Source organism: Streptomyces sp. NPDC051940 (genome assembly GCF_040680895.1).
Taxonomy (GTDB): Bacteria; Actinomycetota; Actinomycetes; order Streptomycetales; family Streptomycetaceae; genus Streptomyces.
Genome location: NZ_JBFAXR010000012.1, coordinates 1 through 107,455, shown reverse-complemented (window position 1 = coordinate 107,455; position 107,455 = coordinate 1). Strand labels below are relative to the sequence as shown.

General features: G+C 71.9%; 111 protein-coding genes, 4 tRNA genes and 2 pseudogenes. 37 read left to right on the top strand and 80 right to left on the bottom strand.

Annotation, left to right across the window (positions count from 1 at the left end; all coding sequences use genetic code 11):
* Positions 1–123 precede the first annotated feature (123 nt).
* The 9 genes from AB0M28_RS08285 to AB0M28_RS08245 all read right to left on the bottom strand — a co-directional run bounded on the left by AB0M28_RS08285 (position 124) and on the right by AB0M28_RS08245 (position 5,166).
* Positions 124–939, bottom strand: coding sequence for a hypothetical protein (locus tag AB0M28_RS08285; protein ID WP_365399685.1), 816 nt, complete (start codon positions 937–939; stop codon positions 124–126).
* 132 nt (positions 940–1,071) lie between these two features.
* On the bottom strand, positions 1,072–1,869 hold the full coding sequence (locus AB0M28_RS08280) for a hypothetical protein (protein ID WP_365399682.1): 798 nt from the start codon (positions 1,867–1,869) through the stop codon (positions 1,072–1,074).
* A gap of 119 nt (positions 1,870–1,988) precedes the next feature.
* Complete coding sequence (rplA, locus tag AB0M28_RS08275; protein ID WP_365399679.1) at positions 1,989–2,705, bottom strand: 50S ribosomal protein L1; 717 nt, start codon at positions 2,703–2,705, stop codon at positions 1,989–1,991.
* 78 nt (positions 2,706–2,783) lie between these two features.
* Positions 2,784–3,218 (bottom strand): 50S ribosomal protein L11, encoded by a 435-nt coding sequence (gene rplK, locus AB0M28_RS08270; RefSeq protein ID WP_153453000.1) that lies wholly within the window; start codon positions 3,216–3,218, stop codon positions 2,784–2,786.
* Positions 3,219–3,411: 193 nt separating this feature from the next.
* Positions 3,412–3,579: a hypothetical protein gene (locus AB0M28_RS08265; RefSeq protein ID WP_365399675.1), complete on the bottom strand. Its 168-nt coding sequence runs from the start codon at positions 3,577–3,579 to the stop codon at positions 3,412–3,414.
* Positions 3,576–3,725 carry a hypothetical protein gene (locus tag AB0M28_RS08260; RefSeq protein ID WP_365399673.1) on the bottom strand — a complete coding sequence of 50 codons (150 nt, stop codon included), beginning with the start codon at positions 3,723–3,725 and terminating at the stop codon, positions 3,576–3,578. The genes AB0M28_RS08265 and AB0M28_RS08260 overlap by 4 nt, the downstream gene beginning before the upstream one ends.
* A gap of 82 nt (positions 3,726–3,807) precedes the next feature.
* Complete coding sequence (gene nusG, locus AB0M28_RS08255; RefSeq protein ID WP_365399670.1) at positions 3,808–4,650, bottom strand: transcription termination/antitermination protein NusG; 843 nt, start codon at positions 4,648–4,650, stop codon at positions 3,808–3,810.
* 41 nt (positions 4,651–4,691) lie between these two features.
* Positions 4,692–4,970 carry a preprotein translocase subunit SecE gene (secE, locus tag AB0M28_RS08250; protein ID WP_365399700.1) on the bottom strand — a complete coding sequence of 93 codons (279 nt, stop codon included), beginning with the start codon at positions 4,968–4,970 and terminating at the stop codon, positions 4,692–4,694.
* 123 nt (positions 4,971–5,093) lie between these two features.
* A tRNA-Trp gene (locus AB0M28_RS08245) sits at positions 5,094–5,166 on the bottom strand.
* A 241-nt stretch (positions 5,167–5,407) separates the two neighbouring features.
* Here AB0M28_RS08245 and AB0M28_RS08240 point away from each other — a divergent pair.
* Positions 5,408–6,655: a pyridoxal phosphate-dependent aminotransferase gene (locus AB0M28_RS08240; protein WP_365399667.1), complete on the top strand. Its 1,248-nt coding sequence runs from the start codon at positions 5,408–5,410 to the stop codon at positions 6,653–6,655.
* A gap of 120 nt (positions 6,656–6,775) precedes the next feature.
* Complete coding sequence (locus AB0M28_RS08235; RefSeq protein WP_365399665.1) at positions 6,776–7,852, top strand: adenosine deaminase; 1,077 nt, start codon at positions 6,776–6,778, stop codon at positions 7,850–7,852.
* 27 nt (positions 7,853–7,879) lie between these two features.
* Here the strand turns inward: AB0M28_RS08235 and AB0M28_RS08230 are convergent, their stop codons facing one another.
* Entirely contained in the window at positions 7,880–8,470 is a 591-nt protein-coding gene (locus AB0M28_RS08230; protein ID WP_365399662.1) for a TetR/AcrR family transcriptional regulator, read from the bottom strand.
* Between the two features lie 111 nt (positions 8,471–8,581).
* On the opposite strand from AB0M28_RS08230, the gene AB0M28_RS08225 reads away from it, so the two are divergent.
* Positions 8,582–9,226 (top strand): NAD(P)H-binding protein, encoded by a 645-nt coding sequence (locus AB0M28_RS08225; RefSeq protein ID WP_365399659.1) that lies wholly within the window; start codon positions 8,582–8,584, stop codon positions 9,224–9,226.
* 21 nt (positions 9,227–9,247) lie between these two features.
* On the opposite strand, the gene AB0M28_RS08220 is transcribed toward AB0M28_RS08225, so the two are convergent.
* Genes AB0M28_RS08220 through AB0M28_RS08205 form a run of 4 tightly spaced genes read right to left on the bottom strand, consistent with a single transcriptional unit; the run spans position 9,248 to position 12,489 of the window.
* Entirely contained in the window at positions 9,248–10,303 is a 1,056-nt protein-coding gene (locus tag AB0M28_RS08220) for a UDP-N-acetylmuramate dehydrogenase (RefSeq protein ID WP_365399656.1), read from the bottom strand.
* Between the two features lie 31 nt (positions 10,304–10,334).
* Complete coding sequence (locus tag AB0M28_RS08215) at positions 10,335–10,976, bottom strand: LysE family transporter (RefSeq protein WP_365399653.1); 642 nt, start codon at positions 10,974–10,976, stop codon at positions 10,335–10,337.
* Between the two features lie 59 nt (positions 10,977–11,035).
* Positions 11,036–11,662, bottom strand: a complete 627-nt coding sequence (locus AB0M28_RS08210) for a GyrI-like domain-containing protein (protein ID WP_365399650.1) — start codon at positions 11,660–11,662, stop codon at positions 11,036–11,038.
* On the bottom strand, positions 11,659–12,489 hold the full coding sequence (locus tag AB0M28_RS08205; protein ID WP_365399647.1) for a MerR family transcriptional regulator: 831 nt from the start codon (positions 12,487–12,489) through the stop codon (positions 11,659–11,661). Before AB0M28_RS08205 ends, AB0M28_RS08210 begins: the two co-directional genes overlap by 4 nt.
* Before the next feature lie 129 nt (positions 12,490–12,618).
* On the opposite strand from AB0M28_RS08205, the gene AB0M28_RS08200 reads away from it, so the two are divergent.
* A complete protein-coding gene (locus AB0M28_RS08200) occupies positions 12,619–12,996 on the top strand; it encodes a VOC family protein (RefSeq protein ID WP_365399644.1) in 378 nt (125 codons plus the stop codon).
* Positions 12,997–13,027: 31 nt separating this feature from the next.
* On the opposite strand, the gene AB0M28_RS08195 is transcribed toward AB0M28_RS08200, so the two are convergent.
* The gene (locus AB0M28_RS08195; protein WP_365399641.1) at positions 13,028–13,408 is read right to left on the bottom strand and encodes a hypothetical protein; all 381 of its coding nucleotides are present in this window, start codon (positions 13,406–13,408) and stop codon (positions 13,028–13,030) included.
* A gap of 71 nt (positions 13,409–13,479) precedes the next feature.
* Positions 13,480–13,968: a YajQ family cyclic di-GMP-binding protein gene (locus AB0M28_RS08190; protein WP_365399638.1), complete on the bottom strand. Its 489-nt coding sequence runs from the start codon at positions 13,966–13,968 to the stop codon at positions 13,480–13,482.
* Positions 13,969–14,156: 188 nt separating this feature from the next.
* Here AB0M28_RS08190 and AB0M28_RS08185 point away from each other — a divergent pair.
* A tRNA-Tyr gene (locus AB0M28_RS08185) sits at positions 14,157–14,238 on the top strand.
* A 223-nt stretch (positions 14,239–14,461) separates the two neighbouring features.
* Here the strand turns inward: AB0M28_RS08185 and AB0M28_RS08180 are convergent.
* Positions 14,462–15,772 carry a M14 family zinc carboxypeptidase gene (locus tag AB0M28_RS08180; RefSeq protein WP_365399635.1) on the bottom strand — a complete coding sequence of 437 codons (1,311 nt, stop codon included), beginning with the start codon at positions 15,770–15,772 and terminating at the stop codon, positions 14,462–14,464.
* Positions 15,773–16,083: 311 nt separating this feature from the next.
* Here AB0M28_RS08180 and AB0M28_RS08175 point away from each other — a divergent pair, with 311 nt between their 5' ends.
* The 5 genes from AB0M28_RS08175 to AB0M28_RS08155 all read left to right on the top strand — a co-directional run bounded on the left by AB0M28_RS08175 (position 16,084) and on the right by AB0M28_RS08155 (position 21,926).
* Positions 16,084–17,277: a ThiF family adenylyltransferase gene (locus AB0M28_RS08175; protein ID WP_365399632.1), complete on the top strand. Its 1,194-nt coding sequence runs from the start codon at positions 16,084–16,086 to the stop codon at positions 17,275–17,277.
* Positions 17,274–18,545, top strand: coding sequence for a hypothetical protein (locus AB0M28_RS08170; RefSeq protein WP_365399629.1), 1,272 nt, complete (start codon positions 17,274–17,276; stop codon positions 18,543–18,545). Before AB0M28_RS08175 ends, AB0M28_RS08170 begins: the two co-directional genes overlap by 4 nt.
* Positions 18,546–19,188: 643 nt before the next feature.
* Positions 19,189–20,115, top strand: a complete 927-nt coding sequence (locus tag AB0M28_RS08165; protein ID WP_365399626.1) for an SMI1/KNR4 family protein — start codon at positions 19,189–19,191, stop codon at positions 20,113–20,115.
* A 356-nt stretch (positions 20,116–20,471) separates the two neighbouring features.
* The gene (locus AB0M28_RS08160; RefSeq protein ID WP_365399623.1) at positions 20,472–20,759 is read left to right on the top strand and encodes an antibiotic biosynthesis monooxygenase; all 288 of its coding nucleotides are present in this window, start codon (positions 20,472–20,474) and stop codon (positions 20,757–20,759) included.
* 228 nt (positions 20,760–20,987) lie between these two features.
* Positions 20,988–21,926 carry a hypothetical protein gene (locus tag AB0M28_RS08155; protein WP_365399620.1) on the top strand — a complete coding sequence of 313 codons (939 nt, stop codon included), beginning with the start codon at positions 20,988–20,990 and terminating at the stop codon, positions 21,924–21,926.
* Positions 21,927–21,955: 29 nt separating this feature from the next.
* Here AB0M28_RS08155 and AB0M28_RS08150 read toward each other — a convergent pair whose 3' ends face one another.
* Positions 21,956–22,543 carry an NAD(P)H-dependent oxidoreductase gene (locus AB0M28_RS08150; RefSeq protein WP_365399617.1) on the bottom strand — a complete coding sequence of 196 codons (588 nt, stop codon included), beginning with the start codon at positions 22,541–22,543 and terminating at the stop codon, positions 21,956–21,958.
* A gap of 103 nt (positions 22,544–22,646) precedes the next feature.
* Between AB0M28_RS08150 and AB0M28_RS08145 the strand changes: the two genes are divergently transcribed.
* Positions 22,647–23,507, top strand: coding sequence for a helix-turn-helix transcriptional regulator (locus AB0M28_RS08145; RefSeq protein WP_365399614.1), 861 nt, complete (start codon positions 22,647–22,649; stop codon positions 23,505–23,507).
* A gap of 96 nt (positions 23,508–23,603) precedes the next feature.
* Here AB0M28_RS08145 and AB0M28_RS08140 read toward each other — a convergent pair whose 3' ends face one another.
* Both AB0M28_RS08140 and AB0M28_RS08135 read right to left on the bottom strand, forming a co-directional pair.
* The gene (locus tag AB0M28_RS08140) at positions 23,604–25,091 is read right to left on the bottom strand and encodes a DHA2 family efflux MFS transporter permease subunit (RefSeq protein WP_365399611.1); all 1,488 of its coding nucleotides are present in this window, start codon (positions 25,089–25,091) and stop codon (positions 23,604–23,606) included.
* Between the two features lie 120 nt (positions 25,092–25,211).
* Positions 25,212–25,781: a TetR/AcrR family transcriptional regulator gene (locus tag AB0M28_RS08135; RefSeq protein WP_365399697.1), complete on the bottom strand. Its 570-nt coding sequence runs from the start codon at positions 25,779–25,781 to the stop codon at positions 25,212–25,214.
* Positions 25,782–25,945: 164 nt separating this feature from the next.
* On the opposite strand from AB0M28_RS08135, the gene AB0M28_RS08130 reads away from it, so the two are divergent.
* A complete protein-coding gene (locus AB0M28_RS08130; protein WP_365399608.1) occupies positions 25,946–26,287 on the top strand; it encodes a DoxX family protein in 342 nt (113 codons plus the stop codon).
* 67 nt (positions 26,288–26,354) lie between these two features.
* On the opposite strand, the gene AB0M28_RS08125 is transcribed toward AB0M28_RS08130, so the two are convergent.
* The 5 genes from AB0M28_RS08125 to AB0M28_RS08105 all read right to left on the bottom strand — a co-directional run bounded on the left by AB0M28_RS08125 (position 26,355) and on the right by AB0M28_RS08105 (position 27,870).
* Positions 26,355–26,780, bottom strand: coding sequence for a MaoC family dehydratase (locus tag AB0M28_RS08125; RefSeq protein ID WP_365399605.1), 426 nt, complete (start codon positions 26,778–26,780; stop codon positions 26,355–26,357).
* Between the two features lie 5 nt (positions 26,781–26,785).
* Positions 26,786–27,241: a MaoC family dehydratase N-terminal domain-containing protein gene (locus AB0M28_RS08120; protein ID WP_365399602.1), complete on the bottom strand. Its 456-nt coding sequence runs from the start codon at positions 27,239–27,241 to the stop codon at positions 26,786–26,788.
* 184 nt (positions 27,242–27,425) lie between these two features.
* Positions 27,426–27,590, bottom strand: a complete 165-nt coding sequence (gene rpmG, locus AB0M28_RS08115) for a 50S ribosomal protein L33 (RefSeq protein WP_365399599.1) — start codon at positions 27,588–27,590, stop codon at positions 27,426–27,428.
* Between the two features lie 88 nt (positions 27,591–27,678).
* Positions 27,679–27,751 (bottom strand) — tRNA-Met (locus AB0M28_RS08110).
* 46 nt (positions 27,752–27,797) lie between these two features.
* A tRNA-Thr gene (locus AB0M28_RS08105) sits at positions 27,798–27,870 on the bottom strand.
* A gap of 199 nt (positions 27,871–28,069) precedes the next feature.
* Between AB0M28_RS08105 and AB0M28_RS08100 the strand changes: the two genes are divergently transcribed.
* Complete coding sequence (locus AB0M28_RS08100) at positions 28,070–29,362, top strand: hydrolase (RefSeq protein ID WP_365399596.1); 1,293 nt, start codon at positions 28,070–28,072, stop codon at positions 29,360–29,362.
* A gap of 42 nt (positions 29,363–29,404) precedes the next feature.
* Here the strand turns inward: AB0M28_RS08100 and AB0M28_RS08095 are convergent, their stop codons facing one another.
* On the bottom strand, positions 29,405–30,376 hold the full coding sequence (locus AB0M28_RS08095; RefSeq protein WP_365399593.1) for a hypothetical protein: 972 nt from the start codon (positions 30,374–30,376) through the stop codon (positions 29,405–29,407).
* Between the two features lie 292 nt (positions 30,377–30,668).
* On the opposite strand from AB0M28_RS08095, the gene AB0M28_RS08090 reads away from it, so the two are divergent.
* Positions 30,669–31,325: an NAD(P)H-binding protein gene (locus AB0M28_RS08090; RefSeq protein ID WP_365399590.1), complete on the top strand. Its 657-nt coding sequence runs from the start codon at positions 30,669–30,671 to the stop codon at positions 31,323–31,325.
* On the opposite strand, the gene AB0M28_RS08085 is transcribed toward AB0M28_RS08090, so the two are convergent.
* The 4 genes from AB0M28_RS08085 to AB0M28_RS08070 all read right to left on the bottom strand — a co-directional run bounded on the left by AB0M28_RS08085 (position 31,297) and on the right by AB0M28_RS08070 (position 33,235).
* Positions 31,297–31,872 (bottom strand): inositol oxygenase family protein, encoded by a 576-nt coding sequence (locus tag AB0M28_RS08085; protein WP_365399587.1) that lies wholly within the window; start codon positions 31,870–31,872, stop codon positions 31,297–31,299. The two genes, AB0M28_RS08090 and AB0M28_RS08085, sit on opposite strands and share 29 nt — an antisense overlap.
* 101 nt (positions 31,873–31,973) lie before the next feature.
* The gene (locus tag AB0M28_RS08080; RefSeq protein ID WP_365399694.1) at positions 31,974–32,399 is read right to left on the bottom strand and encodes an SRPBCC domain-containing protein; all 426 of its coding nucleotides are present in this window, start codon (positions 32,397–32,399) and stop codon (positions 31,974–31,976) included.
* Between the two features lie 74 nt (positions 32,400–32,473).
* Entirely contained in the window at positions 32,474–32,824 is a 351-nt protein-coding gene (locus tag AB0M28_RS08075; protein ID WP_365399584.1) for a metalloregulator ArsR/SmtB family transcription factor, read from the bottom strand.
* Positions 32,825–32,872: 48 nt separating this feature from the next.
* Positions 32,873–33,235 carry a VOC family protein gene (locus AB0M28_RS08070; RefSeq protein ID WP_365399581.1) on the bottom strand — a complete coding sequence of 121 codons (363 nt, stop codon included), beginning with the start codon at positions 33,233–33,235 and terminating at the stop codon, positions 32,873–32,875.
* An 86-nt stretch (positions 33,236–33,321) separates the two neighbouring features.
* On the opposite strand from AB0M28_RS08070, the gene AB0M28_RS08065 reads away from it, so the two are divergent.
* Positions 33,322–34,848, top strand: coding sequence for an MFS transporter (locus AB0M28_RS08065; RefSeq protein WP_365399579.1), 1,527 nt, complete (start codon positions 33,322–33,324; stop codon positions 34,846–34,848).
* Positions 34,849–34,870: 22 nt separating this feature from the next.
* Here AB0M28_RS08065 and AB0M28_RS08060 read toward each other — a convergent pair.
* Positions 34,871–36,001: pseudogene (locus AB0M28_RS08060) on the bottom strand (MFS transporter); the annotation flags it as partial.
* Positions 36,002–36,091: 90 nt separating this feature from the next.
* Here AB0M28_RS08060 and AB0M28_RS08055 point away from each other — a divergent pair.
* Both AB0M28_RS08055 and AB0M28_RS08050 read left to right on the top strand, forming a co-directional pair.
* Entirely contained in the window at positions 36,092–36,658 is a 567-nt protein-coding gene (locus AB0M28_RS08055) for a CGNR zinc finger domain-containing protein (RefSeq protein ID WP_365399576.1), read from the top strand.
* 21 nt (positions 36,659–36,679) lie between these two features.
* Positions 36,680–36,994: pseudogene (locus AB0M28_RS08050) on the top strand (nucleoside 2-deoxyribosyltransferase domain-containing protein); the annotation flags it as partial.
* A 3-nt stretch (positions 36,995–36,997) separates the two neighbouring features.
* On the opposite strand, the gene AB0M28_RS08045 reads toward AB0M28_RS08050, so the two are convergent.
* The 12 genes from AB0M28_RS08045 to AB0M28_RS07990 all read right to left on the bottom strand — a co-directional run bounded on the left by AB0M28_RS08045 (position 36,998) and on the right by AB0M28_RS07990 (position 48,240).
* A complete protein-coding gene (locus tag AB0M28_RS08045) occupies positions 36,998–37,390 on the bottom strand; it encodes a YccF domain-containing protein (protein WP_365399574.1) in 393 nt (130 codons plus the stop codon).
* Positions 37,391–37,481: 91 nt separating this feature from the next.
* The gene (gene htpX / locus AB0M28_RS08040; protein ID WP_365399571.1) at positions 37,482–38,348 is read right to left on the bottom strand and encodes a zinc metalloprotease HtpX; all 867 of its coding nucleotides are present in this window, start codon (positions 38,346–38,348) and stop codon (positions 37,482–37,484) included.
* A 246-nt stretch (positions 38,349–38,594) separates the two neighbouring features.
* Positions 38,595–40,076 (bottom strand): NADH-quinone oxidoreductase subunit N, encoded by a 1,482-nt coding sequence (locus AB0M28_RS08035; RefSeq protein WP_365399568.1) that lies wholly within the window; start codon positions 40,074–40,076, stop codon positions 38,595–38,597.
* Positions 40,077–40,119: 43 nt separating this feature from the next.
* Positions 40,120–41,715, bottom strand: coding sequence for an NADH-quinone oxidoreductase subunit M (locus tag AB0M28_RS08030; protein ID WP_365399565.1), 1,596 nt, complete (start codon positions 41,713–41,715; stop codon positions 40,120–40,122).
* A 3-nt stretch (positions 41,716–41,718) separates the two neighbouring features.
* Positions 41,719–43,797, bottom strand: a complete 2,079-nt coding sequence (locus AB0M28_RS08025; protein WP_365399562.1) for an NADH-quinone oxidoreductase subunit L — start codon at positions 43,795–43,797, stop codon at positions 41,719–41,721.
* Positions 43,794–44,165 (bottom strand): NADH-quinone oxidoreductase subunit NuoK, encoded by a 372-nt coding sequence (gene nuoK, locus AB0M28_RS08020; RefSeq protein ID WP_365399559.1) that lies wholly within the window; start codon positions 44,163–44,165, stop codon positions 43,794–43,796. The genes AB0M28_RS08025 and nuoK (AB0M28_RS08020) overlap by 4 nt, the downstream gene beginning before the upstream one ends.
* The gene (locus AB0M28_RS08015) at positions 44,165–44,722 is read right to left on the bottom strand and encodes an NADH-quinone oxidoreductase subunit J (RefSeq protein ID WP_365399556.1); all 558 of its coding nucleotides are present in this window, start codon (positions 44,720–44,722) and stop codon (positions 44,165–44,167) included. Before AB0M28_RS08015 ends, nuoK (AB0M28_RS08020) begins: the two co-directional genes overlap by 1 nt.
* 11 nt (positions 44,723–44,733) lie before the next feature.
* Positions 44,734–45,279, bottom strand: a complete 546-nt coding sequence (locus tag AB0M28_RS08010) for an NADH-quinone oxidoreductase subunit I (protein ID WP_365399553.1) — start codon at positions 45,277–45,279, stop codon at positions 44,734–44,736.
* 3 nt (positions 45,280–45,282) lie between these two features.
* Positions 45,283–46,245, bottom strand: a complete 963-nt coding sequence (locus AB0M28_RS08005; RefSeq protein WP_365399550.1) for a complex I subunit 1 family protein — start codon at positions 46,243–46,245, stop codon at positions 45,283–45,285.
* Positions 46,242–47,261, bottom strand: coding sequence for an NADH-quinone oxidoreductase subunit C (locus AB0M28_RS08000; RefSeq protein WP_365399547.1), 1,020 nt, complete (start codon positions 47,259–47,261; stop codon positions 46,242–46,244). The genes AB0M28_RS08005 and AB0M28_RS08000 overlap by 4 nt, the downstream gene beginning before the upstream one ends.
* Complete coding sequence (locus tag AB0M28_RS07995) at positions 47,258–47,881, bottom strand: NADH-quinone oxidoreductase subunit B family protein (RefSeq protein WP_365399544.1); 624 nt, start codon at positions 47,879–47,881, stop codon at positions 47,258–47,260. The genes AB0M28_RS08000 and AB0M28_RS07995 overlap by 4 nt, the downstream gene beginning before the upstream one ends.
* A complete protein-coding gene (locus AB0M28_RS07990) occupies positions 47,872–48,240 on the bottom strand; it encodes an NADH-quinone oxidoreductase subunit A (RefSeq protein WP_365399541.1) in 369 nt (122 codons plus the stop codon). Before AB0M28_RS07990 ends, AB0M28_RS07995 begins: the two co-directional genes overlap by 10 nt.
* Before the next feature lie 199 nt (positions 48,241–48,439).
* On the opposite strand from AB0M28_RS07990, the gene AB0M28_RS07985 reads away from it, so the two are divergent.
* The 7 genes from AB0M28_RS07985 (at position 48,440) to AB0M28_RS07955 (ending at position 56,875) form a co-directional block, all read left to right on the top strand.
* The gene (locus AB0M28_RS07985) at positions 48,440–49,594 is read left to right on the top strand and encodes a sensor domain-containing protein (RefSeq protein ID WP_365399538.1); all 1,155 of its coding nucleotides are present in this window, start codon (positions 48,440–48,442) and stop codon (positions 49,592–49,594) included.
* Between the two features lie 96 nt (positions 49,595–49,690).
* Positions 49,691–50,365 carry a hypothetical protein gene (locus AB0M28_RS07980; protein ID WP_365399535.1) on the top strand — a complete coding sequence of 225 codons (675 nt, stop codon included), beginning with the start codon at positions 49,691–49,693 and terminating at the stop codon, positions 50,363–50,365.
* Positions 50,366–50,436: 71 nt separating this feature from the next.
* Positions 50,437–51,795, top strand: a complete 1,359-nt coding sequence (locus AB0M28_RS07975; RefSeq protein ID WP_365399533.1) for a sensor domain-containing protein — start codon at positions 50,437–50,439, stop codon at positions 51,793–51,795.
* A gap of 82 nt (positions 51,796–51,877) precedes the next feature.
* Positions 51,878–52,822, top strand: coding sequence for a hypothetical protein (locus AB0M28_RS07970; RefSeq protein ID WP_365399530.1), 945 nt, complete (start codon positions 51,878–51,880; stop codon positions 52,820–52,822).
* A 141-nt stretch (positions 52,823–52,963) separates the two neighbouring features.
* Positions 52,964–53,623: a response regulator transcription factor gene (locus tag AB0M28_RS07965; protein WP_365399527.1), complete on the top strand. Its 660-nt coding sequence runs from the start codon at positions 52,964–52,966 to the stop codon at positions 53,621–53,623.
* Between the two features lie 275 nt (positions 53,624–53,898).
* The gene (locus AB0M28_RS07960) at positions 53,899–55,806 is read left to right on the top strand and encodes a 2-oxoacid:acceptor oxidoreductase subunit alpha (protein WP_365399524.1); all 1,908 of its coding nucleotides are present in this window, start codon (positions 53,899–53,901) and stop codon (positions 55,804–55,806) included.
* Positions 55,799–56,875, top strand: a complete 1,077-nt coding sequence (locus tag AB0M28_RS07955) for a 2-oxoacid:ferredoxin oxidoreductase subunit beta (protein ID WP_365399521.1) — start codon at positions 55,799–55,801, stop codon at positions 56,873–56,875. Before AB0M28_RS07960 ends, AB0M28_RS07955 begins: the two co-directional genes overlap by 8 nt.
* A 66-nt stretch (positions 56,876–56,941) precedes the next feature.
* On the opposite strand, the gene AB0M28_RS07950 is transcribed toward AB0M28_RS07955, so the two are convergent.
* From AB0M28_RS07950 to AB0M28_RS07920, 7 genes are all read right to left on the bottom strand, one after another.
* Positions 56,942–57,508, bottom strand: a complete 567-nt coding sequence (locus tag AB0M28_RS07950; protein WP_365399518.1) for an NAD(P)H-dependent oxidoreductase — start codon at positions 57,506–57,508, stop codon at positions 56,942–56,944.
* 116 nt (positions 57,509–57,624) lie between these two features.
* Positions 57,625–58,668: an alcohol dehydrogenase catalytic domain-containing protein gene (locus tag AB0M28_RS07945; protein WP_365399515.1), complete on the bottom strand. Its 1,044-nt coding sequence runs from the start codon at positions 58,666–58,668 to the stop codon at positions 57,625–57,627.
* Complete coding sequence (gene phnE, locus AB0M28_RS07940; protein WP_365399512.1) at positions 58,665–59,483, bottom strand: phosphonate ABC transporter, permease protein PhnE; 819 nt, start codon at positions 59,481–59,483, stop codon at positions 58,665–58,667. The genes AB0M28_RS07945 and phnE overlap by 4 nt, the downstream gene beginning before the upstream one ends.
* Positions 59,480–60,319 (bottom strand): ATP-binding cassette domain-containing protein, encoded by an 840-nt coding sequence (locus AB0M28_RS07935; RefSeq protein WP_365399509.1) that lies wholly within the window; start codon positions 60,317–60,319, stop codon positions 59,480–59,482. The genes phnE and AB0M28_RS07935 overlap by 4 nt, the downstream gene beginning before the upstream one ends.
* Positions 60,319–61,242: a phosphate/phosphite/phosphonate ABC transporter substrate-binding protein gene (locus AB0M28_RS07930; RefSeq protein ID WP_365399506.1), complete on the bottom strand. Its 924-nt coding sequence runs from the start codon at positions 61,240–61,242 to the stop codon at positions 60,319–60,321. The genes AB0M28_RS07935 and AB0M28_RS07930 overlap by 1 nt, the downstream gene beginning before the upstream one ends.
* Positions 61,243–61,283: 41 nt before the next feature.
* Complete coding sequence (locus AB0M28_RS07925) at positions 61,284–61,979, bottom strand: phosphonatase-like hydrolase (RefSeq protein WP_365399503.1); 696 nt, start codon at positions 61,977–61,979, stop codon at positions 61,284–61,286.
* A 5-nt stretch (positions 61,980–61,984) separates the two neighbouring features.
* On the bottom strand, positions 61,985–63,106 hold the full coding sequence (locus AB0M28_RS07920; protein WP_365399500.1) for a TIGR03364 family FAD-dependent oxidoreductase: 1,122 nt from the start codon (positions 63,104–63,106) through the stop codon (positions 61,985–61,987).
* Positions 63,107–63,268: 162 nt separating this feature from the next.
* On the opposite strand from AB0M28_RS07920, the gene AB0M28_RS07915 reads away from it, so the two are divergent.
* Together AB0M28_RS07915 and AB0M28_RS07910 are read left to right on the top strand one after the other, a co-directional pair.
* The gene (locus AB0M28_RS07915) at positions 63,269–63,754 is read left to right on the top strand and encodes a TrkA C-terminal domain-containing protein (protein WP_365399497.1); all 486 of its coding nucleotides are present in this window, start codon (positions 63,269–63,271) and stop codon (positions 63,752–63,754) included.
* A 4-nt stretch (positions 63,755–63,758) separates the two neighbouring features.
* Positions 63,759–64,979, top strand: a complete 1,221-nt coding sequence (locus tag AB0M28_RS07910; RefSeq protein WP_365399494.1) for a cation:proton antiporter — start codon at positions 63,759–63,761, stop codon at positions 64,977–64,979.
* On the opposite strand, the gene AB0M28_RS07905 is transcribed toward AB0M28_RS07910, so the two are convergent.
* Both AB0M28_RS07905 and AB0M28_RS07900 read right to left on the bottom strand, forming a co-directional pair.
* Positions 64,954–65,715 (bottom strand): GntR family transcriptional regulator, encoded by a 762-nt coding sequence (locus tag AB0M28_RS07905; protein ID WP_365399492.1) that lies wholly within the window; start codon positions 65,713–65,715, stop codon positions 64,954–64,956. The genes AB0M28_RS07910 and AB0M28_RS07905 overlap by 26 nt on opposite strands.
* 32 nt (positions 65,716–65,747) lie before the next feature.
* Entirely contained in the window at positions 65,748–66,122 is a 375-nt protein-coding gene (locus tag AB0M28_RS07900) for a helix-turn-helix domain-containing protein (protein WP_365399489.1), read from the bottom strand.
* 63 nt (positions 66,123–66,185) lie between these two features.
* On the opposite strand from AB0M28_RS07900, the gene AB0M28_RS07895 reads away from it, so the two are divergent.
* From AB0M28_RS07895 to AB0M28_RS07870, 6 genes are all read left to right on the top strand, one after another.
* Positions 66,186–67,043, top strand: a complete 858-nt coding sequence (locus tag AB0M28_RS07895) for an SDR family oxidoreductase (RefSeq protein ID WP_365399487.1) — start codon at positions 66,186–66,188, stop codon at positions 67,041–67,043.
* 143 nt (positions 67,044–67,186) lie between these two features.
* Entirely contained in the window at positions 67,187–68,161 is a 975-nt protein-coding gene (gene rarD / locus AB0M28_RS07890) for an EamA family transporter RarD (protein WP_365399485.1), read from the top strand.
* Between the two features lie 77 nt (positions 68,162–68,238).
* Positions 68,239–68,481, top strand: a complete 243-nt coding sequence (locus AB0M28_RS07885) for a hypothetical protein (RefSeq protein ID WP_365399482.1) — start codon at positions 68,239–68,241, stop codon at positions 68,479–68,481.
* Positions 68,463–68,906 carry a hypothetical protein gene (locus tag AB0M28_RS07880; RefSeq protein WP_365399479.1) on the top strand — a complete coding sequence of 148 codons (444 nt, stop codon included), beginning with the start codon at positions 68,463–68,465 and terminating at the stop codon, positions 68,904–68,906. Before AB0M28_RS07885 ends, AB0M28_RS07880 begins: the two co-directional genes overlap by 19 nt.
* Before the next feature lie 158 nt (positions 68,907–69,064).
* Positions 69,065–69,967: a MurR/RpiR family transcriptional regulator gene (locus AB0M28_RS07875; RefSeq protein WP_365399476.1), complete on the top strand. Its 903-nt coding sequence runs from the start codon at positions 69,065–69,067 to the stop codon at positions 69,965–69,967.
* A gap of 88 nt (positions 69,968–70,055) precedes the next feature.
* On the top strand, positions 70,056–71,468 hold the full coding sequence (locus tag AB0M28_RS07870; RefSeq protein ID WP_365399473.1) for a hypothetical protein: 1,413 nt from the start codon (positions 70,056–70,058) through the stop codon (positions 71,466–71,468).
* Positions 71,469–71,504: 36 nt separating this feature from the next.
* Here AB0M28_RS07870 and AB0M28_RS07865 read toward each other — a convergent pair whose 3' ends face one another.
* From AB0M28_RS07865 to AB0M28_RS07850, 4 genes are all read right to left on the bottom strand, one after another.
* Positions 71,505–72,272, bottom strand: a complete 768-nt coding sequence (locus AB0M28_RS07865) for an ABC transporter permease (RefSeq protein WP_365399470.1) — start codon at positions 72,270–72,272, stop codon at positions 71,505–71,507.
* On the bottom strand, positions 72,269–73,237 hold the full coding sequence (locus AB0M28_RS07860) for an ATP-binding cassette domain-containing protein (RefSeq protein ID WP_365399467.1): 969 nt from the start codon (positions 73,235–73,237) through the stop codon (positions 72,269–72,271). The genes AB0M28_RS07865 and AB0M28_RS07860 overlap by 4 nt, the downstream gene beginning before the upstream one ends.
* A 26-nt stretch (positions 73,238–73,263) precedes the next feature.
* Positions 73,264–74,103, bottom strand: a complete 840-nt coding sequence (locus tag AB0M28_RS07855) for a DUF4097 family beta strand repeat-containing protein (RefSeq protein WP_365399464.1) — start codon at positions 74,101–74,103, stop codon at positions 73,264–73,266.
* Between the two features lie 106 nt (positions 74,104–74,209).
* Complete coding sequence (locus AB0M28_RS07850; protein ID WP_365399461.1) at positions 74,210–74,755, bottom strand: toxin-antitoxin system HicB family antitoxin; 546 nt, start codon at positions 74,753–74,755, stop codon at positions 74,210–74,212.
* Positions 74,756–75,002: 247 nt separating this feature from the next.
* On the opposite strand from AB0M28_RS07850, the gene AB0M28_RS07845 reads away from it, so the two are divergent.
* Complete coding sequence (locus AB0M28_RS07845; protein WP_365399458.1) at positions 75,003–75,467, top strand: GNAT family N-acetyltransferase; 465 nt, start codon at positions 75,003–75,005, stop codon at positions 75,465–75,467.
* 96 nt (positions 75,468–75,563) lie between these two features.
* Here the strand turns inward: AB0M28_RS07845 and AB0M28_RS07840 are convergent, their stop codons facing one another.
* On the bottom strand, positions 75,564–76,715 hold the full coding sequence (locus AB0M28_RS07840) for a hypothetical protein (protein ID WP_365399455.1): 1,152 nt from the start codon (positions 76,713–76,715) through the stop codon (positions 75,564–75,566).
* A 217-nt stretch (positions 76,716–76,932) separates the two neighbouring features.
* Positions 76,933–77,943: a polyprenyl synthetase family protein gene (locus tag AB0M28_RS07835; RefSeq protein WP_365399452.1), complete on the bottom strand. Its 1,011-nt coding sequence runs from the start codon at positions 77,941–77,943 to the stop codon at positions 76,933–76,935.
* A 232-nt stretch (positions 77,944–78,175) separates the two neighbouring features.
* Between AB0M28_RS07835 and fahA the strand changes: the two genes are divergently transcribed.
* Complete coding sequence (fahA, locus tag AB0M28_RS07830) at positions 78,176–79,369, top strand: fumarylacetoacetase (RefSeq protein ID WP_365399449.1); 1,194 nt, start codon at positions 78,176–78,178, stop codon at positions 79,367–79,369.
* Between the two features lie 11 nt (positions 79,370–79,380).
* Entirely contained in the window at positions 79,381–79,656 is a 276-nt protein-coding gene (locus tag AB0M28_RS07825; protein ID WP_365399446.1) for a hypothetical protein, read from the top strand.
* A 51-nt stretch (positions 79,657–79,707) separates the two neighbouring features.
* Here the strand turns inward: AB0M28_RS07825 and nuoN are convergent, their stop codons facing one another.
* The 14 genes from nuoN to AB0M28_RS07755 are packed head-to-tail and all read right to left on the bottom strand — an operon-like array spanning position 79,708 to position 95,659.
* Positions 79,708–81,357 carry an NADH-quinone oxidoreductase subunit NuoN gene (nuoN, locus tag AB0M28_RS07820; RefSeq protein ID WP_365399443.1) on the bottom strand — a complete coding sequence of 550 codons (1,650 nt, stop codon included), beginning with the start codon at positions 81,355–81,357 and terminating at the stop codon, positions 79,708–79,710.
* Complete coding sequence (locus AB0M28_RS07815) at positions 81,354–83,000, bottom strand: NADH-quinone oxidoreductase subunit M (protein WP_365399440.1); 1,647 nt, start codon at positions 82,998–83,000, stop codon at positions 81,354–81,356. Before AB0M28_RS07815 ends, nuoN begins: the two co-directional genes overlap by 4 nt.
* Before the next feature lies 1 nt (position 83,001).
* Entirely contained in the window at positions 83,002–84,897 is a 1,896-nt protein-coding gene (nuoL, locus tag AB0M28_RS07810; protein WP_365399437.1) for an NADH-quinone oxidoreductase subunit L, read from the bottom strand.
* 13 nt (positions 84,898–84,910) lie between these two features.
* Positions 84,911–85,210 (bottom strand): NADH-quinone oxidoreductase subunit NuoK, encoded by a 300-nt coding sequence (gene nuoK, locus AB0M28_RS07805; RefSeq protein WP_365399434.1) that lies wholly within the window; start codon positions 85,208–85,210, stop codon positions 84,911–84,913.
* Positions 85,207–86,076, bottom strand: a complete 870-nt coding sequence (locus AB0M28_RS07800) for an NADH-quinone oxidoreductase subunit J (protein ID WP_365399432.1) — start codon at positions 86,074–86,076, stop codon at positions 85,207–85,209. The genes nuoK (AB0M28_RS07805) and AB0M28_RS07800 overlap by 4 nt, the downstream gene beginning before the upstream one ends.
* Positions 86,073–86,663 carry an NADH-quinone oxidoreductase subunit NuoI gene (gene nuoI / locus AB0M28_RS07795; protein WP_365399429.1) on the bottom strand — a complete coding sequence of 197 codons (591 nt, stop codon included), beginning with the start codon at positions 86,661–86,663 and terminating at the stop codon, positions 86,073–86,075. The genes AB0M28_RS07800 and nuoI overlap by 4 nt, the downstream gene beginning before the upstream one ends.
* On the bottom strand, positions 86,656–87,978 hold the full coding sequence (gene nuoH, locus AB0M28_RS07790) for an NADH-quinone oxidoreductase subunit NuoH (protein WP_365399691.1): 1,323 nt from the start codon (positions 87,976–87,978) through the stop codon (positions 86,656–86,658). The genes nuoI and nuoH overlap by 8 nt, the downstream gene beginning before the upstream one ends.
* A gap of 38 nt (positions 87,979–88,016) precedes the next feature.
* Complete coding sequence (locus tag AB0M28_RS07785) at positions 88,017–90,527, bottom strand: NADH-quinone oxidoreductase subunit G (RefSeq protein WP_365399426.1); 2,511 nt, start codon at positions 90,525–90,527, stop codon at positions 88,017–88,019.
* A 34-nt stretch (positions 90,528–90,561) separates the two neighbouring features.
* On the bottom strand, positions 90,562–91,905 hold the full coding sequence (gene nuoF / locus AB0M28_RS07780) for an NADH-quinone oxidoreductase subunit NuoF (RefSeq protein ID WP_365399423.1): 1,344 nt from the start codon (positions 91,903–91,905) through the stop codon (positions 90,562–90,564).
* Positions 91,905–92,630 carry an NADH-quinone oxidoreductase subunit NuoE gene (nuoE, locus tag AB0M28_RS07775; RefSeq protein ID WP_365399688.1) on the bottom strand — a complete coding sequence of 242 codons (726 nt, stop codon included), beginning with the start codon at positions 92,628–92,630 and terminating at the stop codon, positions 91,905–91,907. Before nuoE ends, nuoF begins: the two co-directional genes overlap by 1 nt.
* 32 nt (positions 92,631–92,662) lie before the next feature.
* Positions 92,663–93,988, bottom strand: coding sequence for an NADH-quinone oxidoreductase subunit D (locus tag AB0M28_RS07770; RefSeq protein WP_365399420.1), 1,326 nt, complete (start codon positions 93,986–93,988; stop codon positions 92,663–92,665).
* The gene (locus AB0M28_RS07765; RefSeq protein WP_365399417.1) at positions 93,988–94,731 is read right to left on the bottom strand and encodes an NADH-quinone oxidoreductase subunit C; all 744 of its coding nucleotides are present in this window, start codon (positions 94,729–94,731) and stop codon (positions 93,988–93,990) included. Before AB0M28_RS07765 ends, AB0M28_RS07770 begins: the two co-directional genes overlap by 1 nt.
* On the bottom strand, positions 94,728–95,282 hold the full coding sequence (locus tag AB0M28_RS07760; protein WP_365399414.1) for an NADH-quinone oxidoreductase subunit B family protein: 555 nt from the start codon (positions 95,280–95,282) through the stop codon (positions 94,728–94,730). The genes AB0M28_RS07765 and AB0M28_RS07760 overlap by 4 nt, the downstream gene beginning before the upstream one ends.
* A 17-nt stretch (positions 95,283–95,299) precedes the next feature.
* Entirely contained in the window at positions 95,300–95,659 is a 360-nt protein-coding gene (locus tag AB0M28_RS07755; RefSeq protein ID WP_365399411.1) for an NADH-quinone oxidoreductase subunit A, read from the bottom strand.
* 841 nt (positions 95,660–96,500) lie between these two features.
* On the opposite strand from AB0M28_RS07755, the gene AB0M28_RS07750 reads away from it, so the two are divergent.
* A complete protein-coding gene (locus tag AB0M28_RS07750; protein WP_365399409.1) occupies positions 96,501–97,271 on the top strand; it encodes a C40 family peptidase in 771 nt (256 codons plus the stop codon).
* Positions 97,272–97,347: 76 nt separating this feature from the next.
* Here AB0M28_RS07750 and AB0M28_RS07745 read toward each other — a convergent pair whose 3' ends face one another.
* From AB0M28_RS07745 to AB0M28_RS07715, 7 genes are all read right to left on the bottom strand, one after another.
* A complete protein-coding gene (locus AB0M28_RS07745) occupies positions 97,348–97,845 on the bottom strand; it encodes an RDD family protein (protein WP_365399406.1) in 498 nt (165 codons plus the stop codon).
* Positions 97,842–99,119: a geranylgeranyl reductase family protein gene (locus AB0M28_RS07740; protein ID WP_365399403.1), complete on the bottom strand. Its 1,278-nt coding sequence runs from the start codon at positions 99,117–99,119 to the stop codon at positions 97,842–97,844. The genes AB0M28_RS07745 and AB0M28_RS07740 overlap by 4 nt, the downstream gene beginning before the upstream one ends.
* 97 nt (positions 99,120–99,216) lie before the next feature.
* Entirely contained in the window at positions 99,217–99,909 is a 693-nt protein-coding gene (locus AB0M28_RS07735; protein ID WP_365399401.1) for a demethylmenaquinone methyltransferase, read from the bottom strand.
* Positions 99,910–100,341: 432 nt separating this feature from the next.
* Complete coding sequence (locus AB0M28_RS07730; protein WP_365399398.1) at positions 100,342–100,881, bottom strand: hypothetical protein; 540 nt, start codon at positions 100,879–100,881, stop codon at positions 100,342–100,344.
* A gap of 4 nt (positions 100,882–100,885) precedes the next feature.
* On the bottom strand, positions 100,886–102,076 hold the full coding sequence (mqnC, locus tag AB0M28_RS07725) for a cyclic dehypoxanthinyl futalosine synthase (RefSeq protein ID WP_365399395.1): 1,191 nt from the start codon (positions 102,074–102,076) through the stop codon (positions 100,886–100,888).
* An 82-nt stretch (positions 102,077–102,158) separates the two neighbouring features.
* Positions 102,159–103,943 carry a serine/threonine-protein kinase gene (locus AB0M28_RS07720; RefSeq protein WP_365399392.1) on the bottom strand — a complete coding sequence of 595 codons (1,785 nt, stop codon included), beginning with the start codon at positions 103,941–103,943 and terminating at the stop codon, positions 102,159–102,161.
* Positions 103,944–104,081: 138 nt separating this feature from the next.
* On the bottom strand, positions 104,082–104,933 hold the full coding sequence (locus AB0M28_RS07715) for a menaquinone biosynthesis protein (RefSeq protein ID WP_365399389.1): 852 nt from the start codon (positions 104,931–104,933) through the stop codon (positions 104,082–104,084).
* 234 nt (positions 104,934–105,167) lie between these two features.
* Here AB0M28_RS07715 and AB0M28_RS07710 point away from each other — a divergent pair, with 234 nt between their 5' ends.
* Positions 105,168–105,371, top strand: coding sequence for a cold-shock protein (locus AB0M28_RS07710; RefSeq protein WP_003984261.1), 204 nt, complete (start codon positions 105,168–105,170; stop codon positions 105,369–105,371).
* A 115-nt stretch (positions 105,372–105,486) separates the two neighbouring features.
* On the opposite strand, the gene AB0M28_RS07705 is transcribed toward AB0M28_RS07710, so the two are convergent.
* On the bottom strand, positions 105,487–107,223 hold the full coding sequence (locus tag AB0M28_RS07705) for a long-chain fatty acid--CoA ligase (protein WP_365399386.1): 1,737 nt from the start codon (positions 107,221–107,223) through the stop codon (positions 105,487–105,489).
* Between the last annotated feature and the right edge of the window lie 232 nt (positions 107,224–107,455).

Sequence of the window (107,455 nt, the reverse complement as noted above, 5' to 3'; positions counted from 1 at the left end):
GGCGTCAGGGCTATCAGTCCCGTGCCCCTGACCTGAGTGTGCGGACCCAGGGAGAGCGGATTCACGCTCAGGGCGGCCGCGACCGCCGGGGTGCCGTGGCCGGGCACTGATCGCCGGGGGCGATCAGCTCTGCTGGGCCTTCACGGCGTCGGTCATGTCCGCGGTGTCGGACGCGGGCGGTGCCTCGATCGTCCGGGCCTTGCCGAAGCTCTTGAAGTCCATCGTGACCGTCATCTGGCCCATGTCCTGCTTGATCCGGACCGGGAGGTCGTCGGCCACCCAGACGTCGACGGTGATCTCGTCGATCTTGGCCTGGTTGAGCGACTCCAGCATGGAGTCGCGGTCCTTCTCCGACAGGTCGTCGGCCTTCTTCTCGATGTCGTCCTTGGTGTAGACGCCGCGGTAGTGCGTGGCCGTCTTGCCGTTGATCTTCTCCTCGCCGACCTTCGAGACGTCGTCGGCGTACTTCAGGGCCTTCACGCCCGCGATGGGGTCCTGGTTGCTGGAGCTGAGCTGGTTGGCGCCGGCCTGGCCGAGGATCGCCTCGGCGTCGATCCGCATCCAGTGCTTGTCCTTCAGCGGACCGGACGCCTGGGGGTCGACGCTGTAGTAGTACGCGCCGTCGACGAAGCGGGTCTCGACGGTGCCGTCCGAGACGAGCTCGCCCATGCCCACGGAGTCCGCGTCCATCTCGACGCGCATGGCCAGGCCGTCGCCCCAGGTGTAGATGCCCTCCATCCTCACCGGCTGCGGCAGGGCGGGCATCTCGGTGGTCGCCACGATCTCGGCGGAGCCGCTCTTGTCGGCCTTGTCCGCGATCAGCGCGATCGCCTCGGCGGCCGTCTTGGCGGTGTCCTCGGCGGAGCAGGCCGCCGCGCCCGCGGTCAGGAGTACGGCGGTCGCGACGGCGGCGCCGCCGCGGATGGCGTTGCGGTACATGGTTCTTCCCCCCAGGGGTCTGCGGTGGTGCCTTCAGTCAATCGGACGGGGCCGGGGGCCCGACAGCGGTTTTCACGGCAGGAAAGCCCCCCGGCGACTGCCGGAACCGGGCAGTCCGCGGGTGGCCCGTAGTCACTGCAGGCTCCGCACGAACTCCTCCAGCGTCGCCACCTCGGAGGCCGGGGGCCTGTCGACCGTGAAGCCGTCGCCGTAGCTCTTGATGTCGACGGTCTCCCGGTAGGCGCCCTTGGCGGTCCTGCCCGACTCGACGGTGCGTACGGCCAGGCCGTCGTCGCCGATCCAGACCTCGATACGGACCTTCTTCAGGCCCTGGTTCCTGAGGTTCTCGGCGTACTCGTCCCGGGAGTTGCCGGAGACGCCCTGCAGCTTGGTCTCTGCCAGCTCCGCCACGTCCACGGTGCCGGTGTAGTGGTCGGTGTCCTGGCCGTTCACCTTCTCCGTGCCGGCCTTCTTCAGATCGTCGGCGGTGGCCAGTGCGGCGATGGCCGTCTCCGGGCCGTTGTCCGGCGTGGTGTCCTGCTCGGAGCCGCTGTCGCCGCTCAGGTCCAGCCACTTCCTGCCGTTCAGCGGGGAGTCGAGCTCCACGTAGAAGAAGTCCTTGCCGGACAGCAGCCGGGCCTTGCCGTCGGAGCCGGCCAGCTGCTCGAAGTCCTTGCTGTCAGCGGTCTGCATGACGACGTCCGCGCCCCTGGAGCCCGGCTTCCAGCTGAACTTCCCCTCCCTCGTGGACGTGCCGTCCTCCGGGTCCCGGGTCTCCATCACCAACTCGGCGGAGCCCTTCCCGGACACGGCGGACACGGCGTCCCGAAGGGCCTTGGCCGGATCCTGCTCATCGCCGCCACAGGCGGACAGCGGAAGCACCAGGAGCGCGGTGGAGGCGGCGAGGACGAGCGGCCGGGACATGCGCATGAGCCTGATCTCCTCGAATAAAGCCCGCATAAGACGTCCGCGGGGGAGGACGCGAAAAGGCCGGGCCCGGTTCCCCCGAGGGAACCGGGCCCGGCCTTTTCAGGTCAGCGGACGACCGCTCAGACGACCGGCTCCTCGGAGAGCAGGTTGCGGGTGCGGTTCGGGTCGACCGGGATGCCGGGGCCCATCGTGGTGGTGATGGTGGTCTTCTTGATGTAGCGGCCCTTGGCGGCCGACGGCTTCAGACGGAGGATCTCCTCCAGCGCCGCGGCGTAGTTCTCGACCAGCTTGGCCTCGTCGAAGGACGACTTGCCGATGATGAAGTGCAGGTTCGAGTGCTTGTCGGTGCGGAACTCGATCTTGCCGCCCTTGATCTCGGTCACGGCCTTGGCCACGTCCGGGGTCACGGTGCCGGTCTTCGGGTTCGGCATCAGGCCACGGGGACCGAGCACGCGGCCCAGGCGGCCGACCTTGCCCATGAGGTCCGGGGTGGCGACAACGGCGTCGAAGTCCAGACGCCCCTTGGCAACCTCGTCGATGAGCTCGTCGGAGCCGACGATGTCGGCGCCCGCGGCCTCCGCGGCCGCAGCACGGTCACCGGTCGCGAAGACCAGGACCCGGGCGGTCTTGCCGGTGCCGTGCGGAAGGTTCACGGTGCCACGGACCATCTGGTCGGCCTTGCGCGGGTCGATGCCCAGCCGCATGGCGACCTCGACGGTGCCGTCGAACTTGGTCGAGGAGGTTTCCTTGGCGAGGCGGACGGCCTCGAGGGGGGCGTACTGCCGCGTGCGGTCGACCTTGGCGTCAGCCGTGCGGAGAGTCTTGCTGCGCTTCACTGCGTTCTCCTGGTTTGTCGTGGAGGTCGTGGTCTACGGACCAGCGCTTGGCCCTGCCACGTAAGGGGGTGGAGGTGGTCAGCCCTCGACGGTGATGCCCATGGAACGGGCGGTACCGGCGATGATCTTCGACGCGGCGTCGATGTCGTTCGCGTTGAGGTCGGGCATCTTGGTCTCGGCGATCTGGCGGACCTGGTCGGCCGTGATCTTGGCGACCTTGGTCTTGTGCGGCTCGCCGGAGCCCTTCTCCACACCCGCGGCCTTGAGGATCAGCTTCGCGGCCGGCGGAGTCTTGGTCACGAAGGTGAAGGAACGGTCCTCGTAGACCGTGATCTCCACCGGGACGACCATGCCACGCTGCGACTCGGTCGCGGCGTTGTAGGCCTTGCAGAACTCCATGATGTTGACGCCGTGCTGGCCCAGCGCGGGGCCGACCGGGGGAGCCGGGTTAGCGGCACCGGCCTGGATCTGGAGCTTGATAAGCCCCGTGACCTTCTTCTTCTTGGGAGGCATGCTCTCTCCGGGTCAGATACGAGAGTGTTCTCTGTGAGACTGCCGTCTGCGCCTTCACGAGGCATACGGATACATCTGTTCCCACAGGTGCATCCAGGCAGATGGCATACCGCACCACGATAACCGCTACCCCGGTGCGGAATGAAATCGCCCAGGTCAGGGCCCGCACAAACGGCCGATTTCGGGCGAAACCCTAGTCTTGCCGCCCGTCGGCGGCCCACCGCCGCAGCCGGTGCACGCTGCGCTCCTTGGCCTGCGCCGTACGCGCGCTCTCCCCGGAGGCCGTCATGAAGGCGATGACCGGCGTCCACCGCCGCCGTCCGCCGGGAGCGGTCCACCGCAGCGCGGGGAACCCGGTCACTCGGTGATCAGCCCCACGACGACAGCCGCCAGGCCCAGCTCCGCGGCTCCCTCGGCCTGGACGGCGAGGGCGCAGGCCGGCAGCCCTGGTGCGATGCCGAGCGCGGTGTGCGCGACGCGTACGCCCGTGGGCGGGACCAACTCCACGGCAGCAGCCCTCCCGGGGTACGAGAAAACCCCCGGCCGACGGAAAACCGCCGGCCAGGGGCCCTCTGTGAAGTCTGAGGCGTCAGTTCTTCTGGATCTGGTCGAAGCTGAGCTCGACCGGCGTCTCGCGGCCGAAGATCTCGACGAGGCCCTTGACCTTCTTGGAGTCCGGGTTGATCTCGTTGATCGTGGCCTGGAGCGTGGCGAAGGGGCCGTCGGTGACGGTGACCGAGTCGCCGACCTCGAAGTCCAGGACCTGGACCTCCAGCTTGCGCGCCGGCGCCGGCTTGCCCTCGGCCTCGGCGGCCTCGCGGGCGGCCTTCTCCTCCGCCTCCGGGGCGAGCATCTTGACGATCTCGTCCAGGGTCAGCGGGTACGGGTCGTAGGCGTTGCCGACGAAGCCGGTGACGCCCGGGGTGTTGCGGACGACGCCCCAGGACTCGTTCGTCAGGTCCATACGGACGAGCACATAGCCCGGCAGCTTGTTCTGCTTGACGTTCTTGCGCTCGCCGTTCTTGATCTGGACGATCTCTTCCTCGGGCACCTCGGCCTGGTAGATGAAGTCCTCGACGTTGAGCGAGACGGCACGCTGCTCGAGATTCGCCTTCACGCGCTTCTCGTAGCCGGCGTAGGTGTGGATGACGTACCACTCGCCGGGGAGGCTGCGGAGCTCCGTGCGGAGGGCCTCGACCGGGTCGACGGGCGCGGCGGCCTCCTCGGCCGTCTCGTCCTCGTCGCCTTCGGCGTCGTCGGACTCCTCGGCGTCGTCGGACTCCTCGGCCTCGTCGGCGTCCCCGGCGTCGGCAGCGGCGAACTCGTCCTCCGCCTCGACCTGCTCGGCGGCGTCGCCCTCGACGTCGGCGACCGCCGCAGTCTCCTCGCCCTCCAGGGCGTCGACTGCGTCGTTCAGGTTCGGGTCAGACACGATGGCTGCTTCTTCCTGGTACTAAGGGTTGCGCGAAAGGGTCAGCCGAAGACGTACTTCATGACTTCGGTGAAACCCAAGTCAATCACGGTAACGAGGCCGATGACGATGACAACGAAGACGATGACCACCGTGGTGTACGTCGTCAGCTGGTGCCGTGTCGGCCAGACGACCTTCCGCAGTTCGGCGATGATCTGGCGGTAGAACAGTCCGAGCCTCGCGAGGGGGCCCTTCTTGCCGCGCTTGCCGCCCTTCTTGGCGGTCTTGGTGTCGCCGTCAGGGCGCTCAGGCGTTGCGGTGGAGCCGATGGCTTCCGTCACTGCGTCCTCACCTGATCCCGGGTCGTGGCCGTGCCGCGCCCGGTTGAGCCGCACGGCGATGTGCATCGCTGCATTACTTGGTGCTTTAAGGCGCGCCGCGATCCGGCAGGCGGATGCGTGCAGCAGGGCCGGAGGGACTTGAACCCCCAACCGCTGGTTTTGGAGACCAGTGCTCTACCAATTGAGCTACGACCCTTTGTGACGACCTCAACCTACCGTATCCCGCTCCGTGCGCCGAGAGGAGCACGTACCGGAATGCCGCTGCTGAGGGCACGAGGGATGAGTGTACGTGCTCGGAGCCCGCACGTCGAACGGGGGCCGCCGAAGGTGCTTTTCCGCCCGCTGAGCCGTACGGGTATTCCCACCCGTCCCACGGCCGTGCCCACCCTGTGAAACCGGTGTGCCCGCGCGGCCGGGCGTCTGGAACGATGGGCCCCATGACCGATGGACCCGCACAGAGCGCAGCCGCAACCTCCCCCACCGAGCGCCGGGTGTCGGCCCGCGTCGGTGCGATCTCCGAGTCCGCGACGCTCGCCGTCGACGCCAAGGCGAAGGCCCTGAAGGCGGCCGGCCGCCCGGTGATCGGCTTCGGCGCCGGCGAGCCCGACTTCCCGACGCCCGGCTACATCGTGGACGCCGCCGTCGAGGCCTGCCGCACCCCGAAGTACCACCGCTACACCCCCGCGGGCGGGCTCCCCGAGCTCAAGACCGCGATCGCCGCGAAGACGCTGCGCGACAGCGGGTACGAGGTGGAGCCGGCGAACGTGCTGGTGACCAACGGCGGCAAGCAGGCCATCTACGAGGCGTTCGCGGCGATCCTCGACCCGGGCGACGAGGTCATCGTCCCCACCCCGTACTGGACCACCTACCCCGAGTCGATCCGCCTGGCCGGCGGCGTCCCCGTCGACGTGGTGGCCGACGAGACCACCGGCTACCGGGTGTCCGTGGCGCAGCTGGAGGCGGCCCGCACCGACCGTACGAAGGTGCTGCTGTTCGTCTCCCCCTCCAACCCGACCGGCGCCGTCTACTCCCGCGCGCAGATCGAGGAGATCGGGCGCTGGGCCGCGGAGCACGGCCTGTGGGTGCTCACCGACGAGATCTACGAGCACCTCGTCTACGGCGACGCGTCCTTCCACTCCCTCCCGGTCGTCGTCCCCGAGCTGCGCGACAAGTGCATCGTGGTCAACGGCGTCGCCAAGACGTACGCGATGACCGGCTGGCGGGTCGGGTGGATCGTCGGCCCGAAGGACGTCGTGAAGGCCGCGACCAACCTGCAGTCGCACGCCACCTCCAACGTCTCCAACGTGGCCCAGGTCGCGGCGCTCGCGGCCGTCTCCGGCGATCTGTCGGCCGTGGCCGAGATGCGCGAGGCGTTCGACCGCCGGCGCCGGACCATCGTGCGGATGCTGAACGAGATCGACGGCTTCGTCTGCCCCGAGCCCGAGGGCGCCTTCTACGCCTACCCGTCGGTCAAGGGCGTGCTCGGCAAGGAGATCCGCGGTAAGCGCCCGCAGACCTCCGTGGAGCTGGCGGCGCTCATCCTCGACGAGGTCGAGGTCGCCGTGGTCCCGGGCGAGGCCTTCGGTACGCCGGGCTATCTGCGGCTGTCGTACGCCCTGGGCGACGAGGACCTCGTCGAGGGCGTGTCCCGGATCCAGAAGCTGCTGGCGGAGGCGCAGGACTGAGCGCCTGACACCCTCTCCCGACACTCCACGACGGGGGCTTGCCCGGACTTGTTTTCGGGCAAGCCCCCGTTCTGGTTGATCGGCTTCCGCGCGCCGCACCCGGTGAGGCAGGATCGGCAGATGCACCCCTCTTCAGGGGGGAACCCCCCGAACCCCCCGCGCGCTCGTGATGTCCGGCTGCTGCCGAAGGCCCATCTGCACCTGCACTTCACCGGTTCCATGCGGTCCGGCACCCTGCTCGAACTGGCCGACAAGTACGGCGTGCACCTGCCGGAGGCGCTGAGCAGCGGTGAGCCGCCCAAGCTGCGGGCGACCGACGAGCGGGGCTGGTTCCGGTTCCAGCGGCTGTACGACATCGCGCGGTCCTGTCTGCGCTCCCCCGAGGACATCCGGCGCCTCGTGCACGAGGCCGCCGAGGAGGAGGTCGCGGACGGCTCCGGGTGGCTGGAGATCCAGGTCGACCCCACCTCGTACGCCCCGCGGCTGGGCGGGCTGATCCCGGCCATCGAGATCATCCTGGACGCCGTGGAGGCGGCCTCGCGCGACACCGGCGTGGGGATCCGGGTGCTCATCGCGGCGAACCGGATGAAGCACCCCCTGGACGCCCGCACGCTGGCGCGGCTCGCGGTCCGGTACGCCGGTCAGGGCGTCGTCGGCTTCGGGCTGTCCAACGACGAACGCCGCGGGCTCGCCCGCGACTTCGACCGCGCCTTCCACATCGCCCGGGAGGGCGGGCTGCTCGCCGCCCCGCACGGGGGGGAGCTCACCGGGCCGGCGAGCGTACGGGACTGCCTCGACGACCTGCGCGCCGGTCGCATCGGGCACGGCATCCGCTCCGCCGAGTCCCCCGCGCTCCTGCGCCGGCTCGCGGAGGAGGGCGTGACCTGCGAGGTGTGCCCGTCGTCGAACGTGGCCCTCGGGGTGTACGAGAAGCCCGAGGACGTACCGCTGCGCGCCCTGTGGGACGCGGGCGTGCCGATGGCGCTGGGCGCGGACGACCCGCTGCTGTTCGGTACGCGGCTGGCCGCCCAGTACGAACTCGCGCGCGAGCACCACGGCTTCACGGACGAGGAGCTGGCGGAGCTGGCCCGGCAGTCCGTACGGGGGTCGGTGGCGCCGGAGGACGTACGGGGGCGGCTGCTGGCGGGGATCGACGGGTGGCTGGCGCCCGCCCCCGCACCGGTCCCTACGGTTTGAGCGCCTCCCACGTCGTATGGTCCGCGCCTACGGCTTGAGCGCCTCCCACGTCGTACGGGCCACGGCGGGCGCGAAGTCCGCCACCGGGCGCACCGCGTCCGTGCCCGAGAAGTGCAGGAAGAACGCCCGCTGGAAGCACGCCCCGAGCAGCAGCGCGCCCGCGGCGGCCGGGTCGGCGGCCGGGCGCAGGCGGCCGCGGTCGCGTTCGCGCTCCAGATAGCGCACCAGCCCGTCCAGCACCATGTGCGGCCCCGTGCCCAGGTCGCGCAGCCCCTGGCGGTGGCGCTCCAGCAGGGCCGGTTCGGCGAAGAGGGAGGACGCCATCGGGAAGGCGTCGGCGTAGAAGACCGAGGCCTGGCGGGCGATCTCCGTCAGGCACTGCTCGACCGTGCGCTCCCCCGGGTCGGCGGTGAGCTCGGCGAGCAGCGGGCCGACGTTCGGCAGCCGGTCCTTCAGAACCCGGACGAACAGCTCCTCCTTGTTGGTGAAGTGCTTGTACAGCGCCGCCTCGGAGCAGCCCGCCTCCCGGGCGATGGCCTTGGTGGTCGCGCTGGCCAGGCCCGTCGTACGCATCAGCTTATCCGCGGCGTCGATCAGGCGCTCGCGGGCGGGTTTCACGGGGGGACTCTGCGGCACCCGTCCACCCTACCCCGGTGGGTGAGTGTTCACCCACCCTCGGGGGTAGCATGGGTGGGTGAACACTCACCCACCCAGGAAGGGAGCGCGGACATGAGGCTCACCGTCTTCGGTGCCACCGGCGGCACCGGCAAGGAGATCGTCCGCCAGGCGCTCGACGCCGGACACCAGGTCACCGCCGTGGTCCGGGACCCGGCACGGCTCACCGTCAGCGGCGACGGGCTGGAGGTCGTCACCGTCGCCGCCGTCACCGACCCCGCCTCGCTGCGCCCCCTCGTCGCCGGACGCGACGCCGTGCTGTCGGGCATCGGGCCCACCTCGCCCCGCAGGACGGGCATCGCCGAAGCGTCCGCCCGGGCCGTCGTGCGCGCCATGGAGGAGACCGGCACCCGGCGCGTCGTCACCATCAGCGCCGCGCCCGTCGGCGCGCCCGCGGCCGACGAGTCCGCCCTCAACAAGCGGGTCCTCTATCCGCTGATCGGCAGGCTCCTCAAGCCGGTCTACACCGACCTCGCCGCCATGGAGGCGGAGCTGCGCGCCAGCGCCCTGGACTGGACGGCGGTACGGCCCGGCAACCTCGGCGACAAGCCGTTCACCGGCCACTACCGCCGCGCCGTCGGCGCCAACGTGCCCCGCGCGGGGACGCTGGGGCGGGCGGACCTGGCGCTGGCGATGCTGGAGTGCGTGGCGGATGAGGGTACGTACAAGCAGGTGGTGGGGCTGGGGGCGGGTGGGTAGGGGTGCTCGCCCCTGGGCGGCTCAGAGCCGCACGCCCACCGTCACCGGCTCGTTCACCAGGGTCACGCCGAACGCCTCGCGGACCCCGTCGCGGACCTCGCGGGCCAGGGCCAGGAGGTCCTCCGTGGACGCCCGGCCGCGGTTGGTGAGCGCCAGGGTGTGCTTGGTGGAGATACGGGCCCGGCCGTCGCCGTAGCCCTTGGTGAAGCCCGCGCGGTCGATCAGCCAGGCCGCCGACGTCTTCGTCAGCCCCTCCCCCGCCGGGAACGCCGGCGGGTGGACGTCCGGGCCCAGCCGGTCCGCGGCGCGCTTCACGAAGTCCGCGAACGCCGCCCCGTCCAGGATCGGGTTGGTGAAGAACGACCCCGCCGACCACGTGTCGTGGTCCTCCGGGTCCAGCACCATGCCCTTCCCCGCGCGCAGCTTCAGCACCGTCTCACGGGCCGCCTCCGCCGCCACCCGCTGCCCCGGCTCCACGCCCAGCACCCGGGCCGTCTCGGCGTACCGGATCGGCGCCGACAGCCCGCCCGCGTCCTCGAGCCGGAAGCGCACCCGAAGGACGACGAACCGCTCCGGGTCGCCCTTGAAGCGGCTGTGGCGGTACGAGAAGCCGCACTCCTCGTTGCGCAGGGTCACCGTCTCGCCGGCGCGGCGGTCGTACGCCACGACCTCCGTGATCGTCTCGGCGACCTCCTGCCCGTACGCCCCCACGTTCTGGATCGGCGTCGCCCCCGCCGAGCCCGGGATCCCGGCCAGGCACTCCACACCCGCCAGGCCCGCGTCGACGGTACGGGCGACGGCGTCGGACCAGTTCTCGCCGGCCGCCAGCTCCAGGCCGGTGCCGTCCAGGCGGACGCCGCGGGTCGCGACGCGCAGGGCCGTACCGCGGAAACCCGCGTCCGCGATCACCAGGTTCGACCCGCCGCCGACGATCAGCAGCGGCGTACCGGCCGCGTCGGCCTCCCGCACCGCCGCGACGACCTCGTCGTCCGTGGTCGCGGTGACGAGCCGGTCGGCGGGACCGCCGAGCCGGAAGGTGGTCAGCGGGGCGAGCGGGGCGTTCTGGGTTACCTGCACGGGGTCAAGCGTACGGGGGCGGGGCGGCCGGTCAGTGCCCGGACGGGGCGAAGGCGAGCATCACGCCGAGGGCGACCAGCAGGGAGCCGATCGCACGGTTCAGCGTCCGCTGGGCGCGCAGCATGCGGGCGCGCAGCCGCTCGTTGGAGAAGAACAGCGCCGCAGCGCTGAACCACGCCCAGTGCGCGAACGACATGAACGCGCCGTAGCCGAGCTGCTGCAGCAGCGGCGTGTCCGCGTCGACGACCTGGGTGTACGTGCTGACGACGAAGAGGGTCGTCTTGGGATTGAGCGCGTTGGTGAGGAAGCCGGTGCGGAGCGCGCCGGCGCGGGACAGACCGCCGCCCCCGTCGTGCAGGTCGCCGCCTCCGTCGTGCAGGTCGATGTCGACGCGGGTGCGGGTGAGGAAGGTCCGTATCCCTATATAGACGAGGTAGCCCGCGCCGACCAGCTTGATCGCCGTGAACAGCTCGGGCGTCTTCGCGATCACCAGCCCCACGCCGAGCATCGTGTACGCCACGTGCACGCACACGCCGAGCGCGATGCCGACGGCACAGAGGAGGCCGGCGGTACGGCCGTGGAGGTAGCTGTTGCGGACGACCATGGCGAAGTCCGCGCCCGGGCTGACGACGGCGAGGACGGTGATGACGGCTACAGCTATGACTTCGGCCATGGGGGGCATGGTGTCGCGGGCGGGGGTGGGTGATCAAGCGCGCTTTGCGGGCGGGGCGGTCAGGCCCGCGTCCGGCGTACGGGATAGCGCAGGATCGTGCGGAGCTTCTCCGGGGCGGTGCGGGCCGGGTGGGAGAGGTAGATCTCGTGGTGGTCGCCGGCGACCTCGCAGCCCTCGGCCTCGATGAACGCCATCAGCCGCCGGTGGGTGGCCGGTTCGTCGGCGTACGGGCCGATGTGCAGGATCTGGGCGGCGAGCCCTTCGTCGAAGGTCTCCAGCCGGACCCGCTCGGCACCCGCCCGCCCCTTCCGTACGGCGGCGGCGATCGCGTCCGCGACCTGCCCCGGATCGGCCTGGGGCGGCTGGAGGATCATCATCCGCCACTGCCACCGGGACCGGTCCCCGCCCGCGGCGAAGTCCTCCCGCCGGTCGCTCCACCACAGCCCCTGCAGCGGCATCACCGGGTACGGCGGCAACCCGGCACCCTTCAGCGCGGCGCGGACGCCGTACGCCACGGCGTACAACCCCTCGACGGCCTCCCGGTAGCCGGGGCCGTCCGGGTCGCCGGAGCCGTCGGCCGTCAGGAACGGGAGCGGGGGCGCGGTGACGAGGGCGGGGGTGGGGCGGGCGGTGTAGAGGGGGCGGTGGACGGCCTTCAGGTCCGTCGCGTTGTCGTTGCGGCTCATCGCTCCTCCTCCACGGGCAGCAGCACACGCGTCTCCTCCACGGGCAGCAGCACACGCGTCACGAGCTCCTCCGGCTCCGCCTCGCCCGGCCCCACCACGTACGCCTCGCGGGCGGGGCCGCGGGGGTCGAGCCCGCGCTCGTGGACCCAGGCGAACAGGGCGTTGTAGGCGAGGGGCAGCTGGGCGTACGGGCCGTGGTGCACGGCCTCCGCGACGCGGCAGGCGGGGAGGGCCTCGGGGTCGGTCCCGGGTGGCGGGCCGGCGGCGTCCGTCAGCTCGGCGCCGACGGCGATCCGCATCCCGTCGCCGAGGTCCAGCGGGTAGAGCCCCCACAGCGGCGGGACCCAGCGCCCCGTGCCGCCCAGCGCTCCCATCAGCTGCCCGATACCGACGCCTACCGTCTCCGCGATCCCGTCCGCCGTGGTCCGGGCCCGTACGACGGCGAGCCGCCGCGCCGGCTCGTCCGTCAGCCGCACCTCGTAACCGGGCAGCCGGCCGTCGGCCAGCCGGTCCAGCATCCCGAGGCGCACCTCGTCCCGCGCGATCCGCTCGGCCAGCCGGTCCCGCTCGCCCTGCAGGATCCCCCGCCGGCCGGCCGCGTCGGCGGCCAGCGCCTCCCGGATCACGGCCAGGGGTACGTCCAGATCCCGCAGCAGGGACACGGTCAGGGCGTCGCGGGCCTGCTCCGGGGCGTAGTAGCGGTAGCCGGTGGCACCGTCGACGCGGGCGGGTCTGAGGACGCCGGTCTCGTCGTAATGCCGCAGCTGCTTCACGCTCAGCCGGCAGAGGCGGGCGAAGCGGCCGATGGTGAGGAGTCCGTCGTTCATGGGGCCATGCTGTGCCCTCCCATGGGGGGAGGGTCCATCGAGGCGCGGGCACGCTCGTTCGTTCGGGAGGTTTCCGCGCGTTCGGGAAAACGGCTCGCGGGGCGGCGGCGCAGACGGCAGGCTCTGGGGATGCCTTCGGAGATCCAGAACGTCGCGATCGACTGCGCCAACGCCTACGAACTGGCCCGCTTCTGGGCCGAGGTGACGGCCGCGCCCGTACACCCGGAAAGCCGGCCCGGCCACGAGGAGACGCAGGTCCTCCTCCCCACCGGCCTCACCCTGCACTTCAACGAGGTCCCGGAACCGAAAACGGTGAAGAACCGCCTCCATCTGTGCCTGCGCCCGGACATCCCCCGCGACGAGGAGGTGAAGCGCATCCTCACCCTCGGCGCCACCTTCGTCGCCGACCACCGCAACCCCGACGGCACGGGCTGGGCGGTCCTGGCGGACCCGGAGGGCAACGAGTTCTGCGTCCTGCGGAGCGGGGCGGAGCGGGGGGAGGGCTGAGGGTGCCGGGGGGTGTCGGCTTGGCCGCCGCTTATCCGTCGCTTTCGGCGACCGTGGCGTCGGGGGGCCATCCGCCCACGTCGATGAGGTGCGCCACGGCACGGCAGGCACGGTCGAAGGGGACGGTGTCCCGGTCGGCGTACACATCGACCTGGCCGTTGGCGAGCACGTAGCCCCCCGAGTCCCCCGGCGCGCCCGGGTCGACGAGATGCTCACCCGGATCGCCCGCCGCGCCCAGCAGCAGGACCATGGCCCGCTCGCCGTTGGCGACGACGCCGAGCATCCGCCCGGCGCCGTCCACGAACCACGTCTCGAGGCTCCCGTGGTCCATCCGGTTACGCAGCAGAAGCCGGGCCTCCGCGCCGGAGTAGGCCCGGCCCCCGCCCCCGTACAGAACCCACGCGCTGTCCACCCGGCGACCCTACGGCGACCTCGTCGAGGTGCGCGTACCGCACCTCGACGAGGGGCGTGTCGTGGCCGGGCTCAGCGGTAGTTCACGAACTGGACGGCGAAGTCCAGGTCCCGCCCCTTGATGAGCTGAATGACCTCCTGCAGGTCGTCCCGGCTCTTCGAGCTCACCCGCAGCTCGTCGCCCTGCACCTGGGCCTTCACGCCCTTCGGGCCCTCGTCCCGGATGATCTTCCCGAGCTTCTTGGCGTCGTCCTGGGAGATGCCCTCCTTGATGGAGGAGGACAGCTTGTACTCCTTGCCGGACGCCTGCGGCTCCCCGCTGTCCAGCGCCTTCAGCGAGATCCCCCGCTTGACCAGCTTGGTCTCGAAGACGTCGAGCACGGCCTTGGCCCGCTCCTCGGAGTTGGCCCGGATCTCGATCTTCTCGCCCGACCAGGCGATGGAAGCGCCCACGCCCTTGAAGTCGTAACGCTGGGAGATCTCCTTGGCGGCCTGGTTGAGGGCGTTGTCGACCTCCTGCCGCTCGACCTTCGAGACGATGTCGAAACTGGAGTCGGCCATGATTCCGCGGCTCCTCGCACATAGATGGGTCAGTCCACTGGCCCCACACGGGACCAGGGGCCAGCCTAGCCACCCGAACCGTGATCCATCCGCGAACAACCGAGTGGCGGACCACCCCCCGGGATCAGGTATGGTTTACGTCGTCGCCAAGGAAAGCGCGCAGCGCGGATCCAAGACCGACAAACCCTGGCGGTGTGCCCGAGCGGCCAAAGGGAGCAGACTGTAAATCTGCCGGCTCAGCCTTCCGTGGTTCGAATCCACGCGCCGCCACACGAGCAGAGCCCCTGACTGATTCTGGTCGGGGGCTCTGGTGTTCTCACCCCCACGTCGCGCCGCCTCCCCAGGTTCGAACCGCTGCCTGGCGCCCCTCGCCGAGCAGCGTCCCTGGGCTCAAACGGCCGGCCGCCGATACACGGAAGCGGACCTCACAGCCGACTCCCGTCCCCACACCGGTCCGTGCAGCACCCCAGCACGCTCACCGCAGGCCCCGGCTTCAACGGTGGAGCACGGAGCGGGCAGCCGCGACAACCGTGCGGGCCTGGTGGGCGGCCTGCTGATCGAGGGGGACCGGGCGGGCCGGGAAGTGGGTGGCGAAGTCCTCGGCCAGTCGTATCGTCAGCTTCTCGGCCAGCTCCTTGAGCTCCGCGCCCTCGCGTCGCACGAAGGCGTCGGGCGCCTTCGCGGCAGACGTACGGGACAGCAGCCGCAGCAGTGGGGAGGCCGCGCGCAAGGGGGCCTGGCGTGCGGCCAGTTCCAGTGCGGTGATGTGGGCGATCGTGTCCGTGGCAGGCCAGTCCTGCGCGGACCATTCGGCCGCGAGTTCCGGGCACAGGCGCAGGAAGCGCCGGCAGGTACGGAGCAGGGGGCCTGTTTCGGCGTCCTCGTGGATGCCGACGTGGTCGATCGCCCGTGCGTACAGGCCGGCCACCTCACCGCCCGCGTCGCGCAGATAGGCGCAGGCACGGGAGCGAGCCCCGGCCGGGTCCGGGTGGAGGTCGGCGCTGCTGACGGCGTCGGCGGCCCACATGGGGACCTCGATGACGGCCGTGGCCGTGCCGTGCCGCTCCGGGTAGCGCCAGGTGGAGTTCTCGGTGCTGTGCAGCAGCGCGGCGAACTGGCTGCCCGGCTCGCCGGGCCGGGGCAGTACGTGCACGCCCGGAGCCACGCTGGGCCAGTAGTACGCGTCAAAGGGGCCGGCGTCGACGGGGATGGCGGCGCACCGGGCGGAGTCGGTGAACGGTTTCGCCAGGCCGGGAAGCTCCCGCGTCGTCACGACATAGCTGCCGCCGAGGTCGACACCGTGCAGACTGCACTGGAGAACCGGAGTCAGTTCGTCCAGGAGGCCGATGAGGGCCCGGGTCTCGGGCAGCATCGGCCGGGAGGCGTCGTCGGGGATCCACTCGGGCTGCTCGGCGAAGACCGGACGGAAGAAATGGCGGTAGTAGCCGGCCATACCGTCCGGCCGCGGCATCCAGCCCTCGTTGAGCCGGGCGCCGTCCGGGTCGAGGCTCAGCAGGAAGTGCCAGGAACAGCCGGGCAGAGGGCCGAGGCCGGCAACGTCCTCGCCGGACAGAACGGCTTCGGCCAGCAGGAGACAGGCCACCGCCCCGGTCTGCTCATTGGCATGGGGCCCCGCGACGACCAGCACGTTCTGTTCGCCGCCCGCCACGGACAGCACCCGCAGCGGCGCCCCGGACCTCGAATGTCCTGCCGTCCACAACCGTGCCCGCCCCGGATACCGGCGCACCAGCCCCTCGGCCCGCGCCGCCGCTTGATCGACCGCCAGATAGCTTTCCTCCGCCACCGCCCTGCCCCCTTCTGCCACGGTTGCGCCGCGGTCATCGCCGGCGCAGGCCATCGATGACCGCGGGCGCACGAAGCTCACCTGACAATCACTCAGGCGTTCGAGTCTCCGCAGTTGACGGTGGTTTCCTTCTTGTCCAGCGGACGGATCTGGATCTTCTTCAGCGCCATGTGCACTCCTCATCAACCCGACTGGTTCTGCCGGGTCTTGACGGACGGTTGAGACCTCACGATGCTGCTCGTGCAGTGCATCACCGGTCGGGCTGCCATGTCGACAGTGCTTTTCGGACAAGGCTCGGGAGGGTCGGCGTCGTGATCACTATCCAGGGCATGGAGCGACCGCGCATCAAGCCCGAACACCGCGGCTACCGTACGCGCGACGGGCACGTCCGCCTCGGAAGCACGACCCACGGGATCGGGGTCGAAATCGAGGCGACGGACGACTGGCTCTGGACGCTGGTGCGGGCCATGGACGGCAGTCACAGCACTCGGGAAATCGTGGGAGCGGTCACCACCGAACACAGCGACGTCCCGCCCGACGAGGTCCTGGACGTGATGTCCGACCTGCTCGACGCGGGGTTCGTCGATGACGCCGGGGCGCGCTGCCCTACGGATCTCTCCAGCCAGGAGCAGGAACGGTATGGGCGGGGCGTTGCCCTGCTGCGATGGATGGACAAGACGCCGCGCCCCAGCGCCTGGGAGGCCCAGCTCTGGTTGCGCCGCGCCCGGGTGCTCATCGTCGGAACCGGCGGGACAGGTAGTGCCGCCGCCAGACACCTCGTCGCGTCCGGAGTGGGGCACGTCCACTGCGTCGATCCCGACGTGGTGGAGCTGTCGAATCTCAACCGGCAGTCGCTGTACCGGGAGGCGGACATCGGCCAAGCGAAGGTGGACGCGGCTGTCCGCGAGCTGAAACAGGTCAACTCCGACGTGCGGGTCACGGGCGAGCAGCGTGCCGTCCGCGGCGCGGATGGCTTGAAAGAGCTTCTCGAGACCTGTCCGGCGCCGGACGACGGCAGCGGCTCCTCCGACCGTTTCGACCTGCTCGTGCTGGCGGCCGACGATCCGCCGACGATCCGGAACTGGGCGAACCAGGTCTGTCTGGAACTCGGGTTGCCCTGGGTCGACGGCGGATATCAGGGGCCGATCGTCGCTGTCAGCGTCTTCTCCCCCGGACGCGGCGCCTGCTGGGAATGCCTCCGGACCTGGGAGTCGGAGGAGCGTGATCTGCGCCTGGACTCATCCGCGGCGGGCCGCCCCCAGTACAGTGCACCGCCGCCGGCGTTCGGCGCGGCCAACTCCGTGACGGCGGGCCTGTCCGGTGGCTTACTCGCCTACGCCGCGATCGCCCTGCTCACCGGGATCCCACAGCTGGAACCCGGCCTCAGGATAGGACTGAACCTCATGCGGCCCGGTGAGCCCAGCGCAGACCGACGGCCGAGGCGAGCCGACTGCCCCGCCTGCACCGATCTGAGTACGGAGGCAGCCAGGCGGGCAAAGCGGTGACGACATCCCCCGCGGCTGCCGGGCAGACGCCGCGCTTCGGTCCCTCGACCCGGGTGGAGTTCCATGAACTGGCCATACGGGAGGACGGCGCCGACTGGATCGTCGGACGGCGTGCGAACCGCACCTTCGTCGCACTGCCCGCGGAGGGCATCCGGGTCATCGAACTGCTGCGGGGCGGTGGCACCGTCGGGAGCGCCGCGGCACGCCTCAGGTCTGAGGCCGGAGCAGACTTCGACGTCCCGGACTATCTGCGGTCACTCACGGAGCTGGGCTTCGTAGCCACGGTCGACGGCCGTCCGGTGGACTCGCCGCCCCCCGCGGCGGCGACTCTGCCCTGGCTGCGACAGCGGCACACCGCATGGTCGCTGAGCCCGGTCTGGCCCGGGCTGCTGGCGCTACTGGCAGTCGCGGCGTCGGTCGTCCTGGTGGGTCGGCCGGAACTGCTCCCCAGCTACCGAGCACTGCTGTGGAGCCCGTTCGGGAGTCTGGTCCTCCTGGCTGCCTTCGGCGTGGGCTGGACCCTGGTCTTCCTGCACGAACTGGGCCACCTCGTCACGGCCCGGGCATCCGGCGTCCCGGGCAGGATCACGTTGGGTACCCGCCTGCAGTTTCTGGTGGCACAGACCGACATCAGCGGCATAGAGACGGCTCCGCGGCGCCACAGACTCACCGCGTACCTGGCCGGAATCGGCGTCAACCTCGCCGTCGCCTCGGCCGCCACCATCGGACTGGCGATGACGAATCCCACCGGGGCGGCCGGAAAAGCCCTCTCCCTCGTGGCCCTGATGGCAGTACTGCCGATCCCCTTCCAGTTCCTGGTGTTCATGAGGACCGACGTCTATTTCGTCCTACAGGATCTGATGGGGTGCCGGAACCTACACGGCGACGCCCGCGCCTACCTCCGGTACCTGGCGTCCCGCTGGACGCTGCGGCCCGGCGTGCGGGACGCGGCGGCCCACCCCCTGAAGGACCTGCCCGCGCGGGAGCGGCGTGCGGTGCGCGGGTACAGCGTGGTCCAGGGCCTCGGCACGCTGCTGTGCTTGGCGTTCTTCGCTGCGGTTACACTGCCCGCCGACGCCCATCTGATCGTCCGCTCACTGATCGGGTTGCGGGCACACGAGTCACCGGTGCGGGTGATCGATTCGATCGTGGTGATCGTCGTTCTCGGAGGTGTCCACGTCCTCTGGGCTGTGACATGGTGGCGGGGCAGGAACCGCACGGCTGGCAAAGGGCGTAAAGAGTCTCGCCCTCACGCTCCCTACCGGTAGTTCGTCAGGCCGGGAGGCAGGGGTCAATCCCGTGTCTGGTGCCGACGGCGTCGAGTGGTTCTTGGTGCGGACCGCACAGAGTGCCGGTCACGTCCGCTGGAGTGGTGTAACGATGGCACCGGCGTCCTCGTCCAAGGTCATGTCGTACTCGTCTACATCTAGTTCGGCACCAACTGCCGCGAGGAAGGTCAGCGCCCTTCGGTCGAGGTGCCAGCCCAAGAGGTTCGGTATGTCCGGGACCGGGCTCCGCTTCTGGGCGGCGCCCCCGTCGAGGACGCATGCGATCTGGTCCTCGACACTACGGTTCGCTTCTCGGCAGGTCATCTGCCACGCATGGTTTACGGGGCGGACGACTGGTCCGGCCTGCTTGTTTCCGCGCACGGACACTTCGTCGGGGGCGACGCCCATTCCTGCACGCGCTTCGGAGAATCGTGCTGCCCGGGCGGCGGCGCGGTCCTCTGTGGGGCACTTGTGGGGCGGGTATCGGTCTCGGGCGCGACAGACCAGGCCAGGTGGGCATTTGCTCTGAGGTCTGCACATTTGCCGAGCCCGCGGCGCGGCAGGTGACAGTCGCCAATCCGCAGACCGTGTGCCCGCGCTGTCCTCATGGTCACGCCGCCTGCACTCGTGCTTGACTTCCAACATGGACGAGCGGGAACTGCTGGCGGCTGTGCATGCGCTCGCCCGCTCCGATATGGAGCTGGCGTGCGGCGAGGAGGGGCACGGGTCCGGGCACGTGTGCCTTGCCGAGGCGGAAGATGTCGGCTTTCCCGCTCTGCTGGACGAAATGAGCAGGCACTTCGGTGTGCCGAGGAATCTCGCCACGGACGGGTACGTCGATCCGACTCTCACCGAGCGCACGGGGCTGCCGGTGGTCGATCCGGTCCGCGAGCAGATCGTCGAGCTACGCGCGTGGTCCTACGGCAACGCGTGGGTCGCGTGCGGCATCGTGCGCGTGGGCGACGGCACGCGGTCCGTTGCGCTCGTCGCGGAGCGCCATGCGGTCGCGCCGGACGAGTTGACACCCGATGCGTCTTGGGTGGATCGCCTCGTTGGCATCACCGGATGGCAGGAAGAGCGCGTCCACGTCGTCGATTGGCCGGCAATCGAGGCTGAACTCGGCACGGCGTTGCCCGCGGACTACAAACAGCTCGTCGAGCGCTTCGGAGACGGCGCCTTCGACGGCTTCCTGGACCTTCTCCTCCCCGATGCACCACCCGGCGCTATAGACCTGGTCGAGGCCAACAAGGACTTTCCCAGCTGGGCCGAACCCCACGGCGCCTACACATGGGCTCCACGCGGCGTCCACGACGCTCCAGTGCGTCTGCTGTGGTGGGCGGGCTGCGAACAAGAGATCCGCTTCTGCTGGCTCCCCGAAGACCCCGATCCCGACCAGTGGCCGGTCCTCTTTGCTGAAGCCGGCGACTCCGACGCCGACTGGGAACGCTTCGACGGCTCAGCCGCAGAGTTCATCTACCGAATGCTCACCGACCTCCGGCACCCCCACTCGACCGCCCGCTATTTCGACACCCACTGGTTCCAGACCTACCAGCGCCCGGTCCGCCACTGAAGCGGGTCGCCAGCACCCACGACGGAACCGTCAACACCGTTGGATCGACCAGGTTGACCACCTGTTCGTCGAAGAGCCACTCCAGCGCCACAAGGCCCTGCCACGCCGGTGGTTCTTCTCGTTGTCGGTTAATAGGACGGCGACGATGCGAAGTTGCCCAGGATCCACTCAACCCGCGGCGCCGAGGTCACGTCTGCGGTCAATCGCTCCGGCCGCCTCGCTGGAGTCGGCCCAGGGTAAAGGCTTGGATCCCTTTCGGCTGTCCTTCTGGACACCCGGGCGCCGGGCGGCTGAGAGTGATCCACATGTCCAGCGAGCGCCTTGTGGCGGGTCTTGAACCCCCCTACTACACAGCCGTGTTCACCTCTATCCGGCCCGACAACCCCGAGGGTTATGCCGAGGCCCTCGACCGTATGAAGGAGATCGTCCAGGAGATCCCCGGCTTCCTCGGCTACGAGTCCGCGCGCACTCCCGGCGGCATCGGCATCACCGTCGCCTACTTCCGCGACGAGGCGTCCCTCGCCGTCTGGCGGCAGAACACCGAGCACCAGGCCGTACAGCGTCATGGACGCGAGCACTGGTACGACGCCTACAGCCTCCACGTCGGCAAGGTGGAGCGTAGCTACAGCTTCGATCGCCGATAGCGCTCCCGTCGGCATCGATCGACTCACGCGCCGCCCGGAGTTCCGGTGCTGGTCAGCGCGCCTCTCCCACCTCGCGAGCGCTGCGCCCGTCGCGGCCCGCCCCCCCATCCGGGTGACGCCGCCGTCGCCGCCGGGGCGGCGTCCGGAACGCCGGGATGCCCGTGCCTGACGTTGGACCTTCAGGGCCACGCGCGGGCGGGGTCCGTCCGGGCGGACTGGAGGAGATGGATGCGTACGCGAGCAGGCCGGGTGACGTGGCGTCGGTGGGTGCCGGTGGTCGTGGCGGGGGTGGTCGGGATGGGTGCGGCCGCGCCCGCCGTGGCCGGGGATGCGGCCGTGGTGGACTGCTCGGGCGATGCGGGGGCGCTGCAGCCCGCCATCGATGCCGCCGGGGCTGGGGCGACGCTGCTGGTCAAGGGGACCTGCACCGGGAACTTCGTCATCGGGAGGGATCTGAGCCTGGTCGGTGTCCAGGCCGCCGTCCTCGACGGCAACCAGGCCGGGTCCACCGTGACCGTGACCGGAGCCGTTCGCGTACGGCTGGACCGGCTCACCGTCGCCAACGGTCGCGCCGGCGACGGCGGTGGCATCCTCAACAGGGGCGGCGTGCTCGACGTGACCCGCTCCACGGTGGAGAACAACACCGGCGGCGCCGGCGGCGGCATCTACAACGGCGTCCGCGGCACGATGCGGCTGAGCGGGACCACGGTGCGGGACAACACCGCCCACTCCGGTGGCGGCTTCATCAACTTCGGTGCGGCGCGGCTCGCCGGCACCACCGTCCGTCACAACACCTCCACCATCGACGGCGGCGGCATCTACAACAACTTCGACAGCTCGGTGCGGCTGTCCGACTCCACCGTGAGCGGCAACTCCGCGGCGCGGTCCGGCGGCGGTATCTACAACATCTACGGCAGCACTGTGCGGCTGACCGACTCCACCGTGAACGGCAACACGGCGTACACCGACGGCGGCGGCATCTGGAACGACCTCGGCGGCTCGGTGCGGCTGACCCGCACCCCCGTCGAGGCCAACACCGCCGCCCACGACGGCGGCGGCGTCTTCAACAGCCTCGACAGCAGCGTGCGCCTGACCCGTTCCCCCGTACGCGGCAACCTCCCGGACAACTGCGGCGGGCCCGTCCCCGTACCCGCCTGCACCGGCTGAGCAGCCCCACCCGGCCGCGCCCCTCGTCGTCAGCCCCGACGCGCCGCCGCCAGTGCCTGCGCCCACCAGGTGAGTTCGTCCAGCATCACCTTCGCGTCCGCCGCCGCGTGGCCGGGGGCCTGCCAGGCGCCGTCGGCCGTGAAGTGCTCGTAGTAGCGGGGGAACGAGACGTACTCGCGGACCGTGTGGGCCTGGAGTTCGCCGAGGACCTGGCGGAGCTGTTCGATGGCCAGGACGCCGCCCGTGCCGCCGCTGTAGCCGACGAACGCCACGGGCTTGCGCTGCCACTGGGTGAAGTGCCAGTCGACGGCCTGCTTCAGGGAGGCGGGGAAGCTGCGGTTGTACTCGGGGGTGACCAGCACCACCGCGTCCGCCGCCGCCAGGCGGTCGGTGAGCGCCGCCATGCCGGCCGGGCGTTGCGGATCGGGCTCCATCGACGGGGGTACGGGCGGCAGTTCCAGCGGCAGGGGTACGTCGGCCAGGTCGATCACGTCCACCGTGAAGCGGCCGTGTTCCCCGGCCTGCCGGGTGAACCAGTCCGTCACCACGGGCCCGAAGCGCCCCTCCCGGACGCTGCCGGTGATCACTGCCAGGTTGAGGTGTGTCTGCGTCGTCATGCCCCCCAGCCTGGGGTCCGCGCGGCCGGACAGGGAGACCGGGCCGAGGCTGGTAGTGGCAGGGCCACGATCCGGTGCGGCCGGCCCTGTTACGTTCGGAGGCGTGAGCGACGACAACGAACTCGGCCTCTTCCTGCGCAGCCGCCGCGAAGCCGTCACCCCCGCCGAGGTGGGTCTGCCGGCCGGGTCGCGGCGCCGCACGCCGGGGCTGCGGCGGTCGGAACTCGCCACGCTCGCCGGCGTCAGCGCGGAGTACGTGACCCGCCTCGAACAGGGCCGGGACCGGCGGCCGTCGCCGCAGGTGCTGGACGCCCTCGCGACGGCCATGCGGCTGGGGGCAGTCGAGCGGGTCCATCTGCACCGGTTGGTGAAGTCCCGGAGCGGCGGGATGTGCACGGCGTACGCGCCGGAGCGCGTCGTGCGGCCCATGGTGCGGGAGCTGTTGGCGCGGCTGGAGCCGGCGCCGGCCGCCGTACTCAACGGCCTGGGTGAGCTGCTGGCGTGGACGCGGGGGTACGAGCGGCTGGCACGGCCCCTCGGCCTGCTGGACGGCGATCCGCCGTGCGTGGCGCGGTTCGTGCTGGCGGACGAGCGGGCGCGGGCGGTCTTCCCCGACTGGGACCGCGTCGCCGACGAGGAGGTCGCCGCGCTGAAGCAGTGGGCGATGCGGGCGACGTCCTACGGCGCAGAGCTGGCGGACGAGCTGACGGTGACGGCCGGTGCGGAGTTCACCGGCCGGATGGAGCGGGTGCCCGGGCCGGCCGCGGCGAGCGGGGTGGTCCGGCTCGTCCATCCGGAGGCCGGTGAACTGCGGCTGGCGTACGAGACGTTGGAGCTGCCCGGGGACGAGGGGCAGCGGATGGTCGTCCAGCTTCCGGCGGATCCGGGGACGGAGGCCGCGCTGCGGCGGATCGGCGCGGGACACTCCGCCGGGCTGCGGGTGGTGACCGGCCAGGCGTCATAACACGGGCACCAACACCCACGCCCACGCCGCCCCCAGCCGTCCCTCCAGCACGAAGGCCCCCGCTCACGCGGGGGCCCGTGCCGTTCCGGAGGGTGCTCAGAGCTTGACCGCCACCCTCTCCTCCGCGTCGGCCGAATCGCCCGAGCCGGCCGAAGCCCCCGCCACAACCCGCCCGTCCGCCTTCCGCAGCCCCGGGATCAGCAGCGCCGCCCCCGCGCCGACCGCGACCGCCGCCGCTCCGGCCCACAGTGCGGGACGCAGGCCGTCGGTGAACGCCTGGGCGGACTCGTAGCCGCCGCGGGACGCGAAGACCGCCGCCAGGACCGCCACACCGAGGGCGCCGCCGACCTCGCGGAGCGCGTTGTTGGCGCCGGAGGCGATGCCCTGCTCCGCGGGGCGTACGGACGACATGACCACGTTGGCCGCGGGGGCGAAGTACATCGCCATGCCGATGCCGCTGATCACGAAGGCCGGCAGGTAGGAGGCGTACGAGAAGTCCGCCGAGAGCCGCACCGCGATCCAGCCGAGGCCGAGGGCCTGCAGCGCGAGGCCGGTGGCGACGACGGGGCGGCCGCCGATGCGGTCGGAGAGGATACCGGCGATGGGCGCGACGATCAGCGACATGCCGGTCCAGGGCAGCATCCGTACGCCGGCCTCGGTCGGGGAGTACTGGCCGACGCCCTGCAGGAACTGGCTGAGCAGGAAGATCGAGCCGAACATCCCGACGAACATCAGCAGGCTGGCGGCGTTGATGGCGCTGAAGCTGCGGCTGCGGAAGAGGCGCATCGGCAGCATGGGGTGCTCGGCGCGCAGCTCCCACAGGACGAACCCGATCAGCAGGGACGCACCGGCGAACAGGCCGAGCAGGACGCCGGGGGAGGTCCAGCCGTCGGCGTTGCCGCGGATCAGGCCGTACACGATGCCGAACAGGCCGCCGCTGGCCAGGAGGGTGCCGGGGATGTCGAGGCGGTTGTTGGCGCCGTGGCTCTCGTCGAGCTTGCGCAGCACGAGGGGGATCAGGGCGATGCCCAGCGGCACGTTCAGCCAGAAGATCCACTGCCAGGAGATGTACTCGGTGAGCGCGCCGCCGACGAGCGGTCCGGCGGCGACGGCGATGCCCTGGACGGCGCCCCAGACGCCGAGTGCCGCGCCGCGTTTGGCGGCGGGGACGGCGGCGGTGAGCAGGGTGAGGCTGAGCGGCATGAGGAGGGCGGCGCCGACGCCCTGTACGGCGCGGGCGGCGACGAGGCCGTCGATGCCGGAGGCCAGGGCGGCCGCGGCGGAGGCGGCGGTGAAGATGCCGATGCCGGCCGCGAACATCCGGCGGCGGCCGAAGCGGTCACCGAGGGCGGCGCCGAACATCAGCAGGACGGCGAAGGTGAGGGTGTAGGCGCTGACCGTCCACTCCAGGTCCTCCAGTCCGCCGCCGAGGTTCTCGCGGATGGCGGGGAGGGCGGTGGTGACGACCAGGTTGTCGAGCGCGCCCATGAAGCTGGCGACGCTGGTGACGATCAGTGCCCAGGCGGCGGTGCCGCGGCGGGGTGCGGTGTCGGTCGGGGACTGTGTCCCGGTCGGGGTGTTCATGACTCCTCCGTCAGGTAGTTATTACTCAATAACTTCGCTGGGCAGAAGAATGCCCAGGTGGTGCGGGTGGAGCGGTGAAACGAAGTGTGGGGGGAAGCCAAGTACAGGAAGGGCGCCGCCTCAGCGGCTCGGGTCGGGGATGGCCTCGCGGCTCTCCGGCCAGAAGCCGGCCCAGACCCGGTGGTCGCCGGGGAAGCCGAGGGCCACGAGGACGTTGATCAGCATCCCGAAGGAGAAGTGCTCGGCAGTGCGGATGTGGTCGCCGCCGAAGACCAGCAGCATCGAGTCGTACATCTGCGCCCAGGCGGCACGGATCGGCTTGCCGAACTCGTGGTCCCCTGCGGACTCGGCTTTCGCCACCGCGACGTAGATCTGCATCTGCATCAGCAGCATGTCCCGGTCGGCGACGAGCTTCTGGTACGCAACGGCGATCGCGAGGCCCGCCTCCTCCTGCTGGTCGGGGCCGTAGGGCTCGACCGCCTCGTCGAGCACCTGCTGGGTGTCGTGGAGGCAGCGCAGCGCCGCCTCCATGAAGATCGCCTGCTTGTTGGGGAAGAGGCGGAAGAGGTACGGCTGCGAGACGCCCACCCGCTTCGCGATGGCCTCGGTCGACGTGCCGTCGTAGCCGGCGCGGCCGAACTCGGTGATCGCGGCGCGGATGACGCTCTCGCGTCGCTCCTCTGCGCTCATCCTCGTCATGGGTACTAAGTTAGTGTCCAATCACTAACTAAGTCAAGCGGGATCGCCCAAGATTCTTTTCCGCCTCCTGTCACACTCCCCCGCCGCCGCGGGTCGACGTACCGAACGCGCACCCCGCACCGCCGCGAACCGCGCATCCGACAAGGAGACCCGAGATGTCCACCGCCCACGTCATCGTCACCGTGTTCGCCGCCCTCTTCGTAGCATTCTCGGCCGTCTCGGTCTTCGCGCGCGCCGCCTGGGTCGTGCAGCCCATGAAGGACTACGGCGTCCCCATGGCCTGGCTGCCCTACCTGGGCGCGGCGAAGGCCGCCGGGTCGCTGGGTCTGCTGGCCGGGCTGTTCGTGCCGGCCGTGGGCACCGCGGCGGGGATCGCCCTCGTGCTGTACTTCACCGGCGCGGTGATCACCGTGATCCGCGCCCGGTGGTACTCGCACATCCCCTTCCCCCTGCTGTACCTGGCCCCGGTGGCCGGGAGCCTGGTGCTGGCGATGTGACGAACACCCCAAGACGAACGGGGCGGCCCGCACGGCCGCCCCGTCCACGTACACCCGCCAAGGGCGGCTACGCCAGCCGCACCGTGGCCCGCGCCATACCCAGGACCTTCTGGCCGTCCGAGACCGCCGTCAGGTCCACGCGCACCGTCCGCGCCTCGTCGTCCTTGGCCGCGATCTTGCCGGAGACCTCGATCACAGCGCCCCTGTCGTCGTTCGCCACGACGACCGGCTTGGTGAAGCGCACGCCGTAGTCGACGACCGCGCCCGGGTCGCCCGCCCAGTCCGTCACCACGCGGGCGGCGGAGGCCATGGTGAACATGCCGTGCGCGATGACGTCGGGGAGCCCGACCTCCTTGGCGAACTTCTCGTTCCAGTGGATCGGGTTGAAGTCCCCCGAGGCCCCCGCGTACTGCACCAGCGTGGCGCGTGTCACGGCGAAGCTCTGCGCGGGCAGCTCGTCGCCGACGGCGACCGAGTCGTACGAGACCGTCATGCCGGTCACTCCCCGTCCCCGGCGGCCCGCGCCACCAGCTTGATCGTGTCGGTGACCACCAGCTCGCCCGTCTCGTCGTGCACCTCGCCGCGGATGTCCAGGATGTCGTTCCCGGCGAGCGACTTGATCGACGCGATGGACGAGGTGACGGTGAGCCGGTCCCCGGCGCGTACGGGGCGGCGGTAGGCGAACTTCTGGTCGCCGTGCACCACGCGGCTGAAGTCCAGGCCCAGCTGCGGGTCCGTGACGACCTGGGCGGCGGCCTTGTACGTGAGGGCGAACACGAACGTCGGCGGCGCGATCACGTCCGGGTGGCCCAGCGCCTTGGCCGCCTCGACGTCGGTGTACACGGGGTTCGCGTCGCCGATCGCCTCGGCGAACTCGCGGATCTTCTCCCGGCCGACCTCGTACGGATCGGTGGGGGGATAGGTCCGCCCCACGAAGGTCTGGTCGAGCGCCATCGGCCCTCCTGCTGCTGCTGGGTACGCCGTGGTCCGACGCGGCACATCACCGCACGCGTCCGGCGTCGCTGTACGTGTCCAGTCTGACGGACACCCGGGCGCCGTGCCGTGGTGGATACGACAAGAGGCCGGTCCCCGGATTGTGGGGGCCGGCCTCTCGACGTCAGACCTGGGAAGGTCCGCCTTATCGAGTCTCGCGGTGCGCGGTGTGGGAGTTGCAGCGCGGGCAGAACTTCTTCATCTCCATGCGGTCCGGGTTGTTACGCCGGTTCTTCTTGGTGATGTAGTTCCGCTCCTTGCACTCCACGCAGGCCAGCGTGATCTTCGGGCGGACGTCGGTGGCAGCCACGTGAGTGCTCCTTGACGGCGGATCGGGATGAACGCAGAAAGAGTAGCCGATCGGAGGACTGAGCCTACAATCGGCTACCGTGAGTGAGTAGCGGTGACCGGACTTGAACCGGTGACACAGCGATTATGAGCCGCTTGCTCTACCGACTGAGCTACACCGCTTTGATGCTTCGGCGCCTCCAGGATAGCGAAGCGCGTTGTGCACCAGAGCCCCAAAACGGAATCGAACCGTTGACCTTCTCCTTACCATGGAGACGCTCTGCCGACTGAGCTATTGGGGCGAGCGATGAAGACATTACACGGTGAGCGGCCGAAGGTGAAATCCGTATCTGTCCCCCGTCCCCGACCTGGGTGACGCGCGCGGGGGCGCAGGGGCGCGTGAGGCGCGCGCGACGGCGCGGCTTCGGGCAGCGGGCCTCCTCCGCCCCTAGGCTCGTCGGGCACACTGCGTGACGATCACCACATCCTCCCGGGAGGACGATGGCCGAGGACCGGGCCGGCCGGCCCCAGCAACCGTCCACCGACGCTCCGGGCGTCCTGATCCTCTCCGGCGGACGGCTCGCCGACGGCCGGATCGTGGACGTCCGGCTCGGGGGCGGGCGGATCCAGGCGGTGGGTACGGCGGGCAGTCTCGTACCGGCGCAGGCGGAGCAGTCGCGCGGCAGCCTGGTCGACCTCACCGGCTATCTGCTGCTGCCGGCCCCCGCCGAGCCCCACGCCCATGGCGAGTCGGCGTTCACGGCCGACCCGGAGGAGCCCGTGGCGTGCACCGCGCAGAACGTCCAGCGCCGCACCACCGAGGCCGCCCTGCTGCAGCTGGGGCACGGCGCGACCGCGCTGCGCACCCATGTGCGGATCGGCGACGTACAGGGGCTGGCCGCCCTGCAGGGGGCGCTGCGGGCCCGGCAGTCGCTGCGCGGGCTGGTGGACGTGACCGTCGTCGCCCTGCCCCGGCTGCTGACCGGTACCGCCGGCGCGGACGGGCTGGCGATGCTGCGCGACGCGGTGAAGATGGGCGCCGGCGTGGTGGGCGGCTGCCCGGACCTGGACCCCGACCCCTCGGGGCATACGGAGGCGGTGCTGCACCTCGCCGCCGAGCACGGGCTGCCGGTCGACCTGCACACGGACGCCGGCGACCCGGCACGCCTGGCCCGGCTCGCCTCGGCCGCGGCGGGGCTGGCGACGGGGGCGGTGATCGGCCCCGGCACGGGACTGGCCGGGCTGCCGCAGCCGGTGGCCGCGCGGGCGGCCGAGCAACTGGCCGCGGCCGGGGTGGGCGTGGTGTGCCTGCCGCAGGGGGACTGCGCGGCGGTGGCGGCGACCCGCACGCGCAGCGGGCGCGGCTTCACCCCGCAGATGGCCCCCGTACGGCTGCTGCGGGCGGCCGGGGTGCGGGTGGCGGCGGGCAGCGGTGCGCTGCGGGACGCGGCGAACCCCGTCGGGCGGGGGGATCCGCTGGAGGCCGCGTATCTGCTGGCGTCGCTGGGGCAGGCCGCGCCGGAGCAGGCGTACGACGTGGTGAGCGGGCAGGCGCGGGCGGCGCTGGGGCTGGCGGAGGTGCGGATCGAGGCCGGTTTCCCGGCGGAGTTGCTGGCGGTGCGCGGGGAGCGGATCGCGGCGGCGCTCTCACTGGCGTACAGCCGCATCGTGGTGCACCGGGGGCGCGTGGTGGCGCGTACCAGCGCGGTGCGGGAGTACTGCGACTCCGCGGGCGCCGCGGAGCTCGAACTGCCGCGCCAGGGGCCGCGCGGGGAGGTGCCGGGGGGCGAATGAGGCGCCCCCCGGCGGTGGTTGTCCCTGCCGGGTACCAGGACGTCAGTAGTCCAGGCCCGCGCCCTTGCTCCCCATCATGGCCTGGGCGATCTGCTCGATGTCCAGCTCGGCGGCGCCCGACGGCGCCTCCACCGCGTCGGCCTCGCCGAACTCGGCCTTCAGCCCGAGGTCGTCGTCCTTCTCGGCGGTGAGCACGCCGAGGTTCACGGACGCCGAGTCGAGGGCGCCGTCCTTCAGGAAGAAGTCGACCGCCACCCGCTTGTTCGGGATGTCCTTGAGGTCCTTGGCCGTCGGCTTCGGGAACTCGCCCGGCATCCCCAGGTCCTTGGCGTACGGGGAGACGGCGTCGAACAGCACGTCCACGAGGCTGCGGGCGTTGGCCGTGGCGGTCACCTGGTCGAGGCCGTCGACCTCGCCCTTGTTCTTGAGCGTGACCTCGCCGGCGAACGCCTTCTTCAGGTCCTTGAACAGCTTCTTGCCGGTCTCCGGCGACAGGCTGGGCGTGCCCAGGCCCGGCACGGCGCCGGCGGCGGCGCCCTGCTTCTCCATCTCCTTGGAGAACTTCTCCAGCTTCGCCAGGTCGAGCTTGATCCAGTCGCCTTCGAAGAAGTCGCCCAGCGCGCCCGCCTCCGGCGGGATCTCCGCCGCCGAGGGCATCTTCTCGCCGGTCAGGTCGGCGAACTGCTGCAGATCGGCGCGGGCGTAGAGGGCGTCCTTGCCGATGATGCGGAGCTCGAGCAGTTCACCGTCGGGGCCGGAGAGGGCGATGCGCTGGCCGGTGACGTCCTTCTCCCCGGTCTTGCCGATGGCCTTCTTGGAGGTGACGTCGTAGCTGATCTCCATACCGGAGACGAACCGCGCGGTCTTGGCGTCCAGCGGGTCCTTGTCGTCCTTGCTGAGCGCGATCAGCTCGGCCGGGGTGGCGTCGAGTCCGAGGGTCAGGTGCAGCGACGTCTGCTCGCCCACCTTGTCGAAGGCGCGGGTCAGCTTCTGGCCGGCGGACAGGTTCTCCATGGTGCCGCAGGCGGTGGCGCCGACGGCTATCGCGGAGACGCACAGGGCGGCGGTCAGGGTGGTGCGAGCGGTACGGATGACGGGCTCCTTCAGCGTGTTCGACGACCGTTCGTTTTCAGCGGTCGTGAGGGAGACATCCGGGGAGGCCGGATGGTTGCACGGGCCGATGGGGTGGGTGGGGTTTGTTCGGTTCTGTGGGGTTGATGGGGTTGGTGGGGTCGGTGGGGATGTACGGGCTGGTGGGGCTGGCCGTGCAGAGCCGGACGTCCCGGTGTGACGTACCGTCGGGACCATGCGCATCGTCATCGCTGGAGGACACGGACAGATCGCGCTGCGGCTGGAGCGACTGCTCGCCGCGCGCGGTGACCAGGTCGCGGGGATCATCCGCAAACCCGGGCAGGCCGGCGCGCTGCTGGCGGCGGGGGCGGAGCCGGTGGTCTGCGATCTGGAGACGGCCTCGGTCGAGGACGTCGTCCCGCATCTGCGGTCCGCCGACGCCGCGGTGTTCGCCGCCGGGGCCGGGCCGGGCAGCGGGGAGGCCCGCAAGGACACCGTGGACCGGGCGGCCGCCGTGCTGTTCGCGGACGCCGCCGAGGCGGCGGGGGTACGGCGCTTCGTCGTCGTATCGGCGATGGGCACGGACCGCGATCCGCCGCCGGGCACGGATCCGGTGTTCGCGGCGTACCTGCGGGCGAAGACCGCCGCGGACGACGCGGTGCGGGCCCACGAGTCGCTCGACTGGACCATCCTGCGCCCCGGCCGGCTGACGGACGGCCCGGGCACGGGCCTGGTGAACCTGGCGGAGCACACCGGACGCGGCGCGGTGACGCGCGACGACGTCGCCGCGGTGCTTCTGGCGCTCCTGGACGCGCCGGGCACCGCTGGGCGGACGCTGGAGCTGGTCGAGGGCGGGGTCCCGGTCACCGAAGCGGTGGCGCGGGCGGCCTGATCCGTTCCGCCGCCCGTTCCGCGACCTGTTCCAGCACCGGACGCCAGTCCGCGAGGCTGCCCGCGTCCAGGCCGACGACCTTGCCCGCGTCGTCGGCCAGCCGCAGGGCGACGGCGGCGGCGGCCAGTTCGTCCTCCTCGAACGCGTCGGCCTCGTCGGCCGTCATGGCCCCTCCCTGCAGCCGCAGCGTCAGCCCGCTCTGCGCGGACAGGGCACGCTCGGGGCGTACGGCGGCCAGATAGCGCTTCGCCGGGACGTGGAGCTCCACCAGCCGCGCCACCCGCTCCCCCAGCAGCGGCCGTACGGCGTCGGCGGCGGTACGGGCGTGGCCCGCGTCGTCCGCCGGGCGCAGCAGATGGCCGAGGTCGTGCACCAGGCCCGCGATCTGCAGCTCCGGGTCCCCCGGGTGGTCACGGCGCAGCAGCGCGGCGGTCTGGAGTCCGTGGTCGTGCAGGTCGACGGGGTCGCCGCTGCGGTCGGGGGCGTCCCAGGCGCCGCGGCAGCGCTCGAGCAGCGCCATCAGGTCGTCGACGGTCTCCGGGGGCATGCGGGCGCCTCTCCTTGTGCGGGGTTGCCGCCGTCAGGAGAGCAGGGGCGGATGAACGGGGGGCTACGTGCTGGTCACGGGAGTCCCGTACGGCGTACTGGTCACGGGAGTTCCGCGAGCACCCGTTCCAGGCCGGGGAACACCATGGACGCCCAGCCGCCGCCCATGACGCCGTGCGCGCGGCGCTGCAGCGGGTCGTCCGGGTCGAAGCCCGCGTGGACCAGGAACAGCCGGGTGCCGCGGCCCTCCGGCTCCAGGGTCCAGGTGATCGTCCAGTCGGCGGAGTTGCCGGGGGCCGCGTCCTGCCAGCGGACGCTGAGCATGCGCTCCTGCTCGTACGCCAGGACCTCCGCCCGGACCGTGCCGGAGAAGCCCGTGCCGGGGCGTGGGAGGGAGGTCAGGGTGTAGCGGTGGCCGACCTCGAGGCGGAAGTCGCCGGGCATCAGCCAGCGGGCGATGAGGTCGGGCTCGGTCAGCGCCCGCCACACCTTGCGCGGCGGGTGCGGCAGGAACCGGTCGAGGTGGATCGTGGTGGGATCCGGGTCGGCGAAGGCACCGGACTTCTCGAAGTCGTCGCGGGAGGCGCTGTCGGCGGAGTCGTTCACGAGGGCTCATCGTCCGGCATCTCGTCCAGCAGATCGCCGAGCCCGGCCAGCTTCTCCCGCCAGAACCGCTCGTACGGGCCGAGCCAGTCGGCCACCTCGGTCAGCGGTCCCGCCTCGAGCCGGTACATCCGCTGCCGGCCTGCCCGCCGCTCGCTGACCAGCCCGGCGTCCCGGAGCACCTTCAGGTGCTCCGAGAAGCTGGGCCGCCGCATGTCGAAGTGGTCCGCCAGCAGCTGTACGGGCTGCGGCCCGCCCTCGCGCAGCAGCCGCAGCACCTCGCGGCGCACGGGACTGGCCAGCGCGGCGAAGACACGGTCCGCCGTGGCGGGGGCGGGGGCAGCCGGCATCAGGGGTCAGGGCTCCTTGGTCGGGACTCTTCGGTCGGAACCCCTCGGTCAGGACTCCTCGGTCAGCACGAACGCGTTGCCGTCGGGGTCCTTCAGCGTCGCCTGCCGGCCCCAGGGCTGCTCGACGGGGCCCTCGACCTCCACCCCGGCCGCGCGCAGCTCGGCGCAGTCGGCGTCCAGGCTACTGGTCACCAGCATCGTGCCGCGGACGGTGCCGGGGGTGAAGCCCATGGACTCGGAGGCGAGGACGAAGTAGGTCCGCTCGCCCTTCGGCGCGACGCCGAGCCAGCGCACCGGGCCCATCTGGTGGTCGGCGACGACCTCGAAGCCGAGGGTCCCGGCGTAGAACTGCTTGGCCCGGTCCTGGTCGGAGACGGGGACGGTGACGAATCGCGTGTGGGTGATGTTCATGCCCCCGACTATACGTAGGAAATTTCCTACGTGTCACGTCGATCTTCGACGCACGCCGCCACCGGAGGGGGAGTACGGTCGTGCACATGGCGTCCTCTCCCGGCCTGAGGCTGAACGAGCCGGCCGGACGGTGGCTGCTCGCGGCCGTCGTCATCGGCTCCGGAATCACGTTCCTCGACTCCACCGTCGTCAACGTCGCACTGCCCGCGATCGGCGAGGATCTGGACGCCTCGCTGGCCGGCCTGCAGTGGACGGTGAACAGCTACACCCTGACGCTCGCCGCCCTGATCCTGCTCGGCGGCGCGCTCGGCGACCGCTACGGACGGCGGAAGGTCTTCGTCATCGGCGTGGTCTGGTTCGCGCTCGCCTCGCTGCTGTGCGGGCTCGCCCCCGACATCGGCACCCTGATCGCCGCCCGCGCCCTGCAGGGGATCGGCGGCGCGCTGCTGACGCCCGGTTCGCTGGCGCTGATCCAGGCGTCGTACGTCCAGGAGGACCGCGCGCGGGCCATCGGCGTCTGGTCGGGGCTCGGCGGGATCGCGGGGGCGCTGGGGCCGCTGCTGGGCGGCTGGCTGGTGGAGTCGGCGAGCTGGCGCTGGGTGTTCTTCATCAACGTCCCCCTCGCCGCCGCCGTCGTCCTGATCGCCGCCCGCCATGTACCCGAGAGCCGGGACGAGTCGGCGACCGGGCGCTTCGACTGGGCGGGCGCGGCGCTCGGTGCGGTGGGGCTGGCGGGGGTGACGTACGCGCTGATCGCGGCGGCGGAGAGCGGGACGTCGCCGGCGGTCACCGTGGTGAGCGTCGCGGTGGGTGTCGCGGGCTTCGCGGGGTTCGTCTGGCTGGAGCGGCACAGCGCGCATCCGATGCTGCCGCTGTCGCTGTTCTCCGTACGGCAGTTCACCGCCGCGAACCTGGTGACCTTCGCGGTGTACGCGGCGCTGGGCGGGGTGTTCTTCTTCCTGGTGCTGGAGCTGCAGGTCGAGGCCGGGTTCAGCCCGCTGGCCGCCGGGGCGGCGCTGCTGCCCGTCACCGTGGTGATGCTGCTGCTGTCGGAGCGTTCGGGGAAGCTGGCGCAGCGCATCGGGCCGCGGATCCCGATGACCGTCGGCCCGGCGGTGTCGGCGGCCGGTCTGCTGCTGATGCTGCGGATCGGCGAGGGGGCGTCGTACGCCGCCGATGTGCTGCCCGCGGTGGTGGTGTTCGGGCTCGGGCTCGCGATCACCGTGGCCCCGCTGACCGCCACCGTGCTGGGGGCGGTGGAGACCCGGTACGCGGGGGTGGCGTCCGGGGTGAACAACGCCGTGGCGCGGGCCGCCGGACTGCTCGCGGTGGCGGCGCTGCCGCTCGCGGTGGGGCTGTCGGGCGACGACTACCGGGATCCGTCGGCCTTCGGGGACGGCTGGCGGGCGGCGGTGGTGATCTGCGCGGGGCTGCTGGCACTGGGAGCCGTGCTGGCGTGGCTGACGATCAGGTCGGACGTGCTGGAGGAGCCTGCGGCGGCCGCTCAGCCTGTCGAGCCTCCCTGCCGGCACCACTGCGCGGTGGGGTCGCCGCCGCTGCAGGACTTCTGCGAGCAGACGGAGATTTCGGTGCGGATCGAGAAGCGTCCTTGAGCTTCGGCGTCGTCCGGGAAGCGTCCCTGAGCAGTCGCTGACCGGCCGCCAGGCACAGGCACAGGGCGGCCGTGCCCGCCCAGAGCGGGGTGACGCCCGCGTGCTGGAGCAGTTGGGTGCCGGTGACCGGGGCGGCGACGGTCGCGATGCCCCAGCTGATGCCGTACACCGCCAGATAGCGGCCCGTTCCGCCGGGCGGGGCGAGGTCCGCCACGAGGGCGAACGCGCGGCCCATGACGAGCAGTTCGCCGAGGCCCCAGAGGGCGGCCGCCGCCAGCAGGGCGGGCAGCGAGGAGAAGGCCGCGAAGCCGGCGAGGGCGGCGGCCAGGATCACGTAACCGGCGGCGAGTGCCCTGTGCACGGGGAGCCGCGCGATCCGCCTTACGCGCAGAAGGGGCTGCGTCGCGATCAGGGCGACGGCGGAGGCGGTGAACAGCAGGCCGGAGTCCGCCGGTTCGTGACCGCGCGCCCGCAGGGCGAGGGGCAGAAGGGTCAGGACCTGCATGTAGACGAGGGCGAAGCCGGTGCCGAAGGCGAGGAGGAGCAGCAGCCGGCGGTCGCGCCAGGGACGGACGTCCTTTGTGTCCCCTTCGCCGGCGCGTGCGCGCGTCCGGTCCGCGGGCAGGACGGCGTACAGCACGGCCGCGCACAGGGCGCAGGTCGCGGCGTCGGCGACGAACAGCCAGCGCAGGTCCCACCGTCCGAGCCCGGCCGCCAGCAGCCCGGCGCCGATGCCGCCTGCCGCGAGGGCGGCGTTCAGCAGGCTGTACGCGCGCACCCGCAGCTCGGGTCCGACGGCCTCGGCGATCAGCGCCTGGCTGGGCGGTTCGTACAGCTCGAAGACCAGGCCGAGGGCGACCGCGGCCACGACCGCCCCGGTCAGGGTGCCGGCCGTGGCGAGCCCGAGCTGGGCCGCCGCGCAGCCGCCGAGGCCCAGCACGATGGTGCGGCGCGGGCCGAGACGGTCGGCGAGGCGTCCGCCCAGCAGGCGGGAGGGGATGGTCGCGAGGCCGAAGGCGGCGGAGACGAGGCCGGCGGTCGTCGGGCCGGCGCCGAAGTCGTCGCTGATCAGGACGGTGAGGAAGGACAGCGAGAAGGCGCCGAGCCGGTTGACGGTGCGGGCGGCGACGAGCAGCCAGACGAGGCGTGGCATGGGTTCCCCCGTTCGCGTCACTGGTGAATGAGGTATTGTCAGTGACGATTGACGGCCACGTTAGACGGAAGCGGGGTAACTGGTCAAGTGATGTTCGACAGTCACGTCACGGTGCTGCTGGACGCGTCGGTCGCGCTCGTCAACGGCCTGACCCCGGGGTTCGCCCGCGGCAGGCCGTACGAGACGCCCGCCGACCTCCCGGCGGCGATCGCGGCCGCGCTGCCGCGCACGGACGCGGCGGCGGTGGCCGGCGAGGAGGCGGCGTACCTGGCCGGCACGGCGGGCCGGCTGCGCGCGGTCTTCGAGGCGGCGGCCGCCTCGGACCTCGACGCGGCGGCGGCAGCGGTGAACGCCCTCCTGGGGTCCACGGGCGCCCGCCCCCAGCTCGACCGCTCCCCCGGCGAGCCCTGGCAGCTGCACTTCCACGGCCGCGACGACAGCCTCGCGGTGGGCTGGAGCGCGGGCTGCGCGACGGGCCTGGCGCTGGCCCTGGGCAGCGACCTGGCCGGCCGCCTCGGCGTGTGCGGCGCCCCGTCGTGCGACCGCGTGTACGTCGACACGTCCCGCAACGCGGGCCGCCAGTTCTGCTCCACGTCCTGCCAGAACCGCGTGAAGGCGGCGGCGTTCCGGGCGCGGCGGTCCTCGGCGCCGCAGTAGCGGCTCAACCCCCGCCGCCGCAGCGCGGTCGCGGACGCGACGGAGCAGATCGAGTGGGAGCACCGCCACCTGCGCCGGGCGGACGTGATCCTCTTCTGGTTCCCGGCGTCGCCGGGGCCGCAGCCGATCGCCCTGTACGAACTGGGAGTCCACGTCACCCGCGGAGCACGGCTGGCGGTGGGCGCGGATCCGGCCTATCCGCGGCGGCTGGACGTGGTGGAGCAGTTGCGGCTGGCGCGACCGGAGGTGGGGGTCCACGGGTCGCTGGAGGCGGTGGTGGCGGAGGCCGCGGGGCTGGTCAGGACGATTGCGGGCGCGCCGCACCGGCCCCGCTGAACCTCACCGCGTGGCGAACGGCCGGTCCGTCGGGACGATTTCGCGGCCCAGGGGGAGGAGGGAGATCGGGATCATCTTGAAGTTGGCGATGCCCAGCGGGATGCCGATGATCGTGATGCACAGGGCGATGCCCGTCATGATGTGGCCGAGGGCGAGCCACCAGCCGGCCAGGATCAGCCACAGGACGTTGCCGATGACCGAGGGGGCGCCCGCGTCGTGGCGTTCCACCGTGGTGCGGCCGAAGGGCCACAGGGCGTAGCCCGCGATGCGGAAGCTGGCGATGCCGAAGGGGATGCCAATGATCGTGATGCAGAGGATCACGCCCGCCAGGACGTAACCGAGGGCCATCCACAGACCGCACAGGACGAGCCAGATCAGGTTCAGCAGCGTCTTCATGATCCCAGGGTCCCAGGATCCGGCGTCCGGGGCGAGGGCCCGGGGTATGGGACGACCCTGATTCGGCCCTGAGGGGCGACCCTGGGAGTCCTCAGCGCTGCCCGCCCGCCATCGACTCCAGGCGGCGGATGCGCTCGTTCATCGGCGGGTGCGTCGAGAAGAGGTTCGCGCCGCCGCGGGCCTTCGGGCCGAAGGGGCTGGCGATCATCATGTGGCTGGCCGTCTCGATCCGGGGCTCCGGGGGCAGCGGCAGCTGCGCCGTGCCGGACTCCAGCTTGCGCAGCGCGCTGGCCAGCGCCAGCGGGTCGCCGGTGAGCTGGGCGCCGGTCTCGTCCGCCGCGTACTCGCGGGAGCGGCTGATCGCCAGCTTGATGATCGACGCCGCGATCGGGCCGAGGATGATGATCAGCAGCATGCCGATCGGGCCCGGGCCGTCGTTGTCCCGGCCGCCGCCGCTGGGGATCAGCCAGGCGAAGTTGGCCAGGAACATCACCACGGACGCCAGCGCGCCCGCCACGGAGGAGATCAGGATGTCCCGGTTGTAGACGTGCATCAGCTCGTGCCCGAGCACCCCGCGCAGCTCCCGCTCGTTGAGGATCCGCAGGATGCCCTCCGTACAGCAGACGGCCGCGTTGCGCGGATCGCGTCCGGTGGCGAAGGCGTTGGGGGCGGCCGTCGGGGAGATGTAGAGCCGGGGCATGGGCTGGCGGGCCTGGTTGGAGAGCTCCCGCACGATCCGGTAGAGGGCGGGCGCCTCGATCTCGCTCACCGGCCGCGCCCGCATGGCCCGCAGGGCCAGCTTGTCGCTGTTCCAGTAGGCGTACGCGTTGGTGGCGAGCGCGATGAAGAACGCGACGATCAGGCCCGTACGGCCGAAGGCGCTGCCGATCAGGAGGATCAGCGCGGACATCCCGCCCAGCAGTGCGGCCGTCTTCAGCCCGTTGTTCGACCGGTGCACCGTGCGCCCTCCAAAACGTGCGTCAGGGAGTCGAGCCCTGTCCAGTCCGTCCGCCGGTCCGCCAGGTCAGGCGGCTGACGTGGTGAGGCCGTGCCCCACCACCAGTGGACCCTCCCTCTTTGGGCAACGCGAGGCGAGAGCCGCCGGTTCCCCGGCGCCACATGACTGGAATTACGCCGCACGGGTGACCTTCCGTCACGCGTTGACGCAGGTGGCGGGTCCGAACGGCCGTCCGGCCCGGACGCCCTACAGCAGCGCCTGGTCCGCGAACTTCAGGATCAGCTGCGGCGCCCCGGACAGGGCGACGGCGAGCACCCCCGCCAGCGCCGTCGCCACCCGCAGCACCGCGGGCGCACGGACCGCGACGGCCCGCTCACCCTCCGGTTCGCGGAACAGCTGGGCCGTCCAGCGCAGGTAGTAATAGAGGCCGACGACTACGTTCACCGCCATCACGACCGCCAGCCAGCCCAGGCCCGCGTCGACGGCCGTGCCGAGGACCGCGACCTTGGCGAACAGGCCGATGATGCCCGGCGGCAGTCCGGCCAGGTTGATCAGGAAGAACGCCAGTGCCAGAGCGGTGAGCGGATGCGCGGCGTACAGGCCGCGCATGTCGGCGATGCGCCGCTGCCCGGTCGCGGCGACGACGGCGAAGGCGCCGAGGTTCACCACCGCGTACATGAGGGCGTACGACAGGGTCGAGCCGACGGCCCTCGACGGGTCGTCGGCGTAGCCGGCGGCGGCGATCGGCACCAGCAGATATCCGGCCTGGGCCACGGACGACCACGCCAGCAGCCGGACCGCGCTGTGCGGGGCGTCGGCCCGCTGGCGCAGGGCGGCGACGTTGCCGACGGTCATCGTGAGCGCCGCGAGCACGGCCATGACCGGTCCCCACACATCGGCGTAACCGGGGAAGGCCAGCAGCGTGACCAGGATCAGGCCGGTGAAGCCGACCGCCTTGCCGACCACCGACAGATACGCGGCGACGGGCACGGGAGCGCCGACGTAGGTGTCGGGCACCCAGAAGTGGAAGGGCACGGCCGCGGTCTTGAACGCGAAGCCGACGAGCGTGAGCGCCACGCCCGCCTGCGCGAGGGTCCGCAGCTGCGGGTCGGTCTGCGCAAGCGCCTCGCCGACGACGTCGAAGTGCAGGCTGCCGGAGGCGGCGTACACGAAGCTGACGCCCAGCAGCGCCACGGCGGTCGCGATGACGGAGGAGAGGAAGAACTTCAGCGCCGCCTCCGCCGACAGCCGGTCCCCGCGCCTCAGTCCCACCAGCGCGAACGCGGGCAGCGACGCCACCTCCAGCGCGATGATCAGCGTCGCGAAGTCGCGCGCGGCGGGCAGCAGCGCGGCGCCCGCGACGGAGGACAGCAGCAGGAACCAGAACTCGCCCTCGGGGAGCCTGGTCTCCTTGACGTCGCTGATGCTGAGCAGAGCCGTCAGCAGCGCGCCGCCGAAGACCAGCAGCTGTACGACGAGGGTGAAGCCGTCCGCCCGGTACGAGCAGACGTCCGGGGTGTCGGTGAGGCAGAACGTGGCGCGGTGGTCGCCGACCAGCGGCAGCAGGCTGAGGGCGGCGGCCGCGAGGCCTGCGACGGCGCCCCAGCCGAGGAGGTGCTTGCGGCTCTCGGGGACGAACAGGTCGGCGACGAGCAGCGCGAGGCCGGCGAGCGCGGCGATCGTGGGCGCCGCGATGGCGACCCAGTCGACGGACTGGACCAGGTTCATCGGCGGCCTCCGGAGCGGCGGCGGTGCGGGACGGCGCGGGTCATCAGCGGCCTCCCGTGAGGAGCTTCTGGACGGCGGGGTCGGTCAGGGAGATCAGGGCCGCCGGCCACAGCCCGCCCAGCACGGTGAGGACGACGAGCGGCGTCCAGGCGGCGAACTCGTATCCGCGGACGTCGGGGATGCGCGGCTCCTCGGCGGCGCGCGGGCCCATGCACACGCGGCGGACGACGAGCAGCAGGTACGCGGCGGTGAGCAGCGTGCCGAAGCCGGCGAGGGCCATGAAGGTGAGGAACGCGGGACGGCTGAGGCCCTCGGCGGGCCGGAACGCGCCGAACATCGCGAGCATCTCGCCCCAGAACCCGGCGAGTCCGGGCAGGCCGAGGGAGGCGACGGCGCCGAAGGCGATGAGCCCGCCGAGCCGGGGGGCGCGGCCGTAGAGGGCTCCCCCGTCGCGGGCGGCGAGCTGGTCGAGGTCGGTGGTGCCGGTGCGGTCCTTCAGCGAGCCGACCAGGAAGAACAGCAGGCCGGTGATGAGGCCGTGGGCGATGTTGGCGAAGAGCGCGCCGTTGACGCCGGTGGGCGTGAGGGTGGCGATGCCCAGCAGGACGAAGCCCATGTGGCCGACGGAGCTGTACGCGATGAGGCGCTTGAGGTCGCCCTTGGCGCCGGTGCGGGTCAGCGCCAGGCAGGCGAGGGATCCGTAGATGATGCCGACGACGCCGAAGGCGGCTAGGTACGGGGCGAGTTCGTGGGCGCCCTCGGGGGCGATGGGCAGGACGAGGCGTACGAAACCGTAGGTGCCCATCTTCAGCAGGACCCCGGCCAGCAGCACCGAGCCCACGGTGGGGGCGGCGGTGTGGGCGTCGGGGAGCCAGCTGTGCAGCGGCCACATCGGGGTCTTCACGGCGAGGCCGAGACCGATGGCCAGTACGGCGGTGACCTGCACGGACCGGGTCAGGCCCGAGCCGTTGTCAGTGGCGAGTGCCACCATGTCGAAGGTGCCGCCCTTGATGCCGATGAGGAGGAACCCCAGCAGCATGATCACGGAGCCGAGCAGGGTGTAGAGGATGAACTTCCAGGCCGCCGCCTGCCGCCCGGCGCCGCCCCAGCGCGCGATCAGGAAGTACATCGGGATGAGGACCATCTCGAAGGCCAGGAAGAACAGCAGCAGGTTGAGGACGGCGAAGGTGGCGAGCATGCCGGACTCGAGGACGAGCAGCAGGGCCACGAAGGCCTTCGCGGAGGGGCCTTCGGGCACAGGGGGTCCGGGGGTTTCCCCCCGGGATGACGCGGCGAAGTAGGTGTAGATCGCGCAGAGGAAGGTGAGCAGCGCGGTCAGGACCAGGAGGGGGAGCGAGACGCCGTCGACGCCGAGGTGCAGCCGGATGCCGAGCGCGGGGATCCAGCTGACGTCCGTGCCGGCCTGGATGGCGGACGGGTCGTCCTGGTCGAAGCCGGCGGCCAGCACGACGGAGAGCACGAAGACCGCACCGGTGACGGTGACGCCGTGCCGCAGCACCGCCTGCTCGGGGCCCTTGCCCTTCAGCCCGGGCGGGGCGGGGAGCAGCGCGGCGACAGAGCCCAGCAGGGGGAGGACGACGATGGCGGCGAGGATCAACTGCATGGCGGTCTCATTCATAGGTCAGCTCCCCGTGGCGGCGACGACCGCGGCGACGGCCAGGACGAGTGAGCCGGCCAGCAGGGCGCTGACGTAGGTCTGCACGTTGCCGGTCTGGATCCGGCGGACGGCCCCGCCCAGCAGCCGCGGGGTGGCCCCGGCGCCACTGACGTACGTGTCGACGACCGTGCGGTCCAGGAAGCGCACCAGCTGCGCGCATGCCAGGACGGGGCGGACGAACAGCGCGGCGTACAGCGCGTCCAGATGGAAGCCGGCGGCGGCGTGCCGGTACAGGGCGGGGCCGAGCAGTATCCGGCCGGGGTCCGTGGGGCGGCCGGACGGCGTCTCCACCGGGGCGGCGGCGATATCGCCGTACGCGGGCTCGTGGCTGGTGATGGCCTCGACCTCGACGACGAACGGTTCGCCCTCGGGGTGGGCGGCGACCGCGCCCAGCTCGGTGCGGGCGGCGGCGGCCTCGGTCTGGCGCCAGGCGGCGTACATCGCGAGCAGGCCGACGGCGGCGAGGCCCGTGCCGAGGACGGCGGTGATGAGGGTCGGCCTCAGCGACTCCCCGTCGAACCAGTCGGGGAGGACGTCGAGGGTGAGGCCGAAGCCGAGGGTCGGGATGAAGAGGATCCACAGGACCGCGTTCATCACGGCGGGCAGCTTGTGGGGAGCGTGGGCCGCGTCCTCACCCGGGGGGTGGGCTGCCTGACCCGCTCGTTCCGCGAGGGCGGCGGCCGGGGCCGGTTCGCCCCTGCCGTGGAACGCCAGCAGCCACAGCCGGGCGGCGTAGGCGGCGGTGAGCAGGGCGGTCAGCAGCCCGGCGACCAGCACGATCCAGCCGGCGGAGGTCGGTACGCCGGACGCGTCGCCGGTAGCGGCGTGTTCGGCCACGCCCAGCACGGCCTCCTTGGAGAAGAAGCCGGCGAACGGCGGGATGGCGGCCAGCGCCAGCAGCGCGACGGTCATCGTCCAGTACGCGTCGGGGACGCTCCGCCGCAGCCCGCTCATCCGGGACATCGCGGCCAGCGAGTTGGTGCCGGCGGCGTGGATGACCACGCCCGCGGCCAGGAAGAGCAGCGCCTTGAAGGCGCCGTGGGACAGGAGGTGGAAGACGGCCGCGTCGCGGGAGCCGACGGCCAGCGCGCCGGTCATGTAGCCGAGCTGGCCGATGGTGGAGTACGCCAGCACGCGCTTGATGTCGTCCTGCGCGAGCGCCGCCAGCGCCGAGCCGGCCATCGTCACCGCGGCCATCACCGCCAGCACGATGAGCGCGGCGGTGGAGGCGGTGAAGACGGGCAGCAGCCTGGCCACGACGTACACACCGGCGGCGACCATGGTCGCGGCGTGGATGAGCGCCGAGACGGGGGTGGGGCCGGCCATCGCGTCGGGAAGCCAGGTGTGCAGCGGGAACTGCGCCGACTTGCCGGCCACACCGGCGAGCAGCAGCAGCGCGATGAGCGTGGGGTGGTCGAGGCCGTCGCCGGAGACGGTGGCGGTGAGGATGCCGTTGATCCGGAACGTTCCGGCGTCGGCGGCCAGCGCGAACACGCCGAAGAGGAAGGGGACGTCGCCGAGCTTGGTGACCAGGAACGCCTTGAGGGAGGCCGAACGCGCCTCCTTGGTCTCCCAGTAGTGGCCGACCAGGAAGTACGAGCAGATGCCCATGATCTCCCAGCCGACCAGGAGCACCATCAGGTCGCCGGAGTAGACGACCAGCAGCATCGCGGCGGTGAAGAGGGAGACCAGCGCCGCGTACGACGGGTAGCGGGGGTCCTCGCGGAGGTAGCCGGTGGAGTAGAGCTGGACGCAGGTGGCGACGACGCCGACGAGCACGGCGACCAGCACCGCGAAACCGTCGAGGTGCAGGGCCAGGTCGATCGGCACGGAGCCGGTTTCGGTGAGCCTGGTGGCCGCGTCGATCGCCGCGCCGCCGCCCTGGCGGTGGGCGACGAGCCCCGCCAGCACGGCGGACGCGAGGGTCGGCAGCACGGCCAGCGGCCGGACCAGGCCGGGGGCGGTGCGGCCGAGCAGCAGACCGGCGACGGCGCCGAGGAAGGGCAGGAGGGGGACGAGGACGGCGAGGGTGACGGTGTTCACGCGGCGGCCTCGGCCTTCTCGTCCCGGGCGGGTTCGGTGTCGTCGCCGGCCCGCTGCCCGGCCGGTTCGGCGAGGTCGCGCAGCTTGTCGATGTCGGCGGTGCCGCGGCCGCGGTACACCATGAGCACGATCGCCAGGCCGATGCCGATCTCGGCGGCGGCCACGGCGATCACGAACACCGCGAGGGACTGCCCGGCGTGCAGGGAGTCGCGGAGCCAGACGTCGAAGGCGACGAGGTTGAGGTTGACGGAGCCGAGCATCAGCTCCACCGACATCAGCACGAGGATGGCGTTGCGTCGGGCGAGCACGCCGTACAGGCCGACGCAGAAGAGGAGCACGGCCAGCACGGCGGGATAGGCGAGGTGCATCAGCGGTCGTCCTCCTTGCGGCGGCGGGACAGGACGATCGCCCCCACCAGCGCCGCCAGCAGCAGGACGGACAGCGCCTCGAACGGCAGCACCCAGTGCCGGAACAGGGCCTCGCCCATGATGTCCGTGCTGCCCTGCGGCGGGTCGACGTCGATCCACTGGGCGCGGAACGCGTCCACGACGAGCGTGACCAGCACGCCCGCGGACAGCACGGCCACCCCGAGGGCGACGGGCTTGTTGGGCGAGTCGGCGTCCGGCGAGCGGCCGATGGGCGCACGCGTGAGCAGCAGCCCGAACAGCAGCAGGACAACGACCGATCCGACGTAGATCAGGACCTGCACCCAGGCGATGAACTCGGCGGTGAGCAGCAGGTACTCCACCGCCAGCCCGCCGAGCGTGACGACGAGCCAGAGCGCGGCGTGCACGAGCTGCCGGGTGGTGACGGTGACGATCGCGGCGCCGAGGGTGACCAGGCCGACGAGTACGAAGACGATCTCGACGCCGGTGGGCGAGAGGAAGCCGTGGGTGGTCGCGGCGAGGGAGTCGTGAGTGGTCACGGCAAGGGGTGTCACGAGCCGGCCTCCTGCTGCGCGGCGGCGGCCTTCTCGACGGCCTTGCGGGCCGCGCCGACCTCCTTGGGCTCCTCCGCCGCCGGGTCCAGGGCCGGCGGCGCGGGCACGGTCCACATCCACTCGCGGAGCCTGTCCCGCTCATGGGTGAGATCGAGGATGTCCTCGGTGGCGTACTCGAACTCCGGCGACCAGAACAGCGCGTCGAACGGGCAGACCTCGATGCAGATACCGCAGTACATGCACAGGGCGAAGTCGATGGCGAAGCGGTCGAGGACGTTGCGGCTGCGCTCGCGCCCGCCGGGCGCGGCCGGCGGCACCGTCTCCTTGTGGGAGTCGATGTAGATGCACCAGTCGGGGCACTCACGGGCGCAGAGCATGCAGACCGTGCAGTTCTCCTCGAACAGCGCGATCACGCCGCGCGTGCGCGGGGGCAGCGCGGGCTGCGCGTCCGGGTAGTGGGCGGTGTGCGAGCGCCGGGTCATCGTGCGCAGGGTGACGGCCAGGCCCTTGGCCAGGCCCCTGCCGGGTACACGGGGTGCCATCGGTCAGATCACCACCTTCACGACGCCGGTCAGCGCGATCTGCGCCAGGGTGAGGGGGATGAGGACGGTCCAGGCGAAGCGCTGCAGCTGGTCCTCGCGCAGCCGCGGATAGGTCACGCGCAGCCAGATCACGCCGAAGGCGAGCACCGCGGTCTTCAGCAGCGTCCAGAACCAGCCGAGGCCGTCCCCGCCGAACGGCCCGTGCCAGCCGCCGAGGAACAGCACGGCCGTCAGCCCGCTGAGGACGACGATGCCCGCGTACTCGGCGAGCAGGAACAGCGCGAAGCGCAGCCCGCTGTACTCGGTGTACGCGCCGAAGATGATCTCCGAGTCGGCGACCGGCGCGTCGAACGGCGGCCGCTGCAGCTCGGCGAGCCCGGCCGTGAAGAAGACGAAGCCGCCGACGATCTGCCACGGCACCCACCACCACTCGAAGGCGTCGAGGATGCCGACGAGGGAGACCGTTCCGGCGGCCATGGCGACGCTGGCGGCGGCGAGCAGCATCGGCAGCTCGTACGCCAGCAGCTGGGCGGCGGTCCGCAAGCCCCCCAGCAGGCTGAACTTGTTGGCGCTGGCCCAGCCGCCCATCAGCGTGCCGAGCACGCCGACGCCCATCATCGCCAGGACGAAGAAGATGCCCGCGTCGATCGCCTGGCCGACGCCGCCGTCGGGCGCGAAGGGGATGGCGATCAGCACGACGAAGTACGGCAGCAGGGCGACGGCGGGCGCGAGCTGGAAGATCCGCCGGTCCGCCTCCGCGGGGACGACGTCCTCCTTCTGCGCGAACTTCACCCCGTCGGCGACGAGCTGCGCCCAGCCGTGGAACCCGCCGGCGTACATGGGGCCGACGCGGCCCTGCATATGGGCCATGACCTTGTGCTCGGTCTGGCCCACGACGAGCGGGAAGACGAGGAAGACGGCGAGTACGGCGACGAGGCGGAGGGCGACGTCCAGCACGTCGTTCATCGGGCGTCGCCTCCTTCGGTGTCGTCGGTGGTGTGCTCTGCGGGGGGTTCGGGCGCGGCGCCGGGCTCGGGCTCGGCGGGGGTCGCGGGTTCCGGCGCGGCGTCAGGCTGGTGCCAGGGCGCGTCCGAGCCGCGGGGGGCCGGGCGGCGCCGCTCCGGGGCGGCGGCGGACTCCCCGGTCTGCGGCTCCGGGCCCTCCGCTCCCCCGGTCTGCGACGCCGAGCCGCCGGCGGCCGTGCGGGTGCGGCGTACCGGCGCCCCCTCGCGCTGCGAGGCCGAACCGGCCGTCGCCGAGCGGGCGCGGCGCGGACCGTCCGCCGCGGTGCGCGCCGTGCGCGCCGGGCGGGCGGGAGCCGGCGGGAGCTGGCCCTTCAGCGGGCCCCACTCGTTGGGGTCGGGCACACCCGGCGGCAGCATCTGCCGGCGCTTCGGGCCGCCGTGGCCTGTACCCGCCGCAGGCTCCCCCGGCTCCTTGGCACCGGGCCACGCCTTCACGACCCGGGCCGCCAGCACGAAGTCCTTGCGCAGCGGATATCCCTCGAAGCCGTCCGGCAGCAGCAGCGGGACGAGGTGGGGGTGGCCGGTGAAGGCGATGCCGAACATCTCGTGCGTCTCGCGCTCGTGCCACGCCGCCCCCGCGAACACGGGCGTCGCCGTCGGCAGCTCGGGCGCCTCGTGGGAGACGGTGGTACGGATCAGCAGCCGCCGCGGCGGCGCGCCGAGCGCGACGACGTGCGCGGACACGCGGAAGCCGGTGCCGGGCTCGTCCACGGCGCTCAGCCAGTCGAAGTAGTCGCAGCCCAGCTCGTCGCGGGCGGTCCGCAGCGCGTCGGTCCAGGAGCCGGGCGGCACGTCGACGGTCAGCACCTCGTACGACTCGTCGGCACTCGCCCCCGCGCCGAAGATCTCCTCGGCAGAGCGCGGCAGCCACCCCACGGGCGGAGCCGGCGCGGCCTCGGGCGCCTCGGCGCCCTCCGGCGCCCCAGCTCCCTCCGGCGTCTCCTGCTCCCCGCTCACCGCTCACCCTCCTGCGGTGCGGCGCCATGCGCCCCGCCCGGCGTCGCGGGCGGGGCCACCAGATCACTGGTCAGCGACGCCACCGAGGCCCGCGCACCGCCGCCCGAGCCGTACCGCTGCCCCAGGGACTCCCGCGCGATCTTCTCCTGCAGCTTGAGGATCCCCTGCAGCAGCGCCTCCGGCCGCGGCGGGCACCCCGGCACGTACACGTCGACGGGCAGGATCTGGTCCACGCCCTTGGTCACCGAGTACGAGTCCCAGTACGGTCCGCCGCAGTTCGAGCACGCCCCGAAGGAGATGACGTACTTCGGCTCGGGCATCTGCTCGTACAGCCGCTTGACCGCCGGCGCCATCTTGTCGGTCACCGTCCCGGACACGACCATCAGGTCCGCCTGCCGCGGCCCCGGCGCGAAGGGGATCACGCCGAGCCGGATGAAGTCGTGCCGGGCCATGGACGCGGCGATGAACTCGATCGCGCAGCAGGCGAGCCCGAAGTTGAAGACCCAGAGGCTGTAGCGGCGCCCCCAGTTCAGCACGACCTTCATCGGCTGGGGCGCGAGCCGGGACAGCACTCCGAGGCGCTGGGGCTGGGGCAGATCGACAGAGGCTGTTACGTCCATTCCAGGACGCCCTTCTTCCAGGCGTAGAGGATGCCGACCGCGAGGAAGCCCAGGAAGACGAACATCTCCACCAGCGTGACCCCGCCGTATCCCTCGGCCGCGAACACCGTCGCCCACGGGAAGAGGAAGACCGCGTCGACCGCGAAGATCACGTACAGGAAGGCGTACACGTAGTAGCGGACCTGGGTATGGGCCCATCCCTCGCCCACGGGGTCGACACCGCACTCGTACGTGAGCAGCTTCTCCGGCGTCGGCACATAGGGCCGCAGCAGCCGGCCCGCGCCGAACGCGACCGCCACGAACAGCAGGCCGAGCACCGCGACGAGACCGACCACGGAGTAGCCGTGGAAGTACTGCACGGTTGCCTCGCTCCCCTGACTCTTCGACCGGCTCCGACCGGTGCGCCGACCGGCGCGTCGACGATCTGTACGGGCCAGAGTGTAGGCCCTGGGTAGCCAAAGGTGAGCGGGCCGGGCCTGACAAGGTGGGGTTATCCCCACCGCCCCGCGGCGACGAACCCCATGGCGCGCGGGTCCCTCCGCCCGGCACCCTGGGGGCATGACCGGCACCCACAGCGACTCGTTGCCCGCTCCCCGCGCCCCGCTCGGCGGCCAGACCTGGCGGGAGATCCTCTATCTCCTGATCAATCTGCCGATGACGATCGCGGGTTTCGTGTACGTCTCGCTGTGGCTGTACGCCGGTGCGCTGCTGTCCATCACGGTGATCGGTCTGCCGCTGCTGGCCGCGGGGCTGGTGGGCGCGCGGCTGCTCGCGAAGGGCGAGCGGGGGATCGCCCGGGGGCTGCTCGGCGTCCACGTCGAGGAGCCGACGCCGATCCGGGCGCGGACGCACGGCGGGTTCCTGCCGTGGCTGTGGGCGACGCTCAAGGATCCGGTGGCCTGGCGGGCGACGCTGTTCCAGGTGATCCGGCTGCCGTGGGGGATCTTCACGTTCGCGCTGACCTTCGTGTCCCTCTTCGTGCTGTGGCCGGTGCTGCCGTGGCTGGCCCGGGGGCTGTCCAACGTCGACCGGGCGATGGTCCGCGGGCTGCTCTCGCCGTCCGACGAGCTGGAGCGGCGGATCGCCCAGCTCGAGGCGGGGCGCGGGGTGGTCGTCGACACGGCCGCCGCCGATCTGCGCCGGATCGAGCGCGATCTGCACGACGGGGCGCAGGCGCGGCTGGTCGCCCTCGCCATGGACCTGGGCCTGGCGAAGGAGAAGCTGCTGGAGGACCCGGATGCGGCGGCGAAGATGGTGGACGACGCGCACGGCGAGGTGAAGCAGGCCCTGCAGGAGCTGCGCGACCTCGCTCGCGGCATCCACCCGGCGATCCTCACGGACCGCGGCCTCGGCCCGGCGCTCTCCTCGGTCGCCACCCGGTGCACGGCGCCGGTGAAGGTGACGGTCGACCTTCCGGTCCGGCCCGCCCCCGCGATCGAGGGCATCGCGTACTTCACCGTCTCCGAACTCCTGCAGAACGTCTCCAAGCACGCCCGGGCCCGTATGGCGTCGGTCGACGTCTGGCGCGCCGACGACCGCCTGCTGGTCCAGGTACGCGACGACGGCGCCGGCGGCGCGACCCTCGACGGCGGCTCCGGCCTCGCGGGCCTCGCGGAGCGCCTGGGTTCGGTGGACGGCCTGTTCGTCCTCGACTCCCCGGAGGGCGGCCCCACGACGGTGACGGCAGAGCTCCCGTGGCGGAACCGGGACTGACCCCCACGACTCCCCCTTGACGGGCAAAAGCCCAGGTCGCAGACTTGCCCGGCCGCCGCGCAGAAGCCGGCGGGAGGGTTGGAACAGGGGGATTCCGTGTCGTCGCTCGATGATTTCCAGGACCGGTGCGAGCAGTTGTACGCGGCGGGCGGGCGGGCCGAGGTCCGCCGGGCGGCGGCGGAGGGACTGGAGCGGGTGGGCCCGCACCCCGACCTGTACTGCTGGCTGGCCCTCGGGCACGTACGCGAGGACGACGACGACCACGACACGGAGGCCGAGCGGGCCTTCCGGGCCGGGCTGAAGCTGGACCCCGACCACCTCGGCCTGCTCGCCGGCTACGCCGCGCTGTGCCTGCGCAGCGACGGCTTCGACCATCCCGGACGCGCCGCACGGGCGGTCGAGCTGACCGCGCGGCTGGAGGAGCTGGCGCCGGAGTCGGCGTACGCGCGGGAGCTGCGCGCCGCCCATCCCGAGGACCGGCGGGCGGCGGTGCTGGCCGCGACGCTCGAGGACCTGGCGGGCGCGTGGATGGCGCCCGTGCGGCTGATGCTGCGCCACCGGGCCGCGGCCTGGGTGGCGGGCGTCGCCCTGTCGCTCCTCACCAACCTCGGCCTGCGGATGGCGGGCGTGGTCCTCCCGTGGGGCTGGCTGTGGCTGCTGCCGCTGTGGCTCCTGGACCGCCGGCTGGCCGCCGCGCGCCGGCGCGGGGAGCAGGAGGCCGTGGCGCGGCTGGAGGAGCGGCTGGCCGGGGAGGCGGCGGTGCGGGGGTAGGGATAACCCCCGCCCCGAAACGCCGATACACCGCATGGCCCGCGGGCGGTCCGGGGCGGGAGTCTGTTCGTATGGAGAAGGACACGATGACGCCGTACGACACCGACGACCGCCGGCCGCGACTGCCGCTCGCCGTACGGGCGCCCCTGCAGGCGCGGGCCTGGCGCGAGTTCCTGTACCTCGTGCTCAATCTGCCCGTCGGGATCGTGTTCTTCGTCTACGCCGTGGTGATGCTCTCCCTCGGCGTCGGCCTGCTCATCACCTTCCTCGGCGTGCCGGTGCTGGCCGCCGCGCTGGCCGGCTGCCGCGCGCTCGGGGCGCTGGAGCGGACGCGGGCGCGGGCGCTGCTGGACCTGGACGTCGCCGACCCGGAGCCGCTGCGCTCCCGGGAGGGGCGGACCGGGCTGCTGGCGTGGGTCGGGGCGCTGTTCCGCAGCGGATCGTCCTGGCGGCATCTGCTGTACGGCTTCCTGCACTTCCCGTGGGCGGTGTTCTCCTTCGCCGTCTCGGTGACCGTGATGTTCAACGCCTGGGCGCTGTTCACGTACCCGCTCTGGCAGTGGATCTTCCCCGCGCACTTCGGGCAGGACGGCCTGCAGGTGTACGGCGACGAGCACGGCAACGGCTGGTACCTGGACACGCCGCTGGAGCAGCTCCTCGCCGTGGCGCTGGGCGCGGTGCTGGTGATGGCCTCGCCGTGGATCATCCGCGGGCTGGCCTGCGTCGACCGGGTGATGGTCTCCGGGCTGCTCGGGCCGTCGAAGCTGGCGAGCCGGGTGTGGGAGCTGGAGTCCGACCGGGGCGTCGTGGTCGACACGGCGGCGGCGGACCTGCGGCGCATCGAGCGCGACCTGCACGACGGGGCGCAGGCGCGGCTGGTGTCGCTCGCGATGGACCTGGGTCTGGCGAAGGAGAAGCTGCGGGAGGACCCGGAGGCCGCGGCCCGCATGGTGGGCGAGGCCCACGGCGAGGTGAAGCTGGCGCTGCAGGAGCTGCGCGACCTGGCCCGCGGCATCCACCCGGCGATCCTCACGGACCGCGGCCTGGGCCCGGCCCTCTCGTCCGTCGCCAGCCGGTGCACGGTCCCGGTCGCCGTCACGGTCGACCTCCCGGTCCGCCCGGCGCCCGCGATCGAGGGCATCGCCTACTTCACGGTCTCGGAACTCCTGCAGAACATCTCCAAGCACGCGGGCGCCCGTACGGCGAACGTCGACGTCTGGCGCGCCGACGACCGCCTGCTGATCCAGGTCCGCGACGACGGCCACGGCGGCGCGACGCTCACGGCATCCGACAGCGCCTTCGGCGCGGGCGGCTCGGGCCTGGCCGGCCTCGCCGAGCGACTGGGCTCCGTGGACGGCCTCTTCGTCCTCGACTCCCCGGAGGGCGGCCCCACGACGATCACCGCCGAACTCCCCTGGCGGAACCGCTGACCCGACGCGGCGCCCGCCGCAACCATTCGCCCGGTCCGTGGGTCTCTTCGGCTGATCACCACTGCGACCCCCAGGGGAGCCGATGACCGAGCCGACGCTCGACGACCTCGTCCGCACGCTGCGCCGGCAGCTGCGCGCCCGAGCGGACGCCGACGACGCGGACGCGCTGCTGGCGCTGGAGGCCGTCGCCGAGATGCTGAGCGGCAGCCTGTACGAGCTGTCCGCGCGGCAGCCCGACGCCGGACGCGCCAAACGGCTCACCACCGCCGCGCAGTTGCTGACCGGGGAGGTCATCCCGCGGCTCGGCACGGCGGACGTGGTCGGCGACGCCCCGCCGGCGCGGGCCGTACGGGACACGCCGCCCGCCCCGGCGCCCAAGGACGTCGTTCCCGGACCGCGGCGCCCCGACGACGCGCTGTCCGCGGTCGACCAGCTCGTCCGCCGGTACCGCACCGACGACCTCCCCAGCAGCAGGGACCCGCTGGCCCAGGACCCGGGGCTGAGTTACGACCGCTGGGTGACGCTGCACCATGTGAGGTACAAGCTGGACCACGACTTCAGCTCGGCGCCCGCGTGGCACGACGACGTACCGCACCGGGGCCGGAAGATCCGGGTCCTGTTCGACCGGCCCCTGGGCCTCTCCAGGGCCGAGGTACTCCGCCGGATGCACCACCGGTACGTCCGCCACGCCGACCTCGAAGAGGCCGTCGTGCCACTCGTCCACCGCGCCTTCCAGGCGTGCGCGGCGCTGCGGGCCGCGAAGTGCCTGGACCTCGACGCCGATCTGCGCGACACCCTGCGGCGGCGGCTGGAGTCCATGGAGTGGAAGGCGGCCGTGCTCGGTGCCGAGAACACCGAGGACTCCCGCAAGCAGCTCCACGTCCGGCTGGAGGCACTGGAGACGCTCTCGGCGGCGGTGCTGGCGCTGGACGACCTGCACGCCGCGGGACACCGCGTCGGCAGCAGGATCACCCCGGTCGTCGCCGACACGAAGGAGCTCCTGCGCACCTGGCCGCGTCTGTCGTAGCCCGCACCGCGTGGCCGATATCCGGCGCGGACCGTCCGGATCCCTGCACCCGCCTCGCGGACAGTGGGATGCTGTACGACGGCACACAAGCCGACGGCACAAGCCGATCCGGGGGGCCGGTTCATCGTGGAGGAGAAAAGCGTGCGGGTGGTCATCGCCGAGGACTCAGTGCTGCTTCGGGAGGGGCTCACCCGGCTGCTGACGGACCGGGGGCACGAGGTCGTCGCCGGGGTCGGCGACGGCGAGGCGCTGGTGAAGACGATCCGCGAGCTGGCCGGCGAGGACACCCTGCCGGACGTCGTCGTGGCCGACGTGCGGATGCCGCCGACGCACACCGACGAGGGCGTGCGGGCCTGCGTGAAGCTGCGCAAGGAGTACCCGAGCCTGGCGGTGCTGGTGCTGTCGCAGTACGTCGAGGAGCAGTACGCCACCGAGCTGATCGCCGGATCCAGCCGGGGCGTGGGCTATCTGCTGAAGGACCGGGTGGCCGAGGTGCGCGAGTTCACCGAGGCCGTGGTGCGGGTGGCCGAGGGCGGTACCGCGCTGGACCCGGAGGTGGTGGCCCAGCTGCTGGGGCGCAGCCGCAAGCAGGACGTGCTCGCGGGGCTGACGCCGCGCGAGCGGGAGGTCCTCGGTCTGATGGCCGAGGGCCGTACGAACTCGGCCATCGCGCGCACGCTGGTGGTCAGCGACGGGGCGGTGGAGAAGCATGTGAGCAACATCTTCATGAAGCTCGGCCTGGCACAGAGCGACGGAGATCACCGGCGGGTGCTCGCCGTGCTCACCTATCTCAACTCCTGACACGCCGGAGCGGGATGCCGGGGTCCTAGAACCAAAGACGGAGCCGCGGCGTCCGTAGCTACGTACCACTGGGGGGCGATTGAGAACGTGGCAAAGTATGACAGACCCGTACATCTCATCCCTGTCCAGCATCTGATCGGGGCAGGGAAGGGGACCCTTACCCACGTACGATGGCTGGGGGCACCCCCTGCTCGGAGCGAAGCGGAGAGCTTGGGGGAGGGACTAGTGGACGGCCCCATGCCTGTGAGCCGTCACCTCGAGGGAGGTCCGAGACAGTGACCACATCGGCCATCGGAGAACAGCGCGGGTCCGAGGACGCCGGCGCGAAAGAGGTCAGGCGCCTCGACCGGGTGATCATCCGCTTCGCGGGTGACTCGGGCGACGGCATGCAGCTGACCGGCGACCGCTTCACCTCCGAAACCGCGTCCTTCGGCAACGACCTGTCGACGCTGCCGAACTTCCCCGCCGAGATCCGGGCCCCCGCCGGCACCCTGCCCGGCGTCTCCAGCTTCCAGCTGCACTTCGCCGACCACGACATCCTCACCCCGGGCGACGCGCCCAACGTCCTGGTCGCGATGAACCCGGCGGCGCTGAAGGCGAACATCGGCGACGTGCCGCGCGGTGCGGAGATCATCGTCAACACGGACGAGTTCACCAAGCGCGCCCTGGCCAAGGTCGGCTACGAGCAGAGCCCCCTCGACGACGGCTCGCTCGACGGCTACAGCGTGCACCCCGTCCCGCTGGGCACCCTCACCGTGGAGGCCCTGAAGGAGTTCGGGCTGTCGCGCAAGGACGCCGACCGGTCGAAGAACATGTTCGCGCTGGGCCTGCTCAGCTGGATGTACCACCGGCCGACCGAGGGAACCGAGACGTTCCTGCGGCAGAAGTTCGCGAAGAAGCCGGACATCGCCGAAGCCAACGTCGCCGCGTTCCGCGCGGGCTGGAACTTCGGCGAGACGACCGAGGACTTCGCGGTCTCGTACGAGGTGGCCCCGGCCGCCAAGGCGTTCCCGCCCGGCACCTACCGCTCCATCTCCGGCAACCTCGCCCTGTCGTACGGACTGATCGCCGCCGCGCGCCAGGCGGACCTGCCGCTGTTCCTCGGCTCGTACCCGATCACGCCGGCCAGCGACATCCTGCACGAGCTGAGCAAGCACAAGAACTTCGGTGTACGCACCTTCCAGGCCGAGGACGAGATCGCCGGCATCGGCGCCGCGCTCGGCGCGGCCTTCGGCGGCTCGCTGGGCGTGACGACCACCTCCGGCCCCGGTATCGCGCTGAAGTCGGAGACCATCGGCCTCGCGGTGTCGCTGGAGCTGCCGCTGCTGGTGATCGACATCCAGCGCGGCGGGCCGTCGACCGGTCTGCCGACGAAGACCGAGCAGGCGGACCTGCTGCAGGCGATGTACGGCCGCAACGGCGAGGCGCCCGTCCCGGTGATCGCGCCCGCCACCCCGGCCGACTGCTTCACCGCCGCGCTGGACGCCGCCCGGATGGCGCTGACGTACCGCACGCCGGTGCTGCTGCTCTCCGACGGCTACCTCGCCAACGGCTCCGAGCCGTGGCGGATCCCGGAGACCGACGAACTGCCCGACCTGCGCGTGCAGTTCGCCACCCAGCCGAACCACACCCTGGACGACGGCACCGAGACCTTCTGGCCGTACAAGCGCGATCCGGAGACCCTGGCCCGCCCCTGGGCGATCCCCGGCACCCCGGGCCTGGAGCACCGGATCGGCGGTATCGAGAAGGCCGACGGCTCCGGCAACATCTCCTACGACCCGGCCAACCACGACTTCATGGTCCGCACCCGCCAGGCCAAGATCGACGGCATCGAGGTGCCGGACCTCGAGGTCGACGACCCCGAGGGTGCGGCGAAGGTCCTCGTCCTCGGCTGGGGCTCCACCTACGGTCCGATCACCGCCGCCGTGCGCCGGGTCCGCAAGGACGGCCAGGCGGTCGCGCAGGCCCATCTGCGGTACGTCAACCCCTTCCCGCGGAACCTGGAGGAGGTGCTGAAGCGGTACGACAAGGTCGTCATCCCCGAGATGAACCTCGGCCAGCTGGCGTCCCTCATCCGCGCCAGGTACCTCGTCGACGCCCATTCGTACAACCAGGTCAACGGAATGCCGTTCAAGGCCGAGCAGCTCGCCACCGCTCTCAAGGAGGCCATCGATCATGGCTGAGACAGCAACGGAGGCGCCCGTGATCGACGCGCTCTCCCTCGTGCCGAAGTCGGACACCAAGCAGTCCATGAAGGACTTCAAGACGGACCAGGAGGTCCGCTGGTGTCCGGGCTGCGGCGACTACGCCGTTCTCGCGGCCGTCCAGGGCTTCATGCCCGAACTGGGACTGGCCAAGGAGAACGTCGTCTTCGTCTCCGGCATCGGCTGCTCGTCCCGCTTCCCGTACTACATGAACACCTACGGGATGCACTCGATCCACGGCCGCGCCCCGGCGATCGCCACGGGCCTGGCCGCGTCCCGCCGCGACCTCTCCGTCTGGGTCGTCACGGGTGACGGCGACGCGCTGTCGATCGGCGGCAACCACCTCATCCACGCGCTGCGGCGCAACGTCAACCTCAAGATCCTGCTGTTCAACAACCGGATCTACGGGCTGACCAAGGGCCAGTACTCGCCGACCTCCGAGGTCGGCAAGATCACCAAGTCGACGCCGATGGGCTCGCTGGACGCGCCCTTCAACCCCGTCTCCCTCGCCATCGGCGCCGAGGCGTCCTTCGTGGCCCGCACGATCGACTCCGACCGCAAGCACCTCACCGAGGTGCTGCGCCAGGCCGCCGCCCACCCGGGTACGGCGCTGGTGGAGATCTACCAGAACTGCAACATCTTCAACGACGGCGCCTTCGAGATCCTCAAGGACAAGTCGCAGGCGCAGGAGGCCGTGATCCGGCTGGAGCACGGGCAGCCGATCCGCTTCGGCGCGGCCGGCGAGAAGGGTGTCGTACGGGATCTGCAGAGCGGTGATCTGCGGATCGTCGACGTGACGCCCGAGAACGAGGCGCAGATCCTGGTGCACGACGCGCACAACCCGTCGCCCACGACGGCGTTCGCGCTGTCGCGCCTGGCCGACCCGGACACCCTGCACCACACGCCGATCGGCGTGCTGCGGTCGGTGGACCGGCCGGTGTACGACACGGAGATGGCCGAGCAGCTGGAGGCCGCCGTGGAGCAGAAGGGCAAGGGCGACCTCGGCGCCCTGCTCGCGGGCGGCGACACGTGGACGGTCGTCGGCTGACGCCGCCGGTACGTGACTGAGCGCCGCGGTCCCGTTTCGGGGCCGCGGCGCTCAGCTGTGCGGGGGTCAGGCGGACGCCGCGAAGAACGTCTTCGCGTTCCGCTGCGCGTCCGCGTCCCGCTCGACGTCCCCGGGGCGGCTGCCGTAGCCGAGCAGGACGCCGCGCCAGTCCATGTGCAGGTACTCGGCGCTGAGGCGCAGCGCGCCCGCGAGGGGTTCGGCGAAGGCGGGGTCCTCGTCGGAGAGCGCGGTGACGCCCCACATCCGCTTCCCGGCCATCCGGGCCTTGAAGTCCGCGCCGGGCACGCGCATCCAGCCCGTCCAGTGGTCGAGGTAGTTCTTGACGTCGGTGGACACCGTGTACCAGTACAGCGGCGAGGCGATGACGAGGTCGGTGGCGTCGAGCGTCGCGCTCAGCAGCGTGCCCAGCACGCCGTCCGGCCCCGGATAGGTCCCGTCCCCGCTGTGCCGTATGTCGGAGAACCGCGGCACGTCCAGCTCGGCGAGCCGCAGCCACCGCTGCTCGGCGCCGGCCGGCAGATGCTCGGCGGCGCGCCGGGCGAGCGCCTCGGTGTTGCCACCGGGCCGGCTGCTCCCGACGACGAAGAGGAACTTCTGCGGCTGGACGGACATGGGCGCTCCCGGGGCGGGTCGACGAACACCTTGCGTAAGCATTTATTGCATGCGCAAGCATTCTGCGTCAAGGGGCGGCCCCGGCACGCCTCCACTGCTCTCCGGTGAGCACCGCCTCACCCGGGCCGTACCGCCTGCCTCGGGGCGGCCGAGCCGCGGGCCGCCGCCAGCGCCGCGTCCAGGGAGTCCAGGTCGTAGCGGCCGGACACCAGGTCCGCGAACGGGTACGCCGCGTGGTGCGCCGCCAGGAAGGCCACCGCCGACTGCAGGTCGGCGGGGCGGTAGTTGTGCACGCCGGTCACCGTGTGCAGGCCGCGTACCAGCCGCTCCGGGTCGAGGGCGACGGCGTCGCCCGGCGACACCGAGCCGGCCAGGACGGCGGTGCCGCCGACCGCGAGGGCGCCCAGGCAGACCCGCACCGCGTCGGGGTGCCCCGACAGCTCCAACGCGACGTCGGTGTCCGCCTCGACGGCCGCACCGGTCTCCGCCGCGCCGAAGCGCACGGCCTGCTCCCGCCGCCGGGGGTCCGGGTCGACGGCGGTCACCCGGGCGCCGGCCCGCGCCGCCATCGCCACCGCCGTGACGCCCAGCATCCCCGCCCCGGTCACCAGCACCCGGCGGCCGTCGAGCGGACCGGCCGCCGCGAGCACCGCCGCCACCGTGGCCGTGGCGCACGAGGCGGGGGCGGCCACCTCGTCGGGCAGCCCGTCGGGTACGGCGACGATCGCCGTACCGGGGCGCAGCACGCAGTGGGTGGCGAACCCGCCCGTCAGCGGGGCGTCCTCGGCCAGCGGCTCGTGCCCGTACTTGAACAGGCTCCGGCACTTCTGCGGCATCCCGCGCCGGCACCGGTCGCAGTCCCCGCAGGACGCGGTGACCGACCAGACCACCCGCATTCCGGGTACGACGGGGGTGCCGTCGGCACACCGCGCCTCCCCGCCGGCGGAGACGACCGTGCCCACCTGCTCGTGCCCCAGCACGATCGGCACGGGTCCCGGGCGGCGGCCGGTGACCGTGTGCAGATCGCTGCCGCAGACCGTGGCGAGGTCGATCCGTACCAGGACCTCGCCGGCCGCGGGGGCCACGGGTGTCGTCGTAGCGACGACCGTGAACGGGCGGTCCACGCCGTCCCAGCGGGCGTACCGCACGGCGACGGTCACGACAGCCGGGCGCGGACGGCGGCGGACAGCCGGTCCACGGCGATGATCAGCACGACGACCACGAGGATGTGGGTGAGCATCTCGTCGAACTTGAACAGCCGGATGGACTGGTTGATCAGGAAACCGATGCCGCCCGCGCCGACCAGGCCGAGCACGAGTGAGGACCGGACGTTCACGTCGAACCGGTACATCAGCAGGCCCGTGAGCTGCGGCGTCACCACCGGCAGTTGGGCGTGCGCGGCGATCTGGAGCCTGCCCGCGCCCGCCGAGCGCAGCGCCGTGGCCGGACCGGGGTCGGCGTCCTCCAGCGCCTCCGCCCACAGCTTGCCCATGACGCCCACGTTGTGGCAGACCAGCGCGAGCACGCCGGGGAACGGGCCGAGGCCGACGGCCGTCACGAAGACCAGCGCGAAGACGACGTCCGGCACGGAGCGCAGGAAGGACAGCACCGACCGCGCCGCCTGGTAGACCCAGCCGGGGGCGGTGCCGCGCGCCGCGAGCAGCGCCAGCGCCAGGGAGAACGGCACCGACAGCGTGGTGCCCAGCAGGCCGATCCACAGGGTGGTCAGCGCGCCTTCGAGGCTGGGCTTCAGCACGTCCCAGGAGAGCGCGGGCGGGAACGCCTCGCCGAGGAAGTCGGCCATGCCGCGCCAGCCGTCGACGAGCGCGCCGAACGACACGTCCGTCGCCCGCCAGGCCAGCACGTGGGCGGCGACCACCAGGGCCGTGACGACGGCGGCCACCGCCCTGGCCCGGGGCCGCCGGGGCCGCGGCGGTACGGACAGCCGGCGGACGCCGGGGTCGAGAGTCGTCATGACACGGGCTCCACGAGGATCGGTTCGTACAGGGCGTCGACGTTCTGGCCGGGCGCGCCGTCGAGCACCACGCGGCCGTCGCGCAGGCCGACGACGCGGTCGGCGTGCCGGGCGGCGAGCGCGGGCTGGTGCAGGACGGCGAGGACCGCGAGCCGCTCGTCGTGCGCGAGTTCGGCGAGCAGGGCCAGGACCTGCTCGGACGCGGCCGGGTCCAGCGCGGACACCGGTTCGTCAGCGAGCAGCACCCGGGGCCGCTGGCACAGGGCGCGGGCCACGGCCACGCGTTGCTGCTGGCCGCCGGACAGGCTGCCCGCGCGGTCGTGCGCCCGGTCGGCGAGACCCACCCGGTCCAGGCAGGCCATCGCCTCCTCGCGCAGCTCGCGCGGGAACAGCGCGGGCACGAGCGACTGCCGCAGTGTCAGCCGGCCGAGGGCGCCGGCGCACACGTTGTCGAGGACGGTGCGGCGGCGGACGAGGTGGATGTGCTGGAAGATCACGGCGATGTCGAGCGGCCCGGCGGGCCGGCCGCCGACCGACACCTCGCCGCCCGACACGGCCTGCAGCCCCGCGGCGGCACGCAGCAGCGTCGACTTGCCGGACCCGTTGGCGCCGAGCACGGCGAGCAACTCCCCGCCGGGGACGCGGACATCCACACCGTGGAGCACCTGCCGCGCCCCGTACCGCACCTCGATCCCGGCGAGCTCGAGCCCGGGGCGGCCGCCTCCGGCCGACTCGACCATGCTCCCGACAGGGGTGCGCCCCCGGGGCGCCGGGAGGTCGGAGGCGGGGACCCCGGAGCCGTCCGATCGCGTGTCCCGCCGGAGGCGCCCGCTCATCAGACGTCCTTCTCGGTGAGGCCGAGCGACGTGGCGAGGTCGAAGAGCGGCTGGTACGTGGTCTGGTCGACCTTCAGCAGCGGGCCCGCCGGGTCGACGTCCAGCAGCTTGCCGATCTCGCCGACCTTGGCCGGCGGCAGCTCCAGCAGGGCCTTCCGGACGGCCTCCTTGAACTTCGCGTCCATATCGCCCCGCACCGTGATCGGGTCGTTCGGGATCGCGTCCGAGGTCCACACCCGCCGGAACTCCGACTCGTCGAAGTCCCCCGCCTCGGTGGCGACCGCCAGCTGCTGCGAGTTGATCTCCGCGGCGTCGACCTTGCCGTTCGTCAGGGCGAGCAGCGCCTCCGGGTGCCCGCCGGCGTAGTCGACCTTCACGTCGCCCTCGGCGAGCCCCGCGTCCATGATCGCCTTGCGCGGCAGCGCGTCGCCGGAGGTGGAGCCCGGCGAACCCAGGGCGAGGGACTGCCCCTTCAGATCGGCCACCGACTGGATCTCCGAGTCCTTCGGCACCCAGATACCCGCGGTGTACGTCGAGAGCTTGCCGTTCGCGTCGCCGAAGGACGCCAGCGCCTCCGCGTCGGCGCGCTTGCTGGCGAAGACGTAGCCGAGCGGGCCGAACATGCCGATGTCGAGCTTGCCGTTCTCCATGGCGAGCACCTCGGCCGAGTAGTCCTCGGTGATGGTCAGCTCGACCTCGCAGTCGAGCTGCTCGCCGAGCGAGTCGGCCAGCAGCTTGGCCGCGGGCGTCAGCTTGGCGGGGTCCTCGAACGGCTCGACCCCGAACCGGATCTTGCCGCCGGGACAGGTGGCGGACGCGGACTTGGCGTCGCCGCCGTCGTCGTCGCTGCTCCCGCAGGCAGCGGTGGTGAGGGCGAGGGAGGCGATGAGGGCGCCGGCGAGGGAGAGGCGGCGGAGGGACATGGTGGACTCCGGGTTCTGAGGGAGGAAGAGGGAGGGGAGGGTCAGCTCTGCTCGTACGCCGCGAGGGCGTCCGGCAGCTCGGTCATGGAGGGCAGGACGTGCGTGGCGCCCGCCACGCGCAGCGCCTGCTCGTCGTGGGCCCCGGTGAGCACGCCGGCCACCAGGCCGGCGCCCGCGCTCGTACCGGAGCGCATGTCGTACGCCGTGTCGCCCGCGACCGCGACCCGCGCCACGTCGTCCACGGCGGCGGTACGCAGCAGGGCGGCGAGCACCAGGTCGGGGTACGGGCGGCCCCGGCCCGCGTCGGCGGGGCAGAGGGTGAGGTCGGCGAGGCCGTGCCAGTCCAGCGCGGCGAGGATGGCGTCCTGGGTGGCGCGGGCGAAACCGGTGGTCAGCACGACGGTGCGGCCCTCGGAGCGCAGCCGCTCGATCGCCGCGCGGGCGCCCGGGATCTCCGTGATCAGGCCCCCGGCGACCAGCTCGCCGTACGCCTGCTCGAAGTGGGCGTTGGCGGCCCGGGCCAGGTCCTCCGCGCCGAACAGGGCGCGGAACACGGTGATCTTCGACTCGCCCATGGTGTCGCGGACGTACCGCAGCTTGGCGGCGTGGTCCGCCGAGCCGGGCTCGACGCCCAGCTTCTCCGCGGCGGTCGAGAACGCCTGCTCCACCAGGCCGCCGTCGGCGACGGTGGTGCCGGCCATGTCGAGGACGACGAGGTTGAGGGAGGAATCGGTCATCGGGCTCACCATCCGAGGGTGTTCGCGGTGGTCTCGGCGATCGCCGGGGAACAGGTCATGCCGCGGCCGCCGGGGCCGGTGACGAGCCAGACGCCGTCGCGCACCCGACGCCGGTGGATGACCGGGTCGTCGCCGTGGCACTGCGCGTACACGCCGGCCCAGCGGCGGCGGATCTTCGGCAGGGGGCGGCCGAGCAGCGTCTCGGCCACCTCGGCGAGGTGGTCGTACGGGTCCTCGACGGTGTCGAAGCCGAAGGGCTGCTCGTACTCGTGGGTGTCGCCGATGGTCAGCGTCCCGTCGAGGCGCTGCACCAGCAGCAGCTGCATCCTGTGCTCCGCCGCGGTCCGCGGCTGCGGCTGCCCGGCGTTGAGGGCGTCCAGCGCCTCTCCGGCGTACGCCGGGTAGTAGCGGAAGCTGTCGCCGTCGGCGACCGTGGTGGTCAGCCGCTCGTCGAGGGGGTCGGTCTGCATCATCTGCAGCCGCACCCGGCGGACCGGGATCTCGGGGTCCAGCTCGCGGACCAGGCCGCCGAGCCACGCGCCGGTGGCGAGGATCACGTGGTCGCCGCGGTGGACGTCGCCGTGGTCGTCGCGGACGGCGTTCTCCCCGACGACCTCGCGGACCTCGCGGCCGGGGACGAACCGGTACCGGCCGGAGCCCTTCAGCGCCTCGCGCAGGGCGAGCTGGGCGGTGCGCGGTTCGACGGCGGCGTCGCGCTCGCAGTACAGGCCGGCGAGGAAGTCGCCGCGCAGCCCGGGGTTCAGGGCGCGCGCCTCGGCCTGGTCGAGGAGCTTCAGGCCGCGGGCGGCGGCGTCCGGGCGCGCCACGGTCTGCTCGGCGACGGCGAGTTCGAGTCCACTGCGTACGAGCGTGAGGGAGCCGTTGGGCCGGAAGCCGAGCTTCGGCACCCGGGCCCCGATCCCCTCCCACAGCTCGCGGGCCCGCAGCGCGGTCTCCAGTTCCACGCCGTCGGCGCGCCCGCCGACCCACACCAGACCGAAGTTGCGCAGCGAGGCGCCGCGCGCCTCCGGCTCCCGCTCGATCTGTACGACCTCGTGGCCGCGCTCCACGGCCTGCCAGGCGTGCATCGTCCCGATGACGCCCCCACCAACGACTATGACCTTCATGCCGACCACGGTGGGTGCCCCCGGCGGCGGGAACGGGACCGTACGGTGACCGGCGGGTGAACTGACCCCCAAGCTTGGACTAGACCCGTTATCCAGCCGTTATCAAAAGCCAGTTGGGTAAAGTGACGGTAAAGTCCACACGCTCCTGGGGGTCTTCCTGCCGTGTCCAGTCCACGCCTCAGCCAGACACCACTGCCCGGAATCGGCGTCCGGTACGACCTGACCACCCGCGACGACCGCCGCGTCTCCGTGGTCGCGCACCGGGACGGGGCCCGGACGGTGAACGCCTACCGCGCCGACGACCCCGACGAGTGCGCGCTGTCGCTGCGGCTGACGGCCGGCGAGAGCGCGGCGCTGATCGACGCGCTGCTGCCGGACCACCACAGCCCCAACCTGCTGCACACCACGGACCTCGGCCTGGTCGCCGAGCGGATCGAGCTGGACGCGGCCTCGTACTTCAACGGACGGCTGCTCGGCGACACCCGGATGCGTACGGAGACGGGGGTGTCGATCGTGGCCGTCCTGCGCCGGGCGGAGGCGATCCCCTCGCCCGGGCCGGACTTCCGGCTCGCGGGCGGGGACATCCTGATCGTGATCGGCACCCGCGAGGGCGCCGAGGCGGCGGCCTCGATACTCGGGCGGGAGTGAGTACGTGCACTCCTCCGCCGTCTTCCTGATCGAGTTCGGGGCGATCATCCTGGGGCTGGGACTGCTGGGCCGGTTCGCCGGCCGGTTCCGGCTCTCGCCCATCCCGCTGTACCTGCTCGCCGGGCTGGCCTTCGGCGAGGGCGGGCTGCTTCCGCTGGGCGCCAGCGAGGAGTTCGTCGCCATCGGCGCCGAGATCGGCGTCATCCTGCTGCTGCTGATGCTGGGCCTGGAGTACACGGCCAGCGATCTCGTCTCCAACCTCAAGTCGCAGTACCCCGCGGGGCTGGTCGACTGCGCCCTCAACGCCCTGCCGGGCGCGGCGATGGCGCTGCTGCTCGGCTGGGGCCCGGTCGCGGCCGTCGTCCTCGCCGGGGTCACCTGGATCTCGTCCTCCGGCGTGATCGCCAAGGTCCTGTCGGACCTGGGGCGCCTCGGCAACCGGGAGACGCCGGTGATCCTCAGCATCCTGGTGCTGGAGGACCTGGCGATGGCCGTCTACCTGCCGATCGTCACCGCCCTGCTCGCGGGCGCGGGACTCGCGGCGGGCAGTGTGACGCTGGCCGTCGCGCTGGGGGTGGCGGCGCTGGTGCTGTTCGCCGCGGTCCGGTACGGGCGGCTGATCTCGCGGTTCGTGTCGAGCGACGATCCGGAGAAGCTGCTCCTGGTCGTCCTGGGCCTGACCCTGCTGGTGGCCGGACTGGCGCAGCAGTTGCAGGTCTCGGCGGCGGTGGGCGCGTTCCTGGTGGGCATCGCGCTGTCCGGCGAGGTGGCGGAGGGCGCGCACAACCTCCTCTCGCCCCTGCGGGACCTGTTCGCCGCGGTGTTCTTCGTCTTCTTCGGCCTGCACACGGATCCGGCGTCGATCCCGCCGGTGCTGCTGCCGGCGCTGTGCCTCGCGGTGGTCACCGCGGCCACGAAGATCGCCACCGGCTACTGGGCGGCCCGCCGCGCAGGGATCGGTGCCAAGGGCCGCTGGCGCGCGGGCGGCACGCTGGTCGCGCGCGGCGAGTTCTCGATCGTGATCGCGGGCCTTGCGGTCACCTCGGGCATCGAACCGTCCCTGGGCCCGCTGGCCACGGCGTACGTCCTGCTCCTGGTCGTCCTCGGCCCGCTGACGGCCCGCTTCACGGCGCCGGCGGCCGAGCGGCTGGGGCGGCTGCGGGCGCGCCGGGACGCCGCCCGGGTGCCGGTGCCCGCGGTCAGCCCCCGGCCAGACGAGTCGTGAAGCTGAACCTGTCGCCGCGGTAGAGGGACCGCACCCGCTCCAGGGGGCGGCCCTCCGTGTCGCGGGACAGCCGGTGGATCAGGAGCATCGGCAGCGCCGGCGGCGTACCGATCAGGAGGGCTTCGCGGGGGGTGGCCAGCACCGTCTCCAGGCGTTCGTCCGCGTCCCCGAAGGCGATGCCGAGGCGCTCGCGGAGGTACGCGTAGAAGGAGGAGTCCGGCTCGAACTCCGTGTCCAGGCGCGGGACCCGGGCCACCGGGACGTAGGTGCTCTCCAGCCCCATCCGCTCGTCGTCGGCGAGCAGCACGCGCTCCAGATGCCACACCTGCTCGCCGCGCGAGGCGCCCAGCTCCGCCGCGAGCGGGGCCGGGCACGGGAAGCGGTCGAGCGTGACGAGCGTGCGGCCGGGGCGGCGGCCCTGACGGCGTACGCCCTCGGTGTAACTGGCCAGCGACAGGGGCTGTTCGAGCTTCGGCCCGGCGACGACCGTGCCGCGGCCCTGCCGCCGCAGCCGGCCCTCCAGCAGCAGCTCGCGCAGCGCCTGGCGCACCGTCTCGCGGGCCACGGCGTACTGCTCGGCGAGGTCGCGCTCCGTGGGCAGCAGCCCGCCCTCGCCGAGTTCGTCGAGGAGCGCGGCGATCTCCGCCTTCACGGCGTAGTACTTGGGGATCCGGCCGTGCTCGGGGATGCCGGCCCGGACGGGGGCGCCGGGGCGCTGGTCGTGCGGATAGTCCACCGGGTGATCGTCCCAGACACGGGGGCCGCGGCTCAGCCTCGGGCCTCGTCGTAGCGCTCGCGGGCGCCGAGCACCTGCTCCATGTGCCGCTCAGTCCAGCGCGCGAGCCCCCACACCTGCTCGGCGGCCTCCCGGCCGAGCGGGGTCAGCGAGTACTCGACGTGCGGCGGGATCACCGGCCGGGCCTCGCGGTGCACGAAGCCGTCGCGCTCCAGGGTCTGCAGGGTCTGCGCGAGCATCTTCTCGCTGACGCCCTCGACCGTGCGGCGCAGCTCGCTGAAGCGCAGCGGCGTACGGTCCAGCAGCGCGGCGAGGATCAGCACGCCCCAGCGGCTGGTGACGTGCTCCAGTACGCCGCGGGACGGGCACATGGCCTGGTTCACATCGGGTGGGAGACTAACGCTCATGCCAGTACCTTACTTCAAAGTGGGTACTTTCCGACAGTGAGTGTGCAGCTTACGGTGGGTTTCATGATTGCCATCACCGGAGCGACCGGCCACCTCGGCCGTCTCGTCATCGACAGCCTGCTGACCACCACCCCCGCCGCGGAGATCGCGGCCGTCGTACGGAACAAGGAGAAGGCCGCCGACCTGGCCGCCCTCGGCGTACAGATCCGCGTCGCCGACTACGACGACCCGGCGAGCCTGGCCGGCGCCTTCCGCCCCGGTGAGCGGGTGCTGCTGATATCCGGCTCCGACCCGGGCCGGCGCGTCGCCCAGCACCGGGCGGTCATCGACGCGGCCCGCGCCGCGGGCGTCTCCCTCCTCGCATACACGGGCGTCCTCGGCGGGCCGGAGGCGGACTTCGCCCTGGCCGCCGACCACAAGGTCACCGAGCAGGCGATCCTGGACTCGGGGCTGCCGTACACCTTCCTGCGCAACGGCTGGTACCACGAGAACTACACCGGCAACCTGGCCCCCGTCCTGGAGCACGGGGCGGTCGTCGCGAGCGCGGGCCAGGGCCGGGTGGCCTCCGCGGCGCGGGCGGACTACGCGGCGGCGGCCGCGGCCGTGCTCAGCGGCGAGGGGCACGAGGGCCGGGCGTACGAGCTGAGCGGGGACGTGGCGTGGAGCTTCGCCGAGTACGCGGCGGAGGTGGGACGGCAGACGGGACGTGAGATCCGTTACGCCGAGGTGCCGCCGGCGGAGCTGCAGAAGATCCTGCTGGGCGCCGGGCTGCCCGAGGGGTACGCCGGTGCGCTGGTGGACGCGGACGCCGCGATCGGCCGGGGTCTGCTGGCCGGTACGAGCGGTGATCTGGCACGGCTGACGGGGCGGCCGACGACGCCGATCGCCGAGGCGGTCGCCGCCGCGCTGCGGGCTGTGTAAGGAGCCATAATCCGAGACGGGCATGACAGCACCCTCTTCCGCCCGCTACCGTCGAGAGGCTCACCGCCGGCTCGGCGGGGACCCCGACGGGGGCCTGAGCGGGAACTCCAGCGAGAACCTCAGCGGGACGGAAAGGGGCTGCCGTGCAGTCGTCCGCACAACAGACGCGCCTCGGACTGCTCTACGGCCTCGCCGCGTACGGCTCCTGGGGCATCGTCCCGCTCTTCTGGCCGCTGCTGAAGCCCGCGGGCGCGACGGAGATCCTGGCCCACCGGATGGTGTGGTCGCTGCCCGCGTGCCTGCTGATCCTGCTGGCGGTCCGCCGCTGGTCGTGGATCGGGCCGCTGCTGCGGCAGCCGCGCCGGCTCGCGCTCGTGGCGGCCGCGGCGGCGATCATCACGGTCAACTGGGGCGTCTACATCTGGGCGGTGAACTCCGGCCGGGTGGTCGAGGCGGCCCTCGGCTACTTCATCAACCCGCTGGTGAGCATCGCCTTCGGCGTCGTCCTGCTGCGTGAGCGGCTGCGGCGGCTGCAGTGGACGGCGGTGGGGATCGGCGCGGTGGCGGTCGTCGTGCTGACGGTCGGCTACGGCCGGCTGCCCTGGGTCGCCCTCACGCTCGCGTTCTCCTTCGGGACGTACGGCCTGGTCAAGAAGCACATCGGGTTGGAGGGCGTGGAGGGCTTCGCGGCGGAGACCGCGATGCAGTTCCTGCCGGCGCTGGGGTTCCTGGTCTACCTCGGGGGCCGCGGCGAGGCGACCTTCGGCACCGAGGGCGTGGGCCACGCGCTGCTGCTGGCGTCGTGCGGCGTGGTGACGGCGGTGCCGCTGATCTGCTTCGGGGCGTCGGCGGTGCGGCTGCCGCTGTCGACGATCGGGATGATGCAGTACATCGCGCCGACGCTGCAGTTCCTGCTCGGCCTGTTCTACTTCCACGAGTCGATGCCCCCGGAGCGCTGGGCGGGCTTCGCCCTGGTCTGGGCGGCACTCTCGGTCCTCACCTGGGACGCCCTGCGCACGGCCCGCAGGGGCCGCGCGGCGCTGCGCGCGGCCGCGCGGGCGCGGGCCGCCGGCCAGCCAGCACCCGACGAGACACGACCGGCGCTGGACCGCGCCTGAGCGTATGGGTGGCGACGGGAGGGCGGAGGCAGAGCCTCTCCGGCGAACTTTCCTACCGGCGGTAGTAGATTTTCTTCATGGACACTGCACGCGTACCCGAACGGGCTGCCAAGCGGTCCGTGTCGCTGCCCCAGTCGTTGATCCGTGAAGTCGAGGAGCGCACCGGGAAGTCCGGCTTCTCCTCGGTTGTCTCCGAGGCGCTCGAGCACTGGCTCGCCCTGGCGAAACTCAGGGAGGTCGTCGAGGAGGACCAGCGGCGCGGGCCGGTCTCCGACGAGGACCGTCGGTGGGCGGAGGGCGCGTGGTCAGCAAGCGCGTGAGGGCCGAGCCCCGGTCCGGCGGAACGCTTGCTCTCGACGCCCCGGGGCTGTCGCTCCACGTGGACGGCGACGGGCGCCTGAAGGCGCTGATCGCCAAGGCCGCGGAGGAGAACGCCCGCGTCGCGATCAGTTCGGTCACCCCGCTTGAAGTCCGCCGGGCCGGGGAAGCCGCGAAGCGCCTGGCGTTCCTCCTCTCCCGTATCGACGTCAGACCCGCCACGGACGACGTCATAGACCTCGCCGCCGGCCTGCTGGACGCCACGGACCTGTCGGGGCGCGACTGCCTGGTGGACGCCCTGGTCGTCGCGACAGCGGGGCTGTGCACGCAGCCGGTGCGACTGGTCACTTCGGATCGCTCGCACATCCCCAAGCTGTGCCAGGCCGCGGCAGAAGCCGGCCACCCCGTCAGCCCGCTCTTCGTCTGACGCGAGGCGGCGCGGCGCCGCCGCGGCGGCCGGTGACGGTCCGCGTCGGCCCTGAACAGCAGTTCCCGTCCGTCAAGGCGAGTCGCGCCGAAGGTCCAAGAATCTTGTTTTGCAAGGGCGTTGACGCACCCGCCCCTCGATGGGCACGATTACCGATCGTGGACGCGAGTACGGGAATTATTCACAACCGGGCGGGGATCCTCGCCCGGATCCAGGGGCTGCTGCCGACGCTGACGCCCGCCGAGCGGGCGCTCGCGGAGCTCGTGGTCGCCGATCCCGCGGGCGTGGCCGCGTCCACGATCACCGACGTCGCCGCCCGCAGCGGCACCTCCCGCACCACCGTCACCCGTTTCTGCCGCGCCCTGGACCTGCCCGGTTACGCCGAGCTGCGGCTCGCGCTCGCCGCGGAGAGCGGGCGCGCCGGGCGGGCCGGCTGGGCGGACCTCGGCGAGGACCTGTCGCCGGACGACGATCTGCAGACCGTGCTGGACTGGGTCGTACGGGCCGACCGCCGGGTCATCGAGGAGACCGCCGCCCAGCTCGACATGGACGCGCTGCGCGCCGCCGTCGAGGCGATGGCGGCGGCCCGCCGGACCGACATCTACGCCGTGAGCGGCAGCCGCTCCGTGGCCCTGGACCTGCATCTGCGGCTGCACCGCATCGGACGGCCCGCCTTCGTCTGGAACGACATCCACGAGGCGCTGCCCAGCGCCGTACTGCTGGGCGAGGGGGACGTGGCGCTGGCCATCTCGCACTCCGGCGAGACGAAGGAGGTCATCGAGCCGGTACGCGAGGCCCGCCGCAACGGCGCCGTCACCATCGCCGTCACCAACTTCCCCCGCTCCAGCCTCGCGAAGGCCGCCGGTCTGACGCTGGTGACGACCGCCCGCGAGACCACGTACCGGGCGGGCGGGGTCGCCGCCCGGCACGCCCAGATGATCGTGCTCGACTGCCTCTACATCGGCGTGGCCCAGCAGGACCGGCTCCGTACGGAACAGGCCCTGGAGGCCACCCGCCGCTCGGTGGAGCCCCATCGCTACGCCCCGGGCAGCGGGGCCTGAGTCCCCCACCACCTGAGCCCCCACAGACGCCGACACCGCACCACCCCGTACCGCAACTGCTCGCCCCGACACGACAGGAGTCGCCTCCATGCACGTCCCGGCACAGCACACCGGCGCCAGCCCGCACCGCTCCCTCCAGGTCAGCCGCCGCGACCTGATCGGCGCCGCCGGCGCGGCGGCAGCGGCCACCGCCCTGCCCCTCGCGGCCGGCTCCCCGGCCTCGGCGGCCCCGGCCGCCGCGCAGACGCAGGCCGAGGCGGTCGCGATCCCCTCCCCCGCCGAGCTGCCGCTGACCGGCGGGCCGGACTTCCCCATCGGGATCTTCTGGCCCCCGCACCCCTTCGCCAGCACGCACGAGCGCTACGCCGAGGTGGCCGACGCGGGCTTCGACTTCATCATCTCCGGCAACTACGCCGGCGACGGCAACATCTTCCAGCACCAGCTGCGCATCGCCCGCGACACCGGTCTGAAGCTGCTGATCTCCGACGACATCCAGGTCCGCAACATGTCCCGCTGGTTCTCCATCTCGGACAACCCGGCCGTCAGCCTCTCCGTCACCCCCGCCGAGGCCGACGCCCTGTACAAGCGGGCCGCCGACGCCTACGGCCCGTACTCCTCGCTGGCCGGTTTCAACTTCTACGACGAGCCGGGCGCCGGCTGGTTCGCCACGCTCGCCCGGGCCCTGGAGATCGCCCGCGCCCGTACGCCGAAGCTGCTGCCGTACATCAACCTCTTCCCGTCCACCAGCACGACGTACTACCAGCAGTTCGTGGACGTCGTGAAGCCGTCGCTGGTCTCCTTCGACCGCTATCCGCTGCTGTCGGACGGCCGCGAGGACGCCAACTACTTCCTCAACTGGTCCCTCGTCCGCAAGGCGGCCCTCAGCGCCGACCTGCCGGCCTGGATCTTCATCCAGACGCTGTCGTACGACAACCACCGCACCCCGACCGCCGCCGAACTGCTCTGGCAGATCAACATCAGCCTGGCGTACGGCGCCAAGGGCATCCAGTACTTCACGTACTGGACCCCCGAGGCCGCCCGCGGCGAGGGCTTCGGGCCCGCGCTGATCACCGTGGAGGGCGAGCGGACCGAGCGCTACGACGCGGCCCGCACCATCAACACCACCTGGCTGCGCCAGGTGGGCCGCGAGCTGAAGCCCCTCCTGCCCGACACGGTCGTGCACGCCAACGAGCCGGTGCTGCCCGCCGGAACGGTCGGCTTCACCCCGGGCGGCGGCCTGGTCGCCGTCTCCGGGCAGCCGGTGGTCATCGGCACGTTCCGCAGCCGCGACGCGGCGGTCACGGACCGCTGGGCGCTGGTCGCCAACCGCTGGCACAACGCCCGCGCCGCGGCCACGGTGACCGTCGACCCGGCGGTCGTCTCGGCGGTCGAGGTCTTCGACCCCGCGACGAGCACGTACCGCCCCTCGGGCACGGTCCGCCGCTTCGACGTCGACCTGGCGCCGGGCGAGGCGACGCTGGTGCGCCTGCGCGGCCGCTGAGCACCTCCGGCGGGGTTCGAGCGGCCCTCAGGGCCCTCACCCCCGCCGGAACACCGACCGGGCCCGGAGATAGCCCACGACCGACAGCCCCACGCCCCAGCCCAGGGCCGTCCACCCGGCGCCGCCTATCTCCGACCCGGTGAGCAGGCCCCGCAGGGTCTCGTTGACCGGGGTGAACGGCTGGTACTCGGCGAACAGCCGGGCGCCCGTGGGCATCGTGTCCGTCGGGACGAAGGCGCTGCCCAGCATCGGCAGGAACTGCAGCGGCATCGGGGAGTTACTGGCCGCCTCCACTGTCTTGGCGGTCATGCCCATCGCGGCGCCCAGCCATGACAGGGCCAGCGTGATGAGGGCCAGGACGCCCACGGCCGCCAGCCACTCCACCGGCGAGGCGTCGGGGCGGAAGCCCACCGCCACGGCGAGGCCCGTCACCAGCACCAGGCTGGCGAGCGTGAGCAGGACACAGCCCGCGACATGACCGGTCATCACCGAGGCCCGGGATATCGCCATCGTGCGGAAGCGGTTGATGATGCCCTCGGTCATGTCGGTGGCCACGGACACCGACGCCGTCAGCGCCGCCGAGGCCGCCGCGATGAGCAGGATGCCGGGGGCGACGTAGTCGACGTACGCGCCGCGGCCGATGCCCGCGCTCATCGCGCCGCCGAAGACGTAGACGAAGAGCAGCAGCATGACGACCGGCATCATCAGCACGCCGACGGTCATCGACGGGTAGCGGCGGGCGTGTTTGACGTTGCGCCGCAGCATCGTCAGCGAGTCGCGGGCGGCGTAGGACAGCGAACTCATCGCGGGACCTCCCCGGTACGGGACCGGCCGGCGCCGGTGAGGGTGAGGAACACGTCGTCCAGGTCGGGGGTGTGCACCGTCAGCCGCTCCGCCTCCACCGCCGCGTCGTCCAGCCGGTCGAGCAGCGCGCGCAGGGCGGGGATGCTGCCGTCGCTGGGGACGCGCAGGCTGAGCGAGTCGTCGCGTGGACCGGGGACGCCGAGCGCCGCGGCGGCCGCGGCCAGTCGGTGCCCGTCCGCGAAACCGAGCCGGACGTGTCCGCCGGGGATACGCCGCTTCAGCTCCTCCGGGGTGCCCTCGGCGACGATCCGGCCGCCGTCCAGGACGGCGATCCGGTCGGCGAGCCGGTCCGCCTCCTCCAGGTACTGGGTGGTGAGGAAGACCGTGACGCCGTCCCCGGTGACCAGGCCGCGGATCAGCTCCCACATGGTGCGGCGGCTGCGGGGGTCGAGGCCGGTGGTGGGCTCGTCGAGGAAGATGATCCTGGGCCGGCCCACCAGCGTCATCGCCAGGTCGAGCCGGCGCCGCATGCCGCCGGAGTACTCCGCGGCCACCGTGTGCGCGGCGTCCTCCAGCTCGAAGGTCCGCAGCAGTGAGGCGGCGCGGCTGCGGCCCGCCCGGCGGCCGAGGTGGTGCAGGTCGGCCATCAGCAGCAGGTTCTCCTCGCCGGTGAGGAGGTTGTCCACGGCGGAGAACTGGCCGGTCACGCCGATCGCCCGGCGGACCGGGTCGAGATCACCGGTCCCGCCGGCCAGTTGGTGCCCGGCGACCTGCGCCTGGCCGCCGTCGGCGGGGATCAGCGTGGAGAGGATCTGCACCGTGGTGGTCTTGCCGGCGCCGTTCGGGCCGAGCAGGGCGAACACCGTGCCCTGCGGGACACGCAGGTCGATCCCGTCCAGGACCGTCTTCCCGCCGTAGGACTTGCGCAGTCCGAGGGCGCTGATGGCCGGGGGTGCCGTCGTCATGGCGGGCTCCTTCGACGCGGCCGGTCTCACGGACGGCGGACGGTGATGCTGCCGATGGCGGTCCGGGCCTTGATGTCGGCGGTCTCGGCGGAGCCCTTCGGCCCCTCGGAGGCGGGCAGGGCGTTGTGCACGCCACCCACCTGCGACTTGGCGTCCAGCCAGGCGGCTGTGCCCTCACGGATGCCGATCTCGATGTCGCCGGCCCGGGTCTCGAGGTCGAAAGTGCCACGCACGACCTCCTCCAGCACCAGGCTCCCCGCGGACGCCTTCCACTTCACGGAGGACTCCGCGAGGCCGACGGTCGTCCGGCCGTTGGGGGCCTTCACCTCGAGGCTTCCGGTGCAGACCCCGATCCGGACGGCGCCGTTGGAGTTCTGCACGACGGCCGCGCCGTCGATGCTGCCGATCTGGATCTCCCCCGTGCTGGAGGAGACGTCGGCGTCCCCGGCCATGTCGCCGACGGTGATGTCGCCGAGCTGGGTGGTGAGCCGGGCCGCACCGACGGTTTCGAGACGGATCTTGCCCGCGGCGGTCTTCAGCCGGCAGTCGCCGAACGGACCCTCGCCGACGAAGTCGCTGATCGCCGCCGTGCCGGTCAGCCGGGATCCGGCGGGCACGGTGATGTGGACGGTGACCGAGCCCGGACGGCCGAAGACGACCCGGGACTTGGGCGTACGGACCTCGAGCCGACCGCCGGAGAAGTCCACGCGGGTCTCCCGGGCGGCCTTCACGTCGCGCTCGGCGGAGTCGCTGCCGGGCAGCACCTCGACCACGGTCTCGGCGGTGTCGGCGGCGGTGAAGCGGACGAGGCCCATCTCGATGTCGACGGTGACGTCGATGGGCCGCGGGGTGTCGAAAGTAGGCATGGCTGTCCCGTCCTCGTGGCTCGTGGGGCCTCCCGGTGTCGGCGGGAGGTGGTGGATGGTGGTGCGGCCGTGCGGTGTCGCGGTGTCGCGGTGTCGCGGGTGGGCGCTAGCCGACCCAGCCGGTGTAGCTCTGGCCCCGGTGGTGCCCCCGGTGGGCGGCGGGCGGTTCGTACCGGACGCCGGCCTCGGGGTCGACCGCGGCGCCGACCGCCCGTACCAGCCAGGCGTTGAGCGACAGCCCGTCCCGGGCCGCGGCCTCCTCAGCCCGCTGCTTCAGGTGCGCCGGCAGCCGCAGGTTGATCCGCGCCGCGGCTCCCTCGTCGCCCTCCGGCGGCAGCGGGGGCAGCGGCGCTGGCGGGGCGGGCTGCTCGGGGCTGACGCCTCCGGGTCCCCGGTGCTCGTAGTCGCCGGGCGGCATGCTCACCACGAACTGCGGGTCCAGTCCGCGCAGCCGGACGTCCACGGACCCCGGCGCCAGCTCACGGGTGATCTCACCCATCGCGTCCGACAGGACCCCGAGCAGTGCCAGGCGCGTCGCCGACTCCAGCGGCGCGGTCAGCCGCTCGGCGAGGACACGCGCGTCCTCACCGCCGGCCTCGGCGGCGACGGCCAGCTCGTGACGGAGGTTGTTGACGTACGGCGTGAGGTCCATGACGCCATCATGGCACCACTTTGGCGCCACCGCAAGCCAATGCGACACCATCCCATGCTTCCGCAGTTCACACGGCACTCACAGATCCACCCCCGAAAGAGACAGGGCGCCAAATGACACCACCCAGGCGCCACAATGGCACCACCAGACGCCATCCGGCGCCATCCGTCACCGCAGCACTTCGGGAAACGGAGCGCGCCCGCAGCCCGTCTCGACCACACTGGGAGGACAGCCGAAGGGAGCCCGAATGCTGCGTGACGTCGACGAAGCCGACCTGCCCGCGTTCTTCGAGTACCAGAAGGACCCCGAGGCCGTACGCATGGCCGCCTTCACCGCGGAGAACCCCGGCGACCGCGAAGCGTTCGACGCCCACTGGGCCCGGCTCCTCGACGACGACACGGTCGTCAACCGCACCATCGTCTTCACCGGCGACGTCATCGGCTGGGTCGGCGCCTACGAGGCCGACGGCCGGCGCGAGATCACGTACTGGCTGGCCCGCGAGTACTGGGGCAAGGGCCTGGCCACCCAGGCGCTCACCGAGTTTCTCCACCTGATCCCCGAGCGCCCGCTGTACGCCCGCGCCGCCACGGACAACGTGGGCTCCCTGCGGGTGCTGGAGAAGCTGGGCTTCGTGGTCGTCGGCGAGGACTCCGGCTACGCCGCCGGCCGCGGGAAGGTCACGGACGAGTTCCTGCTGGAACTGGTGAGGTAGGGACGTACGAAACGGGCCGCCCCGCCGAGGGGACGGCCCGTACGAAACGGGCCGCCCCGCAAGAGGACGGCCCGTTCCACACGCATACCGCGACCGTCAGTTCTCCGCCGCCACCTTGCTCAGCTCGTCCGCGTCCACGGCCCCGAAGAAGACCTTCCCGTCGTCCGTGACCAGTGCGTTCACCAGAGGCGTCGAGAACAGCCGCCCGCCGTCGGCCTTCTCGGTGAAGGTGTCCAGCATCATGCCCGCGCCGTCCTCGTCCAGCGCTCCGGCCGGCAGGGAGATCTCGCCGACCGTCGTCCAGCCGGAGCCGTGCGTCTCGACGTCCTTCGCCCACGCTGGCGCCTGGCCCTTGTCGGGCGCCGCCTCGCGCTCGCCCAGGTCCTTCTCGGTGACCTGCGCGCCCGCCGGCGGCTTGTAGGCGAAGGTGCCCGCGTCGGGCTTGGCGAAGTCCACCTGCGTGAAGCCCACATCGAGGACCTTGGTGTTGTCGTCCGTGGTCAGCGTGAACTTCAGCGGTACGCCGGTCTCGGCGACGGCGATCCGGATGTCCTTGACCGTCGACGCGTCCTGCTTGGGCGCGATCCTCAGCTGGTACGCGTCCTGGCCGGCGACGCTCGTCGTACCGGCGACCGTCACGGACGAGGTGTCCGCGGTCCGCTCCAGCGCCTCCTGGGCCAGCTCGCGCGGGCTGAGGTCCGCCAGGTCGTCCGGCAGCCCGTGCTCGCCGCCGTCCTTCTTCTCGGCGTCGGCGGCGGCCGCGTCCACGCCCGTGCCGTGGAACACCTCGTCGGACCCGGCGCCGTACGCCCACAGGTCGTCGCCGCTGTGCAGCACGGTGTAGTCCTTGCCGCCCTTGCCGACCAGGGTGACCTTCTGCTTGTCGGGGCCGTCCGCCGCCACCTGCAGCTTGCTCTCGCCGGACAGCAGCGAGGTCAGGTTCTCCGTCGGGTCGGCGCTCGAACCCTTGTCGCCGCCCAGGCCCGCCGGCAGGGCGGGCAGCCCGAGGTCCGTCTGCACCTTCACCGTGCCCTGGACCGTCTCCACGTCGGACTCCAGGACCTTGGTGATCAGATCCTCGGCGGAGATGTCGTCCAGGCCGTCACCGGTCTGCGCCAGCGCCGGCACGAGCCCGATCGTGAGCGCGGTGACACCCGCGATGCCCAGCGGTACGCCGTACCGCAGCGCCTTGCGGGGACGCTCCGGCGGCTCCACGTCGACGGGCTGTTCCGGTCGGATCTGTGCCATGTCGTCCTACCTCCGTAGTGTGCGGTCCGGCACTCGTCCACCCTCGGGTTCATTGTCACCCGATGTGCGTAAGGTGGCCCCCAGGCCGGACTCCATCACACCAAATCCGCGCCCCGCGGTCGTCAGCCTCGGGGCCCGAAGGCGCTACGCCGCGCGGAGGAGAGGGTGGGCTACCACGGGGGTACGGACCCCTAGGGGCAGGCGCCCGAACACACCATCAGCCCGTGCGCTGGACGACCGCCTCGCACAGCCCCTCCAGCGCCGCGCGCGCCGCGCTCTGCGGCAGGGCGGAGAGCATCGACCGCGCCTCCTCGGCGTAGCGGATGGTGTCCCGCCGGGCCTGGTCGAGCGCCGGGTGCTCGCGCAGCCGGGCCAGGGCCTCCGCGTGCCGGGCGTCGTCCGTGAGGTCGCCGTCCAGCAGCGCGCACAGCTCCAGGTCCGCGGGCAGGCCGTCGCGCGCCGCCGCGGCCCGCAGATGGAGCACGGGCAGCGTGGGGATGCCCTCGCGCAGGTCCGTACCCGGGGTCTTGCCGGACTCGTGGGAGTCGGAGGCGATGTCCAGTACGTCGTCGGCGAGCTGGAAGGCCATGCCGATCCGCTCGCCGTACTGCGTGAGCACGTCGATCACGGAGTCCGAGGCGCCCGACAGCAGCGCGCCGAAGCGGCCGGCGACGGCGATCAGCGAGCCGGTCTTGCCGGAGAGGACCTCGAGGTAGTGGTCGATGGGGTCGCGGCCCGCCTGCGGGCCGGCCGTCTCCAGGATCTGGCCGGTGACCAGGCGCTCGAACGCCTGGGCCTGGATCCGCACGGCCTCGGGTCCCAGGTCGGCCAGTATGTTGGAGGCCCGCGAGAAGAGGAAGTCGCCCGTGAGGACGGCCACCGAGTTGTCCCAGCGGGTGTTCGCGGAGGGCACGCCCCGCCGCATGTCGGCCTCGTCCATCACGTCGTCGTGGTACAGCGTCGCCATATGGGTCAGCTCCACCACCACGGCGGACGGGACGACGCCGGGCGCGTGCGGGTCACCGAACTGCGCGGCGAGCATCACCAGCAGCGGACGGAAGCGCTTCCCGCCGGCCCGTACGAGGTGCTGCGCGGCCCCGGTGATGAACGGCACGTCGCTCTTCGTCGCCTCGAGGAGCCCCTCCTCGACGGCCGCCAACCCGGCCTGGACGTCGGCCTCGAGAGCCTCGTCCCGAACGCTGAGCCCGAAGGGTGCGACCACGGTCACGAGGGCTCCTCCTGTCTGCAGACGCTCACGCGAAGCGCGTCGGAATGCGGATTGGACTGTCTGTACGGACAACGCAGTGGAATGTCGATGTGTCGCCAGGCACCACCTTGCACCACGTTCGCAGCGTATCCGGTCACGTAACGATCACAGTGGGCGGCTTCCCCTACGGGTGCCCGCTGAACGTAATGTGAGCGGGCAGCCCACCACCGACCAGGGACACCGAGGAACGGACATGCCCGAGCAGAGCCCGCTCGACCTCGCCGAAGGCCACCCCTTCGGCCCGCAGAACCTCCCGTACGGCGTCTTCACCACCGCGGAGGACAGCACCCCGCGGATCGGCGTACGCCACGGCGACCACGTGCTGGACGCCGGCGCCGCGGCCGCCGCGCTCTCCTCGGACCACGCCGAGCTGCTCGCGGCGCCCACCCTCAACCCGCTCATGGCCGCCGGGCGCACCGTCTGGCAGGCGGTACGGGCCGAGCTGCGCGCGTGGCTGACCGAGCCGGCCCACCGGGCCGCCGTGGAGCCGCTGCTGCGCCCCCTCGACGACGTGACGATGCGGCTGCCCTTCGAGGTCGCGGACTACGTCGACTTCTACGCCAGCGAGCACCACGCCTCCAACGTGGGGCGCATCTTCCGGCCCGACTCGCCCGATCCGCTCACCCCGAACTGGAAGCACCTCCCGATCGGGTACCACGGCCGCTCCGGAACGATCGTCGTCTCCGGGACCCCGGTCGTCCGGCCGTCCGGCCAGCGCAAGACGCCGGCGGATCCGGTGCCGGTCTTCGGGCCCTCGGTGCGGCTGGACATCGAGGCGGAGGTCGCCTTCGTCGTCGGTACGCCCTCCCCGACGGGTACGCCGGTGGCGCGCGGCGACTTCCGCGAGCACGTCTTCGGGGTGTGCCTGCTCAACGACTGGTCGGCGCGCGACCTGCAGGCCTGGGAGTACGTCCCGCTGGGCCCGTTCCTCGGCAAGTCCTTCGCCACCTCCGTCTCCGCCTGGGTCACCCCGCTGGACGCCCTCGAGGCGGCGCGTACGGCGCCCCCGGCCCGTACCCACGAGCTGCTGCCCTACCTCGACGACTCGGCGGACGAGCCGGACGGGCTGGACCTGCGCATCGAGGTCCGGATCAACGGCGAGGCGGTGTCGAACCCGCCGTTCTCCGCCATGTACTGGACGGCCGCCCAGCAGCTGGCCCATATGACGGTCAACGGCGCCTCGCTGCGCACGGGCGACCTCTACGCCTCCGGCACGGTCTCCGGCCCCGAGCCGGACCAGCTGGGCTGCCTGCTGGAGCTCACCCAGGGCAAGGGCCCCTTCCTGGCGGACGGCGACGAGGTCGTCCTCACCGCCTGGGCCCCGGGCCCGGACGGCACGCGCATCGGCCTCGGGGAGGTCGCGGGGCGGATCACGCCGGCCGTGTGATGCGCGGCTGGGTGGGCTGTGCCGTAGCGCTCCTCGTCGGGCTGTCGGGCCTCGCCTGGATGATCTGGTCGACGGTGGCCGGCCCGAACTCGGCGCGGCGGCAGTACGAGGACGGCTACCGGCGCGGCCTGGGCGTCGCCGTACAGGTCCGGGGAGACGGCGATCCCGGATCCGCCGCCGATGCCCTGTGCTCGGAGGGCATGGACTTCCCCGGCAGGGTGTCCGAGTGGCGGGACGGCTGCCTGGACGGCGCGTTCGGCCGGCCGGCGGATCCGCCCTGGTTCTGAGTACGACGAAGGCCCCCGGGGCACCCCCGGGGGCCTTCGTCGTCCCGCCGCTCAGCGCACGAACACGCCCGCGTCGGATGCCAGGTCCAGGAAGTACTGGGGGGCGAGGCCCAGGACCAGGGTGACGGCCACGCCGATCGCGATCGCCGTCGTCGTCAGGGCCGACGGGACCGCCACCGACGGGCCGTCGGCCTTCGGTTCGCTGAAGAACATCAGCACGATCACCCGGATGTAGAAGAACGCGGCGATCGCCGAGGAGATCACACCGATCACCACCAGCGGCACCGCCCCGCCCTCCGCCGCGGCCTTGAACACCGCGAACTTGCCGGAGAACCCGGACGTCAGCGGGATACCGGCGAAGGCCAGCAGGAACACCGCGAAGACCGCCGCCACCAGCGGCGAACGCCGGCCCAGACCCGCCCACTTCGACAGGTGCGTCGCCTCGCCGCCCGCGTCCCGCACCAGCGTCACCACGGCGAACGCGCCGAGCGTGACGAAGGAGTAGGCACCCAGGTAGAAGAGGACCGACGAGACGCCGTCGGGCGTCGCCGCGGTGACACCCGCGAGGATGAAGCCCGCGTGCGCGATCGAGGAGTACGCCAGCAGCCGCTTCACGTCCGTCTGGGTCACGGCGAGGATCGCGCCGATCACCATCGTCGCGATCGCGACGCCCCACATCACCGGCCGCCAGTCCCAGCGCAGGCCCGGCAGTACGACGTAGAGCAGCCGCAGCAGCGCGCCGAACGCGGCGACCTTCGTGGCGGCGGCCATGAAGCCCGTCACCGGCGTCGGGGCGCCCTGGTAGACGTCGGGCGTCCACATGTGGAACGGCACCGCGCCGACCTTGAAGAGCAGACCCACAAGGATCATCGCCCCGCCGATGAGCAGCAGCGCGTCGTTGCCCATCGTCCCGGCGAGGGCCGGGTCCACGTTCTGCTTGGTGCCCTCGACGACCTCGGCGATCCCGGAGTACGTGACCGTCCCCGCGTACCCGTACAGCAGGGCGATGCCGAACAGCAGGAAGGCGGAGGAGAACGCCCCGAGCAGGAAGTACTTGACCGCGGCCTCCTGCGACATGAGCCGCTTGCGGCGGGCCAGGGCGCACAGCAGGTACAGCGGCAGGGAGAAGACCTCCAGCGCCACGAACAGCGTCAGCAGGTCGTTCGCGGCCGGGAAGATCAGCATGCCGGAGACGGCGAACATCGCCAGCGGGTAGACCTCGGTGGTCGTGAAGCCCGCCTTGACCGCGGCCTGTTCGGCCTCGCCGCCCGGCACCGCCGAGCCCTGCGCGGCGAACGAGTCCACGTGCCGCCCGTGCTGCTGGGGGTCCAGCCGCCGCTCGGCGAAGGTGAACACCGCCACCGCCGCCACCAGCAGGATCGTGCCCTGCAGGAACAGCGCCGGCCCGTCCATCGCGATGGCGCCCATCGCGATGACACCCGCGTCCTTCGTCGCGTACCCGTCGAGGGCCAGCGAGATCACCGAGCCGAACGCGGCCGCCAGACCCGCGAAGGCCAGCACCGTCTGCGTCACGTACCGGCTGCCGCGCGGCAGGAACGCCTCGACCAGCACGCCCGCGACCGCCACGCCCAGCACGATCAGTACGGGCAGCAGCTGTCCGTACTCGATGTGCGGCGCCTCGAACTTCGCCGGCTCCTGCGCCACCGTCCACAGGCTGTGGACAGAGTTCATGGTGCTCACTCGTGGCCTCCGTCAGCACTCTCGGCGTGCGCCGGCTGGTAGTCGAACCAGCCCGCGTCCGTGACCGGCTGGTCGGGCGCGGGGTCCTTCTTCTGTACGTCGGACATCGTCTGCTCCACGGCGGGGTTGACGATGTCGGTGAGGGGCTTGGGGTAGATGCCCAGGCCGATCAGCAGCGCGATCAGCGGGGCCACCACCAGCAGCTCGCGCACCTTCAGGTCGGGCAGCTTCTCGACGCCCTCGCGCACCGGGCCGGTCATCGTCCGCTGGTACAGGACGAGGACGTACAGCGCGGCCAGGATGATGCCGAGGGTGGCGATGATCCCGACGGCCGGATAGCGGGCGAAGGCCCCGACCAGCACCAGGAACTCGCTGACGAACGGCGCCAGTCCCGGCAGCGACAGGGTGGCCAGACCGCCCACCAGGAACGTGCCCGCGAGCACCGGCGCCACCTTCTGCACCCCGCCGTAGTCGGCGATGAGCCGCGACCCGCGCCGCGAGATCAGGAACCCGGCCACCAGCATCAGCGCGGCCGTCGAGATCCCGTGGTTGACCATGTACAGCGTGGCACCGCTCTGGCCCTGCGAGGTCATCACGAAGATGCCGAGGATGATGAACCCGAAGTGGGAGATCGACGCGTACGCCACCAGCCGCTTGATGTCCCGCTGGCCGACGGCCAGCAGCGCGCCGTAGATGATGCTGATCAGCGCGAGCACCAGGATCGCCGGCGTGGCCCACTCGCTGGCCTCCGGGAAGAGGCCGAGGCAGTAGCGGAGCATCGCGAAGGTGCCGACCTTGTCGACCACCGCGGTGATCAGCACGGCGACCGGCGCCGTCGACTCGCCCATGGCGTTGGGCAGCCAGGTGTGCAGCGGCCACAGCGGGGCCTTGACGGCGAAAGCGAAGAAGAAGCCGAGGAACAGCCAGCGTTCGGTGCTGGTGCTCATCGACAGGTCGCCGTTCGCCCGGGCCTGGAGGATCTCCGGCAGGGAGAAGGTGCCGGCGCCGAGCTGGTCGCTGGTGACGACGAAGACGCCGATCACCGCGGCCAGCATGATCAGGCCGCCGACCAGGTTGTAGAGGAGGAACTTCACGGCCGCGTACGAGCGCTGCCGCGCCGCCTCCTCCTCGCCGTGCTGGTGGGCGCGGTCGCCGAAGCCGCCGATGAGGAAGTACATCGGGATGAGCATGGCTTCGAAGAAGATGTAGAAGAGGAAGACGTCGGTGGCCTCGAAGGAGATGATCACCATCGCCTCGACGCCCAGGATCAGGGCGAAGAAGCCCTGGGTGGGCCGCCAGCGCGAGGAGTTGGTCTCCAGGGGGTCGGCGTCGTTCCAGCCGGCCGCGATGATGAACGGGATCAGCAGCGCGGTCAGCAGCACCAGCGCGACGCCGATGCCGTCGACGCCCAGTTCGTAACGGACCCCGAAGTCCTTGATCCAGGCATGCGACTCGGTGAGCTGGTAGCGCGCGCCGCCCGGCTCGAACCGGACCGCGACCACGATCGCCAGCACCAGCGTCGCCACCGACACCAGCAGCGCCAGCCACTTGGCGGTGGTGCGCTTGGCCGCGGGCACGGCGGCCGTGGCGATCGCCCCGAGGGCGGGGACCGCGGCCGTCGCCGTCAGCAAGGGGAAAGACATATCAGACCGCCCTCATCAGCAGGGTGGCGGCGATGAGCACCGCCGCGCCGCCGAACATCGAGACCGCATACGAGCGGGCGAAGCCGTTCTGGATCCGGCGCAGCCGGCCGGAGAGCCCGCCCACGGACGCCGCGGTGCCGTTCACGACCCCGTCGACCACCGAGTGGTCGAGGTAGACCAGGCCGCGGGTGAGGTACTCGCCGGGCTTGACCAGCACGACGTGGTTGAAGTCGTCCTGCAGCAGATCGCGCCGGGCCGCCCGGGTGAGCAGCGAGCCGCGCGGGGCGACGACCGGCACGGGACGGCGGGCGTACATCGCCCAGGCCCCGGCGACGCCGATCGCCATGCAGGTGAGGGCCGCCGCGGAGATGACGCCCGCGCTGTACGCCGGGTCGCCGTGCTCGTGCGCGGTCACCGGCTCCAGCCACTTCAGGAACCGGTCGCCGAGGGCGAAGAACGCGCCCGCGAAGACCGACCCGAAGGCCAGCAGGATCATCGGGATCGTCATGGACTTGGGCGACTCGTGCGGGTGCGGCTCGTGGCCGTCCGCGTCCGGCTGCCAGCGCTTCTCGCCGAAGAACGTCATGATCATCATGCGCGTCATGTAGAACGCGGTGATCGCGGCGCCGAGCAGCGTGACCCCGCCGAGGATCAGACCCTCGTTGCCGCCCTTGGCGAAGGCGGCCTCGATGATCCCGTCCTTGGAGAAGAAGCCGGACAGCGGGAACATGCCGATGATCGCCAGATAGCCGAGCCCGAACGTCACGAAGGTGATCGGCATGTGCTTGCGCAGCCCGCCGTACTTCCGCATGTCGACCTCGTCGTTCATGCCGTGCATGACCGAACCGGCGCCGAGGAAGAGGCCCGCCTTGAAGAAGCCGTGCGTGACCAGGTGCATGATCGCGAAGACGTAGCCGATCGGGCCGAGGCCGGCCGCCAGGATCATGTAGCCGATCTGCGACATCGTCGAGCCCGCGAGGCCCTTCTTGATGTCGTCCTTCGCGCAACCGACGATCGCACCGAAGAGCAGCGTGACCGCGCCGACCACGACGACCGCCAGCTGGGCATCCGGCGCCCCGTTGAAGATGGCGCCCGACCGCACGATCAGGTACACGCCCGCCGTCACCATCGTCGCCGCGTGGATGAGCGCCGACACCGGGGTCGGGCCCTCCATCGCGTCGCCGAGCCAGGACTGCAGCGGCACCTGGGCCGACTTGCCGCAGGCGGCGAGCAGCAGCATCAGGCCGATGGCCGTGAGCTTGCCCTCACCGGTGTCCGCCGCCGCCCCCAGCACCGGCCCGAAGGCGAAGGTGCCGAAGGTGGTGAACATGATCATGATGGCGATGGACAGGCCGACGTCGCCGACCCGGTTGACGATGAACGCCTTCTTCGCCGCGGTCGCCGCACTGGGCTTGTGCTGCCAGAAGCCGATCAGCAGGTACGACGCGAGACCCACGCCCTCCCAGCCGACGTACAGCAGCAGGTAGTTGTCGGCGAGGACGAGCAGCAGCATCGCCGCGAGGAACAGGTTCAGATAGCCGAAGAAGCGGCGCCGCTTCTCGTCGTGCTCCATGTACCCCATCGAGTACATGTGGATCAGCGATCCGACGCCGGTGATCAGCAGCACGAACGTCATCGACAGCTGGTCCAGCTGGAAGCCGACGTCCGCCTGGAAGCCCTCCACCGGGATCCAGCTGTAGAGCGTGGTGTGCAGGCCCCGGTCGTCGGGGTCCTTGCCGAGCATGTCGGCGAAGAGCGCCAGACCGATTCCGAAGGACGCGAACGCGAGGACCGTGCCGAGCACATGCCCGATCCCGTCCAGCCGTCGCCCGCCGCAGAGCAGCAGGGCAGCACCCAGCAGCGGCGCCGCGACGAGCAATCCGATGAGTGACTCCACTGGTACGTACCCCTTACAGCTTCATCAGGCTGGCGTCGTCGACCGAGGCCGAGTGACGGGAGCGGTAGAGCGAGACGATGATCGCCAGGCCGACCACGACTTCGGCGGCGGCGACGACCATCGTGAAGAACGCGATGATCTGGCCGTCGAGGTTGCCGTGCATCCGGGAGAAGGTGACCAGCGTCAGGTTGCAGGCGTTCAGCATCAGCTCGATGCACATGAAGACGATGATCGCGTTGCGCCGGATCAGCACCCCGGCGGCGCCGATGGTGAAGAGCAGGGCGGCCAGATAGAGATAGTTGACCGGGTTCACTTCGCGTCCACCTCCGTCCGGGAGCTGTCGGAGTTACGGGGGCTCCCGGGCTTGCGGGTGCTCACGGACTCCTCCTTGCCCTGGTAGTCGGCGGTGCGCTGCTCCAGCGCGGCCAGATCGTTCAGCGCCTGCTCCGAGACGTCGCGGACCTGGCCGCGGTCGCGCAGGGTCTGGATGACGGTGAGCTCCGACGGGGTGCCGTCGGGCAGCAGGCCCGCAATGTCGACCGCGTTGTGCCGGGCGTAGACGCCGGGCGCCGGCAGCGGGGTGACCTGCGTGCCGTCCTTGACCCGGGCCTCCGCCTGCTCGCGCTGGGTGAGCGCTCGCTCGGTGCGCTCCTTGTGCGTGAGCACCATGCCGGCGACGGCCGCGGTGATCAGCAGGGCGCCGGTGAGCTCGAAGGCGAAGACGTACTTGGTGAAGATCAGCTGGGCCAGGCCCTGGACGTTGCCGCCGGCGTTGGCCTCCTTCAGCCCGTTGAACTGGGTGAGGGAGGCGTTGCCGAGCCCGGCCATCAGCAGGACGCCGAAGCCGATCCCGCAGACGACGGCCATCAGCCGCTGGCCCTTGATGGTCTCCTTCAGCGAGTCGGCGGCGGTGATGCCGACGAGCATCAGCACGAAGAGGAAGAGCATCATGACCGCGCCGGTGTAGACGACGATCTGCACGACGCCCAGGAAGTACGCGCCGTTCGCCAGGTAGAAGACGGCGAGGATCACCATCGTCCCGGCGAGGCAGAGCGCGGAGTGCACGGAGCGCTTCATCCACACCGTGCCCAGCGCCCCGGCCACGGCGAACACGGCCAGCACCCAGAACTGGGCGGCCTCGCCGGACGAGGTCTGGTAGGTGGCTGCAAGAGCGTTCATACCCCGGCCTCCTCACCGGTCGGCTGCTCGCCCTTGCTGACCGCCACCTGCCGCTCCGTGCCCGGGGCGGCCTCGGTGACGAGACCCGAGTAGTAGTCCTTCTCGGTCATCCCGGGGAAGATCGCGTGCGGGGAGTCGACCATGCCCTCCTCCAGGCCCGCGAGCAGCTCCTCCTTGGTGTAGATGAGCGATTCGCGGGAGGAGTCGGCGAGTTCGTACTCGTTGGTCATGGTCAGCGCCCGGGTGGGGCACGCCTCGACGCACAGTCCGCACAGGATGCAGCGCAGATAGTTGATCTGGTAGACGCGGCCGTAGCGCTCGCCCGGCGAGTAGCGCTCCTCGTCGGTGTTGTCCGCGCCCTCGACGTAGATCGCGTCGGCCGGGCAGGCCCAGGCGCACAGCTCGCAGCCGATGCACTTCTCCAGGCCGTCCGGATGCCGGTTGAGCTGGTGGCGGCCGTGGAAGCGCGGGGCGGTGGGCTTCTTGTACTCCGGGTACTGCTCGGTCAGCCGCTTCTTGAACATGGCCTTGAAGGTCACGCCGAAGCCGGCGACGGGGTTCAGCCGCTTGGGCTTGTCGTCAGACACCGTCGTCCTCCTTGCCTTCTCCGGTGGTCTCGGGTGCTGCACCGCCCACGAGCTCCCGCTGCCGCGAGGGGCGGCGCGGGACGGGCGGCAGGGTCTGGCCGGGCAGCGGGGGTACGGGGAAACCGCCGGCCATCGGGTCGAAGTCCTTCTTCGCGTACGCCTCCTGCGCGGCCTTCTCCTTCTCGCCCTGCTCGCGGAAGAAGTCCACGACGAAGGAGAGGAGGAGCAGGGCCAGGACGCCGCCGCCGACGTAGAGCACGATCTGCTGGAAGTCGTAGTCCTCGTTGCGCAGCGCGCGGACCGTGGCGACGAGCATCAGCCAGACCATGGAGACCGGGATGAGGATCTTCCAGCCCAGCTTCATGAACTGGTCGTAGCGCACGCGCGGCAGGGCGGCGCGGATCCAGACGAAGAAGAAGATCAGCGCGAGCAGCTTCACGGTGAACCAGAGCATCGGCCACCAGCCGCTGTTGGCGCCCTCCCAGACGCTGCTGACCGGCGCCGGGGCGCGCCAGCCGCCGAGGAAGAGCGTCACGGCGATCGCGGAGACGGTCACCAGGTGGACGTACTCGCTGAGCATGAAGAGCGCGAACTTGATCGACGAGTACTCGGTGTTGAAGCCGCCGACCAGGTCGCCCTCGGACTCCGGCATGTCGAAGGGCGCGCGGTGCGCCTCGCCGACCATGGCCACCAGGTAGATCAGGAAGGAGACCGGCAGCAGGATGACGAACCAGCGCTCCTGCTGGGCCTCGACGATCGTCGAGGTGGACATGGAGCCGGAGTACATGAAGACCGCGGCGAAGGACAGGCCCATCGCGACCTCGTACGAGATCACCTGGGCTGTCGCCCGGACGCCGCCGAGCAGCGGGTAGGTCGAGCCGGAGGACCAGCCGGCGAGCACCACGCCGTACGCCGCGATCGACGCGGTGGCCAGCACGAAGAGCATCGCGACCGGCAGGTCGGTCAGCTGCATCGTGGTGCGCTCGCCGAAGATCGAGACCTCGTTGTCGGCGGGGCCGAAGGGGATCACCGCGATGGCCATGAAGGCGGGCACCGTGGCGACGATCGGCGCCAGGATGTACACCGCCTTCGCCGCGCCCTTGACGGTGATGTCCTCCTTCAGCATCAGCTTCACGCCGTCCGCGAGGGACTGCAGCAGACCCCACGGACCGTGCCGGTTGGGGCCGATGCGCAGCTGCATCCAGCCGACGACCTTGCGCTCGAAGACGATCGACATGAGGACGATCACCATCAGGAACGCGAAGCAGAAGACCGCCTTCAGCAGGACCAGCCACCAGGTGTCGCGGCCGAACATGGTGAGGTCCTCGGTGACGGCGAGGGTGGTGAGCGTGCTCACTGGGTCACCTCCTGGGTGGTGGCTGCGGTCGCCGGGCCCACCGTCACCATGTCGCCGGGCTGCGCGCCCGTCGCGTCGGTGACGCCGGGGGCCGTCGACCGCAGCGGCAGCCAGACCACGCGGTCCGGCATCTCCGCGGTCACCTGCAGGGGCAGGGTCACGGCGCCGCGCGGGCCGGTGACGGCGAGCACGTCGCCGTCCTTGACGCCGGCCTCGTCCGCGGTGGCCGGGGAGAGCCGGGCCACGGCGGCGTGCCGGGTGGCGGCGAGCGCCTCGTCGCCCTCCTGCAGCCGCCCGTCGTCCAGCAGCAGCCGGTGTCCGGCTAGGACGGCCTGGCCGGACTGCGGGTCGGGCAGGGCGCGGGTGGAGTCGGCGGGCGCCGCGGGGCGGGCACCCGTCCACACCCCGAGCCGCTCCAGCTCGGCGCGGACGGTGCGGACGTCGGGCGTGCCCAGGTGTACGTCCATGGCGTCGGCCAGCATGGTCAGCACGCGGTGGTCGGCCGGGGCGAGCCGGCGGGTCATCTGGTCGGGCTTGAGCGCGGCCTCGAACGGCCGGGCGCGGCCCTCCCAGTTGAGGAACGTGCCGGACTTCTCGGCGACCGCGGCCACCGGGAGCACGACGTCGGCGTGCGCGGTGACCTCGCTGGGCCGCTGCTCCAGGCTGACGACGAAGCCGACCTGTGCGAGGGCCTCGCGCGCCAGCGCCGGGTCGGGCAGGTCCGCGACCTCGACGCCGCCGACGACCAGCGCGCCCAGTTCGCCGCCCGCGGCGGCCGCGACGATCTGCGCGGTGTCGCGGCCGTGCCTGCTGGGCAGTTCGCCCAGCCCCCAGGCCGTGGCGGTCTGCGCGCGGGCCTCGGGGTCGGTCGCGGGACGGCCGTACGGCAGCAGCCCGGGCAGGGCGCCGGCCTCGATCGCGGCGCGCTCGCCGGCGCGGCGCGGGATCCACACCAGCGCGGCGCCGGTGGCGTCCGCGAGCCGGGCGGCGGCGGTGAGCCCGCCGGCCACGGCCGCCAGGCGCTCGCCGACGATGATCACGGCACCCGGCTCGCGCAGGGCCTCGGCCGCGCGCGTGCCGTCGTCGCCGAGGCCCTGGCCGGTGGCGAGGGCGTCCAGCCACTGCGGTTCGGTGCCGGGCGCGGCGGGCAGCAGGGTGCCGCCGGCCTTCGCCAGGCCCCGGGTGGTGTGGGTGGCGAGGGAGAAGGTGCGCTGCTGGTGCTTGCGCCAGGCCTTGCGCAGCCGCAGGAAGACGCCGGGGGCCTCCTCCTCCGACTCGAACCCGGCGAGCAGCACCGCGGGCGCCTGCTCCAGCGCGGTGTACGACACCCCGCTCCCGTCGAGGTCGAGCCCCTGCCCGGCGACGCGGGCGGCGAGGAACTCGGCCTCCTCCGCGGAGTGCGCGCGGGCCCGGAAGTCGATGTCGTTGGTGTCGAGCGCGACCCGGGCGAACTTGGCGTAGGCGTAGGCGTCCTCGACGGTCAGCCGGCCGCCGGTGAGCACGCCGGTGCGGCCCTTCGCGCCCGCGAGCCCCGAGGCGGCGGCGTCGAGGGCCTCCGGCCAGGAGGCGGGCTCCAGCTCACCGGTCTCCGCGTTCCGTACGAGCGGGGTGGTGAGCCGGTCGGGGAGCTGGGCGTAGCGGAAGCCGAAGCGGCCCTTGTCGCACATCCACTCCTCGTTGACCTCCGGGTCGTTGGCGGCGAGCCGCCGCATGACCTTGCCGCGCCGGTGGTCGGTGCGGGTGGCGCAGCCGCCGGCGCAGTGCTCGCACACGCTCGGGCTCGACACCAGGTCGAAGGGCCGGGAGCGGAAGCGGTACATCTTCGAGGTGAGCGCGCCGACCGGGCAGATCTGGATGGTGTTGCCGGAGAAGTACGACTCGAACGGGTCGCCCTCCCCCGTACCCACCTGCTGCAGCGCGCCGCGCTCCAGCAGTTCGATCATCGGGTCGCCGGCGATCTGGTTGGAGAAGCGGGTGCAGCGCGCGCAGAGCACGCAGCGCTCGCGGTCGAGCAGCACCTGGGCGCTGATCGGGACCGGCTTCTCGAAGGTGCGCTTCCTGCCCTCGAAGCGGCTGTCGGCCTGGCCGTGGCTCATGGCCTGGTTCTGCAGCGGGCACTCGCCGCCCTTGTCGCAGACGGGGCAGTCCAGCGGGTGGTTGATGAGCAGCAGCTCCATCACACCGCGCTGCGCCTTCTCGGCGACGGGGCTGGACAGCTGGGTCTTGACGACCATGCCGTCGGTGCAGGTGATCGTGCAGGAGGCCATGGGCTTGCGCTGGCCCTCGACCTCGACGATGCACTGGCGGCAGGCGCCGGCGGGGTCGAGGGCGGGGTGGTCGCAGAACCTCGGGATCTCGATCCCGAGCTGCTCGGCGGCCCGGATCACCAGGGTGCCCTTGGGGACGCTGATCTCGACGCCGTCGATGGTCAGCGACACCAGGTCTTCCGGCGGGATCGCCGCGCCTCCCCCGGCGGGGGCGGACCCCGAGGATGCCGTGACGGTCATGCGTCCACCTCCGGGTGGGACTCGTGTACGGAACTCATGCGGACGCCCCCGAATCCGCCCACAGCGTGGACTTCGTGTGGTCGAAGGGGCAGCCCTTGCCCGTGACATGCTGCTCGTACTCGTCGCGGAAGTACTTCAGGGACGAGAAGATCGGCGCCGCGGCGCCGTCGCCCAGCGCGCAGAAGGACTTGCCGTTGATGTTGTCGGCGATGTCGTAGATCTTGTCGAGATCCGCCATCGACGCCTTCCCGGCCTCGATGTCCCGCATCAGCTGGACCAGCCAGTACGTGCCCTCGCGGCACGGCGTGCACTTGCCGCAGGACTCGTGCGCGTAGAACTCGGTCCACCGGGTGACGGCCCGCACGACGCACGTCGTCTCGTCGAAGCACTGCAGCGCCTTCGTGCCGAGCATGGAGCCCGCGGCGCCCACACCCTCGTAGTCCAGCGGTACGTCGAGGTGCTCCTCGGTGAACATCGGCGTCGACGACCCGCCCGGCGTCCAGAACTTCAGCCGGTGGCCGGGCCGCATCCCGCCGCCCATCTCGAGCAGCTGGCGCAGCGTGATCCCGAGCGGTGCCTCGTACTGCCCGGGGCGGGCGACGTGCCCGCTCAGCGAGTAGAGCGTGAAGCCGGGGGACTTCTCCGACCCCATCGACTTGAACCAGTCCTTGCCCCGGTGCATGATCGCCGGCACCGACGCGATGGACTCGACGTTGTTCACCACGGTCGGGCAGGCGTAGAGGCCCTCGACCGCCGGGAACGGCGGCCGCAGCCTGGGCTGTCCGCGCCGCCCCTCCAGCGAGTCGAGCAGCGCGGTCTCCTCACCGCAGATGTACGCGCCCGCGCCCGCGTGCACCGTCAGCTCCAGGTCGAAGCCGGAGCCCAGCACGTTCTTGCCGAGGTAGCCCGCGGCGTACGCCTCGCGCACCGCCTCGTGCAGCCGGCGCAGCACCGGGACGACCTCGCCGCGCAGATAGATGAAGGCGTGGCCCGAGCGGATCGCGTGGCACGCGATCACGATGCCCTCGATCAGGGAGTGCGGGTTGGCGAAGAGCAGCGGGATGTCCTTGCAGGTGCCCGGCTCCGACTCGTCGGCGTTGACGACGAGGTAGTGCGGCTTGCCGTCGCCCTGCGGGATGAACTGCCACTTCATCCCGGTGGGGAAGCCCGCGCCGCCGCGCCCGCGCAGCCCGGAGTCCTTGACGTACGCGATGACGTCGTCGGGCTGCATGGCCAGGGCCTTCTTCAGGCCCTGGTAGCCGTCGTGACGCAGATACGTCGCGAGCGTCCAGGACTCGGGGTCGTCCCAGAAGGCGGAGAGCACCGGGGAGAGCAGCTTGTCGGGGCTCGTCTCGTTGATCTCGGCGGTCACCGACATCACTTCCCCTCCTCATCGGTGACGGGTGGCTCTGCGGCGTGCGACCGGGGCGAGACGACCTTCCCGGTCTCGCCCTTGGCCAGCTTCAGCCCCGCCAGCGAGGCGGGACCGGCGCCGCCGCTCTCGGCGACCGCGCCCTCGCGCTGGTCGGGGAAGCCCGCCAGGATCCGCGAGGTCTCCTTGAAGGTGCACAGCCTCGCGCCGCGGGTGGGCGCGACCTCGCCGCCCGCCCGCAGCTCGTCGACCAGCTGCTTCGCGGACTCGATGGTCTGGTTGTCGAAGAACTCCCAGTTGACCATCACCACCGGCGCGAAGTCGCAGGCCGCGTTGCACTCGATGTGCTCCAGGGTGACCTTGCCGTCGCCGGTGGTCTCCCCGTTGCCCACGGCGAGGTGCTCCTGCAGCGCCTCGAAGATGGCGTCGCCGCCCATGACCGCGCACAGCGTGTTGGTGCACACGCCCACCTGGTACTCGCCGGACGGCTTGCGCCGGTACATGGAGTAGAAGGTGGCGACCGCGGTCACCTCGGCCGTCGTCAGGTCCAGCGTCTCGGCGCAGAACCGGACGCCGGTCCGCGTCACGTACCCCTCCTCCGCCTGCACCAGGTGCAGCAGCGGCAGCAGCGCGGAGCGGCTGTCGGGGTAGCGCGCGACGAGCTCGGCCGCGTCGGCGTCCAGCCGGGCGCGGACCTCGGCGGGATAGTCGGGGGCGGGGAGCTGCGGCATCCCCAGGCTGACCCCTTGGTCGGAAGCAGTGGTCACCGGTCGACGCCTCCCATCACGGGGTCGATGGACGCCACCGCGACGATCACGTCGGCGACCTGGCCGCCTTCGCACATCGCCGCCATGGCCTGCAGGTTGGTGAAGGAGGGGTCCCGGAAGTGGACCCGGTAGGGGCGGGTGCCGCCGTCGGAGACGGCGTGCACGCCGAGTTCGCCCTTGGGCGACTCGATGGCCGCGTAGGCCTGCCCCGGGGGCACCCGGAAGCCCTCGGTCACCAGCTTGAAGTGGTGGATCAGGGCCTCCATCGAGGTGCCCATGATGTTCTTGATGTGGTCGAGCGAGTTGCCGAGACCGTCCGGGCCGAGCGCGAGCTGCGCGGGCCAGGCGATCTTCTTGTCGCCGACCATGACCGGGCCCGGCTCCAGCCGGTCCAGGACCTGCTCGACGATGCGCAGCGACTGGCGCATCTCCTCCAGCCGGACCAGGTAGCGGCCGTAGGAGTCGCAGGTGTCGGTGGTGGGGACCTCGAAGTCGAAGGTCTCGTAGCCGCAGTACGGCTCGGACTTGCGCAGGTCGTGCGGCAGACCGGCGGACCGCAGGATCGGGCCCGTGGCGCCGACGGCGAGGCAGCCGGCCAGGTCGAGGTAGCCGACGTCCTGCATACGGGCCTTGAACACCGGGTTGCCGGTTGCCAGCTGGTCGTACTCGACGAGGTTCTTGCGGAGCTTCTTCACCGTCTCGCGGACCGCGTCGACCGCGCCCGGGGGCAGGTCCTGCGCCAGGCCGCCGGGGCGGATGTACGCGTGGTTCATCCGCAGGCCGGTGATCAGCTCGTACAGGTCGAGGATCAGCTCCCGGTCGCGGAAGCCGTAGATCATGATGGTCGTCGCGCCCAGCTCCATGCCGCCGGTGGCGATGCACACCAGATGCGAGGAGAGGCGGTTCAGCTCCATCAGCAGCACGCGGATGAGCGTGGCGCGGTCCGGCACCTCGTCCTGGATGCCGAGCAGCCTCTCCACGGCCAGGCAGTAGCCGGTCTCGTTGAAGAAGGACGTGAGGTAGTCCATCCGCGTCACGAACGTGGTGCCCTGCGTCCAGTTGCGGTACTCGAGGTTCTTCTCGATCCCGGTGTGCAGATAGCCGATTCCGCAGCGGGCCTCGGTGACCGTCTCGCCGTCGATCTCCAGGATCAGGCGCAGCACGCCGTGCGTGGACGGGTGCTGGGGGCCCATGTTGACGACGATCCGCTCGTCGTCGGCCCGCTGGGCGGCCGCCTGGACGACCTCGTCCCAGTCGCCGCCGGTGACGGTGTAGACCTTGCCCTCGGTGGTGTCGCGGTGGGGGGCGTGTGAGGTGCTCATCAGCTGTACGACCTCCGCTGGTCGGGAGCCGGGATCTGGGCGCCCTTGTACTCGACGGGGATGCCGCCGAGCGGGTAGTCCTTGCGCTGGGGGAAGCCCTGCCAGTCGTCCGGCATCATGATCCGGGTCAGCGCCGGGTGTCCGTCGAAGACGATGCCGAAGAAGTCGTACGTCTCGCGCTCGTGCCAGTCGTTCGTCGGGTAGACGGACACGATCGACGGGATGTGCGGGTCGCTGTCGGGGGCGCTGACCTCCAGCCGGATCAGCCGGGTGTGGGTGATCGAGCGCAGGTGGTAGACGGCGTGCAGCTCGCGGCCCTCGTCGCCGGGGTAGTGCACGCCGCTGACGCCGGTGCACAGCTCGAAGCGCAGCGCCGGGTCGTCGCGCAGGGTCGTGGCGACCTTGGGAAGGAATTCACGGGCGATGTGGAACGTCACCTCGCCGCGGTCCACGACGGTCTTCTCGATGGCGCCGGCCGGGTCGACGCCCTGTTCCTCCAGGGCGCCCTCCAGCTCGTCGGCGACCTCGTCGAAGTAGCCCCCGTAGGGACGCTGCGCGGCGCCCGGCAGCCGGACGGAGCGGACGAGCCCGCCGTAACCCGAGGTGTCACCGCCGTTGTTCGCGCCGAACATGCCGCGCTGTACGCGGATCTCCTCGCCGGCGTCGCCGCGCCGGCCGGGCAGGTTCTGGGCGCTCAGTTCCTTCTCGGGGTTGACCCCGTTGCTGGTGTCGGCGTCGCTCACCGCAGCAGCCCCTTCATCTCGATCGTGGGCAGGGCCTTGAGCGCCGCCTGCTCGGCCTCGCGCGCGGCCTCCTCGCGGTTCACGCCGAGCTTCTCGCCCTGGATCTTCTGGTGGAGCTTGAGGATCGCGTCCAGCAGCATCTCGGGGCGGGGCGGGCAGCCGGGGAGGTAGATGTCGACCGGGACGATGTGGTCGACGCCCTGGACGATCGCGTAGTTGTTGAACATGCCGCCGGAGGAGGCGCAGACGCCCATGGAGATGACCCACTTGGGGTTCGGCATCTGGTCGTAGACCTGCCGGAGGACCGGAGCCATCTTCTGGCTCACCCGGCCGGCGACGATCATGAGGTCGGCCTGCCGGGGCGAGCCGCGGAAGACCTCCATGCCGAAGCGCGCCAGGTCGTAGCGACCGGCGCCGGTGGTCATCATCTCGATGGCACAGCAGGCCAGGCCGAACGTCGCCGGGAAGACCGACGCCTTGCGCACCCAGCCCGCGGCCTGCTCGACGGTGGTCAGCAGAAAGCCGCTGGGAAGTTTCTCTTCGATACCCATTGTGCGCCCCTAGCCCCCTAGTCCCATTCCAGGCCGCCGCGCCGCCAGACGTAGGCGTAGGCGACGAAGACCGTCAGCACGAAGAGGAGCATCTCGACGAGCCCGAAGATCCCCAGGGAGTCGAAGGAGACGGCCCAGGGGTAGAGGAAGACGATCTCGATGTCGAAGACGATGAAGAGCATCGCCGTGAGGTAGTACTTGATCGGGAAGCGGCCGCCGCCCGCGGGCTGCGGTGTCGGCTCGATACCGCACTCGTACGCGTCGAGCTTCGCCCGGTTGTATCTCTTGGGGCCGATGATCGCGGCCATGACCACGGAGAAAATCGCGAACGCGGCCGCGATGCCTCCTAGCACGAGGATCGGTGTGTAGGCGTTCACCGCTGCCTCGCTCCTCTCAGTCGACGATGACTGCTTTCGGCCTTCGGCGCGGGCGTGCTGCGCCCCCCGCGTCGTCGTGGCCGTCTCCCGGCGGCTACGAAGATCGCTTACATGTGAGGCAGTTCACAAGCCCGCGTGGGACGCATCCTATGCCTCCGCCCTTGTGATCTGCGACACGGGGGTCACCAACTCGTTTGTGATCTTTACCACCCGGCGGATGATCATCTTTGCGGGCAACGCGGTTGATCTTGCGGCAAGCGGTGCGATGATCACCTTCGGTCACAACTGGGGGCGTTGGGGCTGGTCAGAGGGGTGGCTTACGGGTTGCGCCTCTATCAAGTGCGCGCGACTTTGCGCAAATTCGCGCTGGACGGGGAGTGCGTGTTAGTGGGGCGCGGGGTATTTGGGTGGGGATATAGGGACTTGTGGGGTAAGCCGGTTGTAAGCGGACGACGGGGCTCGGAGCCGCGGGGCGGCGCGCACCGGTCCGGGGCGGCGCGGCACGCAACCCCCGCGCGAGGGCGGGGCGGTGCCCCGGAGCTCACATCCGCCATGTCCGACATAGGCGATACCGTCTCGTGACCTCGGCCACACGGATTCGGGCGGCAACACGCCCCACCGCGCTCAGGCTTGAGCTCACCAGCCCCGGAGTGATAGCCGCGCCGGACGGCCCGCCCCGCGGGTAAACGCCGTGCTTACACGCGCGATCGGGCCGACGGCCAAGGGGCGAACGTCCCGGGAATCCCGGTCGATGGACCCGATTCGCGACGCGTACGCGTCAAAGGTGAGGCATTGCACGTTTGTTGAAAGTGCACCTTTAGCCCTGATAGCAACGGGGACCATGTCCCTCAAGACCCATATACCCAGCCACCGGAAGCCCCGCCGGAGCAGCGCCTCGATCCGCGCGCTCCGCACCGGGGTTGCCGGTGGCGCCCTCGCGACGCTGGTGGCCACCGCCTCCCCCGCGTCGGCCGCCGAGGCCGAGGCGCCCGCGGAGACCACCGCCCAGCTCCCCGTCATCCCCGACGTCGAGGCGAAGGTCCAGGAGGGCGTCGAGGCCCTCGAGCAGACCGCGCTGCGCACCGCCGTGCAGGCCGAGGCCACCGAGGCCCAGGACGCCGCGCTGAAGGCCGCCAGGAAGGCCCGTAAGGCCGAGGAGGCCCGCGAGGCCGCCCGCAGGGCCGCCGCCAAGCGCGCGGCCGAGGAGCGCGCCTCGCGCGCCGCGGCCCGCGCGGACCTGTCCTCCCCGACCGCCTCCGGCTCCGTCGCCACGCTCATCGGCTTCCTCAAGGCCCAGGTCGGCAAGGCGTACGTGATGGGCGGCACCGGCCCCTCCGCGTACGACTGCTCGGGCCTCACGCAGACCGCGTTCCGCCAGATCGGCGTCTCGCTCCCCCGCACCGCCGCGGAGCAGTCGACGGCCGGCACGCAGATCGCGGTCTCCGACGTCCGCCCGGGCGACCTCGTCTTCTGGGGCGGCATCGGCTCGGCGTACCACGTCGCGGTCTACATCGGCGACGGCAAGTACCTGGACGCGGCGAACCCGAGCAAGGGCGTCGTCATCCAGGAGATGTCGTACTACATGCCGACCTCGGCGGTCCGCGTCCTCTGACGTCGCACCCGCACACGCGCTGAGCCTCCGCCCGGGCGACCGGGACGGAGGCTCAGGCGTCTTCCGCCGCGGTGGGTCAGCCGTCCCGGCGCGCCCGGACCACGCGGCTGCCGGCGGCCCGGTCGGCCAGCGTCCGGCCACCGACGGGCACGAAGCTCCCGCTGGCGATCGCCAGGAACGGGACCAGGCCCGTGGCCATGTTGACGACGTGGCGCACCAGTGCGCTGCCGTAGCCGAGTCTGCCGCCGTCCGCATCGCGGACCACCCGCAGGCGCAGCAGGCGCTTGCCGGGCGTGGCGCCCCAGCGGGCGTTGGACAGCGGCGCGTAGACCAGGACCAGGCACAGGATCCACAGCAGCGCCGTCAGCCGCATGGTGCCCGGGTCGGTGACGAAGTCGTCGACCAGCAGCACCGGGCCGATCAGCGCCGCGCCGGCGAGGACCAGGTCGACCAGGACGGCCACCGCGCGCCGGAACATGCCGGGCACGGACGGGTCGTACGCCGCCGGGCCCTCCTCCACCAGGAGCGGGGCGAGACCGTCGCCCACCCGCCGGTCGCCGCTCATGGGTCTCATGCGCGCGGGGCCACCTTCGTCAGGCCGTTGATGACGCGGTCCATCGCGTCGCCGCCCTGCGGGTCCGTGAGGTTCGCGAGGAGCTTCAGCGTGAAGCGCATCAGCACCGGGTGCGACAGGCCGCGCTGGGTGGCGAGCTTCATGACCTTCGGGTTGCCGATCAGCTTCACGAACGCGCGGCCGATCGAGTAGTAGCCGCCGTAGGTCTCCGACAGGACCCGGGGATAGCGCTGGAGCGCCAGCTCCCGCTGCGGGCCCGTGGCGCGGCCGTGCGCCTGGACGATGACGTCCGCCGCGATCTGGCCCGACTCCATGGCGTACGCGATGCCCTCGCCGTTGAAGGGGTTGACCATGCCGCCCGCGTCACCGACGAGCAGCAGCCCGCGCGTGTAGTGCGGCTTGCGGTTGAAGGCCATGGGGAGCGCCGCGCCGCGGATCGGGCCGGTCATGTTCTCCGGGGTGTAGCCCCACTCCTCGGGCATCGAGGCGCACCACGCCTTCAGCACCTCGCGCCAGTCCAGCTCCTTGAAGGCGGACGAGGAGTTGAGGATGCCCAGGCCCACGTTGGACGTGCCGTCGCCCATGCCGAAGATCCAGCCGTAGCCGGGCAGCAGCCGGTCCTCGGCGCCGCGCTTGTCCCACAGCTCCAGCCAGGACTCGAGGTAGTCGTCGTCGTGCCGCGGCGAGTCGAAGTACGTACGGACGGCGACGCCCATCGGCCGCTTCTCGTCGCGGTGCAGCCCCATCGCCAGCGACAGCCGGGTGGAGTTGCCGTCGGCGGCCACGACGAGCGGCGCGTGGAAGGTGGCCGGCGTCTTCTCCTCGCCGAGCTTCGCCTCCACGCCGGTGATCCGGCCGGTCCGGGCGTCGATGATCGGCGCGCCCACGTTGCAGCGCTCGTACAGCCGCGCCCCGGCCTTCACGGCCTGCTGCGCGAGCTGCTCGTCGAAGTCGTCGCGCTTGCGCACGAGTCCGTAGTTCGGGTACGCCGCCAGATCCGGCCAGTCGAGCTGCAGCCGCATGCCGCCGCCGATGATGCGCAGGCCCTTGTTGCGCAGCCAGCCCGCCTCCTCGGAGACGTCGATGCCCATCGCGATGAGCTGCTTGGTCGCGCGCGGGGTGAGCCCGTCGCCGCAGACCTTCTCCCGGGGGAAGGCGGTCTTCTCCAGAAGCAGCACGTCCAGGCCCGCCTTGGCCAGGTAGTACGCCGTGGTCGAGCCCGCGGGCCCGGCGCCGACGACGATGACGTCGGCGGTGTGCTCGGTCTGGGTCACGTCTGCTCCTGGTCGTCGAAGGCGTGGCTGGTTCGCAGTGTACGAGTGGTGTCGCCGGTGCTCAGGGGCGGCACCGGCGGCGTCGGCGGGATACCGGCTAGGCGCGGTGGCCGCGGTGGAGGGCGACGATGCCGCCGGAGAGGTTGCGCCAGGCGACCTTCGACCAGCCGGCCTGCTGCAGCCGCGCCGCCAGCGCGGGCTGGTCGGGCCAGGCGCGGATCGACTCGGCGAGGTAGACGTACGCGTCGGGGCTGCTGCTCACGGCCCTCGCGACCGGCGGCAGGGCGCGCATCAGGTACTCGGTGTAGACCGTGCGGAACGGCGCCCACGTCGGGTGGGAGAACTCGCAGATGACGACCCGCCCGCCGGGCTTCGTCACGCGCAGCATCTCGCGCAGCGCGGCGTCCGTCTCCTGGACGTTGCGCAGCCCGAAGGAGATCGTCACGGCGTCGAACACGGCGTCCGCGAACGGCAGCCTCGTCGCGTCCCCGGCGGTCAGCGGCAGCCGCGGGTTGCGCTTCTTGCCCTCCCGCAGCATGCCGATGGAGAAGTCGCACGGGACGACGTACGCCCCGGCGGCGGCGAAGGGCAGCGAGGAGGTGGCCGTGCCGGCGGCGAGGTCGAGGACCCGTTCCCCGGGCCTCGCGTCCACCGCCTGCGCGACGGCCTTGCGCCAGCGCCGGTCCTGCCCCAGGGACAGCACGTCGTTGGTCAGGTCGTACTTCGCGGCGACGTCGTCGAACATCGCGGCGACTTCGTGCGGCTGCTTGTCCAGGGAGGCTCGCGTCACGGGGTCATTCTCGCGCACGCCGGGTGCGGCGGGCCGGGAGGCCCCCCGGTAACGGGCCGCCGGCCGTGTCGCTGCGGCGGAATTACGCCATGTCACGTTTACGTCAGCAAAAACCGTGGTGTTCGGACGGCGCACAGTTCAGTCTCTGTGGAGCAGCTCGGGGCGGGGGGCCCGAGCATGCGGACGCAAACGGGAACTTCCCCGGCCGGACTCCGCACGGGTACGGAACGGCCGGGGTCTGGGGGGCCGGGTGAGCCCCCCAACGGCAGCCGGTCTGCCCGCCAAGCACCGGAGGGGGGCGGGCAGACCGGCCACCGCCTCGCCGGTCGCGGACCGGCCACCGAGCGCCGCACGGCGCCCTGAAGCTCCGCGCCCCGCCGGTTGCCACCCGAAGCCCGGCGGGGCGCGGACCGGCTTCGCGGGTGAGGGGGCTCAGCGCCGCCGGTACACCAGCCGGCCGCCGATCACCGCAGCCACGCAGCCGTCGTCGTCGAAGACCGCGAACCGTGCCTCCCCGCCCACCCGCAGGGCGCGCCGCTCATGGGGAGGCTGCGAGTACATCCCCGACCGCAGGACCGCGTCCCGGATCACCGGCCTGGTGAACTCACCGCAGATCTCGACGATCCCCTGCGCCATCAGCCGCTGCAGACCCCGCCGCGCGCTCGCGCCCCAGCGCGCCTCGTTCATGTCCAGGGCTGCCAACGCGGCACCGGTCAGCGGCTCCGTCCCCAGCTCCTCGGCCTCCCGCGGATCCGGGTAGTACGTGCGCTCCAGCCGCTCGACTTCGCCGTGCTCACACAGCCCCGGTACGAGGTAGCCGGGCCAGCGGCGTACCCGCGCACCGGGATGGGCCGCTGCGAGGGTCTCGTAGGAATCGAGGCCGGCGATCACCGGACCCTCGACCAGCACGGCGCAGTCCTCGAACTCGAAGCAGCCGTTGATCAGCAGGTCGGGAACGTGCAGCGTCCCCACGGCGTCAGCTCACGTCGAGGAGCTTCAGCTCCGGATGCGCCGTACCGCCCTCGATCGCCGTCGACGACAGATGGGACACGACGTGGTCGTCCACCGGATCGTTCGCCGGGTCGTCGTGCACGACCAGGTGCTCGTACGTCGTGGCGCGCTGCGCCGGCACCCGGCCCGCGGCGCGGATCAGCTCCAGCAGCTCCATCCGGTTGGAGCGGTGCTTGGCGCCCGCCGACGACACGACGTTCTCCTCCAGCATCACGGAGCCCAGGTCGTCCGCGCCGTAGTGCAGCGACAGCTGGCCGACGTCCTTGCCCGTGGTGAGCCAGGAGCCCTGGATATGGGCGACGTTGTCGAGGAAGAGGCGGGCGATGGCGATCATCCGCAGGTACTCGAAGATCGTGGCCTGCGTACGGCCCTTCAGCGCGTTGTTGTTCGGCTGGTAGGTGTACGGGATGAAGGCGCGGAAGCCGCCCGTGCGGTCCTGCACGTCGCGGATCATCCGCAGGTGCTCGATCCGCTCGGCGTTGGTCTCGCCCGTGCCCATGAGCATGGTGGACGTCGACTCGACGCCCAGGTTGTGGGCGATCTCCATGATCTCCAGCCAGCGCTCGCCGCTCTCCTTCAGCGGGGCGATCGCCTTGCGCGGCCGCTCGGGCAGCAGCTCCGCGCCCGCGCCCGCGAAGGAGTCCAGGCCCGCGGCGTGGATCCGGCGGATGGCCTCCTCGGCGGAGACGCCGGAGATCCGCGACATGTGCTCGACCTCGCTCGCGCCCAGCGAGTGGATCACCAGCTGCGGGAAGGCCTTCTTGATCGCGGAGAAGCTCTCCTCGTAGTACTCCACGCCGAAGTCCGGGTGGTGCCCGCCCTGGAACATGATCTGCGTACCGCCGAGGGCGACCGTCTCCGCGCACCGCCGCAGGATGTCGTCCAGATCCCGCACCCAGACCTTGTCGCTCTTGGGCGCGGCGAAGAAGGCGCAGAACTTGCACGCGGTCACGCACGAGTTCGTGTAGTTGATGTTGCGCTCGATGATGTACGTCGCGATGTGCTCGGTGCCCGCGTACCGGCGGCGGCGCACCGCGTCGGCGGCGGCGCCCAGCGCGTGCAGCGGCGCGTCGCGGTAGAGGTCGAGCGCCTCCTCGGGGGTGATGCGACCCCCGTCGGCGGCGTGGTCGAGAACGGACTGCAGGTCAGTGGCCACGGTCTCCGGTGCCCCTTCCACACGGCGCGAACATCTGCTCCTCGCAGCGTACGCGTTCACCCGGACACGCCCCGCGACCGGGTCACTCCTTCGTCAGGGTGGTGGGGGTGCGGCCGCCGGCCGGGTCGTCGTTGTAGTAGAGGAGCTTGTCGCCGTCGAGGGTCAGGGTGACGTTGGAGGGGTTGCCCGTGCAGGCCCAGTCGGTCTGGGGCTTCGCGGTGTCCGTGGTCTCCGCGAGGAGCATCTTGTCGTCCGTGGCCTTGGTCAGCTCGCCCTTGCTGTGGCAGGCGACGCTGAGCACGGAGAACGTCGTGTGGGTGACCACGGAGCCCTTGCGGCCGCTGTCGACGACGAGGGTGAGGTCGCCGTTCGGGGAGCCGTCGGAGTTCAGCGCGGTGCCCTTCCAGGTGCCCTGGAAGGACTCGGGGACCTGCGCGAGGTCCTTGCCGGCCGGGGCGGCCGTGGGGTCCGGCGTGTCCTCGGGGCTGGGTTGGGCGCTGGGCTGCGCGCTCGTCGCCGCCGGCGCGGTGGGGGTGGCGGTGGTGTCGTTGCTCGAGGCGTTGTCGCGGCTGCCGTCGTCCTTCAGTACGCCGCTGAGGTACAGGCCGAGCATCGCGACGGCCGCGGCGCCGGCCACGGACAGCACGAGCGTGCAGCTCGCGCGGCGGCCGCGCCAGCCGAGCTCCGCGCTGCGGACGGCCGGCTGCGCGGTGGGGGCGTCGGCGGGACGGGCGTCCTGCACGACGCCGGCGCCGTGGGAGGTGTTCCCCCAGGAGCCGTTGCCCGGTGGCGGTACGGCGCCGGGGGGTGTCGGCCAGCCGCCGCCGGCCGCGGGGGTGTGTCCGTTGCCGGACGCGTTGCCTGCGGTGTCGACGAGGGACGGCGGAGGGCCGAAGCCGTACGACGGTCCGTACTCGGCGCGGGGCAGCGGCACGGGGCCGGAGGGCTCCGGCGCGGGGTGCGCCTCCAGGCCCAGCAGCTCGATCGCCGCGCGGCTGATGCCGTCGGACACCGGGGCGGGCAGCCAGCCCGCGCCCATCAGGGCCGCCGCCCCGCCGGGTGCGAGCCGTCCGGCGAGCGCGGCCGGTGCGGGGCGGGCGTCCGGGTCCTTGGCCAGGCAGGCGGTCGCCACCTCGGCCAGTACGGGGTCGATGCCGGGGAGGCCGTGCAGCTGGGCGTCCTCGTTGACGACCTGGTAGAGCAGGCTCGGGGCGCTGTCCCCGGTGAAGGGCGGCTGTCCGGTCGCGGCGTACACGAGCACCGCGCCGAGCGAGAACACGTCCGAGGGGCCGGCGGCGCCGCGGCCGAGGATCTGCTCCGGCGACATGTAGCCGGGCGACCCCACGGAGACGCCGGTGGCGGTCAGCGAGGCGGTGCCGTCGGTGGCGCGGGCGATACCGAAGTCGATCAGCCGGGGGCCGTCGAGGGTCAGCAGGACGTTCGAGGGCTTGACGTCGCGGTGGACGAGGCCCAGCGCGTGCACGGCGGTGAGCGCCTCCGCGAGGCCCGCGCCCAGGGCGCGGGCCGCCTCGGGCGGCAGGGGCCCGTGCGCCTCCACGGCGTCGCTGAGCGCCGTCCCGGCGACGTATCCGGTGGCCACCCAGGGCACGTCGGCCTCCGGCCCGGCGTCCAGCACGGGGGCGGTCCAGGCACCGCCCACCCGGCGCGCGGCCTCGACCTCGCGGCGGAACCGGGCGCGGAACTGGTCGTCGGTGGCGAAGTGCGGGTGGACGGCCTTGACGGCCACGGTCCGTCCCCCGGGGCTGCGGCCCAGGTACACCCGCCCCATCCCGCCCGACCCCAGACGGCCCAGCAGGGTGTACGGCCCTATCGCCCGCGGGTCGCCCGTCTGCAGTGGCTGCATCATTCCCCCATGGTTGCCCTCGCCCAGCTTAGGGGGAGCCACCCGGCACGCCACGCGGTTTGCCCGGGCACCCCCGCGACTTGTCAGGGCACGGTGACGAGGACGCGGGGCCGGTTCTCCCGACCTCGATGGGGCGCGGGGTCAGAGGAGGCTGACGCGGGACGACTCAGGGAAGCCCGCGCGGGAGGCGAAGGAGGTGATGCCCTCCAGCTGGGGTGCCCCGAGGCGGAAGTCGAGGGTCGTGAAGTAGCGCTCCAGGAGCTCCGCGTCGTACGCCTCCCAGCGCGACGCCTGCTCCGCCACCTTCCCGACCTCCTCCAGCGACACCGCGAGCGACTCCAGGAACGCCCGGTGCACGTCGGCCAGCAGCGCGGGCTCACGCGCGGCGTACTCGCGCCGCGCCGCCCACACCGCGAAGACGAACGGCAGCCCCGTCCACTCCTTCCACATCGAGCCCAGGTCGTGGACCTGCAGCCCCAGCTCCGGCGCCTCGTGGAACGACGCCCGCAGCGCCGCGTCGCCGATCAGGACCGCCGCCTGGGCCTCCTGCATCATCAGCCGGAGGTCGGGCGGGCACGTGTAGTAGTCGGGCGAGACCCCGTACCGCTCCGCGAGGAGCAGCCGCGCGAGCCGGACGGACGTCCGCGAGGTGGAGCCGAGGGCGACCCGGGCACCGTCCAGCTCGGACAGCGGCACCTGGGAGACGATCACGCACGACATCACCGGCCCGTCGCAGCCCACCGCGATGTCCGGCAGGGCGACGAGCTCGTCGGCGTGACGCAGATACTCGACGAGGGTCACCGGGCCGACGTCGAGCTCGCCGGCGATCAGCCGCTCGCTCAGCTTTTCGGGGGTGTCCTTCGTGAGGTCGAAGTCGAGGAGGGTGCCCGTCCGGGCCAGGCCCCAGTAGAGGGGCAGGCAGTTCAGGAACTGGATGTGGCCGACTCGTGGCCGGCTGGGCCTCCCCGCGGGACCGTTCTGTGTTGCAGTCACGTCCCGAGGCTACGCCCCGGCCCGGCTCGTACTGGGATCCGGGTGTTCACCATGGCGTGATCTTTCAGCCTTCCCCGGCCGGGGCTCCCGTGCTAGGCTCAACGCAAGTTGCAGTTTGGTTTCCCTTGCAGTACAGAGCCTGCGGAGCTTGTGACGCCGCAGGCTTTTGTAGTTTCAGACTTCGCAGGATGCAGGTTCTGGGAGCAGGGCAACCCTTTGGCCCAAGGAGGGCTTATGGCTACCGGAACCGTCAAGTGGTTCAACGCCGAGAAGGGCTTCGGCTTCATCGCTCAGGACGGCGGCGGCCCCGACGTCTTCGTGCACTACTCCGCGATCAACGCCTCTGGCTTCCGCTCCCTCGAGGAGAACCAGCAGGTGAACTTCGACGTCACGCAGGGTCCGAAGGGCCCGCAGGCGGAGAACGTCACCCCGGTGTGACTCGCTGATTGATACACCCAAGGAGCCCCGTCCGCGCAGCGGACGGGGCTCCTGCCTTTTACGTCGGAGAGCGGCCGCAAGGCTGTCGGGGACACCGCCCGAATTCCGTCGCCGTTCACGCTCCGTACAGGTCCGCTATTTCCTTTGCGTACCGTTCCGCGATGGCCGCTCGGCGGATTTTCAGCGTCGGGGTGAGCGTCTCGCCGGCCACCGAGAAATCCTCGTCCAGAATCGCGAAGGCCCTGATCCGGGCCGGACCTGACGCGTTCGCATTGACCGCGTCCACCGCCTCCCGTACCAGCGACCGGGCCTTCGCCGACTCCGACGGCGGGCCGTCGATGCCCAGCCCGGCGATCTCCTCCGCGTCCAGCGTGATGAGGGCGACCGGGTACGGACGGTGATCACCGATCATCACCGCCCGCGAGATCCAGCGGGACTGCTGGAGCGCGAACTCCGTCAGGGACGGGGTGAGGTTCTTGCCGGACGAGGTGATGATGATGTCCTTCTTACGACCCGTGACCCGCAGATAGCCGTCCGTGTCCAGTTCCCCCAGGTCGCCGGTGTGCAGCCAGCCCTCGTCGTCCAGCGCGGCGGACGTGGCGCCGGGGTTGGCGTGGTAGCCGCCGAAGACCATGGGGCCGCGGGCGAGCACCTCCCCGTCCCCGGCGATCCGCACCTCGCAGCCGGGGATCGGCCGGCCGACGGTGCCGTAGCGGTGGGCGCCGGGGTGGTTCAGGGCGATGATCCCGGCGGACTCCGTCATGCCGTACCCCTCGTACACGGGGATGCCGCAGGCCCGCATGAAGTCCAGGGTCTGCGGGGCGATGGGGGCGCCGCCGACGTTGGCCTGCCGCAGCCGGCCGCCGAAGACCCCGCGGACCAGGGCGTAGAGCCCGGCGTCGGCCTGCTCGTACGCGGCCGTCTGCGCCGCCGTCGGCTCCCGCCCGGCCGCGCGCAGTGCGTCGACCTCCGCGCCGAGCCGTACCGCCGCCTCGAACCGCTCCCGTCCGTCCGGCCCGGCGGCCTCCGCCAGCGCGGCGACCTGCGCGTGCACGCGCTCGAAGAGCCGGGGGACGGAGGGCAGGTGCGTGGGACGCACCCGGCCCAGTTCGCCGACGATGTCCTCGATCCGGCCGCCCCAGAAGGCCAGCGCGGCCCCGTTGAGGAGGGTGGAGAGCTCGGTGAGCTGGGCGAGGAGGTGGGCCAGCGGGAGGTAGATGTACGTGACGTCGCCCGGCCCGCTCTGCGCGAAGCCGGCGGTGGCGTCGCGGATCGCGGTGCTGTTGCCGTGGGTGAGGCGGCAGCCCTTGGAGAGGCCGGTGGTGCCGGAGGTGTAGATGATGGTGGCCAGGTCGCCGGGGCGCACCGCACGGCCGCGGGCGAGCAGCTCGGGCAGCGGGGCGGGGTCCGGCAGTTCGGTCATCAGCGGCCGGCCCGCCGCGGAGGGTGTCATCACCACGACCGTGCCGCCCCCGCCCAGCCGCTCGGCCTTCGCCGCCTGGGCGTCGTCCTCGCACAGGACCACGGACGCCCCGGAGTCGCCGAGCACCCAGCGCACCTCGTCGTCCCCGGCGCTCGGGTAGACGGGCACCAGCGCCGCACCCGTGGCCAGCACCGCGAGATGGGCGTACGTCCACTCGGCCCGCGTCTCGCAGAGCACCGCCACGCGGTCCCCGGCCCGCACCCCGAGCCCGAGCAGCCCGCGGCCGACGAGCCGCACACGGTCGCGCAGCTCCTCGTACGACACGTCTCCCCCGCCGCCGGGCAGCCGCAGGGCGGGTCTCCCGCCGTACTGCTCCGCGATCCACTCGGCGAACACGGCCAGGGTCGACGGCCGGGCTTCCGTCGCCATACGAGCCACCTCCGGGGGGAGTCGGGGACCGCGTACGACGCTAGGGACTGCCGGGGGCGGGCCGGGATGACCGAGGGAGTCAGCCGGGTTGACCGCAGCGCTCAGCCGCTCGCCCTTCGGTGGCCGGACGTACCGGAGCTGGGCGTCGTGATGCTGTTCATGCTCGCCGTGGCGCTGCTCGGGCCGCTGCTGGCGCGGCTGTGCGCGGCGCTGTTCGGGGTGCTGCTGCGCG

What these genes read in the sequence shown, in the direction of transcription:
- AB0M28_RS07750 (WP_365399409.1), top strand. Translation starts at nt 96,501, where the DNA reads ATGTCCCTCAAGACCCATATACCCAGCCACCGGAAGCCCCGCCGGAGC.
- AB0M28_RS07785 (WP_365399426.1), bottom strand. Translation starts at nt 90,527, where the DNA reads ATGACCGTCACGGCATCCTCGGGGTCCGCCCCCGCCGGGGGAGGCGCG.
- AB0M28_RS07930 (WP_365399506.1), bottom strand. Translation starts at nt 61,242, where the DNA reads ATGTCCCTCCGCCGCCTCTCCCTCGCCGGCGCCCTCATCGCCTCCCTC.
- fahA (WP_365399449.1), top strand. Translation starts at nt 78,176, where the DNA reads ATGCCCGAGCAGAGCCCGCTCGACCTCGCCGAAGGCCACCCCTTCGGC.
- AB0M28_RS08285 (WP_365399685.1), bottom strand. Translation starts at nt 939, where the DNA reads ATGTACCGCAACGCCATCCGCGGCGGCGCCGCCGTCGCGACCGCCGTA.
- AB0M28_RS08065 (WP_365399579.1), top strand. Translation starts at nt 33,322, where the DNA reads ATGGCGTCCTCTCCCGGCCTGAGGCTGAACGAGCCGGCCGGACGGTGG.
- AB0M28_RS07850 (WP_365399461.1), bottom strand. Translation starts at nt 74,755, where the DNA reads ATGGACCTCACGCCGTACGTCAACAACCTCCGTCACGAGCTGGCCGTC.
- AB0M28_RS08120 (WP_365399602.1), bottom strand. Translation starts at nt 27,241, where the DNA reads ATGGCGCTCGACCAGACCTTCGTGGGGCGGACCTATCCCCCCACCGAT.
- AB0M28_RS08055 (WP_365399576.1), top strand. Translation starts at nt 36,092, where the DNA reads ATGTTCGACAGTCACGTCACGGTGCTGCTGGACGCGTCGGTCGCGCTC.
- nuoE (WP_365399688.1), bottom strand. Translation starts at nt 92,630, where the DNA reads ATGCCGCAGCTCCCCGCCCCCGACTATCCCGCCGAGGTCCGCGCCCGG.
- AB0M28_RS08280 (WP_365399682.1), bottom strand. Translation starts at nt 1,869, where the DNA reads ATGCGCATGTCCCGGCCGCTCGTCCTCGCCGCCTCCACCGCGCTCCTG.
- AB0M28_RS08190 (WP_365399638.1), bottom strand. Translation starts at nt 13,968, where the DNA reads ATGGCCGACTCCAGTTTCGACATCGTCTCGAAGGTCGAGCGGCAGGAG.
- AB0M28_RS08010 (WP_365399553.1), bottom strand. Translation starts at nt 45,279, where the DNA reads ATGGCACCCCGTGTACCCGGCAGGGGCCTGGCCAAGGGCCTGGCCGTC.
- AB0M28_RS07955 (WP_365399521.1), top strand. Translation starts at nt 55,799, where the DNA reads ATGGCTGAGACAGCAACGGAGGCGCCCGTGATCGACGCGCTCTCCCTC.
- AB0M28_RS08130 (WP_365399608.1), top strand. Translation starts at nt 25,946, where the DNA reads ATGTCCACCGCCCACGTCATCGTCACCGTGTTCGCCGCCCTCTTCGTA.
- AB0M28_RS08135 (WP_365399697.1), bottom strand. Translation starts at nt 25,781, where the DNA reads ATGAGCGCAGAGGAGCGACGCGAGAGCGTCATCCGCGCCGCGATCACC.
- AB0M28_RS08090 (WP_365399590.1), top strand. Translation starts at nt 30,669, where the DNA reads ATGCGCATCGTCATCGCTGGAGGACACGGACAGATCGCGCTGCGGCTG.
- AB0M28_RS08075 (WP_365399584.1), bottom strand. Translation starts at nt 32,824, where the DNA reads ATGCCGGCTGCCCCCGCCCCCGCCACGGCGGACCGTGTCTTCGCCGCG.
- nuoF (WP_365399423.1), bottom strand. Translation starts at nt 91,905, where the DNA reads ATGTCGGTGACCGCCGAGATCAACGAGACGAGCCCCGACAAGCTGCTC.
- AB0M28_RS07935 (WP_365399509.1), bottom strand. Translation starts at nt 60,319, where the DNA reads ATGAGCGGGCGCCTCCGGCGGGACACGCGATCGGACGGCTCCGGGGTC.
- AB0M28_RS08005 (WP_365399550.1), bottom strand. Translation starts at nt 46,245, where the DNA reads ATGAACGACGTGCTGGACGTCGCCCTCCGCCTCGTCGCCGTACTCGCC.
- AB0M28_RS07995 (WP_365399544.1), bottom strand. Translation starts at nt 47,881, where the DNA reads ATGGACGTAACAGCCTCTGTCGATCTGCCCCAGCCCCAGCGCCTCGGA.
- AB0M28_RS08225 (WP_365399659.1), top strand. Translation starts at nt 8,582, where the DNA reads ATGAGGCTCACCGTCTTCGGTGCCACCGGCGGCACCGGCAAGGAGATC.
- AB0M28_RS08140 (WP_365399611.1), bottom strand. Translation starts at nt 25,091, where the DNA reads ATGAACACCCCGACCGGGACACAGTCCCCGACCGACACCGCACCCCGC.
- AB0M28_RS08100 (WP_365399596.1), top strand. Translation starts at nt 28,070, where the DNA reads ATGGCCGAGGACCGGGCCGGCCGGCCCCAGCAACCGTCCACCGACGCT.
- AB0M28_RS08210 (WP_365399650.1), bottom strand. Translation starts at nt 11,662, where the DNA reads ATGAGCCGCAACGACAACGCGACGGACCTGAAGGCCGTCCACCGCCCC.
- AB0M28_RS07900 (WP_365399489.1), bottom strand. Translation starts at nt 66,122, where the DNA reads ATGAGCGTTAGTCTCCCACCCGATGTGAACCAGGCCATGTGCCCGTCC.
- AB0M28_RS07815 (WP_365399440.1), bottom strand. Translation starts at nt 83,000, where the DNA reads ATGTCTTTCCCCTTGCTGACGGCGACGGCCGCGGTCCCCGCCCTCGGG.
- AB0M28_RS08155 (WP_365399620.1), top strand. Translation starts at nt 20,988, where the DNA reads ATGCGTACGCGAGCAGGCCGGGTGACGTGGCGTCGGTGGGTGCCGGTG.
- AB0M28_RS07705 (WP_365399386.1), bottom strand. Translation starts at nt 107,223, where the DNA reads ATGGCGACGGAAGCCCGGCCGTCGACCCTGGCCGTGTTCGCCGAGTGG.
- AB0M28_RS08205 (WP_365399647.1), bottom strand. Translation starts at nt 12,489, where the DNA reads ATGAACGACGGACTCCTCACCATCGGCCGCTTCGCCCGCCTCTGCCGG.
- AB0M28_RS07895 (WP_365399487.1), top strand. Translation starts at nt 66,186, where the DNA reads ATGATTGCCATCACCGGAGCGACCGGCCACCTCGGCCGTCTCGTCATC.
- AB0M28_RS07925 (WP_365399503.1), bottom strand. Translation starts at nt 61,979, where the DNA reads ATGACCGATTCCTCCCTCAACCTCGTCGTCCTCGACATGGCCGGCACC.
- AB0M28_RS07845 (WP_365399458.1), top strand. Translation starts at nt 75,003, where the DNA reads ATGCTGCGTGACGTCGACGAAGCCGACCTGCCCGCGTTCTTCGAGTAC.
- AB0M28_RS07970 (WP_365399530.1), top strand. Translation starts at nt 51,878, where the DNA reads ATGACCGAGCCGACGCTCGACGACCTCGTCCGCACGCTGCGCCGGCAG.
- AB0M28_RS07920 (WP_365399500.1), bottom strand. Translation starts at nt 63,106, where the DNA reads ATGAAGGTCATAGTCGTTGGTGGGGGCGTCATCGGGACGATGCACGCC.
- AB0M28_RS08215 (WP_365399653.1), bottom strand. Translation starts at nt 10,976, where the DNA reads ATGGCCGAAGTCATAGCTGTAGCCGTCATCACCGTCCTCGCCGTCGTC.
- AB0M28_RS07985 (WP_365399538.1), top strand. Translation starts at nt 48,440, where the DNA reads ATGACCGGCACCCACAGCGACTCGTTGCCCGCTCCCCGCGCCCCGCTC.
- AB0M28_RS07840 (WP_365399455.1), bottom strand. Translation starts at nt 76,715, where the DNA reads ATGGCACAGATCCGACCGGAACAGCCCGTCGACGTGGAGCCGCCGGAG.
- nuoH (WP_365399691.1), bottom strand. Translation starts at nt 87,978, where the DNA reads ATGTTCGGCCGCGACACCTGGTGGCTGGTCCTGCTGAAGGCGGTCTTC.
- AB0M28_RS07720 (WP_365399392.1), bottom strand. Translation starts at nt 103,943, where the DNA reads ATGATGCAGCCACTGCAGACGGGCGACCCGCGGGCGATAGGGCCGTAC.
- AB0M28_RS07770 (WP_365399420.1), bottom strand. Translation starts at nt 93,988, where the DNA reads ATGAGCACCTCACACGCCCCCCACCGCGACACCACCGAGGGCAAGGTC.
- AB0M28_RS07865 (WP_365399470.1), bottom strand. Translation starts at nt 72,272, where the DNA reads ATGAGTTCGCTGTCCTACGCCGCCCGCGACTCGCTGACGATGCTGCGG.
- AB0M28_RS07860 (WP_365399467.1), bottom strand. Translation starts at nt 73,237, where the DNA reads ATGACGACGGCACCCCCGGCCATCAGCGCCCTCGGACTGCGCAAGTCC.
- AB0M28_RS07950 (WP_365399518.1), bottom strand. Translation starts at nt 57,508, where the DNA reads ATGTCCGTCCAGCCGCAGAAGTTCCTCTTCGTCGTCGGGAGCAGCCGG.
- AB0M28_RS07760 (WP_365399414.1), bottom strand. Translation starts at nt 95,282, where the DNA reads ATGGGTATCGAAGAGAAACTTCCCAGCGGCTTTCTGCTGACCACCGTC.
- AB0M28_RS08030 (WP_365399565.1), bottom strand. Translation starts at nt 41,715, where the DNA reads ATGAATGAGACCGCCATGCAGTTGATCCTCGCCGCCATCGTCGTCCTC.
- AB0M28_RS08165 (WP_365399626.1), top strand. Translation starts at nt 19,189, where the DNA reads ATGGACGAGCGGGAACTGCTGGCGGCTGTGCATGCGCTCGCCCGCTCC.
- nuoK (WP_365399559.1), bottom strand. Translation starts at nt 44,165, where the DNA reads ATGCACCTCGCCTATCCCGCCGTGCTGGCCGTGCTCCTCTTCTGCGTC.
- AB0M28_RS07710 (WP_003984261.1), top strand. Translation starts at nt 105,168, where the DNA reads ATGGCTACCGGAACCGTCAAGTGGTTCAACGCCGAGAAGGGCTTCGGC.
- AB0M28_RS07745 (WP_365399406.1), bottom strand. Translation starts at nt 97,845, where the DNA reads ATGAGACCCATGAGCGGCGACCGGCGGGTGGGCGACGGTCTCGCCCCG.
- AB0M28_RS08125 (WP_365399605.1), bottom strand. Translation starts at nt 26,780, where the DNA reads ATGACGGTCTCGTACGACTCGGTCGCCGTCGGCGACGAGCTGCCCGCG.
- AB0M28_RS08085 (WP_365399587.1), bottom strand. Translation starts at nt 31,872, where the DNA reads ATGCCCCCGGAGACCGTCGACGACCTGATGGCGCTGCTCGAGCGCTGC.
- phnE (WP_365399512.1), bottom strand. Translation starts at nt 59,483, where the DNA reads ATGACGACTCTCGACCCCGGCGTCCGCCGGCTGTCCGTACCGCCGCGG.
- AB0M28_RS07975 (WP_365399533.1), top strand. Translation starts at nt 50,437, where the DNA reads ATGGAGAAGGACACGATGACGCCGTACGACACCGACGACCGCCGGCCG.
- AB0M28_RS08200 (WP_365399644.1), top strand. Translation starts at nt 12,619, where the DNA reads ATGCCTTCGGAGATCCAGAACGTCGCGATCGACTGCGCCAACGCCTAC.
- AB0M28_RS07855 (WP_365399464.1), bottom strand. Translation starts at nt 74,103, where the DNA reads ATGCCTACTTTCGACACCCCGCGGCCCATCGACGTCACCGTCGACATC.
- AB0M28_RS08235 (WP_365399665.1), top strand. Translation starts at nt 6,776, where the DNA reads ATGCACCCCTCTTCAGGGGGGAACCCCCCGAACCCCCCGCGCGCTCGT.
- AB0M28_RS08045 (WP_365399574.1), bottom strand. Translation starts at nt 37,390, where the DNA reads ATGAAGACGCTGCTGAACCTGATCTGGCTCGTCCTGTGCGGTCTGTGG.
- AB0M28_RS07870 (WP_365399473.1), top strand. Translation starts at nt 70,056, where the DNA reads ATGCACGTCCCGGCACAGCACACCGGCGCCAGCCCGCACCGCTCCCTC.
- AB0M28_RS08240 (WP_365399667.1), top strand. Translation starts at nt 5,408, where the DNA reads ATGACCGATGGACCCGCACAGAGCGCAGCCGCAACCTCCCCCACCGAG.
- AB0M28_RS08070 (WP_365399581.1), bottom strand. Translation starts at nt 33,235, where the DNA reads ATGAACATCACCCACACGCGATTCGTCACCGTCCCCGTCTCCGACCAG.
- rplK (WP_153453000.1), bottom strand. Translation starts at nt 3,218, where the DNA reads ATGCCTCCCAAGAAGAAGAAGGTCACGGGGCTTATCAAGCTCCAGATC.
- AB0M28_RS08035 (WP_365399568.1), bottom strand. Translation starts at nt 40,076, where the DNA reads ATGAACCTGGTCCAGTCCGTCGACTGGGTCGCCATCGCGGCGCCCACG.
- AB0M28_RS07885 (WP_365399482.1), top strand. Translation starts at nt 68,239, where the DNA reads ATGGACACTGCACGCGTACCCGAACGGGCTGCCAAGCGGTCCGTGTCG.
- AB0M28_RS08095 (WP_365399593.1), bottom strand. Translation starts at nt 30,376, where the DNA reads ATGGAGAACCTGTCCGCCGGCCAGAAGCTGACCCGCGCCTTCGACAAG.
- AB0M28_RS08150 (WP_365399617.1), bottom strand. Translation starts at nt 22,543, where the DNA reads ATGACGACGCAGACACACCTCAACCTGGCAGTGATCACCGGCAGCGTC.
- AB0M28_RS07800 (WP_365399432.1), bottom strand. Translation starts at nt 86,076, where the DNA reads ATGAACGCTCTTGCAGCCACCTACCAGACCTCGTCCGGCGAGGCCGCC.